Annotated in this window: 98 protein-coding genes and 2 pseudogenes; 44 read left to right on the top strand and 56 right to left on the bottom strand. The window is 63.4% G+C overall.

Annotation, left to right across the window (positions count from 1 at the left end):
- Positions 1 to 133 precede the first annotated feature (133 nt).
- The 3 genes from ACIQUI_RS04150 to rpmE form a co-directional block, all read right to left on the bottom strand.
- Complete coding sequence (locus ACIQUI_RS04150; protein ID WP_391126490.1) at positions 134 to 1402, bottom strand: malic enzyme-like NAD(P)-binding protein; 1269 nt, start codon at positions 1400 to 1402, stop codon at positions 134 to 136.
- 178 nt (positions 1403 to 1580) lie between these two features.
- Positions 1581 to 2402 carry a thermonuclease family protein gene (locus tag ACIQUI_RS04145; protein WP_403195153.1) on the bottom strand — a complete coding sequence of 274 codons (822 nt, stop codon included), beginning with the start codon at positions 2400 to 2402 and terminating at the stop codon, positions 1581 to 1583.
- Between the two features lie 2 nt (positions 2403 to 2404).
- Positions 2405 to 2620, bottom strand: a complete 216-nt coding sequence (rpmE, locus tag ACIQUI_RS04140; RefSeq protein WP_012274639.1) for a 50S ribosomal protein L31 — start codon at positions 2618 to 2620, stop codon at positions 2405 to 2407.
- A 167-nt stretch (positions 2621 to 2787) separates the two neighbouring features.
- Here rpmE and ACIQUI_RS04135 point away from each other — a divergent pair, with 167 nt between their 5' ends.
- The 3 genes from ACIQUI_RS04135 (at position 2788) to ACIQUI_RS04125 (ending at position 7647) form a co-directional block, all read left to right on the top strand.
- Positions 2788 to 5007, top strand: a complete 2220-nt coding sequence (locus tag ACIQUI_RS04135) for a primosomal protein N' (RefSeq protein WP_403195151.1) — start codon at positions 2788 to 2790, stop codon at positions 5005 to 5007.
- 203 nt (positions 5008 to 5210) lie between these two features.
- The gene (gene argS / locus ACIQUI_RS04130; protein ID WP_403195149.1) at positions 5211 to 6947 is read left to right on the top strand and encodes an arginine--tRNA ligase; all 1737 of its coding nucleotides are present in this window, start codon (positions 5211 to 5213) and stop codon (positions 6945 to 6947) included.
- A gap of 1 nt (position 6948) precedes the next feature.
- Positions 6949 to 7647, top strand: a complete 699-nt coding sequence (locus tag ACIQUI_RS04125; RefSeq protein WP_403195147.1) for an SPOR domain-containing protein — start codon at positions 6949 to 6951, stop codon at positions 7645 to 7647.
- A 34-nt stretch (positions 7648 to 7681) separates the two neighbouring features.
- Here ACIQUI_RS04125 and ACIQUI_RS04120 read toward each other — a convergent pair whose 3' ends face one another.
- On the bottom strand, positions 7682 to 8101 hold the full coding sequence (locus ACIQUI_RS04120; RefSeq protein ID WP_403195145.1) for an NINE protein: 420 nt from the start codon (positions 8099 to 8101) through the stop codon (positions 7682 to 7684).
- 166 nt (positions 8102 to 8267) lie between these two features.
- Between ACIQUI_RS04120 and ACIQUI_RS04115 the strand changes: the two genes are divergently transcribed.
- The gene (locus ACIQUI_RS04115) at positions 8268 to 8894 is read left to right on the top strand and encodes a C40 family peptidase (RefSeq protein WP_403195144.1); all 627 of its coding nucleotides are present in this window, start codon (positions 8268 to 8270) and stop codon (positions 8892 to 8894) included.
- Between the two features lie 112 nt (positions 8895 to 9006).
- Here ACIQUI_RS04115 and ACIQUI_RS04110 read toward each other — a convergent pair.
- Positions 9007 to 10003 (bottom strand): annotated as a pseudogene (locus ACIQUI_RS04110) (type IV pilus twitching motility protein PilT).
- A gap of 65 nt (positions 10004 to 10068) precedes the next feature.
- On the opposite strand from ACIQUI_RS04110, the gene ACIQUI_RS04105 reads away from it, so the two are divergent.
- The 9 genes from ACIQUI_RS04105 (at position 10069) to ACIQUI_RS04065 (ending at position 16627) form a co-directional block, all read left to right on the top strand.
- On the top strand, positions 10069 to 10755 hold the full coding sequence (locus ACIQUI_RS04105; protein WP_403195142.1) for a YggS family pyridoxal phosphate-dependent enzyme: 687 nt from the start codon (positions 10069 to 10071) through the stop codon (positions 10753 to 10755).
- A 38-nt stretch (positions 10756 to 10793) separates the two neighbouring features.
- Positions 10794 to 11612 carry a pyrroline-5-carboxylate reductase gene (gene proC / locus ACIQUI_RS04100; RefSeq protein WP_403195141.1) on the top strand — a complete coding sequence of 273 codons (819 nt, stop codon included), beginning with the start codon at positions 10794 to 10796 and terminating at the stop codon, positions 11610 to 11612.
- A 10-nt stretch (positions 11613 to 11622) separates the two neighbouring features.
- Positions 11623 to 12213, top strand: a complete 591-nt coding sequence (locus ACIQUI_RS04095; protein ID WP_403195140.1) for a YggT family protein — start codon at positions 11623 to 11625, stop codon at positions 12211 to 12213.
- 88 nt (positions 12214 to 12301) lie between these two features.
- Entirely contained in the window at positions 12302 to 13441 is a 1140-nt protein-coding gene (locus tag ACIQUI_RS04090; RefSeq protein ID WP_403195139.1) for a homoserine O-acetyltransferase, read from the top strand.
- Between the two features lie 7 nt (positions 13442 to 13448).
- Positions 13449 to 14069 carry a methionine biosynthesis protein MetW gene (gene metW, locus ACIQUI_RS04085; RefSeq protein ID WP_003249106.1) on the top strand — a complete coding sequence of 207 codons (621 nt, stop codon included), beginning with the start codon at positions 13449 to 13451 and terminating at the stop codon, positions 14067 to 14069.
- 22 nt (positions 14070 to 14091) lie between these two features.
- Positions 14092 to 14526, top strand: coding sequence for a DUF4426 domain-containing protein (locus ACIQUI_RS04080; RefSeq protein WP_403195138.1), 435 nt, complete (start codon positions 14092 to 14094; stop codon positions 14524 to 14526).
- Complete coding sequence (rdgB, locus tag ACIQUI_RS04075) at positions 14523 to 15119, top strand: RdgB/HAM1 family non-canonical purine NTP pyrophosphatase (protein WP_403195136.1); 597 nt, start codon at positions 14523 to 14525, stop codon at positions 15117 to 15119. The genes ACIQUI_RS04080 and rdgB overlap by 4 nt, the downstream gene beginning before the upstream one ends.
- Positions 15116 to 16291, top strand: coding sequence for a radical SAM family heme chaperone HemW (hemW, locus tag ACIQUI_RS04070; protein WP_403195134.1), 1176 nt, complete (start codon positions 15116 to 15118; stop codon positions 16289 to 16291). The genes rdgB and hemW overlap by 4 nt, the downstream gene beginning before the upstream one ends.
- A 9-nt stretch (positions 16292 to 16300) precedes the next feature.
- Complete coding sequence (locus ACIQUI_RS04065) at positions 16301 to 16627, top strand: DUF3392 family protein (RefSeq protein WP_403195132.1); 327 nt, start codon at positions 16301 to 16303, stop codon at positions 16625 to 16627.
- A gap of 628 nt (positions 16628 to 17255) precedes the next feature.
- On the opposite strand, the gene trmB is transcribed toward ACIQUI_RS04065, so the two are convergent.
- The 4 genes from trmB to ACIQUI_RS04045 form a co-directional block, all read right to left on the bottom strand.
- Positions 17256 to 17978 carry a tRNA (guanosine(46)-N7)-methyltransferase TrmB gene (trmB, locus tag ACIQUI_RS04060; protein ID WP_201201349.1) on the bottom strand — a complete coding sequence of 241 codons (723 nt, stop codon included), beginning with the start codon at positions 17976 to 17978 and terminating at the stop codon, positions 17256 to 17258.
- A gap of 9 nt (positions 17979 to 17987) precedes the next feature.
- Positions 17988 to 18800 (bottom strand): thiazole synthase, encoded by an 813-nt coding sequence (locus tag ACIQUI_RS04055; RefSeq protein WP_403195130.1) that lies wholly within the window; start codon positions 18798 to 18800, stop codon positions 17988 to 17990.
- Positions 18801 to 18854: 54 nt separating this feature from the next.
- The gene (gene thiS, locus ACIQUI_RS04050) at positions 18855 to 19055 is read right to left on the bottom strand and encodes a sulfur carrier protein ThiS (protein WP_346643053.1); all 201 of its coding nucleotides are present in this window, start codon (positions 19053 to 19055) and stop codon (positions 18855 to 18857) included.
- Positions 19056 to 19157: 102 nt separating this feature from the next.
- Entirely contained in the window at positions 19158 to 19529 is a 372-nt protein-coding gene (locus ACIQUI_RS04045) for a DUF423 domain-containing protein (RefSeq protein ID WP_403195129.1), read from the bottom strand.
- 64 nt (positions 19530 to 19593) lie between these two features.
- Between ACIQUI_RS04045 and mtgA the strand changes: the two genes are divergently transcribed.
- A complete protein-coding gene (gene mtgA, locus ACIQUI_RS04040; RefSeq protein ID WP_403195186.1) occupies positions 19594 to 20304 on the top strand; it encodes a monofunctional biosynthetic peptidoglycan transglycosylase in 711 nt (236 codons plus the stop codon).
- Between the two features lie 170 nt (positions 20305 to 20474).
- On the opposite strand, the gene rpoH is transcribed toward mtgA, so the two are convergent.
- The 4 genes from rpoH to ftsY all read right to left on the bottom strand — a co-directional run bounded on the left by rpoH (position 20475) and on the right by ftsY (position 24681).
- Positions 20475 to 21329: an RNA polymerase sigma factor RpoH gene (rpoH, locus tag ACIQUI_RS04035; RefSeq protein ID WP_391126544.1), complete on the bottom strand. Its 855-nt coding sequence runs from the start codon at positions 21327 to 21329 to the stop codon at positions 20475 to 20477.
- Between the two features lie 111 nt (positions 21330 to 21440).
- Entirely contained in the window at positions 21441 to 22466 is a 1026-nt protein-coding gene (gene ftsX, locus ACIQUI_RS04030; RefSeq protein ID WP_403195127.1) for a permease-like cell division protein FtsX, read from the bottom strand.
- Entirely contained in the window at positions 22463 to 23134 is a 672-nt protein-coding gene (ftsE, locus tag ACIQUI_RS04025) for a cell division ATP-binding protein FtsE (RefSeq protein ID WP_391126549.1), read from the bottom strand. Before ftsE ends, ftsX begins: the two co-directional genes overlap by 4 nt.
- 2 nt (positions 23135 to 23136) lie before the next feature.
- Entirely contained in the window at positions 23137 to 24681 is a 1545-nt protein-coding gene (gene ftsY, locus ACIQUI_RS04020; protein ID WP_403195125.1) for a signal recognition particle-docking protein FtsY, read from the bottom strand.
- A gap of 231 nt (positions 24682 to 24912) precedes the next feature.
- On the opposite strand from ftsY, the gene ACIQUI_RS04015 reads away from it, so the two are divergent.
- The 6 genes from ACIQUI_RS04015 (at position 24913) to ACIQUI_RS03990 (ending at position 32215) form a co-directional block, all read left to right on the top strand.
- The gene (locus ACIQUI_RS04015; RefSeq protein ID WP_403195124.1) at positions 24913 to 26268 is read left to right on the top strand and encodes a M16 family metallopeptidase; all 1356 of its coding nucleotides are present in this window, start codon (positions 24913 to 24915) and stop codon (positions 26266 to 26268) included.
- Positions 26261 to 27751, top strand: a complete 1491-nt coding sequence (locus ACIQUI_RS04010) for a M16 family metallopeptidase (protein ID WP_403195122.1) — start codon at positions 26261 to 26263, stop codon at positions 27749 to 27751. Before ACIQUI_RS04015 ends, ACIQUI_RS04010 begins: the two co-directional genes overlap by 8 nt.
- Entirely contained in the window at positions 27751 to 28362 is a 612-nt protein-coding gene (rsmD, locus tag ACIQUI_RS04005; protein ID WP_403195120.1) for a 16S rRNA (guanine(966)-N(2))-methyltransferase RsmD, read from the top strand. Before ACIQUI_RS04010 ends, rsmD begins: the two co-directional genes overlap by 1 nt.
- 62 nt (positions 28363 to 28424) lie before the next feature.
- The gene (locus tag ACIQUI_RS04000) at positions 28425 to 29768 is read left to right on the top strand and encodes a M16 family metallopeptidase (protein WP_403195118.1); all 1344 of its coding nucleotides are present in this window, start codon (positions 28425 to 28427) and stop codon (positions 29766 to 29768) included.
- On the top strand, positions 29765 to 31162 hold the full coding sequence (locus ACIQUI_RS03995) for a M16 family metallopeptidase (protein WP_403195116.1): 1398 nt from the start codon (positions 29765 to 29767) through the stop codon (positions 31160 to 31162). Before ACIQUI_RS04000 ends, ACIQUI_RS03995 begins: the two co-directional genes overlap by 4 nt.
- Before the next feature lie 60 nt (positions 31163 to 31222).
- Positions 31223 to 32215, top strand: coding sequence for a hydrolase (locus ACIQUI_RS03990; RefSeq protein WP_403195114.1), 993 nt, complete (start codon positions 31223 to 31225; stop codon positions 32213 to 32215).
- A gap of 132 nt (positions 32216 to 32347) precedes the next feature.
- On the opposite strand, the gene ACIQUI_RS03985 is transcribed toward ACIQUI_RS03990, so the two are convergent.
- Both ACIQUI_RS03985 and ACIQUI_RS03980 read right to left on the bottom strand, forming a co-directional pair.
- Positions 32348 to 33202: a sulfurtransferase gene (locus ACIQUI_RS03985; protein ID WP_403195112.1), complete on the bottom strand. Its 855-nt coding sequence runs from the start codon at positions 33200 to 33202 to the stop codon at positions 32348 to 32350.
- Between the two features lie 35 nt (positions 33203 to 33237).
- On the bottom strand, positions 33238 to 33903 hold the full coding sequence (locus ACIQUI_RS03980; RefSeq protein ID WP_403195110.1) for a TetR/AcrR family transcriptional regulator: 666 nt from the start codon (positions 33901 to 33903) through the stop codon (positions 33238 to 33240).
- A gap of 151 nt (positions 33904 to 34054) precedes the next feature.
- Between ACIQUI_RS03980 and ACIQUI_RS03975 the strand changes: the two genes are divergently transcribed.
- From ACIQUI_RS03975 to ACIQUI_RS03955, 5 genes are all read left to right on the top strand, one after another.
- Positions 34055 to 35485, top strand: a complete 1431-nt coding sequence (locus ACIQUI_RS03975; RefSeq protein ID WP_403195108.1) for a coniferyl aldehyde dehydrogenase — start codon at positions 34055 to 34057, stop codon at positions 35483 to 35485.
- Positions 35486 to 35495: 10 nt separating this feature from the next.
- Positions 35496 to 35981, top strand: coding sequence for a twin-arginine translocation pathway signal protein (locus tag ACIQUI_RS03970; protein WP_403195106.1), 486 nt, complete (start codon positions 35496 to 35498; stop codon positions 35979 to 35981).
- Positions 35982 to 36001: 20 nt separating this feature from the next.
- Positions 36002 to 37600 (top strand): GMC family oxidoreductase N-terminal domain-containing protein, encoded by a 1599-nt coding sequence (locus ACIQUI_RS03965; protein ID WP_403195103.1) that lies wholly within the window; start codon positions 36002 to 36004, stop codon positions 37598 to 37600.
- Between the two features lie 112 nt (positions 37601 to 37712).
- Complete coding sequence (gene coaD / locus ACIQUI_RS03960) at positions 37713 to 38192, top strand: pantetheine-phosphate adenylyltransferase (RefSeq protein WP_014861498.1); 480 nt, start codon at positions 37713 to 37715, stop codon at positions 38190 to 38192.
- A gap of 108 nt (positions 38193 to 38300) precedes the next feature.
- Positions 38301 to 38552, top strand: coding sequence for a YfhL family 4Fe-4S dicluster ferredoxin (locus ACIQUI_RS03955; RefSeq protein ID WP_016489663.1), 252 nt, complete (start codon positions 38301 to 38303; stop codon positions 38550 to 38552).
- A 131-nt stretch (positions 38553 to 38683) separates the two neighbouring features.
- On the opposite strand, the gene mutM is transcribed toward ACIQUI_RS03955, so the two are convergent.
- On the bottom strand, positions 38684 to 39496 hold the full coding sequence (gene mutM, locus ACIQUI_RS03950; protein ID WP_391126585.1) for a bifunctional DNA-formamidopyrimidine glycosylase/DNA-(apurinic or apyrimidinic site) lyase: 813 nt from the start codon (positions 39494 to 39496) through the stop codon (positions 38684 to 38686).
- 3 nt (positions 39497 to 39499) lie between these two features.
- Positions 39500 to 40318: an HDOD domain-containing protein gene (locus ACIQUI_RS03945; protein ID WP_403195184.1), complete on the bottom strand. Its 819-nt coding sequence runs from the start codon at positions 40316 to 40318 to the stop codon at positions 39500 to 39502.
- Between the two features lie 424 nt (positions 40319 to 40742).
- On the opposite strand from ACIQUI_RS03945, the gene ACIQUI_RS03940 reads away from it, so the two are divergent.
- Positions 40743 to 41939 carry a class I SAM-dependent methyltransferase gene (locus ACIQUI_RS03940; protein WP_391126588.1) on the top strand — a complete coding sequence of 399 codons (1197 nt, stop codon included), beginning with the start codon at positions 40743 to 40745 and terminating at the stop codon, positions 41937 to 41939.
- A gap of 38 nt (positions 41940 to 41977) precedes the next feature.
- Here the strand turns inward: ACIQUI_RS03940 and ACIQUI_RS03935 are convergent, their stop codons facing one another.
- Positions 41978 to 42634, bottom strand: a complete 657-nt coding sequence (locus ACIQUI_RS03935) for a magnesium transporter (RefSeq protein ID WP_403195100.1) — start codon at positions 42632 to 42634, stop codon at positions 41978 to 41980.
- A 477-nt stretch (positions 42635 to 43111) separates the two neighbouring features.
- On the opposite strand from ACIQUI_RS03935, the gene ilvD reads away from it, so the two are divergent.
- A complete protein-coding gene (gene ilvD / locus ACIQUI_RS03930) occupies positions 43112 to 44953 on the top strand; it encodes a dihydroxy-acid dehydratase (protein ID WP_403195098.1) in 1842 nt (613 codons plus the stop codon).
- 172 nt (positions 44954 to 45125) lie between these two features.
- On the opposite strand, the pseudogene ACIQUI_RS03925 reads toward ilvD, so the two are convergent.
- Positions 45126 to 45293, bottom strand: a pseudogene (locus ACIQUI_RS03925) (haloacid dehalogenase-like hydrolase); the annotation flags it as partial.
- A 155-nt stretch (positions 45294 to 45448) separates the two neighbouring features.
- On the opposite strand from ACIQUI_RS03925, the gene ACIQUI_RS03920 reads away from it, so the two are divergent.
- Complete coding sequence (locus ACIQUI_RS03920; RefSeq protein ID WP_403195096.1) at positions 45449 to 46840, top strand: L-cystine transporter; 1392 nt, start codon at positions 45449 to 45451, stop codon at positions 46838 to 46840.
- Positions 46841 to 46961: 121 nt separating this feature from the next.
- On the opposite strand, the gene ACIQUI_RS03915 is transcribed toward ACIQUI_RS03920, so the two are convergent.
- From ACIQUI_RS03915 to ACIQUI_RS03905, 3 genes are all read right to left on the bottom strand, one after another.
- On the bottom strand, positions 46962 to 49358 hold the full coding sequence (locus ACIQUI_RS03915) for a TonB-dependent siderophore receptor (protein WP_403195095.1): 2397 nt from the start codon (positions 49356 to 49358) through the stop codon (positions 46962 to 46964).
- A gap of 132 nt (positions 49359 to 49490) precedes the next feature.
- On the bottom strand, positions 49491 to 50441 hold the full coding sequence (locus ACIQUI_RS03910) for a FecR family protein (protein ID WP_403195093.1): 951 nt from the start codon (positions 50439 to 50441) through the stop codon (positions 49491 to 49493).
- Between the two features lie 23 nt (positions 50442 to 50464).
- Positions 50465 to 50998 (bottom strand): RNA polymerase sigma factor, encoded by a 534-nt coding sequence (locus tag ACIQUI_RS03905; RefSeq protein WP_403195091.1) that lies wholly within the window; start codon positions 50996 to 50998, stop codon positions 50465 to 50467.
- Between the two features lie 180 nt (positions 50999 to 51178).
- On the opposite strand from ACIQUI_RS03905, the gene ACIQUI_RS03900 reads away from it, so the two are divergent.
- Positions 51179 to 51385: a hypothetical protein gene (locus ACIQUI_RS03900; RefSeq protein WP_403195182.1), complete on the top strand. Its 207-nt coding sequence runs from the start codon at positions 51179 to 51181 to the stop codon at positions 51383 to 51385.
- Between the two features lie 170 nt (positions 51386 to 51555).
- On the opposite strand, the gene ACIQUI_RS03895 is transcribed toward ACIQUI_RS03900, so the two are convergent.
- Positions 51556 to 52071, bottom strand: a complete 516-nt coding sequence (locus ACIQUI_RS03895; RefSeq protein ID WP_403195089.1) for a dihydrofolate reductase — start codon at positions 52069 to 52071, stop codon at positions 51556 to 51558.
- Between the two features lie 54 nt (positions 52072 to 52125).
- On the opposite strand from ACIQUI_RS03895, the gene ACIQUI_RS03890 reads away from it, so the two are divergent.
- Both ACIQUI_RS03890 and ACIQUI_RS03885 read left to right on the top strand, forming a co-directional pair.
- On the top strand, positions 52126 to 53517 hold the full coding sequence (locus tag ACIQUI_RS03890; protein ID WP_403195087.1) for a DUF2868 domain-containing protein: 1392 nt from the start codon (positions 52126 to 52128) through the stop codon (positions 53515 to 53517).
- A complete protein-coding gene (locus tag ACIQUI_RS03885; RefSeq protein ID WP_403195085.1) occupies positions 53510 to 54874 on the top strand; it encodes a GTPase/DUF3482 domain-containing protein in 1365 nt (454 codons plus the stop codon). Before ACIQUI_RS03890 ends, ACIQUI_RS03885 begins: the two co-directional genes overlap by 8 nt.
- A gap of 104 nt (positions 54875 to 54978) precedes the next feature.
- Here ACIQUI_RS03885 and ACIQUI_RS03880 read toward each other — a convergent pair whose 3' ends face one another.
- From ACIQUI_RS03880 to ACIQUI_RS03855, 6 genes are all read right to left on the bottom strand, one after another.
- A complete protein-coding gene (locus ACIQUI_RS03880; RefSeq protein ID WP_403195083.1) occupies positions 54979 to 55527 on the bottom strand; it encodes a phosphonate degradation HD-domain oxygenase in 549 nt (182 codons plus the stop codon).
- A gap of 103 nt (positions 55528 to 55630) precedes the next feature.
- On the bottom strand, positions 55631 to 56656 hold the full coding sequence (locus ACIQUI_RS03875) for a putative 2-aminoethylphosphonate ABC transporter substrate-binding protein (protein ID WP_403195080.1): 1026 nt from the start codon (positions 56654 to 56656) through the stop codon (positions 55631 to 55633).
- 18 nt (positions 56657 to 56674) lie between these two features.
- The gene (locus ACIQUI_RS03870) at positions 56675 to 58399 is read right to left on the bottom strand and encodes a putative 2-aminoethylphosphonate ABC transporter permease subunit (protein WP_403195079.1); all 1725 of its coding nucleotides are present in this window, start codon (positions 58397 to 58399) and stop codon (positions 56675 to 56677) included.
- A gap of 1 nt (position 58400) precedes the next feature.
- Complete coding sequence (locus ACIQUI_RS03865) at positions 58401 to 59459, bottom strand: putative 2-aminoethylphosphonate ABC transporter ATP-binding protein (protein ID WP_403195078.1); 1059 nt, start codon at positions 59457 to 59459, stop codon at positions 58401 to 58403.
- 219 nt (positions 59460 to 59678) lie between these two features.
- The gene (locus tag ACIQUI_RS03860) at positions 59679 to 60548 is read right to left on the bottom strand and encodes a LysR family transcriptional regulator (protein ID WP_403195076.1); all 870 of its coding nucleotides are present in this window, start codon (positions 60546 to 60548) and stop codon (positions 59679 to 59681) included.
- Between the two features lie 9 nt (positions 60549 to 60557).
- Positions 60558 to 62810 (bottom strand): heavy metal translocating P-type ATPase, encoded by a 2253-nt coding sequence (locus ACIQUI_RS03855; RefSeq protein WP_403195075.1) that lies wholly within the window; start codon positions 62808 to 62810, stop codon positions 60558 to 60560.
- A gap of 83 nt (positions 62811 to 62893) precedes the next feature.
- Here ACIQUI_RS03855 and cadR point away from each other — a divergent pair, with 83 nt between their 5' ends.
- The gene (cadR, locus tag ACIQUI_RS03850) at positions 62894 to 63337 is read left to right on the top strand and encodes a cadmium resistance transcriptional regulator CadR (RefSeq protein WP_403195073.1); all 444 of its coding nucleotides are present in this window, start codon (positions 62894 to 62896) and stop codon (positions 63335 to 63337) included.
- A gap of 118 nt (positions 63338 to 63455) precedes the next feature.
- Here the strand turns inward: cadR and ACIQUI_RS03845 are convergent, their stop codons facing one another.
- The 3 genes from ACIQUI_RS03845 to ACIQUI_RS03835 are packed head-to-tail and all read right to left on the bottom strand — an operon-like array spanning position 63456 to position 66084.
- Positions 63456 to 64427 carry a thymidylate synthase gene (locus ACIQUI_RS03845; RefSeq protein ID WP_403195070.1) on the bottom strand — a complete coding sequence of 324 codons (972 nt, stop codon included), beginning with the start codon at positions 64425 to 64427 and terminating at the stop codon, positions 63456 to 63458.
- Between the two features lie 51 nt (positions 64428 to 64478).
- Positions 64479 to 65285, bottom strand: a complete 807-nt coding sequence (gene lgt / locus ACIQUI_RS03840; protein WP_201201272.1) for a prolipoprotein diacylglyceryl transferase — start codon at positions 65283 to 65285, stop codon at positions 64479 to 64481.
- A 16-nt stretch (positions 65286 to 65301) separates the two neighbouring features.
- Positions 65302 to 66084, bottom strand: coding sequence for a sulfite exporter TauE/SafE family protein (locus ACIQUI_RS03835; protein ID WP_403195068.1), 783 nt, complete (start codon positions 66082 to 66084; stop codon positions 65302 to 65304).
- A gap of 129 nt (positions 66085 to 66213) precedes the next feature.
- Between ACIQUI_RS03835 and ACIQUI_RS03830 the strand changes: the two genes are divergently transcribed.
- A complete protein-coding gene (locus ACIQUI_RS03830; RefSeq protein ID WP_403195066.1) occupies positions 66214 to 66960 on the top strand; it encodes an NRDE family protein in 747 nt (248 codons plus the stop codon).
- A gap of 134 nt (positions 66961 to 67094) precedes the next feature.
- On the opposite strand, the gene ptsP is transcribed toward ACIQUI_RS03830, so the two are convergent.
- Positions 67095 to 69374: a phosphoenolpyruvate--protein phosphotransferase gene (gene ptsP, locus ACIQUI_RS03825; protein ID WP_403195064.1), complete on the bottom strand. Its 2280-nt coding sequence runs from the start codon at positions 69372 to 69374 to the stop codon at positions 67095 to 67097.
- A 22-nt stretch (positions 69375 to 69396) separates the two neighbouring features.
- A complete protein-coding gene (locus ACIQUI_RS03820) occupies positions 69397 to 69876 on the bottom strand; it encodes an RNA pyrophosphohydrolase (protein WP_023532670.1) in 480 nt (159 codons plus the stop codon).
- A 140-nt stretch (positions 69877 to 70016) separates the two neighbouring features.
- Here ACIQUI_RS03820 and ACIQUI_RS03815 point away from each other — a divergent pair, with 140 nt between their 5' ends.
- Positions 70017 to 70673 (top strand): HAD family hydrolase, encoded by a 657-nt coding sequence (locus ACIQUI_RS03815; protein WP_403195062.1) that lies wholly within the window; start codon positions 70017 to 70019, stop codon positions 70671 to 70673.
- Positions 70674 to 70788: 115 nt separating this feature from the next.
- On the opposite strand, the gene ACIQUI_RS03810 is transcribed toward ACIQUI_RS03815, so the two are convergent.
- Together ACIQUI_RS03810 and ilvA are read right to left on the bottom strand one after the other, a co-directional pair.
- On the bottom strand, positions 70789 to 71214 hold the full coding sequence (locus tag ACIQUI_RS03810) for a DUF2269 domain-containing protein (RefSeq protein WP_403195060.1): 426 nt from the start codon (positions 71212 to 71214) through the stop codon (positions 70789 to 70791).
- A 146-nt stretch (positions 71215 to 71360) separates the two neighbouring features.
- Positions 71361 to 72875, bottom strand: a complete 1515-nt coding sequence (gene ilvA, locus ACIQUI_RS03805) for a threonine ammonia-lyase, biosynthetic (protein ID WP_391130469.1) — start codon at positions 72873 to 72875, stop codon at positions 71361 to 71363.
- Between the two features lie 135 nt (positions 72876 to 73010).
- On the opposite strand from ilvA, the gene rpiA reads away from it, so the two are divergent.
- A complete protein-coding gene (gene rpiA / locus ACIQUI_RS03800) occupies positions 73011 to 73685 on the top strand; it encodes a ribose-5-phosphate isomerase RpiA (protein ID WP_016502110.1) in 675 nt (224 codons plus the stop codon).
- A 106-nt stretch (positions 73686 to 73791) separates the two neighbouring features.
- Here the strand turns inward: rpiA and ACIQUI_RS03795 are convergent, their stop codons facing one another.
- The 4 genes from ACIQUI_RS03795 to ACIQUI_RS03780 all read right to left on the bottom strand — a co-directional run bounded on the left by ACIQUI_RS03795 (position 73792) and on the right by ACIQUI_RS03780 (position 77976).
- On the bottom strand, positions 73792 to 74694 hold the full coding sequence (locus ACIQUI_RS03795; protein ID WP_403195057.1) for an SdiA-regulated domain-containing protein: 903 nt from the start codon (positions 74692 to 74694) through the stop codon (positions 73792 to 73794).
- A 90-nt stretch (positions 74695 to 74784) separates the two neighbouring features.
- Positions 74785 to 75705, bottom strand: coding sequence for an SdiA-regulated domain-containing protein (locus ACIQUI_RS03790; RefSeq protein ID WP_403195055.1), 921 nt, complete (start codon positions 75703 to 75705; stop codon positions 74785 to 74787).
- A gap of 182 nt (positions 75706 to 75887) precedes the next feature.
- Positions 75888 to 76553 carry a fumarylacetoacetate hydrolase family protein gene (locus ACIQUI_RS03785; RefSeq protein WP_400612583.1) on the bottom strand — a complete coding sequence of 222 codons (666 nt, stop codon included), beginning with the start codon at positions 76551 to 76553 and terminating at the stop codon, positions 75888 to 75890.
- A 25-nt stretch (positions 76554 to 76578) separates the two neighbouring features.
- A complete protein-coding gene (locus ACIQUI_RS03780; protein WP_403195053.1) occupies positions 76579 to 77976 on the bottom strand; it encodes an FAD-binding oxidoreductase in 1398 nt (465 codons plus the stop codon).
- Between the two features lie 171 nt (positions 77977 to 78147).
- Between ACIQUI_RS03780 and serA the strand changes: the two genes are divergently transcribed.
- Entirely contained in the window at positions 78148 to 79377 is a 1230-nt protein-coding gene (gene serA, locus ACIQUI_RS03775) for a phosphoglycerate dehydrogenase (RefSeq protein ID WP_016489694.1), read from the top strand.
- Between the two features lie 166 nt (positions 79378 to 79543).
- Here the strand turns inward: serA and ACIQUI_RS03770 are convergent, their stop codons facing one another.
- Complete coding sequence (locus ACIQUI_RS03770) at positions 79544 to 80020, bottom strand: DUF4399 domain-containing protein (protein WP_403195051.1); 477 nt, start codon at positions 80018 to 80020, stop codon at positions 79544 to 79546.
- Positions 80021 to 80243: 223 nt separating this feature from the next.
- Here ACIQUI_RS03770 and ACIQUI_RS03765 point away from each other — a divergent pair, with 223 nt between their 5' ends.
- A complete protein-coding gene (locus ACIQUI_RS03765; RefSeq protein WP_403195049.1) occupies positions 80244 to 80732 on the top strand; it encodes a transporter substrate-binding domain-containing protein in 489 nt (162 codons plus the stop codon).
- 122 nt (positions 80733 to 80854) lie between these two features.
- Here the strand turns inward: ACIQUI_RS03765 and ACIQUI_RS03760 are convergent, their stop codons facing one another.
- Together ACIQUI_RS03760 and ACIQUI_RS03755 are read right to left on the bottom strand one after the other, a co-directional pair.
- Positions 80855 to 81358, bottom strand: a complete 504-nt coding sequence (locus ACIQUI_RS03760) for a DUF523 domain-containing protein (protein WP_403195047.1) — start codon at positions 81356 to 81358, stop codon at positions 80855 to 80857.
- Positions 81345 to 81977: a 2OG-Fe(II) oxygenase gene (locus ACIQUI_RS03755; protein WP_403195180.1), complete on the bottom strand. Its 633-nt coding sequence runs from the start codon at positions 81975 to 81977 to the stop codon at positions 81345 to 81347. Before ACIQUI_RS03755 ends, ACIQUI_RS03760 begins: the two co-directional genes overlap by 14 nt.
- A gap of 113 nt (positions 81978 to 82090) precedes the next feature.
- Here ACIQUI_RS03755 and ACIQUI_RS03750 point away from each other — a divergent pair, with 113 nt between their 5' ends.
- Positions 82091 to 82843 carry a DUF2059 domain-containing protein gene (locus ACIQUI_RS03750; protein WP_403195046.1) on the top strand — a complete coding sequence of 251 codons (753 nt, stop codon included), beginning with the start codon at positions 82091 to 82093 and terminating at the stop codon, positions 82841 to 82843.
- Here ACIQUI_RS03750 and ACIQUI_RS03745 read toward each other — a convergent pair whose 3' ends face one another.
- Positions 82844 to 83770: an alpha/beta hydrolase gene (locus tag ACIQUI_RS03745; RefSeq protein WP_403195045.1), complete on the bottom strand. Its 927-nt coding sequence runs from the start codon at positions 83768 to 83770 to the stop codon at positions 82844 to 82846. It lies immediately after the preceding gene.
- A gap of 217 nt (positions 83771 to 83987) precedes the next feature.
- Between ACIQUI_RS03745 and ACIQUI_RS03740 the strand changes: the two genes are divergently transcribed.
- The 4 genes from ACIQUI_RS03740 to ACIQUI_RS03725 all read left to right on the top strand — a co-directional run bounded on the left by ACIQUI_RS03740 (position 83988) and on the right by ACIQUI_RS03725 (position 87111).
- Entirely contained in the window at positions 83988 to 84551 is a 564-nt protein-coding gene (locus tag ACIQUI_RS03740) for a DUF6436 domain-containing protein (RefSeq protein WP_403195043.1), read from the top strand.
- Between the two features lie 82 nt (positions 84552 to 84633).
- Positions 84634 to 86241: an S-type pyocin domain-containing protein gene (locus ACIQUI_RS03735; RefSeq protein WP_403195042.1), complete on the top strand. Its 1608-nt coding sequence runs from the start codon at positions 84634 to 84636 to the stop codon at positions 86239 to 86241.
- A complete protein-coding gene (locus tag ACIQUI_RS03730; RefSeq protein ID WP_403195040.1) occupies positions 86228 to 86839 on the top strand; it encodes an S-type pyocin domain-containing protein in 612 nt (203 codons plus the stop codon). Before ACIQUI_RS03735 ends, ACIQUI_RS03730 begins: the two co-directional genes overlap by 14 nt.
- Positions 86836 to 87111, top strand: coding sequence for a bacteriocin immunity protein (locus ACIQUI_RS03725; RefSeq protein WP_403195039.1), 276 nt, complete (start codon positions 86836 to 86838; stop codon positions 87109 to 87111). The genes ACIQUI_RS03730 and ACIQUI_RS03725 overlap by 4 nt, the downstream gene beginning before the upstream one ends.
- A 38-nt stretch (positions 87112 to 87149) precedes the next feature.
- Here ACIQUI_RS03725 and ACIQUI_RS03720 read toward each other — a convergent pair whose 3' ends face one another.
- Positions 87150 to 87701 carry a sugar O-acetyltransferase gene (locus ACIQUI_RS03720; RefSeq protein WP_403195037.1) on the bottom strand — a complete coding sequence of 184 codons (552 nt, stop codon included), beginning with the start codon at positions 87699 to 87701 and terminating at the stop codon, positions 87150 to 87152.
- Between the two features lie 86 nt (positions 87702 to 87787).
- Between ACIQUI_RS03720 and ACIQUI_RS03715 the strand changes: the two genes are divergently transcribed.
- Together ACIQUI_RS03715 and ACIQUI_RS03710 are read left to right on the top strand one after the other, a co-directional pair.
- Positions 87788 to 90151, top strand: coding sequence for a penicillin acylase family protein (locus ACIQUI_RS03715; RefSeq protein ID WP_403195035.1), 2364 nt, complete (start codon positions 87788 to 87790; stop codon positions 90149 to 90151).
- A gap of 71 nt (positions 90152 to 90222) precedes the next feature.
- Positions 90223 to 91041, top strand: a complete 819-nt coding sequence (locus ACIQUI_RS03710; protein ID WP_403195034.1) for an alpha/beta fold hydrolase — start codon at positions 90223 to 90225, stop codon at positions 91039 to 91041.
- Positions 91042 to 91260: 219 nt separating this feature from the next.
- Here the strand turns inward: ACIQUI_RS03710 and ACIQUI_RS03705 are convergent, their stop codons facing one another.
- From ACIQUI_RS03705 to oscA, 11 genes are all read right to left on the bottom strand, one after another.
- Positions 91261 to 92046: a MetQ/NlpA family ABC transporter substrate-binding protein gene (locus ACIQUI_RS03705; protein WP_016502129.1), complete on the bottom strand. Its 786-nt coding sequence runs from the start codon at positions 92044 to 92046 to the stop codon at positions 91261 to 91263.
- Between the two features lie 175 nt (positions 92047 to 92221).
- Positions 92222 to 93052, bottom strand: a complete 831-nt coding sequence (locus tag ACIQUI_RS03700) for a sigma 54-interacting transcriptional regulator (protein WP_403195032.1) — start codon at positions 93050 to 93052, stop codon at positions 92222 to 92224.
- A gap of 64 nt (positions 93053 to 93116) precedes the next feature.
- Complete coding sequence (locus ACIQUI_RS03695; RefSeq protein WP_403195030.1) at positions 93117 to 93698, bottom strand: alpha/beta hydrolase; 582 nt, start codon at positions 93696 to 93698, stop codon at positions 93117 to 93119.
- A gap of 291 nt (positions 93699 to 93989) precedes the next feature.
- Positions 93990 to 94391: a biopolymer transporter ExbD gene (locus ACIQUI_RS03690; RefSeq protein ID WP_016712576.1), complete on the bottom strand. Its 402-nt coding sequence runs from the start codon at positions 94389 to 94391 to the stop codon at positions 93990 to 93992.
- Position 94392: 1 nt separating this feature from the next.
- On the bottom strand, positions 94393 to 95112 hold the full coding sequence (locus tag ACIQUI_RS03685; protein ID WP_012274720.1) for a MotA/TolQ/ExbB proton channel family protein: 720 nt from the start codon (positions 95110 to 95112) through the stop codon (positions 94393 to 94395).
- Between the two features lie 30 nt (positions 95113 to 95142).
- Entirely contained in the window at positions 95143 to 95943 is an 801-nt protein-coding gene (locus ACIQUI_RS03680) for an energy transducer TonB (RefSeq protein ID WP_403195028.1), read from the bottom strand.
- 397 nt (positions 95944 to 96340) lie between these two features.
- Complete coding sequence (locus ACIQUI_RS03675; protein ID WP_403195027.1) at positions 96341 to 97330, bottom strand: sulfate/molybdate ABC transporter ATP-binding protein; 990 nt, start codon at positions 97328 to 97330, stop codon at positions 96341 to 96343.
- A 3-nt stretch (positions 97331 to 97333) separates the two neighbouring features.
- Positions 97334 to 98206 (bottom strand): sulfate ABC transporter permease subunit CysW, encoded by an 873-nt coding sequence (gene cysW / locus ACIQUI_RS03670; RefSeq protein WP_060498120.1) that lies wholly within the window; start codon positions 98204 to 98206, stop codon positions 97334 to 97336.
- 11 nt (positions 98207 to 98217) lie between these two features.
- Entirely contained in the window at positions 98218 to 99036 is an 819-nt protein-coding gene (cysT, locus tag ACIQUI_RS03665; protein WP_403195025.1) for a sulfate ABC transporter permease subunit CysT, read from the bottom strand.
- 186 nt (positions 99037 to 99222) lie between these two features.
- Positions 99223 to 100230, bottom strand: a complete 1008-nt coding sequence (locus ACIQUI_RS03660) for a sulfate ABC transporter substrate-binding protein (protein WP_201201216.1) — start codon at positions 100228 to 100230, stop codon at positions 99223 to 99225.
- A 50-nt stretch (positions 100231 to 100280) separates the two neighbouring features.
- Entirely contained in the window at positions 100281 to 100463 is a 183-nt protein-coding gene (oscA, locus tag ACIQUI_RS03655) for a sulfur starvation response protein OscA (protein WP_003248957.1), read from the bottom strand.
- Positions 100464 to 100779 lie beyond the last annotated feature (316 nt).

Here is a 100779-nt window from a genome sequence, read left to right as displayed (position 1 = left end):
CGGGCGGCGCTCGATCTCATAGGCGCCAAAAATGCTGTGGCGAACACCTTGCAGCCCTGACACATTCCCATCGCCCACAAAAAAGCCCCGGCTCTTACGAGCCGGGGCTTTTTCATGACAGCTACAACAGCAATCAGCCGTTGAAGACTTCATCCACGCTGTTCAGCGGGTAATGCTTCGGATACGGCAGGGTAGCCACGCCGGATTCGATGGCGGCCTTGGCCACAGCGTCGGAAACGACGGTGATCAGGCGTGCGTCCAGCGGCTTCGGAATGATGTACTCACGGCCGAATTCCAGGCCTTCGACACCATAGGCTTCGCACACTTCCTTCGGCACTGGCAGCTTGGCCAGGTCTTTCAGGGCGATGGCAGCGGCAATTTTCATTTCTTCGTTGATGCGCTTGGCGCGAACGTCCAGGGCACCACGGAAGATGAACGGGAAGCCCAGTACGTTGTTGACCTGGTTCGGGTAGTCGGAACGACCGGTCGCCATGATCACGTCGCTGCGCGTGGCGTGCGCCAGCTCTGGCGAAATTTCCGGGTCCGGGTTCGAGCAGGCGAACACGATCGGGTTGGCCGCCATCGACTTCAGGCCTTCCGGGCTCAGCAGGTTCGGGCCGGACAGGCCTACGAACACATCGGCACCGTTCAGGGCATCAGCCAGGGTGCGCTTGTCGGTGGCGTGGGCGAACTGAGCCTTGTACTGGTTCAGGTCGTCACGGCCAGCGTGAATCACGCCGCTGCGGTCGATCATGTAGATGTTCTCGACCTTGGCACCCATGCTCACCAGCAGCTTCATGCAGGAGATGGCAGCAGCGCCGGCACCCAGGCAGACGATCTTGGCGTCTTCCAACTTCTTGCCGGCGATTTCCAGTGCGTTGATCATGCCGGCCGCGGTCACGATGGCGGTACCGTGCTGGTCATCGTGGAACACCGGAATGTCGCACTGTTCGATCAGGGTGCGCTCGATTTCGAAGCACTCAGGCGCCTTGATGTCTTCGAGGTTGATACCACCGAAGGTGATCGAGATGCGGCGAACGGTATCGATGAATGCTTGCGGGCTTTCCGATTCGACTTCGATGTCGAACACGTCGATACCAGCGAAACGCTTGAACAGAACACCCTTGCCTTCCATGACCGGCTTGGAAGCCAGTGGGCCGAGGTCACCCAGACCGAGGATGGCGGTGCCATCGGAAATCACCGCAACCAGGTTGCCTTTGCCGGTGTATTTGTAAGCCAGCTCTGGATCACGGCCAATTTCACGCACGGGCTCAGCAACGCCTGGGCTGTAGGCCAGGGCGAGGTCACGGGCGGTGGCAGTGGGCTTGGAGAGTTCGACGCTCAGTTTCCCCGGACGAGGTTGAGCGTGGTATTCGAGAGCGGCGGTTTTCAGGTCTGACATGGTGGGCATTCCGCTATTTACTGTTCTGACGGACCGCCGAGGATACGCAAAGAGCCGGGGAGTCACAAGACTGGTCGGTCACTTGTGTCAAGGCCTTTAGCCTACGACTTTACGCTATAACCCACGGGGGCATACGGCTCACAGTGTGTACAATCCAATAGCGAAATGTCTACATCTTTTAGCCTGAAATACGCTCCAACATGCTCGGATCGGTCAATGGCAACACCCAGCGTCGCTGCCCGGGCTTCAGGCCACCCTTGCGGGAACGGTCCAGCACCCAGCCACGCGCTTCGACCTGGCGTCCCTTGAGATTATCGAAGAAGCTGCCGGGGAAGTTGCGCTGCAGACGAGCGGGAACCTGCAGTACCACAGTGTCATCCAGGCTCAGCCAGACGCCACCACGGTTACGGTCGATAGCGTTGATACGGCCAGCGACCACAGCAAACCCTGACTGCTTCACATCACTTGCACGCACCACGGGCGAACGGCGCCACAGGCCGCTACCGGCCTTGCGCGCCGCTTGCTCGGCTGCTGCCTGGCAGCCGCTCAGGCGTACGTTGGGGGCAACGGCCACGCGGTAGCCCAAGCCCTCGCTGAGCAACTGTGCTTCCAGATTGTCGCCATTACGCCCGTAGATATGCGCCAGTGTGCGGCCATATTTGTCCTTGCCTTCCACGCCAGGCACCAGCCCGACACGCCCGTCACTGCCCTTGACCAATGCCTGAAGGCGCCGCCTGGCGGCCTCGGCATAGGGCTCGCTGGTACGGCCGTTGCGGCCGACTTCCGGGGCATTGATACCGATCAGCCGCACGCTGCGGCCATCGACCAGGCGCAAGGTATCGCCATCTACCACCTGGCGCACCAGCACCTGCTGTGGCGGCGCCAGCAGCGGGCAGAACGCCATGGCGGGAAAGTGCCAGAGAACGCCCATAAAAAAAGCGCCCACACGGGGCGCCTTTTTTTGCAGCACTGCGAAACCCGAGGGGTTCGCCATGCGCATGATTACTTCTTGGTACCGAACATACCGAAGCGATCGGCGAACTTCTGTACGCGGCCGCCGGTGTCCAGGACTTTCTGCTTACCGGTGTAGAACGGGTGGCACAGGTTGCAAACGTCGATCGACAGGACATTGCCCAGGGTCGAACGGGTTTCGAACTTGTTGCCGCAGCTGCAGGTGACTGCAACTACTTCGTAGTTCGGGTGGATACCTTCTTTCATGGTCACTTCCTCGAGCTGCGTGCCGCCACCCAACACCAATTGTTGAATACCGCACGTAATTAGGCGGCGAATAATACCAGAGCACAGCGCCAGCGCAAGGTGTCGCTTGCACCGACCGTCGTCTGCTAGGCTCGCCAGTTCTTGTAACGCCCTCCGAGACTTTTTGCGTGTCCGACGTCATCCTGCGCCTTGCCCTGCCCTCCCCGCTGCGTCGCCTGTTCGACTACAAGGCGCCGGCGAGCATGGCGCGCCAGACCTTGACCCCGGGCATGCGTATTCGCGTGCCATTCGGCCGTCGCGAAATGATCGGCGTGCTGGTAGAGGTGTGCGCGCAAAGCGAAGTGCCTGCCGACAAACTCAAGCCCGCCAGCGCCCTGCTCGACCCGGTATCCCCCATTCCCGCGTCGCTGTTCAAGCTGTGCCTGTGGACCGCCCAGTACTACCAGCACAGCCTGGGCGACACCTTGAGCTGGGCCTTGCCCACGCTGCTGCGCCAGGGCGAACCCGCAGAGATGCGCCAGGAGCGCTTCTGGCACATTGCCCCCGGCGCCCGCCTGGAAGACCCGCGCATCGCCCGCGCACCGCGCCAGCGCGACGCCCTCAAGACCCTGGCCCAGCACCCGCATGGCGTGGCCCACAGCCTCCTGGCCAAGCTCAACCTGAACAAGGACAGCCTCGACCTGCTACTGGCCAAGGACCTGGTACAGATCGAAGTCCGTCGCCACCTGCCGGCCCTGCGCCATGAACACTGGCTGGCACAGCCGGAACTGCCCCTCAACGAGGAGCAACGCGACGCCTTCGACGCCGTGCGCGAAGGCTTTGACGGCTTCGGCGCGTTCCTGCTGGCCGGCGTCACCGGCAGCGGCAAGACCGAGGTCTACCTGCAACTGATCCGCGAAACCCTGGAGGCCGGTAAGCAGGCACTGGTGTTGATCCCGGAGATCAACCTCGGCCCGCAGACCCTGGCGCGTTTCGAGCAACGCTTCAACGCCCGCATTGCCCTGCTGCACTCGGCGGTGAACGACCGCGAACGCCTGGACGCCTGGCTGGCGGCGCGGGACGGCGAGGCCGACATCATCATCGGCACCCGTTCAGCCTTGTTCACGCCCATGAAAAACCCCGGCCTGATCATCATCGACGAGGAGCACGACGGCTCCTATAAACAGCAGGAAGGCCTGCGCTATCACGCCCGCGACCTGGCACTGGTGCGCGCCCATCAGGAGAACATCCCGATCCTGCTCGGCTCCGCCACGCCGTCGCTGGAAACCTTGCACAACGCCCTTACCGGCCGCTACCGCCTGCTACGCATGAACCAGCGCGCTGGCGGTGCACGCCCGCCACGCATGCTGCGGCTGGATGTGAAGAGCCTGCCCCTGGACAGCGGCATCAGCGGCCCGTTGCAACAGGCCATTCGCCAGACCCTGGAGGCGGGCCAGCAGGTGCTGGTGTTCCTCAACCGCCGCGGTTTTGCCCCGACCTTGCTGTGCCACGACTGTGGATGGTTGTCCGAGTGCCCGCGCTGCGATGCGCGCATGACCGTGCATCAGCGTTCCGGCGTATTGCGCTGCCACCACTGTGGCTATGACGAACGCCTGCCGCACCAGTGCCCGCAGTGCAACCACGTTGACCTGCGCCCGGTCGGTGCTGGCACCGAGCGCGCCGAAGAACGCCTGAAGGTGTTGTTTCCGGACTACCCGATCCTGCGGGTGGACCGCGACAGCACGGCGCGCAAGGACGCCATGCACAACCTGTTCAGCACCATCCAGCGTGGCCAGCCGAGCATCCTTGTCGGCACGCAGATGCTTGCCAAGGGCCACCACTTCCCACGTGTGACCCTGGTAGCCATCCTCGATGCCGATGGCGGGCTGTTCTCCGGCGATTTCCGCGCCAGCGAGCGCATGGCGCAGCTGATCGTGCAGGTAGCCGGGCGTGCCGGGCGCGCCGAAGAGCCCGGCAAGGTCATCATCCAGACCCATCTGGCAGACCATCCGCTGCTGGTGCAACTCACCGAGCAGGGCTACTTCGCCTTTGCCGAACAAGCCCTGGACGAACGCCGTGCCGCTGGGCTGCCGCCCTACTCGCACCTGGCCTTGCTGCGCGCCGAAGCGCACAAGCCGGGGCAGGCCGAAGGTTTCCTTGACGAAGCGTGCGCCGCCGCCGAGCGCCTGGTGGCCGAGCAGCGCTTGCCGGGTATCGAACTGCTTGGCCCGGTACCGGCGCCCATGGAGCGCCGCGCCGGGCGTTTCCGCGCGCAACTGTTGATTCAGGCCAATACCCGGGCGCCTTTGCATCGACTGATCAGCGCCTGGTTGCTAGTGTTGGAACAAATGCCGAGCGGGCGCCAGGTACGCTGGTCGCTGGATGTCGACCCGGTCGACCTGTACTGAGCTGCAAGCTGCAAGCTGCAAGCTGCAAGCTGCAAGCAAGAGCAGGACAGGGACAGGCAACGCGATCAAGCTTTTCCTTGTGGCTTGCAGCTTACAGCTTGCAGCTCAAAGGTTGGCAACCCGCTCCCAGCCACGGATAATGCCCAGTTTTTCCACCTGCGCATCCAGGCGCTCACCGCGCTTGCGGTCGAAAAGAGATCCCCATGAAAGACACCATTCGCCAGCTGATCCAGCAAGCCCTCACCCAACTCGTCACCGACGGTGTGCTGCCTGAAGGGCTGTCGCCGGCGATCCAGGTGGAAAACGCCCGGGACAAGACCCACGGCGACTTCGCCAGCAACATCGCCATGATGCTGGCCAAGCAGGCGGGCATGAAGCCGCGCGACCTGGCCGAAAAGCTGATCAATGCCCTGCCGGCCAGCGCCGACATCAGCAAGGTCGAAATTGCCGGCCCGGGCTTTTTGAACTTCTTCCAGAATACCGACGCCCTGGCCAACCGCCTGGACGCCGCCCTGGCCGACGCGCACCTTGGCGTGCGCAAGGCCGGTGCCAGCGAAAAAGTCGTCATCGACATGTCGGCACCGAACCTGGCCAAGGAGATGCACGTCGGCCACCTGCGTTCGACCATCATCGGGGACAGCATGGCTCGCGTCCTGGAGTTCCTGGGTGACAACGTCATTCGCCAGAACCATGTGGGTGACTGGGGTACCCAGTTCGGCATGCTGATGGCCTATCTGCAGGAAAACCCGATCACCAGCGACGAGCTGTCGGACCTGGAAAACTTCTACCGCGCGGCCAAGAAGCGCTTTGACGAGTCGGAAGAATTTGCCACCCGCGCCCGCGGCCTGGTGGTCAAGCTGCAAGCCGGCGACCCGGACTGCCTGGCCCTGTGGACGCGCTTCAAGGACATCTCGCTGTCGCACTGCCAGAAGACCTACGAGCTGCTCAACGTCAAACTGACCATGGCCGACGTGATGGGCGAAAGCGCCTACAACGACGACCTGGCCAACGTGGTGGCCGACCTCAAGGCCAAGGGCTTGCTGGTCGAAGACCAGGGCGCACAGTGCGTGTTCCTCGAAGAGTTCAAGAACAGCGAAGGCGAACCACTGCCGGTCATCGTGCAGAAAGCCGACGGCGGCTACCTGTACGCCACCACCGACCTGGCTGCGGTGCGCTACCGCAGCAACGTGCTCAAGGCTGACCGCGCCCTGTACTTCGTCGATCAGCGCCAGGCCCTGCACTTCAACCAGGTGTTCGAAGTGGCACGCCGTGCAGGCTTTGTCGGCCACCCGATGCAGATGGAGCACATGGGCTTCGGCACCATGAACGGTGCTGACGGCCGCCCGTTCAAGACCCGTGACGGCGGCACCGTGAAGCTGATCGACCTGCTCACCGAGGCCAAGGACCGCGCCTACGCGCTGGTCAAGGAAAAGAACCCGAGCCTGGCCGACGAGGACCTGCGCCACATCGGCGAAGTGGTGGGCATTGGCGCGGTGAAGTACGCCGACCTGTCCAAGCACCGTACCAGCGACTACAGCTTCAACTTCGAACTGATGCTCAACTTCGAGGGCAATACCGCCCCTTACCTGCTGTACGCATACACCCGCGTGGCCGGGGTGTTCCGCAAGCTGGGCAAGGGCTTTGACGAAGTTGACGGCAACATCGTGCTGCAGGCTCCCCACGAGCAGGACCTGGCTGCGCGCCTGGCGCAGTTTGGCGAAATCCTCAATAACGTCGCCGACAAGGGCACGCCGCACGTGCTGTGCAGCTACCTGTACGACCTCGCCGGCCTGTTCTCCAGCTTCTACGAGAACTGCCCGATCCTCGCTGCCGAAACCCCTGAGCAGCAGCAAAGCCGCCTACGCCTGGCCGCCCTGACCGGCCGCACCCTCAAACAAGGTCTGGAACTGCTCGGCCTGGAAACCCTGGAGCGCATGTAAGTTGGCTGCCAAGAAGAAACCCGCCCCCAAGCGCGGCGCCAGTCGTCAGACAGCGCCAGCCAAGCAGCCGATCCCCGGCTGGGTATGGATGGCCGTGGGCCTTACCGTAGGCGCGTTCATCGTATTCCTGATGAAACTCGAGCCAGGCGGCGAAGACATCAAGCGCACCAAACCCGAGCAGCAGAAGCCGGAAAAAGTGGCCGAAGCCAGCAAGCCAGCCCAGGCCACCCCGCAGCAGCCCGTGAAGCCGAAATACGACTTCTACACGTTGCTGCCGGAGTCTGAAGTCATCGTGCCGCCAGAGGCCGTACCCGAGAAGACGCCACCGGTGCCCGCCCAGCCGGTGACCCCGGTAACGCCGGCAGAAGCGGCGAAGATCGACACCGCGCGCGCCCAGGCGGCGTTGCTGGGCCAGACCCCACCACCGGCACCGCCGGTGATCAAGCCGGCCGCGACCACCCTGTACTTCCTGCAAGCCGGCTCGTTCCGCAAGCAGGCCGATGCCGACAAGGTTCGCGCACAGATCATCCTGCTGGGCCAGGCGGTTAAAGTGGAATCGGGTACGGTCAAGGATGAAACCTGGTACCGCGTACTGGTCGGGCCGTTCAGCAACCGCGAGCAGCTGACCGGGGCACAGAAACAGCTGGCCGGGGCAGGGTTCGCCAACCTGTTGCTGCAACAGCGCCAGACCCGCCAGTAACCTTTGAACAGGGGCGCTTTGCGCCCCAGCCCTCTCAACCCCGCCCCGCATTCCTCTCGGAAACCTGGGTGTTCAACGTCCAGAAGTCATACAGCACCCCCACCAGGAACAACCCGCCGGTAAAGAAGTAGATGATCGCGGTAATCCACTTGCCCTGATACAGCCGGTGCAGGCCAAACACACCAAGGAAGGTCAGCAGGACCCAGGCGATGTTGTAGTCGATACGCCCGGACTGGAACCGAAGGTCCGCCTCACGGTCCATGGACGGGATCAGGAACAGGTCGATCAGCCAGCCAATGCCCAGCAGCCCCAGGGTAAAGAACCAAATGGTGCCGGTGATGGGCTTGCCATAGTAGAAACGATGCGACCCGGTAAAGCCGAAAATCCACAGCAGGTAGCCGATGACCTTGCTGTGCGTGTCGTGATAGGGCGCCCCCTGTTCATAACTGTTCATTCATAGCCCTCGTGGGTTATCCAAAAATTTTCTTAAAAAAAATGTGACTCTCTGGCTGCAGGCCGACGTACGGCACGTGGGGAATCGACCAACGGATCAAATAGTGATCAAAAAGCTGTTATAAAGTTGCGCGCCCAACACATAACTATTCATAAGAGCTTCATCTATGCCGCCTTTATTCAAGACATGGCTGACCCTCTGTCTATTATTGCCCCTGGCCGCCCACGCCACCAATCGTGAGCAACGTCTTCCCAATGGTTTCACCGGCTACACCACCAATGCCTCGGTGAAACACGCGCCGGTCAAGCAGACCACCCTGCGCGCACGCCCAGGCAACGCGGCAAGCAGCCGCGGTGTGCCGGTCGCTGCCATGTCGCCGAAACAGAGCAGCGATGTGCTCAGCCGTGCGGTGAATGTGCTTGGCACCCCCTACGTTTGGGGCGGCAGCAGCCCGAAAAAAGGCTTCGACTGCAGCGGGCTGGTCAAATACGCCTTCAACGATGTCGCAGACGTCGACCTGCCGCGCACCTCCAATGCCATGGCCCAGGGCCACGGTGTGAAAGTGGCCAAGGGTGACCTGAAGCCTGGTGACCTGATTTTCTTCAACATCAAGAGCCGTCGGGTGAACCATGTTGCCATTTACCTGGGCAACGACCGCTTCATCCATGCGCCGCGGCGTGGCAAGCGGGTGAGCATCGACAACCTGAGCAAGCCTTACTGGCAGAAGCACTACGTCGTGGCCAAGCGGGTGCTGCCGAAAGAGCAGCAACAGCTGAGCCTGGCCAAGCGCTAAGCAGGCCCGGCCTCTTCGCGGGCACGCCCGCTCCCACAGGGAACCCACAGCTCTCAAAGCCTGTGCTGTCCCTGTGGGAGCGGGCTTGCCCGCGAAAGGGCCGGTGCAAGCACTACAAATCTTTGATCAGCCCCTTCTCTTTCAACACCCGCATTGCCCCCTCCATCGTCCGCATCCCTTCCCCGCCGCCCGCCTGCATCACCGAACATAACTGCGCCATCCGCCCCTCGCGCACCAGATTACGCACCGCCGGCGTCGCCACCAGCACTTCCCTTGCCGCCACCCGGCCACCGCCTTCACGCCTGACCAACACCTGCGCCACTACCAGCCTTAGCGATTCCGCCAGCATGGCCCGCACCAATGGTTTTTCCTCGGCTGCAAACACTTCCACCCCGATCGATACTGCCCGCCGCCGAACGCGTATGCACAGTCGCCATCACCAGGTGCCCGGTCTCCGCCGCGCGTAACGCCAGGCGAATGGTCTCAAGGTCGCGCAACTCACCAATCATGATTACATCCGGGTCCTGGCGAAGCGCGCTGCGCAACCCCTGGGCAAAACCACGGCTATGGCGGCCAACCTCACGCTGGTTAACCAGGCTGCGCTGGCTGCTGTGGATAACTTCGACCGGGTCTTCGAGGGTGATGATGTGCAGCGCCCGCTCGCAGCTCAGCTGGTCGAGCAACGTCGCCAAGGTGCTGGACTTGCCACTGCCGGTAGGGCCACCTATCAGGATCAGGCCATCACTGCATTGCGCAACAGCTTGATACACATCCCTCAGGTCAAGTTCATCCAGCGTGGCGATCCCCCCCGGGATCAGCCGAAAGGTAACCCCAGGGCCATTCAGTTGGCGAAACAGGTTCAGCCGAAAGCGGCCAAGTGTGGGGACCTCAAGCGCCAGATCCAGCTCATCACCCTGTGCCCACTGCTGTCGTTGATGTTCAGCCAGCAAGGGCGCCATACCCTCGGTCAGGTCTGCCGACACCAGAGCCGGCATGTTCATCCGCTGCAACTCGCCATCCAGGCGCAGCATCGGTACCTGGCCCGCCGCCAGGTGCAGGTCCGAAGCCCCCGTCTCCACGGCCTGGGCCAGCAGTTCGGTCACATCCATGAGACTCCCCAAAGGCCTTCAAGCAGGTAGAATGCCGCAGACCCTACAGCCGTCGGCATCCGTCCATGTCCACCCTAGCAGACAACCTTTCCGCTATTTCCGCCCGTATCGCCAGCGCTGCCCAGGCTGCCGGGCGTGATCCGGCCAGCGTCCAGCTGCTGGCCGTGAGCAAGACCAAGCCCGCCAGCGCCATCCGCGAGGTCCACGCTGCCGGTGTGCGCGATTTCGGGGAAAACTACCTACAGGAAGCGCTGACAAAGCAGCAGGAACTCGGCGACTTGCCCTTGATCTGGCACTTCATCGGCCCCATTCAGTCGAACAAGACCAAAGCCATCGCCGAGCATTTCGACTGGGTACATTCCGTGGACCGCCTGAAGATTGCCCAACGCCTGTCCGAGCAGCGCCCTGCCGGGCTGGCACCCTTGAACATCTGCCTGCAGGTGAACGTCAGCGGCGAACACAGCAAATCCGGCTGCGCTGCCGCCGACCTGCCGGCCCTGGCCAAGGCCGTGGCCGCACTGCCCAACCTGCGCCTGCGCGGGCTGATGGCAATCCCCGAACCCACTGATGAGCGCGCCGCACAGGAGGCCGCCTTCGCCAGCCTGCGCTCGTTGCAGGAGGGTCTGGACCTTGGCCTGGATACCTTGTCGATGGGCATGAGCCACGACCTGGAAGCGGCTATTGCACAAGGTGCGACCTGGGTTCGCATCGGCACCGCCTTGTTCGGCGCCCGCGACTACGGCAATACCTGATTCCATGCTTCACTCACTCTTTTCCACAAGGACCTGACATGAGCAAGACTCGCATTGCCTTTATCGGCGCCGGCAACATGGCCGCCAGCCTGATCGGCGGCCTGCGTGCCCAGGGCCTGGACGCCTCGCAGATCCGCGCCAGCGACCCGGGCGCCGAGACCCGCAGCCGCATCCAGGCCGAGCACGGCATTGAAACCTTCGAGAACAACGCCCAGGCCATCGACGGCGCCGATGTGATCGTGCTGGCGGTCAAGCCGCAAGTCATGAAGGCCGTGTGCCAGGCCCTGCAACCCAACCTGCACGATGGCCAGCTGATCGTATCGATCGCCGCCGGCATCACCTGCGCCAGCCTGCAAAGCTGGGTAGGCACCCGCCCGGTGGTGCGCTGCATGCCCAACACCCCGGCGCTGCTGCGCCAAGGCGTGAGCGGCCTTTACGCCACCGCTGAAGTGTCCGACGAGCAACGCCAGCAGGCCGAACAACTGCTGTCTGCGGTGGGCACAGCCCTGTGGCTGGAGCAGGAACAACAACTGGACGCTGTGACCGCCGTGTCCGGCAGCGGCCCTGCGTACTTCTTCCTGCTGATCGAGGCCATGACCGCAGCGGGCGAAAAACTTGGCCTGCCACGCGAGACCGCTTCGCAGCTGACCTTGCAGACCGCGCTTGGCGCTGCCCACATGGCCGTTGCCAGCGATGTCGATGCCGCCGAGCTGCGCCGCCGCGTCACCTCGCCCGCAGGCACCACGGAAGCAGCGATCAAGTCGTTCCAGGCCAGCGGCTTCGAGGCCATCGTCGAGCAGGCGCTGCAGGCTGCGGCCACGCGCTCCGCCGAGCTGGCCGAACAACTGGGCAAATAAGGAGCTTTAGATGAATGCACTGTCCGGCGCCGCGATCTTCGTGGTGCAAACCCTGGTCAGCCTGTACCTGGTGATCGTTCTGCTGCGCTTTGTCCTGCAACTGGTCAAAGCCAACTTCTACAACCCGCTGTGCCAGTTCGCGGTGCGTGCCACCCAGCCGCTGCTCAAGCCCATTCGCCGGGTCATCCCCAGCGTCGCTGGGCTGGACACCTCGTCGCTGCTGTTGGCCATCGTTATCCAGGCCCTGCTGATGGGTTTCGTGCTGATGGTCACCTACGGCACCTTCGGCGACATCCTGCACCTGCTGATGTGGGCAATCATCGGTATCACCTCGCTGTTCCTGAAGATCTTCTGGGTGGCAATGATCGTGATGGTGATCGTTTCGTGGGTCGCGCCCAATAGCCATAACCCCGCAGCCGAGCTGGCCTACCAGATCAGCGAACCGGTGCTGGCACCGTTCCGCCGCATCGTGCCCAACCTGGGCGGCATGGACATTTCGCCGATCTTCGCCTTCCTGGCAATCCAGGTGATCCAGTCGTTCCTCATGCCCCCTCTGGCTGCCTACGCAGGCATGCCACAAGAGCTGTGGCGCATGATCTGACCCTGGTTGCTTCCAGCGGCAAGCCTTTGCTTGCCGCTGGGGGTAGCGCTCTTTAGACTTACGCCTCCGTCAAGCGTGAGCAGGGTCGATGTCCACTGTCTTTCCCGAAGATTCCGTCGGTCTGGTAGTACCGCAAACCGCCCGGTTCGATGAACCGCTGGCACTGGCCTGTGGCCGTTCACTGGCCAGTTACGAGCTGGTCTACGAGACCTATGGCACCCTGAACGCCAGCGCGAGCAATGCCGTGCTGATCTGCCATGCCCTGTCCGGCCACCACCACGCCGCTGGCTACCATGCCGCCACCGACCGCAAGCCGGGCTGGTGGGACAGCTGCATTGGCCCCGGCAAGCCGATCGACACCAACCGTTTCTTCGTGGTCAGCCTGAACAACCTCGGCGGTTGTAACGGCAGCACCGGCCCCAGCAGCATCAACCCGGCGACCGGCAAACCTTATGGCGCCGACTTCCCGGTGCTGACTGTTGAAGACTGGGTGCACAGCCAGGCACGCCTGGCAGACCGCCTGGGCATTGCACAATGGGCAGCCATCGTCGGCGGCAGCCTTGGCGGCATGCAGGCGCTGCAATGGACCATGACCTACCCCGAGCGTGTACGCCATTGCGTCGACATCGCCTCGGCACCCAAGTTGTCGGCGCAAAACATCGCCTTCAACGAGGTGGCACGCCAGGCCATCCTCACCGACCCCGAATTCCACGGCGGTTCGTTCCAGGACCAGGGTGTGATCCCCAAGCGCGGCCTGATGTTGGCGCGCATGGTTGGCCACATTACCTACCTGTCCGATGACTCGATGGGTGAAAAATTCGGCCGAGAGCTTAAAAGCGACAAGCTCAACTACGACTTCCACAGCGTCGAGTTCCAGGTGGAAAGCTACCTGCGCTACCAGGGCGAGGAGTTTTCCGGCCGGTTCGACGCCAACACCTACCTGCTGATGACCAAGGCACTGGACTATTTCGACCCGGCTGCCAGCCAAGGCGGCGACCTGGCCGCTACCCTGGCCCACGTCACGGCGGACTACTGCATCATGTCGTTCACGACCGACTGGCGCTTCTCGCCTGCCCGTTCGCGCGAGATCGTCGACGCCCTGATGGCAGCGCGCAAGAACGTCTGCTACCTGGAGATCGACTCGCCTTATGGGCACGATGCCTTCCTGATCCCCACGCCTCGCTACATGCAGGGTTTCTCGAACTACATGAACCGCATTGCCATCTGAGGACAGCATGAGAGCCGATCTGGAAATCATCCACGACTGGATCCCCGCCGGCAGCCGGGTACTCGACCTGGGCTGCGGCAGCGGCGAACTGCTGGCCTCGCTGCGTGACCGTAAACAGGTCACCGGCTATGGCCTGGAGATCGACGCCGACAACATCGCCGCCTGCGTGGCGAAGGGTGTCAACGTCATCGAGCAGGACCTGGACAAAGGCCTGGGCAACTTCGCCAGCAACAGTTTCGACGTGGTGATCATGACCCAGGCCCTGCAGGCCGTGGAGTACCCCGACCGCATCCTCGACGAGATGCTGCGCGTGGGCCGCCAGTGCATCATCACCTTCCCAAATTTCGGTCACTGGCGTTGCCGCTGGTACCTGGCCACCAAGGGCCGCATGCCGGTATCGGACTTCATGCCGTATACCTGGTACAACACGCCCAACATCCACTTCTGCACCTTCGCCGACTTCGAAGAGCTGGTGCACGAGCGCCGGGCCAAGGTGCTCGACCGCCTGGCCGTCGACCACTTGCACCGCAACGGGTGGGGCGGCCGGCTTTGGCCTAATCTTTTAGGTGAGATCGGTATCTATCGCGTCAGCAGCCCGGGCCTGCAAGAGCACCAGCTCGCAGTCTGACGCCCACCGGAGGAATCGCCCCATGCGTCGCCTAGCCCTGTTCCTGATCAGCCTGTGCCTGGCCTTGCCGGTACTGGCTGCCGATGCCGCCCGGCCCGAGCGCAAGGAAGTGTTTGGCGACGTGACGGTGCATTACAGCGCATTCACTTCGAGCATGCTTACACCCGAGGTGGCTGCCGCCACCGGCCTTGTACGCAGCAAGAACCAGGGCGTGCTCAACATTGCCGTGCTCAAGGCCAACAAGCCCACCACGGCGCTGGTCAGCGGCACGGTCAAGGACCTGACCGGGCGCAGCAGCCCGCTGTCGTTCAAACAGATTACCGAACAGGGCGCGGTGTACTACATTGCCCAGTTCAAGATCGAACAACCAGAAACCGTCACCTTCGACCTGAATATCGAAACTGGCGGCATCAGCAATTCCCTCAGCTTCAACCAGGAAGTTTCCCCCGGCGAATGATGAATTTCCAGCAACTCGTATTGGCCAGCCATAATGCTGGCAAACTCAAGGAACTGCAGGCCATGCTCGGCCAGTCCGTGCAGCTGCGCTCGATTGGTGAATTCAGCCAGGTCGAGCCGGAAGAAACCGGCCTGTCGTTCGTCGAGAACGCCATCCTCAAGGCGCGCAACGCCGCACGTATCTCCGGCCTGCCGGCCTTGGCCGACGATTCCGGCCTGGCGGTGGACTTCCTCGGTGGTGCGCCGGGTATCTACTCGGCGCGCTACGCCGACGGCAAGGGTGACGCGGCCAACAACGCCAAGCTGCTCGAAGCCTTGAAAGACGTACCTGAAGCCGAGCGCGGCGCGCAGTTCGTCTGTGTGCTGGCACTGGTGCGCCATGCCGACGACCCGCTGCCGATCCTCTGCGAAGGCTTGTGGCACGGGCGCATCATGTTCCAGGCCAGTGGCGAACACGGCTTTGGCTACGACCCGCTGTTCTGGGTGCCGGAACGCAACTGCTCCAGCGCCGACCTGGCCCCGGCCGACAAGAACCAGCTCAGCCACCGCGCCCGTGCCATGGCCCTGCTGCGCCAACGTCTGGGCCTGGCATGATCGCAACGCTGTCCACCCCCGGCGCGGCGGGCTTTACCAGCCTGCCGCCGCTGGCGCTGTACATCCACATCCCGTGGTGCGTACGCAAGTGCCCTTACTGCGACTTCAATTCCCACGCCGCAGGGCCTGAACTGCCGGAAGACGACTACGTCACAGCGCTGCTGGACGACCTTGATCAGGAGCTGACCGCCGTACAGGGCCGCCCCATCAGCTCGATCTTCTTCGGTGGCGGTACGCCCAGCCTGTTCAGTGCCAACGCCCTGGGCCGGCTGCTGCGCGGCGTTGAGCAACGCATCCCGTTCGCAGCAGACATCGAAATAACCCTGGAGGCCAACCCAGGCACGTTCGAACAGGACAAGTTCAAGGCCTACCGGCAAACCGGCATCAATCGCCTGTCCATCGGCGTGCAGAGCTTCCAGCCAGCCAAGCTGGAGGCGCTGGGGCGCATCCACAATGGCGACGAAGCGGTCCGTGCCGCCGGCATGGCGCGTGCGGCCGGCTTCGACAACTTCAACATGGACTTGATGCACGGCCTGCCCGATCAGTCGCTGGACGACGCACTGGGCGACCTGCGCCAGGCCATCGACCTGGGGCCGACGCACATGTCGTGGTACCAGCTGACCGTGGAACCGAACACGGTGTTCTGGAACCAGCCGCCTGAGCTGCCCGAAGACGACATCCTCTGGGATATCCAGGAGGCCGGCCAGGCACTGATGGCCGAGCACGGTTTCCGCCAGTACGAGGTTTCCGCCTACGCCCAGGCAGGCCGTGCCGCCCGGCACAACCTCAACTACTGGCGCTTTGGCGACTTCATCGGTATTGGCGCTGGTGCCCACGGCAAGCTGACCTTCGCCGACGGGCGCATCCTGCGTACCTGGAAGACCCGCCTGCCCAAGGATTACCTGAACCTTGCCAAGCCATTCAAGGCCGGGGAGAAACTGCTGCCGGTCGACGAGTTGCCGTTCGAGTTCCTGATGAACGCCCTGCGCCTGACCGATGGCGTGGAAGCCGAACTGTTCACCCAGCGCACTGGCTTGCCACTGGAGCAACTGCGCGAGGCACGCCGCGCCGCCGAACAAAAGGGCCTTTTACAGGTCGAACCGGATCGACTGGTGGCCACGCCGAGGGGCCAGTTGTTCCTCAATGACCTGCTGCAGTATTTCTTGACCTAAGGATGACCCATGGATCTGGTACTTGATCTGCTCGCGACGGTTTCCCGCTGGAGCCGCGGTAACCTGTCGGAGATTTCACTGGCCTTGGTAGGCTGCCTGCTGGTGCTGTTTGGCAGCGATGTGAAAGGATGGGCCGAACAACGCCTGGGCAGTCTGGCGGGCGCCCTGCGCGTGCCGTTCATGGCCGTGATGGTGATGGTTGGCAGCGGTGCAGCGTTGATCTATGCAACCCCGTGGGTGGTGAAGGGGCTGAGCCAGTTCAACAACTACGCGCTGGCGCCGGTGTTGCTGGTAGTGGTGGTGTTGATTGGGGTAGTGGCTGACCGCCGAGGGTGAGGTCACTAAAAGCTGCCCCGGGAAGCCAGGGCAGCCCTACCACCTGACTAGCTCTTAGCGGGCATCATCGAAGTGGTCGCGCATGAAGTCCCGAACGGTCTTGATCACTATCAAGATCCGGACAAGCTTCCAGACGCGGCTCAGCGCATCAAGCAATCGCTTCATATGCCTTGGCCTCCGTGTTGGCGGGCCAATCTTCCAGCATCTAACCGGCACTTCGATGCCTTCGAAAGCTGTGTAGAGCTTTCAGTGAAGTGGCCAGGTTGATGGCCCTTCGAAGAAGGTCACCGGCACGGTTCTCAGGCCATGTCGAAGGGGCCAGAAAGCAGAATTCTTCTCCTACCCGGCCCATCACTGAATTGACTCTCACAGGAGCAACTAGATGATACCCGGACTACTTGGCCGAGACTGTTAACGGCTTCGACACACGTGATGCCGGATATTTCCGCACATTGACCCTGCTTCTGAAGGTGCCTATGATCACCTGACTGTGTAGAGCTTTCAGTGAAGCCTTGGAGCGAAGGATACTCAGTCCTCTCGCTCACACAAAAAAACCGCTCTTCTCAGAGCGGTTTTTTTCGCCTGCATTTCTGCAGACCCAAGCGTACTGAAAGGCCGAATCAGCCAATCAATCCACCTTCTCGAACTTCAAGTCCCACACCCCATGCCCCAGCCGCTCGCCACGGCGTTCGAACTTGGTGATCGGGCGCTCTTCCGGGCGTGGCACATAGGTACCGTCTTCAGCACGGTTGCGATAGCCCGGGGCGGCACTCATCACTTCCAGCATGTACTCGGCATACGGCTCCCAGTCGGTCGCCATGTGGAACACACCACCGGGCTTGAGCTTGCGCCGTACCAGCTCGGCGAACTCCAGCTGGACGATGCGGCGTTTGTGGTGACGCGCCTTGTGCCACGGGTCGGGGAAAAACAGCATCAGGCGGTCGAGGCTGTTGTCCGCCACGCAGCGGTTCAGCACTTCGATGGCATCGCAGTCATACACCCGCAGGTTCTTCAGCCCCTGGGTCAGCACGCCGTTGAGCAGTGCGCCGACACCCGGGCGGTGCACTTCCACACCGATAAAGTCCTGCTCAGGCGCGGCAGCCGCCATTTCCAGCAAGGAATGGCCCATGCCGAAGCCGATCTCCAGGGTGCGTGGCGCCGAACGGCCGAACACCTGGTCGTAGTCCACCGCGCTGTCGGCCAGCGGCAGGATGTACAGCGGGCCGCCCTGGTCCAGGCCGCGTTGCTGGCCTTCGGTCATGCGCCCGGCGCGCATCACGAAGCTCTTGATGCGGCGGTGCGGGCGGGCGTCGCCGTCGGCGGCGATCGGCGTATCTTGCGAGTCAGTCATCTGGGGCTCTTACTTGATCAGACCATCCAGCGGCGAAGAGGCGCTGGCATAGAGTTTTTTCGGCATGCGGCCGGCCAGGTAGGCCATGCGACCGGCGACAATGGCGTGCTTCATGGCCTCGGCCATCAGCACCGGCTGCTGCGCGTGGGCAATGGCCGAGTTCATCAGTACTGCCTCGCAGCCCATTTCCATGGCGATGGTGGCGTCGGAAGCGGTACCCACGCCAGCATCGACCAGCACGGGCACCTTCGATTCTTCGAGGATGATCTGCAGGTTGTAGGGGTTGCAGATACCCAGGCCGGTACCAATCAGGCCAGCCAGCGGCATGACCGCGATACAGCCGGCTTCGGCCAGCTGGCGGGCGATGATCGGGTCATCGCTGGTGTACACCATTACGTCGAAACCTTCCTTGACCAGTACTTCGGCAGCCTTGAGGGTCTCGATCACGTTAGGGAACAGGGTTTTCTGGTCGGCCAGCACTTCCAGCTTTACCAAGGTCCGCGACTCATGGGACTTGTAGCCCTCGAGCAGTTCACGGGCCAGGCGGCAGGTACGCACCGCCTCGACGGCGTCAAAGCAACCGGCGGTATTGGGCAGGATGGTGTACTTCTCGGGCGACAGCACATCGAGCAGGTTCGGCTCGCCCGCATTCTGGCCAAGGTTGGTCCGGCGCACGGCCACGGTGACGATCTCGGCACCCGAGGCCTCGGTCGCCAGGCGGGTTTCTTCCATGTCACGGTACTTGCCGGTGCCAACCAGCAGGCGCGACTGAAAAGTGCGCCCGGCCAGGATGAAGGGCTTGTCGCTACGAACGTTGCTCATCGTTGTTCCTCGGGAATAGGTTGCAGGGCTTGCTTGTGAACCGCCGGGCTGCTGTCAGCCGCCACCGATGGCGTGGACCACTTCGACCTGGTCGCCGTCGTTCAGCAGCGTGCTGTCGTGCTGGCTACGCGGCACGATGTCCAGGTTCAGTTCCACGGCAATGCGGCGCCCGGTCAGCTCCAGGCGCGCCAGCAGGGCCGCAACGCTCTCGCCAGCAGGCAGTTCGTAAGGTTCACCGTTCAGTTGAATGCGCATGCGCACGGCCACCATTGTTCTTTGGGGCCCGCATTCTAGCGCCGAACCGCCCTGCAACCCAAGGGCGGTGCGCGCCATTAGTCGCGATTGTGGACCAACCGGTCAGCCCAGCCGCCAGGCTGCAAGGCCCAGGCACAACCAACCGATGAGGAAGCACAGGCCGCCAATCGGGGTGATGATGCCGAGCTTGCCAATGCCGCTGAGGGTGAGCAGGTACAAGCTGCCGGAGAACAGCACGATACCCAGCGCAAACAGCCCGCCGGCCCAGCCAACCAGGCGCCCGGGCAGGTGCGCCGAGAGCACGGCAACGCCGAAGATCGCCAGTGCATGCACCAGCTGGTAGGTCACGCCGGTATGGAATATCGCCAGGTAGTCTGCCGTCAGGCGGTTTTTCAGGCCATGGGCGGCGAAGGCGCCGAGGGCAACCCCGGTAAAGCCGAAAAAGGCGGCAAGCATCAGGAAGCTGCGAAGCATGGGACGACTCCTTGTATCGGGTCTGTATAATGGCCCCTTCCACCCGAACGGCCAAGCCATCACCATGCTGCCAACCCTTCTTCGCCGCCTCTCCCGCGCCCTGCTCTGGTTCGCTGCCGGCAGCATGGTGCTGGTGCTGGTGTTCCGCTGGGTGCCACCGCCTGGTACGGCGCTGATGGTCGAGCGCAAGGTGCAGTCGTGGGTGAGCGGCGAACCGATCGACCTGCAGCGCGACTGGGAGCCGTGGGAGAACATCTCCGATGAGCTCAAGGTCGCGGTCATTGCCGGCGAGGACCAGAAGTTCGCCAGCCATTGGGGCTTCGACATCCCGGCCATCCAGGCGGCGCTGGCCTATAACGAGCGCGGCGGCAGTGTTCGCGGTGCCAGCACCCTGACCCAGCAGGTGGCCAAGAACCTGTTCCTGTGGTCCGGGCGCAGCTGGTTCCGCAAAGGGCTGGAGGCCTGGTTTACCGCGCTGATCGAGCTGTTCTGGTCGAAGGAGCGGATTCTCGAGGTCTACCTGAACAGCGCCGAGTGGGGCAAGGGCGTGTTCGGCGCCCAGGCGGCGGCGCGCTACCACTTCGGCGTCGATGCCAGCCGGCTCAGCCGCCAGCAGGCGGCGCAACTGGCGGCGGTGCTGCCTAGCCCGATCAAGTGGAGTGCCAGCCGGCCGAGCGCCTACGTGGCCAGCCGGGCCGGGTGGATTCGCCGGCAGATGAGCCAGTTGGGTGGGCCCAGCTACCTGATGCAGCTCGATACTTCGCGCAAGCTTTGAGGGCCCTTTCGCGGGCACGCCCGCTCCCACAGGTTCAGCGCTGCTCTTGAGACTTGCGCCCTACATGTGGGAGCGGGCGCGCCCGCGAAGAGGCCAGTACATCCAACACAAATAAAAAAAGCCGCTCACCCAGTCAGGGCCAGCGGCTTTTCTGTGCAACCAAGGCTCGATCAGACCGCAATCAACGCCTTGACCTTGTTCATCGCATTCTTCTCAAGCTGGCGAATCCGCTCAGCCGAGACGCTGTACTTGTCCGCCAGCTCATGCAACGTGGCCTTCTCTTCTGCCAGCCAGCGCTGGTAGAGAATATCGCGGCTACGCTCGTCCAGCCCTTGCAGTGCTTCGTGCAGGTTGCTGGTGGAGTTATCGCTCCAGTCGGCATTCTCCAGTTGCACCGCCGGGTCGTACCGGTGGTCTTCCAGATAATGCGCAGGCGACTGGAAGGCGCTGTCGTCATCCGCCTCGGCTGCCGGGTCGAAGGCCATGTCCTGGCCACTCAAGCGGCTTTCCATCTCACGCACTTCACGCGGCTCGACGCCAAGGCTTTCTGCCACGCGATGCACTTCGTCGTTGTTCAGCCAGGCCAGACGTTTCTTCTGGCTGCGCAGGTTGAAGAACAGTTTGCGCTGGGCCTTGGTGGTGGCCACCTTGACGATGCGCCAGTTGCGCAGGATGAACTCGTGAATCTCTGCCTTGATCCAGTGTACGGCGAAGGACACCAGGCGCACGCCCATTTCCGGGTTGAAGCGCTTGACGGCTTTCATCAGGCCAACGTTGCCTTCCTGGATCAGGTCGGCCTGGGCCAGCCCGTAGCCTGCATAGCTACGGGCGATATGTACGACGAAACGCAGGTGGGCCATCACCATTTGACGAGCGGCCTCGACATCCTGCTCATAATAGAGACGCTCGCCCAGATCACGCTCCTGCTCGACCGTCAGCAGCGGGATGCTGTTGACCGTGTGCACATAGGCTTCCAGGTTTGCACCGGGCACCAGGGCATAGGCAGGTTGCAACGATGTGGTCATTCAAGAACCTCCGACTTACCAGACTCGCGCCTTGTGGGCGCTGCCAACATTGACCCGGAACGACGGTACAAGTTCCATGGTGAAGAAAATGTCAATGCTGGCACGTAAAAACTATCGCGGCGCCAGCTCGTTCAAATGACGAGCGACGGCAATCCATGCACCGATATACCCCAACAACACTGCTCCGATCAAGAGGGACAGACCATCGGACGCAGGCACTCCACCCAGTGCGAAATCACTGCCATACAGGCCGGAAAGCCCTACAACCGCTTCGTTCAGCCAGTTCAGGCCAAACGCCAGGATGCCCCACGCCAGCAGGCCCGCACCCAGGCCATACAAGGCGCCCATGTACAGGAAAGGCCGGCGTACGTAGGCGTCGGTGCCGCCTACCAGCTTGATCACCTCGATCTCGATGCGGCGGTTTTCAATGTGTAGACGAATTGTGTTACCGATTACTAACAGCAAGGCAGAAATCAGCATCACCGCCAGGCCGAAGACGAAACGGTCACCCAGCTTGAGGATGGCCGCCAGGCGCTCGACCCACACCAGGTCCAGTTGCGCCACCTCCACCCTCGGCAGCTCCGACAGGCGCTGACGTAACGCTTCCAGGGCCGGCTTGTCGACCTCGCTCGGGGTCACCACCACTACGCCAGGCAGCGGGTTGTCAGGCAGTTCGCGCAAGGCCTCGCCCAGGCCGGACTGCTGCTGGAATTCCTCCAGCGCCTGCTCGCGGCTGACAAACTGCGCGTCTGCCACGCCGGGCATGCCCTTGATCTCGTCACGCAGCGCTTCACCGTCGCGGCTACCGGCATCCAGCTTGAGAAACAGCGAAATCTGCGCGGCGCGCTGCCACGAGCCACCAAGCTGCTCGACGTTTTTCAGCAGCAAAGACAGGCCCATGGGCATGCTCAGCGCCACTGCCATCACCAGGCAGGTGAAAAAGCTGCCAATCGGCTGCTTGCCCAGGCGACGCAGGCTGTCGGCCATGCTGGCACGGTGGCTTTCCAGCCACGCATGCAGCAGCGTGCGGAAATCCGGGCCGTCGTCGTCTTCGCCGCGCTTTTTCTTTGCCGGTTGCGGGTCGGCCGGCTTTGGCGCAACCCGCTCGGAAACCTTCGGCGTACGTGTAGTGCTCATTGCCCGGCCTCCCCATCGCCGATCAAGCGGCCGCGCTGCAAGGTCAGCATACGGTGGCGCATGCGCGCAATCAGTGCCAGGTCGTGGCTGGCGATCAATACCGTGGTGCCCAGGCGGTTGATGTCTTCAAACACACCCATGATCTCTGCGGCCAGGCGCGGGTCGAGGTTACCGGTGGGTTCGTCGGCCAGCAGCAAGGCCGGCTGATGCACGATAGCGCGGGCGATACCCACCCGCTGCTGCTGCCCGGTGGACAGGTCGGCCGGGAACAGCTCGCCCTTGTCGCTCAGCGATACACGCTCCAGGGCGGAGTCCACGCGCTTGGCAACCTCGGCCTTGGACAGGCCGAGAATCTGCAGTGGCAGGGCGATGTTGTTGAACACCGTGCGGTCGAACAGCAGCTGGTGGTTCTGGAACACCACGCCGATCTGCCGACGCAGGAACGGGATCTGCGCATTGCTGATCTGGCCCAGGTCCTGCCCGGCCAGCATGAGCTTGCCGCTGGTCGGGCGCTCCATGGCCAGCAACAGGCGCAGCAAGGTGCTCTTGCCGGCGCCCGAGTGCCCGGTGACGAACAGGAATTCGCCCCGGCGCGCCCGGAAACTCAGTTCATGCAAACCCACATGACCGTTGGGATAGCGCTTGGCAACCTGTTCGAATCGGATCATGGTCAGTCTCGCTCGGCGAACAGAGCCTTGACGAACGGCTCGGCTTCAAAGGTGCGCAGGTCATCGATGCCTTCACCGACACCGATGAAGCGGATCGGAATATTGAACTGCTTGGCCAGGGCGAAGATCACCCCGCCCTTGGCGGTGCCGTCCAGCTTGGTCAGGGCCAGGCCGGTCAGTTCGACACTCTGGTTGAAGTACTTGGCCTGGCTGATGGCGTTCTGGCCGGTACCGGCGTCAAGCACCAGCAGCACCTCGTGTGGCGCATCGGCGTCGAGCTTGCCGATGACCCGGCGAACCTTCTTCAGCTCTTCCATCAGGTTGTCTTTGGTGTGCAGGCGGCCGGCGGTGTCGGCGATCAGCACGTCCGCGCCACGCGCCTTGGCGGCCTGCACGGCATCGAAGATCACCGAGGCCGAGTCGGCGCCAGTGTGCTGGGCAATCACCGGAATCTGGTTGCGCTCGCCCCACACCTGCAGCTGCTCGACCGCCGCGGCACGGAAGGTATCGCCCGCCGCCAGCATCACCTTCTTGCCTTCCAGTTGCAGCTTCTTGGCCAGCTTGCCGATGGTGGTGGTCTTGCCGGCGCCATTCACGCCGACCACCAGGATCACGTAGGGCTTGTTCTGTGCCTGGACTTTCAACGGCTGCTCGACCGGGCGCAGCAGTGCGGCCAGCTCTTCCTGCAACGACTTGTACAGGGCATCGGCGTCGGCCAGCTGCTTGCGGGCGACCTTTTGAGTCAGGTTCTGGACGATGGCCGAGGTGGCCTCCACACCGACGTCGGCGGTCAGCAGGCGGGTCTCGATTTCATCGAGCAGGTCGTCGTCGATGACTTTCTTGCCCAGGAACAGGCTGGCCATGCCTTCGCCGATGCTGGCGCTGGTCTTGGACAGGCCCTGTTTGAGGCGGGCGAAGAAGCCTGGTTTGGCTTGCTCGGTAACGGCTGTGGCAGGGGCTGGCTCTGGCTCTGGCTCTGCAGGTGCGGCCACCGGGCGCTCGGGGATCGCCGGCGGGGCCTTGGGTTCCAGGTCAGGGACGAGGGCGACGGGCTCCTCGGCAACGGGCAGGACCAGGTTGCTGACCGGGGGTTCGACGGCTTGAACGACCGGGGCTGGTGCTGGCGCAGGGGTTACGACCTGCGCGGGTGCAGGCTCCGCATTCGCGGGCACGCCCGCTCCCACAGGGGCCGGTGCTGGCTCGGGCGCAGGGGTAAGCACTGGGGCAGGCTCAGGCACCGGCGCAGACGCAGGCTCGAGGACCGGCGCAACCACTGGGGCAGGTTCAGGTTCAGGGGCTGGTGCCGGCTCGAAAGCCCGGGGTGCCTCGATTGCAGGTGCGGGGGTTTCTGCCACCACCGTCTCTACCGGAGCAGCTTCAGGGTGCTCGACGGCGGGCTGCGGCGCTACAGGCTCTGCGGCCTGGGGGTCAGGCGTTTGTGGCTGTTCGGCGACAGGTTGCTGCGGCTTCTTCCGAAACCAGCTGAACAGGCCTTTCTTTTCGCCAGCCTCGGCCGGCGCTTTTTTGTCGTCGTTGGAACCAAACATGGAGGACGGCTATCTCAGGGTAGCGATGAGCCAGCAACGGCACATCGGGAATTCTCTCTACGCAGAACAGACTATCTTGAAGCCGGCTGGTTCATGCGCAACGTTTTGTCTTGGTGTCCTGTGGGCCAGAACGGCGACAGGCATGGTCGCCAGGCAACCGGATCAGTATCCTAGCACCTCCTGGCCCGTCGACGCTAAACCCAGCGGGCCGCCGAACAGGTTAAACACCGTATGAATGCTCTAGCCCGCCGCGCCGCTGGCCTGTTGCTTGGCACGCTCTGCCTGCCGCTCGCGGCCTTTGCCGCCGATGTGCAACCCACCCACGAATTCATCCTCGACAACGGCCTTAAAGTGGTCGTGCGCGAAGACCACCGCGCCCCGGTGGTAGTCTCGCAGATCTGGTACAAGGTTGGCTCCAGCTACGAGACCCCGGGCCAGACCGGCCTGTCCCATGCGCTGGAACACATGATGTTCAAGGGCAGCGCCAAAATCGGCCCTGGCGAAGCTTCGCGCATCCTGCGTGACCTGGGCGCCGAAGAAAACGCCTTCACCAGCGACGACTACACCGCCTACTACCAGGTGCTGGCCCGTGACCGCCTGCCCGTGGCCCTGGAACTGGAAGCCGACCGCCTGGCCAGCCTGCGCCTGCCCGCCGACGAGTTCAGCCGCGAAATCGAGGTGATCAAGGAAGAACGCCGCCTGCGCACCGACGATCAGCCCAACGCCAAGGCATTCGAGCTGTTCCGCGCCATGGCCTACCCGGCCAGCGGCTATCACACCCCGACCATTGGCTGGATGGCCGACCTTGAGCGCATGAAGGTCGAGGAACTGCGCCACTGGTACGAAAGCTGGTACGCCCCCAACAATGCCACCCTGGTGGTGGTCGGCGATGTCACTGCCGATGAGGTCAAGGGCCTGGCGCAGAAGTACTTCGGCAGCATTCCCAAACGCGCGGTACCGCCGGCCAAACTGCCACTTGAGCTGGCCGAGCCTGGCCAGCGCCAGCTGACCCTGCATGTACGCACGCAGCTGCCCAGCCTGATCTACGGTTTCAACGTGCCCGGCCTGCCCACCGCCAAAGACCCGCGTACCGTGCACGCCCTGCGCCTGATCTCGGCCCTGCTCGACGGCGGCTACAGCGCCCGCATGCCGGCCCGCCTGGAACGTGGCCAGGAGCTGGTGGCCGGTGCTTCGTCCAGCTACAACGCCTTTACTCGCGGCGACAGCCTGTTCCTGATCTCGGCTACGCCGAACGTGCAAAAGCAGAAAACCCTCGCCGATGTCGAAAAAGGCATCTGGCAGTTGCTTGACGAGCTCAAGACCACCCCGCCCACTGCAGAAGAGCTCGAACGCGTACGCGCCCAGGTAATTGCCGGGCTGGTCTACGACCGCGACTCCATCAGCAGCCAGGCCACCACTATCGGCCAGCTGGAAACCGTCGGCCTGTCCTGGAAACTGATCGACAGCGAGCTGGACGAGCTCAAGCGTGTCACCCCGCAGGACATCCAGGACGCCGCGCGCACCTATTTCACCCGTGAACGCCTGAGCGTTGCCCATGTACTGCCCGAGGAGTCCGCTCATGAGTGATCGTCACGCACCGCGCCCAACCCTGCTGGCCATGGGTGTCCGCGCCTTGGCGCTGGCGGCAGTGCTGGCCGCACCGGCCATGGCCGACAATGCCGCTAAAGCCGACAGCAGCGCCGCCCGCCCGGCCAACACCTTGCAATCGCTGGCCGAGCTGGATGGCAAGGCGCCCAGCCGGCGTCAGCTGAACATCCAGCACTGGAACACTGCCGAAGGCGCGCGGGTATTGTTCGTCGAAGCCCGCGAACTGCCCATGTTCGACCTGCGCGTCACGTTTGCCGCGGGCAGCAGCCAGGACGGCAGCACACCCGGGGTGGCCGCCCTGACCAACGCCATGCTCAACGAGGGTGTGGCCGGCAAGGACGTGACCGCCATCGCCGAAGGCTTCGAAGGCCTGGGCGCAGACTTTGGCAACGGTTCCTACCGCGACATGGCCGTGGCGTCGTTGCGCAGCCTCAGCGCCAAGGACAAGCGCGAACCGGCACTCAAGCTTTTCGCTGAAGTGGCCGGCAAACCGACCTTCCCCGAAGACGCCCTCAAACGCATCAAGAACCAGATGCTGGCCGGCTTCGAATACGAGAAGCAGAACCCCGGCAAGATTGCGGGTAAGGCGCTGTTCGGCAAGCTCTACGGCGATCACCCTTACGCCCACCCTAGTGACGGTACCGCCGAAAGCATCAACGGCATCACCCTGGCACAACTGCGCGCCTTCCACGCCAAGGCCTATACCGGCGGCAATGCGGTCATTGCCCTGGTCGGTGACCTGAGCCGCGCCGAGGCCGAAGCCATTGCCGCCCAGGTTTCTGCCGGCCTGCCCAAGGGCCCGGCGCTTGCCGCTCCTGCCCAGCCAGGCGAAGCCAAGGCCGGTTTGACCCACATCGACTTCCCCTCCAAGCAGACCCACTTGATGCTGGCCGAACTGGGCATCGACCGTCAGGACCCGGACTGGCCAGCCTTGTCGCTGGGTAACCAGATCCTCGGTGGCGGCGCGTTCGGCACCCGGCTGATGAGCGAAGTGCGTGAAAAGCGCGGCCTGACGTACGGCGTGTACTCGGTATTCAGCCCGATGCAGGTACGCGGCCCGTTCATGATCAACCTGCAAACCCGTGCCGAACTCAGCGAGGGTACGCTCAAGCTGGTGCAGGACATTCTCGCCGACTACCTCAAGGCCGGCCCTACCCAGCAAGAGCTGGACGATGCCAAGCGCGAACTGGCCGGCAGCTTCCCGCTGTCCAACGCCAGTAACGCCAGTATCGTCGGCCAGTTGGGCGCCATCGGCTTCTACAACCTGCCACTGACCTGGCTGGAGGACTTCATGCAGCAGTCCCAGGCCCTCACCGTCGAGCAGGTCAAGGCGGCCATGAACAAACACCTGTCAGCCGATAAACTGGTGATCGTCACCGTTGGCCCGAAAGTGCCACAAAAACCGCTGCCAGCCCCCACTGACAAGCCTTCCGAGCAGCCGCTCGGGGTACCGGAGCACTAATGCCTAGATCCACCCCTCCCGCCCGCCCACAACCGGGCCAAAGCAAGGGCCAGGGCCACCTGCGCATCATCGCCGGCGAGTGGCGCAGCCGCCGCCTGGCGGTACCGGAAGGCGAAGGCCTGCGGCCAACGCCTGATCGCGTGCGCGAAACCGTCTTCAACTGGCTGGCGCCTTACATCGAAGGTGCCCACGTGCTGGATGCCTTCACCGGCAGTGGCGCACTGGTGCTCGAAGCCCTGTCGCGCGGGGCCAAGGACGCCGTGGCGCTGGACAGCAACCCGGCAGCCATCGCCAACCTGAAGAACAACCTCGAGATCCTGCGCTGCCCACGCGGGCAAATCCTGCAAACCGATGCCCTGCGCTACCTGCTAGGCCCGGCCAAGCAGCAGTTCGATGTGGTGTTCCTCGACCCGCCATTCCACCAGGACCTGTTGGCCAACACCTGCAACCTGCTGGAGCAGAACCAGTGGTTGGGCGAGCAGGCATGGGTCTATACCGAAAGCGAGGCCGCTCCCTCGACTTTGCAGTTACCGGGCAACTGGCGCCTGCACCGTGAGAAAAAAACCGGCCAGGTGCACTACGCGCTCTGGCAGCGGGGGGTAATTATCTAACGCCGCCTGGTCAGGCCTTTCGCTGAAGCTACTCCCGGTCAACAGACCGGAGCACTTCAGCGATGCCTTTACCCCATCCCTCCCTCCTCGACCTTGAACAGGTCAATGCTGGGCTAGCGTCCATCGTGGCGGCCGCGCCCCCGCAATTGCAGCATTTTCAGCTGGACAACGGCTTGTCGGTGTACCTGCGGGAAAACCACCGCACTCAGCTGGCGGCAGTCCAGCTCTGGTACCACGTTGGTTCCAGCCACGAGCCCGCAGGCCACAGCAACCTGTCACACCTGCTAGAGCACCTGATCTTCGAGGGCAGCAGCAAACTTGCAGCCGGCGAGTATTCCCGAGTGATAGCGCGCATTGCCGGCAACGCCAATGCCTCTACGCTTGCGGACGCCACTTCATACGAGATGTCATTACCGGCCTCTCGCCTGCCAATTGCCCTGGAAGTCATGGCCGACGCCATGAACAACGCCACTTTTGGCCAAACCGAGATGGCGCGGGGAGTCAAGGCGGTAAAGGACGAACGCCGGCTCAATTACGAAAGCCAGCCAGTCAGCCAGGCCTACGACCAACATAGCGCCCTGGCCCACGGCAGCAGCCCTTACAGTAATCCTGCCTACGGATCACCGGCAGACCTCGACAACATCACGCTGGAGCGGCTACGAGACTGGTATCGCAGTTGGTACCGGCCCAATAACGCCACACTGGTGGTAGTGGGCAACATTGACCTTGCCATGCTCAGGCAGCAGGTGGAGCGTTACTTTTCTGATTTGCCCAGGTGGCCCATACCGGATAGCCCAACCCCACGCCACCCCGCATCCCTGCAGGAACGCAGCCATACCGTACGTATGCCCGGGTTACACGACGGGCTGGTGATGTCCTTCAATGTTCCAGGAATTGCCACTGCCCCCGACCCGACAACCGCGTCCACCCTCACACTGCTTGCCGAGGTGCTGGGAGGAGGATTCAGCGCCATGCTCTATAGCGACCTGGTGCGGGACAAACGCATGCTCACAAGCGTCGCCGTGACCTACGATGTGCTGATGCGGGGCGACACCCTGCTGACAATCTCGGGGTATGTGAACACCTCTAACGCCACCCCTGAGCAGGCTGCCGAGGCCATTTACCAGCAGGTGAACGCGCTCCGTACCACGCTCTTGGCGGAAGATCATCTGCAACAGGCGAAGCTGCGCATGCTTGCGCGGCATCTGTTCAATATGGACGACCTCAACTCGCTGACCGCACAGATTGGCGCAGTGGCCGCTGCCGGCTTGCCTGCGGGCGTCATTGACCAATCCACCTCTATCGTCCTCAACCTCGACAGCGCGCAGGTGCGGCAGGTGGCGCTCACCTATCTGGGACGCGAACGGCTGACCACCACCTACCTTCGGTCAGGAGCACCAGCATGAACCAGAACCTTTTCCTCGCCGGTCATGCACTGCTGTGCGATCGCCCCGCCAGCAATACCGCTGTCGCTGCCATGGCCAACTTGCAATCTGCCAAAAACATCGACCTCGCCAAGGCCCCGCCCTTGCACGGTACCCCTGAGCGATGGCAAACCGACGAAGGTGCGCAAGTCAGCTTCATCGCAATGCACGACCGCCCAATGTTCGACCTGGTGTTGCGTTTTCGCGCAGGCAGCGTGCTCGATGGCACCAGCCCAGGGCTTGCTGCACTTGCCATGTATAGCCTGGACCAAGGCACTGAACAGCACGATGCAGCGCAATTTGCACAACAGATGGCCGGGTGTGGCGCGATCCTGAGCAGAAAGATCAGCGACGACAGCGCCACCATCACCTTGCGCTGCCTGAGCTTGCCAACGCTTCGAACCAGTGTCATGCGGTTGTTTACCGCCATGCTGGCACGCCCTGCCTTCCGGGCAGCCGAAGTAGCAAAGATCCGCGAACGGATAAAGTCCTACCGGGCCAGGCGAGGCGCAGATCCCGTAATGCAAATGGCCGAGGCTATCAGGGCTCATGCGTTCAATGGGCACCCCTACGCGGCCAGCTCGGCAACTGACGCTATCGACAGTATCAGCCTGGAACAGTTGAGGGCTTTTCACAAACAGGCCTATTCGGCCAACAACCTCGACATTGGCCTGGTGGGCAACCTGACCCGCGAGCAGGCAGAGCAACTGATCACCGACCTGGTGCAAGCCCTGCCGCAACGGTGGGCCGCGCAAGGCCTGGCGCCAGTAGCCAGGCATCAGCCACTGGCCCGACACTTGAAGGCCACTCACAGCAACACCCAGGCAATACTGGCTGTGGTTTCGGCTGTATCGCCACGTGATCCTGTATTCCCGGCACTCATGCTGCTGAACATGATACTCGGCGGCAGCTATGAGTCCCGCCTGACGCAAGAGCTGCGTAACCGACGCAGCCTCACATATGCGATCGAGTCCAACCTGAGGCCGCTTGACGCCGCGAGCGTATTGTACATCCACTGGGACATCGCGCCCCAGTACAGGGACGCATCGCACGCACTGGTGTCGGCCATCTTGGCGTGCCTGCGCGAAAATGGCCCCGGCCAAGAAGAGTGCGACATGGCGGTGAACCAGATAGCCAACGAACTGCACCATGACTTCGCAGACAACGCGAAACTGGCCGCTGCGCTTGCAACTCACAGCCATCAGGGTTTGCCGGCTGACCACCTTGCCAGCTTTATCGACAAACTGAGTGCGCTTACCCCGTCAGACTTGCGTGAAGTTGCACAAGTCTGGCTCAGCCAGCCGGAAATTCTTGTCACCACTGGCCCCGAAACCGAGCAGCTGCCCCTGCCGGAACCGCTACCAACCGACCAATAGCGAAGGTACAGCTGAGGCGTTTCATGGCACTCTAGGCAGGCACATCACGAGCGGCCCAGCATGCCCTGTACACCCACCACGTTTCGCCCAGCCGTCGGCCTGTCCAACCCCCACCTGCAGACGCTGTGGGGCCCCCTGTGGCGCAAGCTGCCTGAACTGCAGCGCGACCGCGAGCGGCTATGGCTGGCCGACGGCGACTTCATCGACCTCGACTGGCATGGCCCGCATCAGGTACAAGCGCCACTGGTGCTCGTGCTGCATGGGCTCACCGGCTCGTCCCACTCACCCTACGTCAAAGGGCTGCAGCAAGCGCTGCACAGCCGCGGCTGGGCCAGCGTGGCGGTGAACTGGCGTGGCTGCTCAGGCGAGCCCAACCTGTTGCCGCGCAGCTATCATTCCGGCGCCAGCGAAGACCTGGCGGAAATTGTCAGCCACCTGCGCACAAAGCGCCCGTTGGCGCCGCTGTATGCGGTGGGTTACTCGCTGGGTGGCAATGTGTTGTTGAAATACCTGGGCGAGAGCGGCGTTGCCAGCCAGCTGGAAGCAGCAGTTGCCGTGTCGGTACCGTTTCGCCTGGACCACTGTGCCGACCGTATCGGCCAGGGGTTCTCCAAGGTGTATCAGGCGCATTTCATGCGCGAGATGCTGGCGTATGTCCAGCTCAAGCAGCGGCACTTCCATGAGCAGGGCCAGCATGAACGGCTAGCGACACTGGAGCGCCTGGGGCAACTGACCAACCTGCGCACGTTCTGGGATTTCGACGGCAAAGTCACTGCTCCGCTCAACGGCTTTCGCGATGCGCACGACTACTATCGCCGCTCATCGAGCCACTTCTTCCTTGGCCAGAACCGCACGCCTACGCTGATCATCCACTCGAGCGATGACCCGTTCGTGGCCGGCCAGAGCCTTCCTACGGCCCGTGAACTGGCACCGCAGACCCGCTTCGAACTGCACAGGCGCGGCGGGCATGTGGGCTTTGTCGATGGCAGCCTGCGCAACCCGGGATATTACCTGGAGAGGCGGATTCCGCAGTGGCTGGTCGACGGTAGCTAACCCCTGATTCGTAAAGGCTGCACGATCCCTGTGGGAGCGGGCTTGCCCGCGAACACCGGCATTGCCGGTGCCATCCAGCGCGGCGCCTGCTTCGCGGGCAAGCCCGCTCCCACAGGGCTCAACTCGAACTGCTTACTCGCCAGTAGCCACGCCACGCTGCGGATCATTGATCCACTCGCTCCACGAACCCGCATACAGCTTGCCCAGCGGGTACCCCGCCAGCGCCATCGCAAACAGGTTATGGCAAGCCGTTACCCCAGACCCGCAGTACGACACCAACTGCTCCGGCGCACGCCCGGCCAGCTGTTCGGCAAAGCGCTGCTTGAGCTGGCCCGCTGGCAGGAAGCGCCCGTCAGCGCCTAGGTTATCGGTAAAGGCCGCACACCGGGCACCCGGAATATGCCCGGCAACCGGGTCGATCGGCTCCACCTCGCCACGAAAACGTGGCAACGCGCGCGCATCGAGCAAGGTCAGGTCCGTAGCACCCAGGCGCTTGCCCAAGTGATCGGCATCGATCAACATTTTGGCATCCGGCTCACCCTTGAAAGTGCCTTCGCGCTTTGGCGGCGAGTCCAGGCTCAGCGGCAGGTGCGCGGCATGCCACGCCTTCAGCCCACCATCGAGAATCGCCACGCCGCTGCGCTTGCCCAGCCAGGCCAGCAACCACCAGGCACGAGCGGCAAAGGCTCCCGGCCCATCGTCGTACAGCACCACCTCGCTGTCATCGTCCAGGCCCCACTCGCGCAAGCGTTCGACCAGGCGCCGCGCATCCGGCAAAGGGTGGCGCCCGGTGCGGCCTTTGCTCACCGGCCCGCTAAGGTCACGGTCCAGGTCGGCAAAGTGCGCCCCGGCGATATGCCCCTGGGCGTAACTGCGTTGGCCATAGTCCACATCCTCGAGGGCAAAGCGACAGTCGAGGATCACCAACTTGGGCGAGCCCAGACGCTCGGCCAACTGCTGCGGGGTGATCAATTGCGCAAGGGGCATGACAATCTCCTGATCGATGGCACTAGGGCCCCGGGTTACTGTTCCAGGGCCTGGTTGAACGGTACGTGGAATTCCTGGCACAGGGCGTCCACGGCACTGCGGGCGTTGTCGGTCACATAGCCGAGTTCCAGCACCAGCACCTGGTAAACGCCGCGCTTGAAGGCTTCTTCACCCAGGTGCGCGGAATGTTCACGGGTGGTGCTGAGAAAGCGCACCCACGACGTCAGCACGATCCAGGCATTGATGGTCAGCGATTCGATCTGCGCAGGTGCCATGGTCAGGATGCCGGCCTCGACAAAGCCGCGGTAAATCGCCTGGCCCTGGCGCAGGCAGCGCTCGGAAAAGCGCCTGTAGCGGGCGGCCAGTTCGGCGTCGCTTTCCAGCAGGTGCTCCAGGTCGCGGTGCAGGAAGCGGTAGTTCCACATCGCCGCCAGCAAGGCTTTGAGGTAGAAGCGCTTGTCCTCCACGGTCGCTGCGCGGCCTTGCGGCGGGCGCAGGAAGCTGTCCACCAGTTCTTCGTACTGGCTGAACAACACGGCGATGATCGCCTGCTTGTTGGGGAAGTGGTAATACAGGTTGCCGGGCGAAATTTCCATGTGCGCGGCAATGTGGTTGGTACTGACGCTGCGTTCGCCCTGCTGGTTGAACAGCTCCAGGCTGTTCTGCACGATGCGCTCTCGGGTCTTCATGCGCGGGGCCATGCTCAGCTCCCAGTCTGCGGGCCTTCTTCAAAGTGCCATCTTACGGCGTATTGCAGGTGGAATGCACCGTTCGACGGCGCGGAAAAATTCGCACCATGGTACAAATTAGAGTATAGGCTCTAGGGATTCCCTGCCCGGACTCGACACCGCCATGAACTCGCCCAGTGCCTTGCCCCCCGTGCAATCCGACCTCGACCTTGCAGCGTTGTTCGCCGCCCAGCGCCAAGCCTTTGCGGGCAACCCTCTGCCACCCGCTGCCCAACGCCGGCAATGGCTGAAAAGCCTGCGCGAAGCCCTGCTGGCCGGCCAGGCTGGGTTGATCACAGCCATCAGCGAGGACTTTGCCGGGCGCAGCGCCGACGAGACCCTGCTGGCCGAGCTGCTGCCCTCGATCCAGGGCCTGCGCCATGCCGAAAAGCACCTGCAACGCTGGATGCGCGCCAGCCGGCGACAGGTTGGCCTGGCCTTCCAGCCGGCCAGTGCGCAGGTGCGTTACCAACCGCTTGGGGTGGTTGGCATCATCGTGCCGTGGAACTACCCGCTATTCCTTGCCATCGGCCCGCTGACGTGTGCCCTCGCCGCCGGCAACCGGGTCATGCTCAAGCTCAGCGAAGCCACGCCTGCCAGTGGCCAGGTACTCAAGCAATTGCTGGAACGGGTATTCCCCACCGATCTGGTCAGCGTGGTGCTGGGCGAAGTCGATGTGGGCCAGGCCTTCGCCCGCCTGCCCTTCGACCACCTGCTGTTCACCGGCGCCACCAGCGTGGGCCGCCAGGTCATGCTGGCTGCTGCGCAGAACCTGACCCCGGTCACCCTGGAACTGGGCGGCAAGTCACCGGCCATCGTATCGGCCGACGTGCCCCTGGATACCGCGGCAGAGCGCATTGCCTTTGGCAAAACCCTGAACGCTGGCCAGACCTGCGTCGCCCCCGACTACGTTCTGGTGCCGCGTGACCGGCTGGAGGCCTTCAGCGACGCCTACCAGCGCGCCGTCCGCCGCCTGTACCCACGCATTGCCGATAACCCCGACTACACCGCCATCATCAACCCGCGCCAGCTACAGCGCTTGCAGCACCTGCTGGATGATGCCCGGGAAAAGGGCGCGCAGGTGCTCGACCTGTACCCTGGCGAAACCCGCCAGGGCCGGCGCCTGCCACCGCACCTGCTGCTGGGTGTGAATGACGACATGCAGGTGATGCAGGACGAAATCTTCGGCCCGCTGCTGCCACTGGTACCCTATGACAGCCTCGACCAGGCGCTGGCGTATATCAACCAGCGCCCGCGCCCTCTGGCGCTGTACTACTTCGGTTATGACCGGGCCGGCCAGGACCGTGTGCTAGGCCACACCCACTCGGGTGGCGTGTGCCTGAACGATACCTTGCTGCATGTGGCCCAGGACGACCTGCCCTTCGGTGGCATCGGCCCTTCGGGCATGGGGCATTACCACGGCCACGACGGTTTCCTTACGTTCAGCAAGGCCAAGGCAGTGCTGGCCAAGCAACGCTTCAACGCCGCACGGCTGATCTACCCGCCTTATGGCAAAGCCTTGCAGCGCCTGATCTACAAGCTGTTTATCCGCTGAGGGCCGGGCTATGCAACGCCGTGACCTGCTGCGTTTCAGCTTGGGCGCCAGCGTCTTTCTGAGTGCCACCAGCCTGGTCGGCTGCACCGCGCAAACCAGCGCACAAGGTTACCAGGCAGTGCGCGATGACGACCTGCCACTGCTGCGTGCGCTGATCCCGGTGGTGCTGGCGGGTACGTTGGCCACCGAGCAGCCAGTACTGCTAGGCCTCGACTACAAACTGGCGGCCTTGTCGCCGGAAATGCTCAAGCTCACACGGCAACTGTTCGACGTGCTGAGCCTGCCACTCACCCGCGGCCCGTTGACCGGTATCTGGGGCGCCTGGGAACAGGCCAGCCCTGGCCAGATCACCGCCTTCCTGCAGCGTTGGCAGGACAGTTCATTGAACCTGCTGCGCATGGGCCACGCCTCGTTGCTGCAACTGCTGCAAATGGCCTGGTACGAACACCCCGAGTCCTGGGCCGCCTGTGGTTACCCCGGCCCACCGAACATCTGAAAACAACAAGAGCATCGCCAATGCCTGTAGCCGATCCGTTTCGCCAAGGCCTCGAACGCGGCTGGATAACCCACGACGCTTCGCGCCTGGAGCATGACCTTGCCCTTGAGGCCGATGTAGCCGTGATCGGCAGCGGTGCCGGTGGTGCCACCAGCGCACAGATGCTCAGCGCTGCCGGGTTCAAGGTGCTGTTGATCGAAGAAGGCCCGCTCAAGACCAGCAGCGACTTCCACCTGCTGGAGAGCGAAGCGTACGCCAGCCTGTACCAGGAGGGCCTGGGGCGAATGAGCAAGGATGGCGCCATCACCATTCTTCAGGGCCGCGCCGTTGGCGGCACCACGCTGGTGAACTGGACATCGAGCTTTCGTACCCCACCACAGACGCTGGCCCACTGGGCCTCGGCGCACGGCGTGAACGGCCTCGGTGAAGACGACTTGCGGCCCTGGTTCGAGCGGGTGGAACAAGAGCTGGGCATTACACCCTGGGCCATGCCACCCAACGCCAACAACGACGCGCTGCGCCGGGGCTGCGAACAACTGGGCTACCGCTGGGCGGTGATCCCGCGCAACGTGCGCGGCTGCTGGAACCTGGGCTACTGCGGCATGGGCTGCCCGGTGAACGCCAAACAATCGATGCTGGTAACCCGTATTCCCGCCACCCTCGAGCATGGCGGCGAACTGCTGTACCTGGCCCGTGCCGCGCGCTTCACGCACAACGGCGAACGTATCCAGGGCCTGACATGCCAGGCCCTGGATGCCCAAGGCATCTACCCCACCGGCAAGCAGGTCAGCGTACGTGCGCGTCATTACCTGCTGGCCGGCGGCGGCATCAACAGCCCGGCCCTGCTGCTGCGTTCCGACGCGCCAGACCCCCACGGCCGCCTGGGCAAGCGCACCTTCCTGCACCTGGTAAATTTCAGCGCAGCGCGCTTCAAGGAGCGCATCGACCCTTACTACGGTGCCCCGCAGTCCATCTACAGCGACCACTTCCAGTGGCAAGGCGGCACGGATGGCCCGGTCGGCTACAAACTGGAAGTGCCGCCGCTGCACCCGGCCCTGGCCAGCACCCTGCTGGGCGGGTACGGCCAGGAAAATGCCCAGCGCATGGGCGAGCTGCCGCACACCCATGTAATGCTGGCGTTGCTACGTGACGGCTTTCACCCCGAAAGCCAGGGCGGGGCCGTGGAGCTGCGTGGCGATGGCTCACCGGTGCTCGATTACCCGGTCACCGACTACCTGCGCGACGGCTTGCGTCGCGCCTACCGCAGCATGGCACAGATCCAGTTCGCGGCCGGGGCCACGCAGGTGAAGCCCGTGCACAGCGATGCCAGCACCGCTGCCAGCCTGGAACAGGCCGTGCGCATGATCGACACCTTGCGCCTGGAGCCCTTCAGGACCCGCCTGGGCAGCGCCCATGTGATGGGTGGCTGTGCGTTGGGCGAAGACCCGCGCCAGGCGGTATGCGACAGCCTGGGCCGCCATCACCAGCTGGAAAACCTGTCGGTCCACGATGGCTCGCTGTTCCCCACCAGCATAGGCGCCAACCCGCAACTTTCGGTGTATGCCATCAGTGCCAGGCTCACCGAGGCCCTGATTGCCCGCCTGGCACACAGCGCATGACAACGAATACGGCGCCTGTCTATAGTGCCATCAGCTGGCCGCATGACTTGGCCGGGGCGCCGTCGCTGCGCTACCATCCGACTCCCCAACGCACTCCAGCCAGGATGACGCGATGAACCGAGTGTTGTACCCGGGTACTTTCGACCCCATTACCAAAGGCCATGGCGACTTGGTCGAGCGCGCCTCGCGGCTGTTCGACCACGTGATCATCGCAGTGGCGGCCAGCCCGAAGAAAAACCCCCTGTTCCCGCTGGAACAACGGGTGGAGCTCGCCCGTGAGGTCACCAAGCACCTGCCCAATGTCGAAGTCATCGGCTTCTCTTCCCTGTTGGCGCATTTCGCCAAGGAACAGGGCGCCAACGTCTTCCTGCGTGGCCTGCGTGCCGTTTCCGACTTCGAGTACGAGTTCCAGCTGGCGAACATGAACCGGCAACTGGCCCCCGATGTCGAGAGCCTGTTCCTCACGCCGTCGGAGCGTTATTCGTTCATTTCCTCGACGTTGGTCCGGGAAATTGCCGCACTGGGCGGAGATATCAGCAAGTTCGTCCACCCGGTGGTGGCCGAAGCGCTGACTGAACGCTTCAAGAAGTAAGCCTGACCGCCTGATTGTCGCGCCCGCGTGCACTGCGGGCGCGAATGCGGCACAATTGTGCCCATTGCGTTGAACATGCCCGGGCGGTGAGCCCCGGCCGGAGTCCCCATGTCCCTGATCATCACCGACGATTGCATCAACTGCGACGTCTGCGAACCCGAGTGCCCGAACGAGGCCATCTCCCAAGGCGAAGAGATCTACGTGATCGACCCTAACCTGTGCACCCAGTGCGTGGGTCATTACGACGAGCCGCAGTGCCAGCAGGTCTGCCCGGTCGACTGCATCCCGCTGGATGAAGCGCACCCGGAAACCGAAGAACAGCTGATGGCCAAGTACCGCCGCATTACCGGCAAGGACTGAGCCCCAGCCGCCTCTGCACGGTCCCTGTGGGAGCGGGCATGCCCGCGAACACCGGCGCAGCCGGTGCCATCCATCGAGTTGCTTGCTTCGCGGGCTTGCCCGCTCCCACAGTGATCGCGCCAGCTTTCAGGTTAGCGCTGGCAGCGCGGGCAATACACGCTCGCCCGCTGCCCCAGCTTCACCTCGCGCAATTCCGTGCCACACACCTTGCACGGCTGCCCGCCCCGGCCGTAGACGAACAATTCCTGCTGGAAGTACCCCGGCTGCCCATCACCCCCGATAAAGTCGCGCAGCGTCGTGCCACCCTGCTCGATCGCCGCCGCCAGCACCCGCTTGATCTCGATCGCCAACTTCAGATAACGCGCCCGGGATATACCGCCTGCGGCGCGGCGCGGGTCGATGCCCGCGGCAAACAGCGCCTCGGTGGCGTAGATGTTGCCCACCCCCACCACCACTGCGTTGTCCATGATGAACGGCTTGACCGCCATCGATCGCCCGCGGGACAACTGGAACAGGCGCTCACCGTCGAACAGGTCGGTCAGCGGTTCCGGCCCCAGGCGCAGCAGCAGCTCGTGGTTCAGCGGGTCCAGGCTCCACAGCATGGCCCCAAAGCGGCGCGGGTCGGTGTAGCGCAGCATCAGCCCCGACTCCAACTCGATGTCCACGTGCTCATGCCTGGCCGCCGGCAAGCCCAGCTCGACCAGCCGCAGGTTACCCGACATGCCCAGGTGACTGATCAGCGTACCGACCTCGGCATTGATCAACAGGTACTTGGCGCGCCGCTCGACGCTGACGATGCGCTGCCCCGACAGGCGCACATCCAGGTCCTCGGGGATCGGCCAGCGCAAGCGCCGGTCACGCACTACCACACGGCTGACGCGCTGGCCTTCCAGGTGCGGCGCAATACCGCGCCGGGTGGTTTCTACTTCAGGTAATTCCGGCATGTGTCAGTGCCCGCCCAGCTCGCGAATGTTCTGCTTGAGGTTTTCGAAATCGTATTCCGACAAGCCAATGTAATCGAGCACCAGCGGGCCGACCACGTTCCATTCGTGGTCAACCGCCTGGTTGCCCAGCACCCGGTAGGACGCGCAGATGTGCTCGGCCATCTTCAGCACTGCCAGCAGGTTCTTCAGCTGGCTCTGTGTGTTGCGCGAGCTCTCGTCGCGGAATACCGCCAGGGCGTTGTGGTGGTTGGCGATGGCGGCCGTAAGGTGCTCAGGCAGGCGCCAGGATTTGGCGGTGAAGTAGCCGACCACCGAATGGTTGGTGTTGAACGTGTGGTTTTCGGTATCGACCACGCGGGTGTCCTCGCCGGCCTTGGCATAGGCCTCTTCCAGCACATCCATGTAGTTGGGGAAGCGCTTTAGCATCAGCGGCACGCCGCAGTCATGGAACAGGCCCAGGGTGTAGGCCTCGTCCGCGGCCTGGACGCCGGTGCGCTTGGCCAGGGTCAGGCAGGTATTGGCCACATCCTGGGCGGTATCCCAGAAGCGGTTGAGGGTGACGATGGTCTCGTCGCTCATCTCGCCCTTGATCGACTGGGCGTTGATCAGGTTGATGATCGAACGGCTGCCCAGCAGGTTCACCGCACGCTGGATCGAGCCAATTTTGTTGGACAGGCCAAAATGCGGCGAGTTGACCAGCTTGAGCAAGGCCCCCGAAAGGCCCGGGTCCTGGGAAATCAGCTTGGCGATGGTTTCCAGGTCCGGGTCAGGCATGTACTGCTCGAACTGCAGGTCGACCATGATCTGCGGTTGCGGCGGGATGGTGATGCCTTGCAAGGCTTGCTGGATCTGTTCGGCGCTGAGTTCTTGGGACATGCGTGCACACTCGTTTAGGACGGGCGATTTTAACCCTCTATGTGCTCGCCGTGACAGGTTTTGCGCCTGGGAGATCGAGCGCCGCCCGCGCGGCGCTTCGCGGGGCAAGCCCGCTCCCACATCTGTTTCGGTCCAGTTTCTCCTGAGGCATGCGCGCTCGGCCCCTTGGCGTCCACCTCGATATCGCGTTGAACAAACAAGGCGGTCGCGCGCGACGGCACAGGCGATATTGGCCCGAAACAGATGTGGGAGCGGGCTTGCCCCGCGAAGCGCCGCGCGGGCGGCGCTCAATCTCCCAGGCACCACACCTCTAAAGGCGAAAGCACCCCAGACACGCTATAATCCCGCTCTTTTTTCCCGGAGCGACGTCATGTCCCTGCCCAGCCTTCGCCTCAAAGCCAATGCCGACCGCCGCCTGCGCGCCGGCCACCTGTGGGTCTACAGCAACGAAGTCGACGTCACTGCGACCCCGCTGCAAGGCTTCCAGGCCGGCCAGCAGGCCGTTCTCGAGGCAGCCAACGGCAAGCCGCTGGGCATCGTTGCACTCAGCCCCAACAACCTGATCTGCGCCCGCCTGCTGTCGCGCGACATCAAGTTGCCGCTGGACAAGTCGCTGCTGGTTCACCGTCTGAACGTTGCCCTGTCGCTGCGCGAGCGCCTGTTCGACCAGCCATGCTACCGCCTGGTCTATGGCGATTCCGACCTGCTGCCCGGCCTGGTGGTCGACCGCTTCTTCGACATCCTCGTGGTGCAGCTGGCCTCGGCCACCATGGAAGCGCACAAGGACGACGTGATCGCTGCCCTGGTACAAGTGCTCAAACCAAGCGGCATCCTGTTCAAGAACGATTCCGCCGCGCGTGACGCCGAAGGCCTGCAGCGCTATGTCGAGACCGTCTACGGTGAGGTGCCGGACTGGGTGCCGCTGGAAGAGAACGGCGTCAAGTTCGAAGCCCCGGTGCGTGAAGGCCAGAAGACCGGCTGGTTCTACGACCACCGCATGAACCGTGCGCGCCTGGCGCCTTACGTTAAAGGCAAGCGCGTGCTCGACCTGTTCAGCTACATCGGTGGCTGGGGCGTGCAGGCCGGCGCATTCGGCGCCAGCGAAGTGTTCTGCGTCGACGCTTCGGGCTTTGCCCTGGATGGCGTGGAGCGTAACGCGGCGCTGAACGGTATCAGCGAGAAGCTGACCTGCATCGAGGGCGATGTGTTCGAAGCCCTGCGCGAACTGAAGGCTGCTGAAGAACGCTTCGACGTGATCATTGCCGACCCACCCGCCTTCATCAAGCGCAAGAAAGACCTGAAAAACGGCGAGGCGGCCTACCGCCGCCTCAACGAACAGGCCATGCGCATGCTGAGCAAGGACGGCATCCTGGTCAGCGCCTCGTGCTCGATGCACCTGCCCGAGGACGACCTGCACAACATCCTGCTGACCAGCGCCCGCCACCTGGACCGCAACATGCAGCTGCTTGAGCGCGGCGGCCAGGGGCCGGACCACCCGGTGCACCCGGCCATTGCCGAAACTCGCTACATCAAGAGCATTACCTGCCGGTTGCTGCCCAACAGCTGATCAGTGAGGGCCCGGGGGCATGACGCCCCCGGCCCGTATCAGATATCCAATACCTGCGTCGCAATCCCGAAATAAACCAGCACCCCCGCCGCATCGGCAATCGATGTGATCAGTGGCCCACTGGCCGTTGCCGGGTCCAGCTTGAAACGGCTGAGCAGAAACGGCAGGCTCATGCCGATAAGGCTGCCGACCAGCACGATCACCACCATGCTGCTGGCTACAATCAGCGCAATCTGCGGCCCGCCGCGTAGTACCCCAAGCGACGCCACAGCAACGGCCATGGTCGCCCCCAATGCCAAAGCCACGCCGAATTCGCGCCCGAGCATGCGCCACCAATCGCGCATGACCACCTCGCCCGTGGCAAGCCCACGCACCATCAACGTTGCCGACTGGGCGCCCGCGTTACCGCCGCTGTCTACCAGCAACGGCAAGAAGAACACCAACGCGATGTTTGCAGCGATGGTCTCTTCGAAGGCCGCAATACCTGCACCGGAAAACAGGTTGCCAAATACCAGCAACACCAGCCACAGCACGCGCTTGCGGTAAAGCAGGCCGAGGGTTGCTTCCCGTAGATTACCGATGTGGTTGGTGATCGAAGCACCTTTGTGGAATTCTTCGGTCGCCTCGCGCCGCTGCGCCTCGAGGGCTGCGTGAGCGTCCGGCTGAAGGATGTTCTTGTCGATTTGCTGTTGCATGCAATTCTCCAGGCGCCGACGCAGGCGCCTGGGGACCTCAGCCTTGCGGGCTCAAGCCTTCGGCGGCCCTGGCGGCGGCGCGCTCAGTGCCAGGTAGCAGGTTCGAGTGGAACCGGTAACTGGGAAGGTCCATTGAGGGATGTCTCGTGATACCGCACATGCGGCGGCCGAATAATAGCCATACGGGGTAAGTCGGTCAGCCCCTGTGCCAGCGTTTCAGAAGCGTCCTACAAATGCCGACCGTTAGGCCAAAGCCACCGTCCAGACACATCGCCATTCCCTCACCGCGCCAGCGGTGTAGAATCGGCCTATTCATCGCCAGTCATCCCCGGCGGGTTTATGAGCTCTGGCCAAGCACGCGGCGATCCCGTGGTGTCTTCGGCCCCATCCGTGCCAGTGGCAACCGGCCTGCGGCACAAAGGACAAGAGAAGCTCACTCCCCTTTATGTGACCTGATTAAGCCGCCAGGAGTGTTTCATGCCTGATTATCGTTCCAAGACTTCCACCCAAGGCCGCAACATGGCCGGCGCCCGTGCCCTGTGGCGCGCCACCGGCATGAAGGACGAAGACTTCAAGAAACCGATCATCGCCATTGCCAACTCGTTCACCCAGTTCGTCCCGGGCCACGTGCACCTGAAGGACCTGGGCCAGCTGGTTGCCCGCGAAATCGAGCGCACCGGTGGCGTGGCCAAGGAATTCAACACCATCGCGGTCGATGATGGCATCGCCATGGGCCACGACGGCATGCTGTACTCGCTGCCAAGCCGCGAGATCATTGCCGACGCCGTGGAGTACATGGTCAACGCCCACTGCGCCGACGCCATCGTGTGCATCTCCAACTGCGACAAGATCACCCCCGGCATGCTGATGGCCGCCCTGCGCCTGAACATCCCGGTAATCTTCGTTTCCGGCGGCCCGATGGAAGCCGGCAAGACCAAGCTGGCCAGCCACGGCCTGGACCTGGTCGACGCCATGGTCATCGCCGCCGACTCCACCGCCAGTGACGAAAAAGTCGCCGAGTACGAGCGCAGCGCCTGCCCGACTTGCGGTTCGTGCTCCGGCATGTTCACCGCCAACTCGATGAACTGCCTGACCGAGGCCCTGGGCCTGGCCCTGCCGGGCAACGGTTCGACACTGGCCACCCACGCCGACCGCGAGCAGCTGTTCCTCACCGCCGGCCGCACCATCGTCGAGCTGTGCAAGCGCTACTACGGCGAGAACGACGAGTCGGTACTGCCGCGCAGCATCGCCAACTTCAAGGCGTTCGAAAACGCCATGATGCTCGACATCGCCATGGGCGGCTCGACCAACACCATCCTGCACCTGCTGGCCGCAGCCCAGGAAGGCGAAGTGGCGTTCGACCTGCGCGACATCGACCGCCTGTCTCGCAAAGTGCCGCAGCTGTGCAAGGTGGCGCCGAACATCCAGAAGTACCACATGGAAGACGTGCACCGCGCCGGCGGTATCTTCAGCATCCTCGGTTCGCTGGCCCGTGGCGGCCTGCTGCACACCGACCTGCCGACCGTGCACAGCCGCAGCATGGAAGAAGCCATCGCCAAATGGGACATCACCCAGACCGATGACGAAGCCGTGCACACCTTCTTCAAGGCAGGCCCTGCCGGCATCCCGACCCAGACCGCGTTCAGCCAGTCGACCCGTTGGGAAACGCTGGATGACGACCGCGAGAACGGCTGCATCCGCAGCTTCGAGCACGCCTACTCGCAAGAAGGCGGCCTGGCCGTGCTGTACGGCAACATCGCCCTCGACGGCTGCGTGGTGAAAACCGCCGGTGTCGACGAGTCGATCCACGTGTTCGAAGGCACCGCGAAGATCTTCGAGAGCCAGGACAGCGCCGTGCGCGGCATCCTCGCCGACGAAGTGAAAGCCGGCGACATCGTGATCATCCGCTACGAAGGCCCCAAAGGTGGCCCGGGTATGCAGGAGATGCTGTACCCGACCTCGTACCTGAAGTCCAAGGGCCTGGGCAAGGCTTGCGCCCTGCTCACCGACGGCCGCTTCTCGGGCGGTACTTCGGGCCTGTCGATCGGCCACGCCTCGCCGGAGGCAGCAGCTGGCGGCGCTATCGGCCTGGTGCGCGACGGCGACAAGGTGCTGATCGACATCCCTAACCGTTCGATCAACCTGCTGGTCAGCGATGAAGAGCTGGCCGAGCGCCGCGTCGAGCAGGACAAGAAGGGCTGGAAGCCGGCTGAAGTACGCCCACGCAAGGTGACCACCGCGCTGAAGGCGTATGCCCTGCTGGCGACCAGTGCCGACAAGGGTGCTGTGCGTAACAAGGCGATGCTCGAAGGGCTGTGAGGTGCTTTGAGTGTTGAAGAAAAACCGGCGCTCTATGCGCCGGTTTTTTTATGCCTGTGCCGGCCTCTTCGCGGGCTCGCCCGCTCCCACAGGGACTACACAGCATCTGAAACATGTGCAATTCCTGTGGGAGCGGGCGAGCCCGCGAAGAGGCCAGCACAGGCGAAATCACTTACTGAATCTGCTCCGGCGTCACGATCACCCAGTTCTTGTCCGCGTCACCGACAATCCTTCCTTGGCCTGCACCGCCGCATTTTTAGCGATCATCCCGTTCAGCTACATCCACGCCATGAAACTGCATGTAGCCATCATTGGTCGGCGTGTCGCCACCCACCAGCACAGTGCTCATTGCAATCTGCGACACGCCGTTATTCCATAAACGACTATGCAAATTCCATTTGGGTATAAATTCGTTTGTTTTCAGCCTGTTAGCATTTCCGTTCGCAATCGCTCACAGAGGCGATGCCTCTTCTGCTTTTTTCTGCTGGAGCTTCAATGAACCTGCCGCTGTCACTTAACCTGCTGGCGTTCCTGGCCCTGTTGCTGGGCCTGGCACAAACCCGCCGCACCGACTGGAGCCTGGCCAAGAAGGTACTGCTGGGCCTGGTGCTGGGCGTGGTCTTCGGCCTGGTCCTGCACACGATCTATGGCGCTGGCCACCCCGTGCTCAAGGCCACCATCAGCTGGCTCGACCTGGTCGGCAACGGCTACGTCGGCCTGTTGCAGATGATCGTCATGCCGCTGATCTTCGCCTCGATCCTCAGTGCCGTGGCGCGCCTGCACAATGCTTCGTCGCTGGGCCGCATCAGTGTGCTGAGCATCGGTACCCTACTGCTGACCACGGCCATTGCCGCGCTGATCGGCATCGTGCTGACCAACCTGTTCGGCCTCAGCGCCGAAGGCCTGGTGGCCGGCGCCCAGGAAAGCGCGCGCATGCAGGTTATCCACAGCGACTACGCGGGCAAGGTCGCCGACCTCAACATCCCGCAGCTGCTGCTGTCGTTTATCCCCAGCAACCCGGTAGGCGACCTGGCACGGGCCAAGCCGACCTCGATCATCAGCGTGGTGATCTTCGCCGTGTTCGTCGGCCTGGCCGCCTTGCAGTTGATCAAGGACGATGCCGAGAAAGGCGAGCGCGCGCTGTCGGCAATCGACACCCTGCAGGCCTGGGTGATGCGCCTGGTGCGGGTGGTGATGAAGCTGACCCCGTATGGCGTGCTGGCCCTGATGACCAAGGTGGTCGCCAGCTCGAACATGGAAGACATCCTCAAGCTGGGTAGCTTCGTGGTGGTGTCGTACCTGGGCCTGGCGCTGATGTTCGTGGTGCATGCCGTCATCCTGGCCGCCACCGGCGTGAGCCCGCTGCGCTTCTTCCGCAAGGTATGGCCGGTGCTGACCTTTGCCTTCACCAGCCGCTCCAGCGCTGCCAGCATCCCGCTGAACATCGAAGCACAAACCCGCCGCCTGGGCGTGCCGCAGTCGATTGCCAGCTTCAGCGCCTCGTTCGGTACCACCATCGGCCAGAACGGCTGCGCCGGGCTCTATCCCGCGATGTTGGCGGTGATGGTTGCGCCAGCGGTAGGCATCGATACCTTCGACCCGCTGTGGATTGCCACCCTCGTGGCCATCGTCACCCTGAGTTCGGCAGGGGTTGCCGGGGTGGGTGGCGGTGCCACCTTCGCCGCGCTGATCGTGTTGCCGGCCATGGGCCTACCGGTGGAACTGGTGGCCTTGCTGATTTCGGTGGAGCCACTGATCGACATGGGGCGTACGGCGCTGAACGTGAACGGCTCGATGACGGCGGGCGTGGTGACCAGCCAGTTGTTGAAAGAGACTGACAAGGATGTGCTGGCGGGCGATGAGCACGCCGAGCTGAGCCATACCTGACAGGGCCCTATCGCCGGCAAGCCAGCTCCCACAGGTTCTCCACTGGCCTTGAGCCTTGTGCAATACCTGTGGGAGCTGGCTTGCCGGCGATGGGCTGCAACGCAGCCCCGGCATTCTCAGGTCAGTAACTGGCCCGCAAGCTCAACGTCAGGTTCCGCGGCTCGCCATAAAAGTTCGACCCCCAGGCACTGTCCACCCGTTCGTAATACTTGCGGTCAAACAGGTTGTTGGCCGTCAGCGTCGTGGTCAGGTGCTTGTTGAAGCGGTACCCCACCTGCGCGGTCGCCACGCCATAACCACCCTGCACAAAGTCCACGCCGTTGCGCATGTAGTGTGTCTCGCTGACCACCCGCACTCCGCCCCCTACGCTTACACCCTGCAACGGCCCATCGTTGAACTCGTAGCGCGTCCACAGGTTGAAGTTGTGCTTGGGCGTAATGGTGATGCCCTGGTAGTCCTCGTTGCTCATCGACTTGAGCATCGTGAAGGCGTAACCGGTACTGATGCTCCAGTTATCGGTCAGGTTGCCGGAAAGCTCGGTTTCCCAGCCCTGGCTGCGCACCTTGCCCTGGGCCTCGTTGTACGTCGTCTGGCCCACCAACTGCGCGCGGTTCTCGTCATAGATGCGGAACACCGCCACGCTGCCGTTCAGGCGCCCATCGAAGAATTCGCGCTTGAGCCCCAACTCGTACTGCTTGCCCTTGCGCGGGTCGATCGGCAAGCCATCGATATCCACCTCGGTCTGTGGCTTGAAGATACTGGTGTAGCTGGCGTAGGCCGACAACTCAGGCGTCAGCTTGGCGACCAGCGCCCCGTAGGGGATGAACTTGTGGTTGATGTTGGTTTTGGTGGTGGTGAAATTGTCGAAGAACGGGTTGGCGTTATGCGCCTCGCTGTCGAACCAGGTCAGGCGGCCGCCCGCGATCACGTCCAGCCAGTCGGTGGCGCTGACCTTGGCCCGGGTATAGGCCCCGTACTGGTTGGACTTCGACCAGTTGCCATTGGGCATGTCGTAGTCCTGTTTGGGAATATCGATACTGCCCGGGTCGAAAACGTTGATGGGGAAGTAATCGTCGCGACCGCCGCCGCCGTAGGTGAAGTCCTTGTCCAGATGCTGGTATTCGGCACCCACCGTAAACTCATGGCTACGCCCGAAAGCCTCCACCGGCAGGGTGACAAAGCTGTCCAGGCCCACTGATTTGATATGCGTGTAGTAGGAATAGGCTAACGCCCAACTGTCGCCGCTTTGCGGATCAACAGCATCGTCGGTCCAGGTAAAGTTGCGGGTCGGCGTTTCCGCATCGCGGTAGGTCAGCGAAGTCTTGAATTGGCCGCCGTTGTCCAGTGTATGGTCAACCTCGAAGAAGCTTTCCCACAGGCGCTCGTCCAACTCGTTCCATTTGGCATCAACAAAGGTCGAACGGCTGACGTCCAGCAGCTTACCGTCGGCATAGGCTGGCAGGCCGAAGGCTGGCGTGGAATTGTTGCGTTGGTAGGTGCCACCCAAAGACAACGTGGTAGCCGGGGTAATGTCGTATTCCAGGCGACCGTAAACCATCGGCCGCTCGTTCTGCGCGTAGTCGACAAACGACTGGTTGTTCTCGTAAGCCGTGACAAAACGCCCACGCAGGGTGCCCTGGTCATTCAGCGGCCCGGTGATGTCGACCGTGGAGTGATAGCGGTCCCAGCTACCAGCCGATAGCTCGCCAGACAAACCGAACTGCCCCAGCGCCCGCTTGCGCACAAGGTTGATGGTGCCGCCCGGTTCACCCGCGCCCTGGTACAAGCCAGAAGGGCCACGCAGCACCTCGACCCGATCGAACATGGCCAGGTCGAAGCTGGTGGCCATGTCGCCCTGGCCGGTGCGCTGGGAAACGCCGTCCACCTGCACCTGGTCGACCAGGAAGCCGCGGATGTACACGTCGTTCAGGTTGGAACCGGTGTTGTAGGACTTGATCGTCGCGCCGGTCACCTGGCGCATGGCGTCCTGCAGGCTGTTCATGTTCTGGTCGTCCAGCCGCTGACGGGTGACGACCGACACTGACTGGGGGATGTCCTTGAGCTTCTGCTCGCCCTTGCCGATGGTCAGCGCGCTGGTGGTGTAGGAATGCGTACCTTCGGTGGTGGTACCCAGCTGGCGGCTGTCGATCTTGATCGCGCCCAGTTGCAGCGAGGCATCGTCGCCGCTGCCACGCCGCTCCAGGGTTACGCTGTCGGCGTCGATATACGTGGCACTGAGGCCGGTGCCCTCCAGCAGGCGTGCCAGCGCCTGGGCCTGTGGATAACTACCACTCACGCCCGGCGAACGCAGCCCCTGGGTGAACTCGCCCGGCACCAGCACCTGAAGCCGCGTCACCGCACTGAAGGCCGCCAGCGCAGAATCCAGCGGCTGGGCCGGGATCTCGAAACGGTAGGCCTGGGCCTGGGTCGCGGCACTGGCGTGCAGCGGCACGGCCAATGTGCCGCAGGCAAGTGCGACTGCCAGCCCGAGCGCAGTGCGCGTGGCGATGATCTTCATGTGGTGAGGCTCCCCGAATTCGTCCTGATGATCGACGGCGCGGCACTGTCTGAGAGTGCTTATTATTTGCGCCTACCCAATCAAGGACGTCGGCTCGGCAGGAATCCCCGAAAAATTTTTGAAAATCTTCGCTCAACCTTCACGCAGGATGCGCAACCACGGCGTGTACTGCTCGGCGCGCAACCCCAAGGTGTGCGTCAGCGCCTTGAGCACGGCATCGGGCTTGTCGATCTCGAACACGCCAGACACCTTGCGCTGGCGCAGGCCCTCGCCCAGCAGCACGGTCTGGCCCGGCCAATAGCGGTTCAGCTCGGCAACCACTTCGGCCAGCGGTTGCTGGCTGAACACCAGCTGCCGCTGCCGCCAGGCAAAAGCACTGGCCGGGTCGAACGGGTGCAGGGCGGCCAGCGAGCCCGCCGCATACTCCACGGCCTGCCCCGGCCCAAGGAACACACCCGGGCCACTGCCAGCGTTGACCTCGACCCTGCCCTGCCCGACCTTGACGCGGGTCTGGCCAGCGTCACTGGCCACGCTGAAGTGGGTACCGACCACCCGGACCCACCCCTCACCGGCATTCACCACGAACGGCCGGGCGGGGTCGCGCGCCACGTCGAACCAGGCCTCGCCGCGCAACAGCCGCACCCGCCGCTCACCCTGCGCCAGGGTTACCTGTAGCGCCGTGTCGGTGTTCAGTTGCACGTGTGAGCCATCGTCAAGGCGCACACTGCGCGACTCACCGGTGGCGGTTGCGTAGTCGGCGCGCCAGCGGTCGACATACGGCGTCTGGCCAACCAGCGAGCCCAGCAACAGGGCCGCCGCCACGCTCTGCGCAACCTTGCGCCAGCTACGCCGGGCAGGCTTGCGCCACTGTCGGCGCTGCTGTTCACGCAGCTGTGCCGCGGGTGCCTGCAACGCGCCCAGCAACAGGATCACTTCATCCCAGGCCTGCATTTGCGCAGCCCCGGCCACCTTCCAGGCAGCGAACGCCGCTTGCTCCTCAGGCGTGACATCGTCGGCCTGCAAGCGGTAGTACCAGGCTGTGGCTTCGGCGAACATCTGCTCGCTGTCGGGCGTTTCGCTCATGGGGGTATCTGAAATTCCAGGGTTCATGGCCGCGGAGCCCTCACCTGGCCGGCCAGTTGCCGCTTGATGAAGGCGCGGCAATCCAGCAGTGCCCGGCGCAGCTGGTATTCGACGCTGCGCGGGGTAACGTTCATGCGCTCACCGATTTCCCGGTAGCTGCAGCCGTCGACATGGTAGAGCAGGAAGATATGCCGGGTCGCCTCGGGCAACGACTCGATCGCAGCCTGCATCAAGGCGTGCTGCTGCTGGTCGAACAGTTGCTCTTCAGCGCCGGGGTCGTCGCTGGCCAGCTCTTCGCTCGGCTCGCCAGCATCCATGCGCTCACGACGTATCATTTGCCGCTGGTGATCGCGCACCAAGTTACTGGCAATGGTGAAGAGAAAGGCCGGCAGGTTGTCGATCTGCTTGTCGGCAGGCAGCCGCGCCAGGCGCAGGAACGACTCCTGGGTCAGATCGGCAGCGACCTGGGCATTACCGGTGCGCCGTGCGACGAAGGCCTCCAGCGCTTTCTTCTGCTCGGTGAACAGCCGGGCGATCTGCTTGTTCCATGAAGACACGGCACGCCTCGGCTGCAAGTCTCAAGAGGTGCGCACGCTAGCAGAAGATGAGATGGATTCGCAATTAATGCTGAGTGAGCCCGCCAATATCCGGTAACGCAATGGCATGAGGCTCGCTACACTGCTACCCGGGCTTTGCGAATACTCCGAGAGAAAGGAACCATCATGCAGTCGTACGACATGACCCAGGCCGAAGCCGAAAAGATTCGGGTTGAGGTCGCCAAGCTCCGCATCGAGGTGGACAAGCTGATGGCCGAAACGCGCATGCCGCATGCTGAGCCCATCAGAATGACCCGCGAGATCTTCTGGTATCCGGTTGCCATTGCAGCCGGAATTGTCTCCACAGTGGCCACTGTCACCGCCGTGATCATCAAGCTACTCACCTGACTGTGGGAGCGGGCGTGCCCGCGAACACCGGCGCAGCCGGTGCCATGCACCGCGTTGGATTTTTCGCGGGCAAGCCCGCTCCCACAGGTACCGCGCAGGCCTTGACCTCACGCGGTACGTGTAGGAGCGGCCTTGCGTCGCGATAGGGCTGCAAAGCAGCCCCGGCAATCTCAAACCTTGTCCCAGACCTCGAAGTGATACCCAGGCTTGCCTTCCTCAACCTGCGCCTCACTCGAAACCAGCTTCCACTGCTCCGCATCAAACGCCGGGAACCACGCGTCCCCTTCCGGCGACAGCTCCACGCGCGTCAGGTACATGCGGCTGACCAGCCCCTTCTCCAGCGCCTGCCCATACAGCTGCGCCCCGCCAATCAGCATCAGCTCATCGACGCCTTTCTCCCGCGCCCACTGCTCGGCGCGCGCCAGCGCTTCTTCCAGCGAGCCGAATACCTCGGCGCCCTCCAGTTGCAGCCCAGCCTGGCGGCTGACCACGATGTTCAGCCGCCCAGGCAGCGGCCTGCCCAGCGAATCCCAGGTCTTGCGCCCCATGATGATCGGCTTGCCCAGGGTGGTGGCCTTGAAGTACTTGAAATCCCCCGGCAGATGCCAGGGCATGGAGTTGTCGATGCCGATCACGCGGTTCTCGGCGTGAGCCGCGATCAGGCTGAGGGGGAGTGATGTATTCATGCCAGCGAGGATAGCACCGGGCGTGTGGGTTATGCTTCTGCCCTGACCTGTGCAATGGAAGACCTTGTGACTGCACTGACATCACTGGACAAGCGCTGGCTCACCGAAGCGGTACGCCTGCGTGAAGAACATGCCGGCCCACTGGAAGACCAGGAGGCCAACCGCCGCGCCCGCCAGCTAGGCGGCGACCTGGCAACGCGCATCGAAACCCGTGCGCTGTGCCTGGCCGAGCGCGACGGCATGACCACCGCCCTGCGCCACTGGAAGCAGGGCGCACGCCTGGCGTTACTGGCCTTGCTGCTGATGGCGGTACTCAGCGGCGCCGGCCTGGCGCTGGCCGCCCTGGGCGACGGGCAGCGCCCGGTGAATGTGTTCTGGGCGCTGGGCAGCCTGCTCGGGCTGAACCTGCTGATGCTGCTGGGCTGGGCCATCGGTTTTGCCCTGAGTGGCGAGCATGGCGCAGGGCTGGGGCGCCTGTGGCTGTGGCTGAGCGAACGCTTTGCCCGCGACGCCATGGCCGCACACCTGGCGCCAGCACTGCTGGTGCTGCTGCAACGCCCGCGCCTCAACCGCTGGCTGCTCGGCTTGCTGGTGCACGGCCTGTGGCTGCTGGCGATGCTTACCGCGCTGGGCATGCTGCTGGCGTTGTTGGCCACCCGCCGCTACGGCTTTGTCTGGGAAACCACGTTACTTGCCGCTGACCCGTTCATCCACCTGACCCAGGCACTGGGCGCCCTGCCGTCGCTGCTGGGCTTTGCCGTACCCGACGAGGCCATGATCCGCGCCAGCGGCGGCACCTTGCCGGCCCTGGAACTGGCCCGCCAGGCCTGGGCCAGCTGGCTGCTCGGCGTGGTGCTGGTGTACGGCCTGCTGCCGCGCCTGCTGCTGGCCGGGTTATGCCTGTGGCGCTGGCGCCAGGGCCACGAGCGCCTGTCGCTGGACCTGAGCCTGCCCGGCTACGCGCACCTGCGTGATGCGCTGATGCCCCGGAGCGAACGCATGGGAGTGCAGGACGCCGCCCCCGAAGCCTTGCCGCAGTTTGCCGCCGGCCAGCTGGAAAGCGGCAGCAGCGGTGCCTTGCTGGTAGGTCTGGAACTGGACGACCAGCGCCCCTGGCCGCCCACCCTGCCAAAAAGCGTGATCGATGCCGGCGTGCTCGACAGCCGCGAGTCGCGCAACCGCCTGCTCGAACAACTCAGCCGCTTTCCGCCGGCACGCCTGGCCATCGCCTGCGACCCACGGCGCTCGCCAGACCGCGGCAGCCTGGCACTGTTGGCCGAACTGGCGCGCAATGCCGGCGCGACCCGAATCTGGCTTTTACAAGCCGCGCCTGGTCAGGCCCTCGATGCCCAACGCCTGGGCGACTGGCACGAAGCCCTCGACCGCCTTGGCCTGGCGCACGCCGATACCTCGCCGTTGACCTGGCTGGAGCATGGCCATGACTGAGCCGCTGAAACTGGCCGTGGTCGGCCACACCAACGTTGGCAAGACCTCGCTGCTGCGCACCCTCACCCGTGATGTCGGTTTCGGCGAAGTCTCCCACCGCCCAAGCACCACCCGCCACGTGGAGGGTGCGCGCCTGTCGGTGGACGGCGAACCCTTGTTGGAGCTGTACGACACCCCGGGACTTGAAGATGCCATTGCCCTGCTCGACTACCTCGAACGCCTGGAGCGCCCGGGCGAACGCCTGGACGGCCCGGCCCGCCTGGAGCGCTTTCTGCAGGGCAGCGAAGCACGCCAGCGTTTCGAGCAGGAGGCCAAGGTGTTGCGCCAGTTGCTGGCCAGCGATGCCGGGCTGTATGTGATCGATGCACGCGAGCCGGTGCTGGCCAAATACCGTGACGAACTGGAAGTGCTGGCCAGCTGCGGCAAGCCGTTGCTACCGGTGCTCAACTTTGTCGCCAGCCACCAGCACCGCGAGCCGCAATGGCGTGAAGCCCTTGCCCGGCTTGGGCTTCACGCGTTGGTGCGGTTCGACAGCGTGGCCCCGCCCGAGGATGGCGAGCGCCGCTTGTACGAGAGCCTGGCCCTGCTGCTGGAGGACGCCCGCCCGGCCTTGCAACGGCTGATCGACGACCAGCAGGCACAGCGCCTGGCTCGCCAACACAGCGGCAAGCGGTTGATTGCCGAGCTGCTGCTGGACTGCGCCGCCTGCCGGCGTAGCGTCGAGGCCGTGCCGGCTGCCGAGGCCAAGGCCATCGAGGCCTTGCGCCAGGACGTGCGCCAGCGCGAACAGCGCTGCGTCGAGGCCTTGCTCAAGCTGTATGCCTTCCGCCGCGAAGATGCCCATGCCAGCGAGCTGCCGTTGCTCGATGGCCGCTGGGGCGACGACCTGTTCAACCCCGAGACCTTGAAGCTGCTGGGCGTACGCCTGGGTAGTGGCGTGGCGGCGGGCGCGGCGGCCGGTGCGGGGGTCGATTTGCTGGTCGGCGGCCTTACCCTCGGCGCTGCGGCGCTGGCCGGGGCGATTGCCGGGGGCGCGCTGCAGACGGCGCGTAACTATGGGTCGCGGTTGATGGGCAAGCTCAAGGGCAAGCGCGAACTGACCGTGGACGATACGGTATTGCGCTTGCTGGCCTTGCGTCAGCAGCAGTTGATGGCAGCGCTGGACAACCGTGGGCATGCGGCTCAGGACCGCATCAGGCTGGGCGAGCTGGATGAGAAGGCCTGGCGCGAGGGCAGGTTGCCGGAGGCCCTGGTGAAGGCGCGGGCGCATCCGCAGTGGTCCACGCTCAATCCAGGGGCGAAGTTGAACCAGGCTGAGCGGCAGGAACAGCTGGAGGCGCTGGTTTCACAATTTTGAGTGAGCAAGTCTGGCCTATTCGCGGGCACGCCCGCTCCCACAGGGATCACCACTGCCTTCGAAACCTGTGCAGTACCTGTGGGAGCTGGCTGCAAACCAAAATTTCAGAGCAAAGCAAAAGCCTTCCGCTTCAACCCATCCAGATCCACCACCGGCACCCCAACCTCCTTGGCCATCTCATCCCACTCCCGCATCCGCAAACTCACCTCGAATAACGGATCCCTTTCGAACGCATCCGCTTCGGCCTCGCTCATTACGCCCCCCTGATATTCCAGGGTCCGCCGGCTCGCCTCGCTCAACTGCTGGTAATACCCCGGCCGGCGCAACGTCAGGTAGCGCTTGGCCTCCACGTGATACTGCACCAGCCGCACCATGCGCTCGCCAAAGCCACAACGGCGCAGGTATTCGGCCCCGATACGCTCATGGCTGACCACGCCGTAGCCGCCCATGCTGGCATCACCGCCACACAGGTGGCCGATGTCGTGGAAGAACGCCGCCAGCACCACTTCATCGTCGAAGCCTTCGGCCATGGCCAGTTGCGCGGCCTGGGACATGTGCTCGAGCTGGGTGATGGCTTCGCCGATGTAGTCGTCGCTGCCATGCTGTGCGTACAGGGCAAAGGTGCTGTCGATAACCTCGGCAGGGGTGGGCATTCAAGTCTTCTCCTGGCTTGATTCAGTAATGGCTTCTTCGCGGGCACGCCCGCTCCCACATTTTCTGTGGGAGCGGGCGAGCCCGCGAAGAGGCCGATACAGGTTACTGCTGGGCCACCTTCTCCGACTTGCCGTCATAGCGCTTGCGCCATTCAGCCAGAATCTCGTCACGGTTCTTCGAGGCCCAGGCAAAGTCGTTCTTGATCAAACGCTGCTCATAGTCCGCCGGCAATTCGGTCTGCGGCTTGGCAATGCCCGGCGCAGCCAGCACGGCGAAGTTCTCCTTGTACAGCTCCATGGCCGCCGGGCTGGCCGAGAAGTCAGCCAAGCGCTTGGCCGCATCCGCCTTGGGCGAGCCCTTGATCACCGCAGTTGCCTCGATCTCCCAGCCCAAGCCTTCCTTCGGCAGCACGATATCCAGCGGCGCGCCCTGGCGCTTGAGCTGCACAGCCGGGTACTCGAACGAGATACCGATCGGGAACTCGCCCGCCGCCGCCAGCTTGCACGGCTTGGAGCCGGAGTGAACGTACTGGCCGATGTTCTGGTGCAGTGCATCCATGTAAGCCCAGCCCTGCGGCTCGCCAAAGGTCTGCAACCAGGCACTCACGTCAAGGAAGCCGGTGCCCGAAGAGGCCGGGTTGGGCATGACGATCTTGCCCTTGTACTCCGGCTTGGTCAGGTCCTGCCAGCTCACCGGCTTGCTCAGGCCCTGCTTCTCGGCCTCGACGGTATTGAAGCAGATGGTCGCGGCCCACACATCCATGCCCACCCAGGCCGGGGGGTTGGCGGCATCGCGGTAGTTGCTGGAGATCTTGCCCAGGTCCTTTGGCGCGTACGCTTCCAACATGCCGTTCTGGTCGAGAACGGCCAGGCTGGACGCCGCCAGGCCCCACACGGCGTCGGCTTGCGGGCGGTCTTTCTCGGCCAGCAGCTTGGCGGTGATGATGCCGGTGGAATCGCGCACCCATTTGATCTCGATATCCGGGTTGGCCTTTTCGAAGGCCTGCTTGTAGCTCTTCAGCTGTTCGGCTTCCAGGGCGGTATAGACCGTCAGCTGAGTGCCGGCGGCCGAGGCCTGCAGGCTGAACACGGCGGAAACGGCAGCGGCAAGTGCAAGGTGCTTGTACATGGGTAGGTTCCTTACAGGTCAGACGGTCGCGGCGCGTTGGCGCCAGGCTTGGGAGCGGCGCAGCAGGCCGCGTGAGGCTGCGGCTAGCAACAGTGAAGCGCCGGCACTGGTCAGCAGGATCAGGGTGGACATGGCAGCAGCACCGCCAACGTTGCCGGCATCGTCCATGTTCAGCACGGCAACGGCCGCCAGGATGGTGTCGGGGCTGTACAGGAAGATCGCCGCCGACACGGTGGTCATGGCCGAGACGAACAGGTAGCGGATGATGTCCAGCAGCGCCGGCAGGCAGATCGGCACGGTCACCCGCATGAAGTGCTTGTACAGCGGCGCCTTCAGCGACAGCGCAGCGGCCTCGAACTCGCCATCGAGCTGGCGCAGCGCAGTGGTTGCAGTCATTTGCGCGGTGGTCAGGTAGTGGGCGATGGTGCACACCACCAACAGCCCCATGCCGCCATACAGCACATGCAGCGGGTTGCCGTTCAGGTTGAAGAAGAAAACATAACCCAGGCCCAGTACCAGGCCCGGCACGGCCATGGGGATGAAGCTGAGCAGGCGCAGCATCTGGTTGAGCAGGCGTTGGCCCTGGGTTTTCTCCATCAGGTAAGCACCGGTGAAGATCACGATGCTGCCGATCAGCGCGGTGCCGATGGCCATGGTCACGCTGTTGCGATAGGCCAGCCAGCCGCCACCGGCGGTGTCTTCGAACATGTAATGACGCAGCGACAACGACAGGTTGTACGGCCAGAAGGTGACCAGCGACGAGTACACCGCCATGCCGATCACCAGCAGCAGCGCCGCGCACACCAGCAGCACAATGGCCAGGTAGCAGGCATCACGGCCACGCGATGGCTTGGGTTCGAACACCTGGGCACGGCCGCTCATGGCCTCGCCCTGGCGCCGGCGCAGCCAGGCATCGACCGTGAAGCTGAACAGGGCCGGCAGCAGCAGCACCATGCCGATCAACGCGCCACGACCGAACTGTTGCTGCCCGACCACAGCCTTGTAGGCCTCCAGCGCCAGCACCTGATAATCACCGCCGACCACCACCGGTACACCGAAGTCGGTGATGGTCAGGGTGAACACCAGGCAAAACGCCGCGAACACCGCCTGGCGGGTAGCCGGCCAAGTGATGCTGGTGAACGCCCGGCATGGGCCGGCGCCCATGCTGGAGGCCGCGTCGAACAGGCGCGCATCGGCCAGCGACAGCGCCGACAGCAGGATCATCAGCGCATGCGGGAAGGTGTAGATAGCCTCGCCCAGCACGATGCCCCAGAAACCGTAGATGTTGTCGCTGAGCAACCCGCGCAGCAGCCCCTGGTTACCGAACAGGTAGACCAGCGCAATGGCCGGCAGCATCGACGGCGCCAGCAGCGGCAGTAGCGAAATCCCCCGCCACAGGCCCTTGGCCGGGATCAGCGTACGTTGCAGGGCATAAGCGAACAGATACGCCAGCGGCACCACGATGGCCGCTACGGTGAAGGCCACCGACAGGCTGTTGCCCAGCAACCAGTGGAAGTTGTCGCTGGCAAACAGTTCGCGGGCCGCCAGCAGGCCGCCGCCCTGGCCCGCCTCACCACTGAAACCACGCCAGAAAATCGCCAGCAGCGGCATCAGCACGGCCAGCACCAGAAGGATCAGCAGCAGGCTCTTGCCACCGACGACAAACAACCGGTCACCCAGGGCGACGCCCGCACGCGGCGCGGTTTTGGCCTGGCGCAGCGGCAGGGACATTGGCGCGGCCATCTCAGGCAAACACCTGCAGGCTCTGCGGTGGCAGCGCCACCCAGATGTCCTGCGAGCCCAGGCGCGGCATGGCCTCGGGGGCCAGCTCAGCCAGCAGGGCATGGCCAGGCAAGGCCTTGAGCTCGAAGCTCATGCGGCAGCGGTTACCCAGGAAGGTGATCTCGCGGACCTTGGCCGGGAACAGGTTTTCTTCGTGCACCACCGGGTTGACCGTAATCGCCTCCGGCCGGCAGAACAGCCGGCCACTGCTGGCCTGGGCCGAGCCGGGTGACAGGCGCATGCTCATGCCACCAACCTGGGCGTGGCTTTCACTGCTGCGCTGGAATGGCAGCCAGTTGCCCTGGCCGACGAACTCGGCGACGAACGGTGTGGCTGGCTGGTCGTAGATTTCCTGCGGGGTGGCGTACTGCTCGACCTGGCCGTTGTTCATCACGGCAATGCGGTCGGCCATCAGCATGGCCTCGTCCTGGTTGTGGGTGACCATCAAGGTGGTAATGCCCAGCTGGCGTTGCAATTGACGCAGTTCGGTGCACAGGTGCTCGCGCACCCGGGCGTCCAGCGCCGACATGGGCTCGTCGAGCAGCAGCAGGGACGGCGCCGGTGCCAGCGCACGGGCCAGGGCCACGCGTTGCTGCTGGCCGCCGGAGAGCTGGCCTGGGTACTTCTTCTCGCTGCCGGCCAGGCCTACCAGTGCGAGCATTTCGGCCACCCGTTGGCGCGCCTGCTCGCGGCCGCTGCCGGTCAGGCCGTAGGCAATGTTGGCCTCGACGGTGAGGTTAGGGAACAGCGCGTAGGACTGGAACAGGATGCCGTAGTCACGGGCCTGGGGCGGCAGCTCGGAGATGTCGCGCTCGCCGATGTACAGCGTGCCGCGGTCCTGGCGCTCCAGGCCGGCGATGCAGCGCAGCAGCGTGGTCTTGCCACAGCCGGACGGGCCGAGCAGGCACACCAGCTCGCCGGCGGCGATGTCCAGCGAGACATCGTTGAGCGCGGTGAAGGCACCAAAACGCTTGTGGATGTTGCGCACTTTCATCTGTGCGCCGGGGGTGGTGTGGTTCATGGCAAGGCCTCATCGAAGAGATGGGGGCCATGCTAGGAAGGCTGTGCGAAGGTTCTGTGGCGTTTGGGCAAAAGCCGGTGATAGTGGTATAGGCAGATTTTGTAATGGCCTGCACCAGCCTCTTCGCGGGCTTGCCCGCTCCCACAGGGCCCGCACAAGATTCAGAACCTGCGCAGTACCTGTGGGAGCGGGCAAGCCCGCGAAGAAGCCAACACAAATCTACAAGTGCGAACCCGCCACTTCCTGCGCCACCCCGAGGAATGCTGCCGGCAGCCGGGCCTGGCGCCGCTCTTTCAGGCAATACAGGTATTCATGCATCACCGGCGCATTCTCCAGCGCCAGTACCCGCAATTCGGGATTGTGCGGCACCTCGTGCCGGGCAATCACACTGATGCCAATGTTGCGCAGCACCGCCTCACGGATCGACTCGCGGCTGCCAATCTCCAGCAAGGCCCCGGCAGTCACCCCGGCCTCCTGCATCATTTGTTCGGTCAGCTTGCGCGTGGTCGAGCCTTTTTCGCGCATCAACAGGCAATGCCCCGCCACCACGTCGATGGACACCGCCTGGCGGTGGGCCAACGAGTGGTTGCGGTGCACCGCCACAACCAATGGATCAGTGCCCAGCACCCGGCGTACCAGGCGGGCATCTTCCACCAACTGCGACGAAGCGGCGATATCCACCCGGTAGTCCTCGAGCATTTCCAGCACCTGCTGCGAGTTGCCGATTTCCACCGCCACCTCCACCTGCGGCAGGCGTTCGCGGTAGATCTTCACCAGGTCGAGAATGTAGTAAGGCGCCGTGGCGGCAATGCGCAGGCTGCCCTGGGCCTGACCGCTGTTGCGCAGTTCGAACTCGATGTCCGCCTCCTGCTGCAACAGCGCCTTGACCATCGGCAGCAGGCGTACGCCCTCTTCGCTCAACACCAGGCGCCGCCCGCCGCGGTAGAACAGCTCTACCGCGTACTGGCTTTCCAGGTTGCGGATCTGCGTAGTCACCGTGGGCTGGCTAAGCCCGAGCTTCTTCGCCGCCAGGGTGATGCTGCCCAGGCGGGCCACCATGTAGAAGGCTTTCAGCTCCGAACTCAGCATGCACGTCCTCTATTTGCGCAACAGGCGCAAGCCGTTGAACACCACCAGCAGGCTCACACCCATGTCGGCGAACACCGCCATCCACATGGTCGCCATGCCGGCAAAGGTGATCGCCAGGAAAATCGCCTTGATGCCCAATGCCAGAACGATGTTCTGCATCAGGATCGCCGCACTTTGGCGCGACAGCCTGACGAAGGCCGGGATTTTGCGCAAGTCGTCATCCATCAGCGCCACATCGGCAGTTTCGATGGCGGTGTCGGTACCGGCGGCCGCCATGGCAAAGCCGATCTCGGCGCGGGCCAGCGCGGGTGCATCGTTGATGCCGTCACCGACCATGCCCACCCGGTGCCCCTGCGCGTACAGCGCTTCGATGGTTTTCAGCTTGTCGGCAGGCAACAGGTTGCCTTCGGCGCGATCGATGCCCACCACGGCAGCAATGGCCTGCGCGGTATGTGGATTGTCACCGGTCAGCATGACAGTCTTGATGCCCAGCTCATGCAGTTCGGCGATGGCCTGGCGGCTGCTGTCCTTGACCGTGTCGGCCACGGCGAACAGGGCCAGCGGGCCGCTGCGGTCGAGCAGCAGGACAACGGTCTTGCCCTGGCGCTCCAGCGCATCCAGCCGGGCTTCCAGTTCGGGCGAGCACAGGCCCAGCTCCTCGACCAGGCGGTGGTTGCCCAGGTGGTAGACCTCACCGCCGATGGTGCCACGCACGCCACGCCCGGCCAGGGCTGCAAAGTCATCAACCTCGCTCAAGGCCAGGCCCTGCTCCTTGCCGAATTGGGCGATGGCACGCGATACCGGGTGGTCCGAGCGTTCACCCAGGCTGGCGGCCAGCGCCTGGGCCCGGCCTTCGAACAACGGCTGCAGCACCTCGGCATCGGTCTGCACCGGCTTGCCGTGGGTGATGGTGCCCGTCTTGTCCAGCGCCAGGAAGTCCAGGTGGCGACCGCCCTCCAGGTACACCCCGCCCTTGATCAGGATGCCTTTGCGCGCAGCGGCGGCCAGGCCGCTGACAATGGTCACCGGGGTCGAGATCACCAGGGCGCACGGGCACGCGACCACCAGCAGCACCAGGGCGCGGTAGATCCAGTCGAACCACGCACCGGCCATGAACAGCGGCGGGATCACCGCCACGGCCAAGGCGATGGCGAATACCACTGGCGTGTAGATGCGCGAAAAACGGTCGACGAAGCGCTGGGTAGGCGCCCGCGCGCCTTGCGCCTCCTCCACGGCCTTGATGATCCGCGCCAGCGTCGATTGGCCGGCGGCGGCGGTGACGCGGAACTCCAGTGCCCCGGCCTGGTTGATGGTGCCGGCGAACAGCTTGTCGCCCACAGCCTTCTCCACAGGCAGGCTTTCGCCGGTGATCGGTGCCTGATCGACGCTCGATTGCCCATTGGTCACTTCACCGTCCAGGCCGATACGTTCGCCGGGGCGCACCCGTACCAGGGCACCAATGGCCACCCCGCGCACCTCCATCTCGCGCCACTGGCCATCGGCCTGCTGCACCGTGGCCATGTCTGGCGTCAGCTGCATCAGCCCGCCGATGGCGTTACGCGCGCGGTCCAGCGAACGCGCCTCGATCAGCTCGGCGACGGTGAACAGCACCATCACCATGGCCGCTTCCGGCCACTGGCCGATCAGCACGGCACCGGTCACGGCGATGCTCATCAGCGCGTTGATGTTGAGGTTGCGGTTTTTCAGGGCGATCCAGCCCTTTTTGTAGGTGCCCAGGCCGCAGCCAGCAATAGCCGCCAGCGCCAATGCCGCCACTACCCAGTCCGACGCCAACGCACCAAAGTGCACGACTTCAGCGGCGATCGCGGCAATACCCGACAATGCCAGCGGCCACCAGCGGGCCTTGGTCGGTTGCGGTGCGGCGGCTGTGCCGTCATCTTCGGCACCGAGCGGCTCGGCCTTCATCCCCAGGCTGTCGATGGCCCGTTCGATATCGCCGGTACCGCCCAGGGTATGGCGCACGCCAAGCACGCGGTTGATCAGGTTGAATTCCAGCTGCTCGATACCGGCCAGCTTGCCCAGCTTGTCCTGGATCAGGGTCTGCTCGGTGGGGCAGTCCATGGCCTCGATGCGGAAACGGCTGAGCTGCGCCTGGGCACTGGCCGTTTCGCTCAGTTGCACCAGAGAGGGCGCGGCTTTGGAACCGCAGCAGCTGTGACCGTGGCTGGCATGGCCATGGTCGTCATCGCCATGGGCGTGATCGTGCGAGTGCTTGTGTTCGTGGCTGACAGGCTGGTTCATGGGGTCATCCTTAAATTGAGCCTGTTGCCAAGTGAACACCCTGTAGCCACTATAGGGTCAAGCCATTTGCTGGAGATTTCGTGATGAAGATCGGAGAACTGGCCAAAGCCACCGACTGCGCGGTGGAAACCATCCGCTACTACGAGCGTGAAAACCTGTTGCCGGAGCCTGCACGCACCGAAGGCAACTATCGGCTCTATACCCAGGCCCACGTCGAGCGGCTGACCTTCATCCGCAACTGCCGCACGCTGGACATGACCCTGGACGAGATCCGCAGCCTGCTACGCCTGCGCGACAGCCCGGATGATTCTTGTGGCAGCGTCAATGCGCTGGTCGACGAGCATATCGAGCATGTGCAGGCGCGGATCGATGGCTTGGTGGCGTTACAGGAGCAATTGGTCGAGCTACGGCGGCGCTGCAATGCGCAAGGCTCGGAGTGCGCGATCTTGCAGCAACTGGAGACGAACGGGGCGGTATCGGTGCCGGATACCGAGCATTCACATGTGGGGCGTAGTCACGGGCATTGAGCCTAAAAGCTTCGCGGGCACGCCCGCTCCCACAGGGACCGCACAAGGCCTGGGCCTGTGTAGTACCTGTGGGAGCGGGCGCGCCCGCGAAGAGGCCGGTTCAGGCGATAAAGATCTCTCAGACCGCCATCGGCGCCGTCATCGGCGCATGGTGTTCATACCCTTCCAGCCAGAAATCACCCGGCTCGATCTTCTCCAGCCACTCCGGCTCGTACTTGCCGGTCTCGGCAAACGCCGGCACGCGATCACTGATCACCAGCTTCGGCGCCTCCAGCGGCTCGCGCTTGAGCTGCTCGTTCAGCATGTCCAGGTGGTTTTCATACACATGGGCATCGCCGATGAAGTAGGTGAACCAGCGCGGGGTATAACCGGTCAGGCGGCCGAACAGCGACAGCAGCGCCGCGCCTTCGGTGAGGTTGAACGGCGTGCCCAGGCCCAGGTCGTTGGAGCGGATGTAGAGGGTCAGGGAAATTTCCTTCGTCTCCACATTCGGGTGGAACTGGTACAGCAGGTGGCACGGTGGCAGGGCCATTTCGTCCAGCTGCGCGCAGTTCCAGCCGTGGAACAGGATGCGGCGGCTGCCCGGGTCGTTGGCGATGGTATCCAGGCACTGACGCACCTGGTCGATGGCCTTGTACAGGATGACGAAGGCAACGCCGTCCTCTTCGTCCTGGGCGATACGGCGGAAACCGGCCTTCTCGGCCATTTCGATGGCAGCCGGGTTGCTCAGCGGGATGCGCTTGTAGCCCGGCCACTGGCGCCATTGCACGCCGTAGATTTCGCCCAGATCGTCATGGCCCTGGCGGAACGGGTTAGCCAGCCACTGGGCGTTTTCGTTGGCGTTCTGGTCCCAGACCTTGCAGCCCAGTTCGCGGAATTCACCGGCGTTTTTCACGCCCCGCAGGAAGCCGACCATTTCGCCGATCGCCGACTTGAACGCCAGCTTGCGCGTGGTAATGGCCGGAAAGCCCTTCTGCAGGTCGAAGCGCAGCATCGCGCCCGGCAGGCTGATGGTGCGGATTCCGGTGCGGTTGCCCTGCAGCGTGCCGTTTTCGATCACGTCGCGGACCAGGTCCAGATACTGTTTCATGGCTTACCTGTAGCAAAAACGGCAGGGGGATCGCCCCTGCCGTGGGATTAATCAGGCGGGTTTCGCCGTGGGCTTGCGATTATAAGCCCACCAGATCAGGCCGAGGCCAGCCAGGATCATCGGCACGCACAGAATCTGACCCATGGTCAGCCAGCCCCAGGCGATATAGCCGAGCTGGGCATCCGGTACGCGGACGAATTCGACGATGAAGCGGAAGATGCCGTAGAACAGCGCGAACATGCCGGAGACCGCCATGGTTGGCCGCGGCTTGCGCGAGAACAGCCAGAGGATGACGAACAGCGCCACGCCTTCCAGGGCAAACTGGTACAGCTGCGACGGGTGACGCGGCAGCTGCGCCGGGTCGCTGAACGGCGGGAAGATCATCGCCCATGGCACGTCGGTGGGTTTACCCCATAGCTCGGCATTGATGAAATTGCCAATGCGCCCGGCCCCCAGGCCAATCGGCACCAGCGGGGCAACGAAGTCCATCAGCTCGAAGAACGACTTGTTGTTGCGCTTGCCGAACCACAAGGCCGCCAGCATCACGCCGATGAAACCGCCATGGAACGACATGCCGCCCTTCCACACTTCGAAGATCAGTGTCGGGTTGGCCAGGTAGGCGTGCAGGTCGTAGAACAGCACATAGCCCAGGCGGCCACCGACGATCACCCCCATCGACAGCCAGAACACCAGGTCGGACAGCTTTTCGCGGCTCCAGGTAGGGTCGAAGCGGTTCAGCCGGCGCGAGGCCAGCAGCCAGGCGCCACCGATGCCGATCAGGTACATCAGGCCGTACCAATGGATTTTCAGCGGCCCGATGGCCACGGCCACGGGGTCTATCTGCGGGTAAGGCAGCATGGAACTTCCTCTCGATTCAAATCAAAAAGCTGAGGCCGACACAGAACAGCAGGGCTGCGAACAGGCGTTTCAACAGACGCGGCGACAGCTTGTGCGCCAGGCGCGCGCCGAAGCGGGCGAAAAACATGCTGGTCACGGCAATACCGACCAGTGCCGGCAAGTACACGTAACCCAGGCTATGGGCCGGCAGGTGCTCCTCGTGCCAGCCCAGCAGCATGAAACTCAGGGCACTGGCCATGGCAATCGGCAGGCCACAGGCCGAGGAGGTGGCCACCGCCTGCTGCATGGGCAGGCTGCGCGAAGTCAGGAACGGTACGGTCAGCGATCCGCCTCCGATACCAAAAATGGCCGAGGCCCAACCGATCACCCCGCCGGCACCGATCAGCGCGGGCTTGCCGGGGATGCCACGGCTGGCCTTGGGTTTGAGGTCCAGGGCCATCTGTGCGGCGATGACCAGGGCGAACACGCCGATGATCTTTTGCAGCAGCGGGCCTTGAATCAGCGAGGCGGTCTTGGCACCGACACCAGCACCCAGCAGGATGCCCAAGGTCATCCAGGCGAAGATCGACCACTGCACCGCACCCTTGCGGTGGTGCTCAAGCACGGCGTTGATCGAGGTAAAGACGATGGTTGCCAGGGACGTACCGACTGCCAGGTGGGTCAGCACCGAGGCATCGAACCCCTGTAAGGTGAAGCTGAACACCAGCACCGGCACGATGATGATGCCGCCGCCCACGCCGAACAGCCCGGCCAGCACACCGGCACAGGCGCCCAACAGCAGATAGAGCACGAATTCCATTCGGCTTCCCCAGGAAAACAATCCGGCATGGTAACGGAAGCCGGGCTCGGGGCTCTAGTGAACTCTGTGTCAGGATGGATCCGCCCGGCCGCTGTGGGTACAGTGGCAAGAAACACAGAGGCCCAACCGATGTGCCTGATCGTATTTGCCTGGCGGCCGGGGCATGCCCTGCCGCTGATCGTGGCGGCCAACCGCGACGAGTTCCATGCCCGCCCTACCCAGGCCCTGGCGGCCTGGGAGGATGCGCCCGGGGTGTATGCCGGGCGCGACCTGGAGGCCGGTGGTACCTGGCTGGGCGTGGGCCCGCAGGGGCGCTTTGCAGCGCTGACCAATATCCGTGACCCAGGGCAGCCGCTGGGGCCGCGCTCGCGGGGCGAGCTGGTGGCGGCGTACTTGCAGGGTGAGCTGGGGGTCGAGGCTTACCTGGACCAGGTGGCCAGCCGCAGCGGGCAGTATTCGGGATTCAACCTGTTGGTGGGTGACGGGCGGCAACTGGGTTATCTGCATGCCCGGGACGGGGCGCCACGCTTGCTGGAGCCCGGTGTGTACGGGCTGTCCAATGCCGGGCTGGATACGCCGTGGCCGAAGTTGTTGAAAGCGCGAAGCGGGCTTGAGAGGTTGCTGGAAACGCCCGAGCCGACGCGATTGCTGGCGTTGCTGGCTGATGGCGAGCCTGCGGCGGATGGGGATCTACCGGAGACCGGCGTGGGGATGGCGACCGAGAAGTTGCTGTCGAGTGTGTTTATTGCCAGCCAGAATTATGGGACCCGGGCCAGTACCGTGCTGATTGTTGATGATCAGGGTAGAAGACGGCTTATTGAGCGTAGTTTTGGGCCGTTTGGTGGGCATTTGGGGGAAGTTGAGTTGCAGGTCTGATCATTTGATGTTGCCTGTTCTGGCCTCTTCGCGGGCTTGCCCGCTCCCACAGGTACAGCGCAGCCTTCAGACGCGGCGCGATACCTGTGGGAGCGGGCAAGCCCGCGAAGAGGCCGGTACAGGCCAACGCTGAATCACAGGGTCTTATTGGCCCCAGGCCCTATCATCCGCGCCAGCCCAAGGTTCTTCAGGGCCAGTTGCAGCGAGCTGTGGATAACCTGCGGGTTGTCATGGCTCAAGGCGTCGACCAACAGCTCCTTGGCCTTGCTCATGTTCACCTGGCGCAGCATCCACTTCACTTTTGGCAGGTTGGTGGCGTTCATCGACAGGCTGTCGAAGCCCATCGCCATCAGCAGGATCGCCGCCGCCGGGTCGCCCGCCATCTCGCCACAGATGCTCACCGGTTTGCCTTCCCCATGGGCATCACGCACCACTGTGTTCAGCGCTTGCAGCACCGCCGGGTGCAGGTAGTCGTACAGGTCGGCGACCCGTGGGTTGTTGCGGTCCACCGCCAGCAGGTACTGGGTCAGGTCGTTGGACCCCACCGACAGGAAGTCCACCTGGCGCGCCAGCTCCTTGGTCTGGTACACCGCTGCCGGGATCTCCACCATCACCCCCACCGGCGGCATCGGCACATCGGTGCCTTCGTCACGCACCTCGCCCCAGGCACGGTGGATCAGGTGCAGCGCCTCTTCCAGCTCGTGGATGCCGGAGATCATCGGCAGCAGGATGCGCAGGTTGTTCAGGCCCTCGCTGGCCTTGAGCATGGCGCGGGTCTGCACCAGGAAGATTTCCGGGTGGTCGAGGGTGACGCGGATGCCGCGCCAGCCGAGAAACGGGTTTTCTTCCTTGATCGGGAAGTACGACAGCGCCTTGTCACCGCCGATGTCGAGGGTGCGCATGGTAACCGGCAGCGGGTGGAAGGCCGCCAGCTGCTCGCGGTAGATTGCCAGCTGCTCTTTTTCGCTGGGGAAGCGCTGGTTGATCATGAACGGCACTTCGGTGCGATACAGGCCAACCCCTTCGGCGCCACGCTGCTGGGCACGGGCGACGTCGGCCAGCAACCCGGTGTTGACCCACAGCGGCATGCGGTGGCCATCGGGGGTGACGCAGGGCAGTTCGCGCAGGGCATCCAGGCCTTTGGCCAGCTGGCGCTCTTCCTCGACCACTTCGCTGTACTGCTTGCGCAGCACTTCGCTGGGGTTGGTGAACACCTCGCCCTTGTAGCCGTCGACGATCATCTCGATGCCGTCGACCTTGGAGTACGGCAGGTCGACCAGGCCCATGACAGTGGGAATGCCCATGGCGCGGGCGAGGATGGCAACGTGGGAGTTGCCCGAGCCCAGTACCGAGACCAGGCCGACCAGCTTGCCTTCGGGCACTTCGCCGAGCATGGCCGGGGTCAGCTCTTCACTGACCAGGATGGTGTTGTCGGCGTACACCAGCGCCTGCGAGCGGGCTTCCTGCAGGTAGGCCAGCAGGCGCCGGCCCAGGTCCTTGACGTCGGATGCACGCTCACGCAGGTAGTCATCGTCCATCAGCTCGAAGCGGTTGACGTGCTCGCCCACCACCTGGCGCAGCGCGCCCTGGGCCCACTGGCCGGTCTTGATGACCTCGGTCACCTCACCGCCCAGGGCCGCGTCTTCAAGCATCATCAGGTACACATCGAACAGCGCGCGCTCTTCCGGGCGCAGCTGGGTAGCCAGCTTGGCCGACAACTTGCGCATGTCGTCACGCACGCCTTCGAGGGCGTTCTGGAACAGCTTGAGTTCGGCGTCGATGTCATCGACGGTCTTGTCCGGCACCACTTCCAGGTCGGCGGGTGGCAGCATGACCACGGCACGCCCGACAGCGGCACCCGGTGAACCCGGCACACCAACGAAGCGGGCCTCCTGAATGCCCTTACCCTGGCGCCCCAGGCCACGGATCGAACCGGTGGCTTCTGCGTGGGCGATAACCCCGGCAAGCTGGGCGCTCATGGTGACCAGGAAGGCTTCTTCGCCTTCGTCGAACTGGCGGCGCTCCTTCTGCTGGATGACCAATACCCCGACCACGCGGCGGTGGTGGATGATCGGTGCACCGAGGAAGGAGGCGAATTTTTCTTCACCGGTTTCGGCAAAGTAGCGGTAGCGCGGGTGGTCGGCGGCGTTTTCCAGGTTCAGCGGCTCTTCCCGGGTACCGACCAGGCCGACCAGGCCTTCGTTGGGGGCCATGCTGACCTTGCCGATGGAGCGCTTGTTCAGGCCTTCGGAAGCCATCAGCACGAAGCGGTTGGTTTCCGGGTCAAGCAGGTAGACGGAGCAGACCTGGCTGCCCATGGCCTCCTTGACGCGCAAGACAATGATCCCCAACGCCGACTTGAGATCTTTGGCGGAGTTTACTTCCTGGACGATCTTGCGCAGCGTATTGAGCATGGCTCGGGGTCGAACTCCGTCGTCAGTCGCGCGTCAGCAGGCGCGGTGCTAGCTCTTTCAGGGCGCGCCGGTACACCTCGCGCTTGAATGTCACAACCTGGCCCAGCGGGTACCAATAGCTTACCCAGCGCCAGCCGTCGAACTCCGGCTTGCCGGTCAGGTCCATCCGCACCCGCTGTTCGTTGCTGATCAGGCGCAGCAGGAACCACTTCTGCTTCTGGCCGATGCACAGCGGCTGGCTGTGGGTACGGACCAGGCGCTGGGGTAAACGATAACGCAACCAGCCGCGGGTGCAGGCAAGAATTTCCACATCATCGCGTTCAAGGCCAACTTCTTCGTTCAGCTCGCGGTACAGGGCATCTTCCGGCGTCTCGTCAGGGTTGATACCACCCTGGGGGAACTGCCAGGCATCCTGGTTGATCCGGCGAGCCCATAGCACCTGCCCGGCATCATTCGTGAGAATGATCCCGACATTGGGGCGAAAACCATCCGGGTCGATCACGGCAGCAACCTCGCAAACGCATGTCACCGCATTGTTCCACAAAGCTTGCGAGCGCAGCAACGCGCCGGCCAAGCTTATGTGCAGCCGCGTGAAAACTCCGTATTCTGCGGGCCACCCTGTAGCTGATGCGAGTGACTGCGATGCGCCTGGCTTTATTCGACCTGGACAATACCCTCCTCGGTGGCGACAGCGACCATGCCTGGGGTGACTACCTCTGCCAGCGCGGCATTCTCGACCCGGTTGCCTATAAACAGCGCAATGATGGCTTCTACCAGGACTACCTCAACGGCACCCTGGATTTGCAGGCCTACCTGGCCTTCTCCATGGAAATCCTTGCGGCTACCCCTGCGGCCCAACTCGATGAATGGCACCGCGACTTCATGCGCGACTGCATCGAGCCGATCATCCTGCCCAAGGCCCTGGCCTTGCTGCAGCAGCACCGCGAGGCGGGTGACCAGCTGGTGATCATTACCGCCACCAACCGCTTCGTCACTGCGCCGATTGCCAAGCGTTTGGGCGTGCGGGTGTTGCTGGCGACCGAGTGTGAGATGCGCGATGGCCGCTATACCGGGCGTAGTACCGATATACCGTGCTTCCGTGAAGGCAAGGTGACGCGGCTGGAGCGGTGGATGCTGGAGAACGGCTTTGACCTTGAGGACAGCTATTTCTACAGCGACTCGATGAATGATTTGCCGTTGTTGCAGCGGGTGACGCATGCGGTGGCAGTGGACCCCGACCCGAACCTGCGGGCTGAAGCCGAGAAGCGTGGGTGGCCGGTGGTTTCGCTCAGGGCTTGAGATTGCCGGGGCCGCTTTGCGGCCCATCGCGACACAAGGCCGCTCCTACAGGGGAATGTGTATCCCTGTAGGAGCGGCCTTGTGTCGCGATGGAGGGCGAAGCCCTCCCCCGGCCTCAGACTGGCTTGGCCCCCATCAGCCCGGCAATGGACAGGAAGCACACCCCGCTGAACACCGCCAGCACCAGGGTAAACCGCAACCCCACCACTTCAGCCTTGCGCAGCCGGTTCAGCCGCACCAGCAGCCACCACACGGCAAACGCGCCGAAGGTATAGATGACGCTGGACGCCAGCACCCAGGTCTGCCCCAGCGGCCAACCCACCAGATGCACCAGCCACCAGCCGGTGAACGGCATGCTCACCAGGCACAGGCCCATTACCAGCCAGACGAACAACAGCGGCCGGCGCAGCAGCTTGGCGTAGGCCTCGGCATCACCTTGCCGGCGGGCACGCACGGTCCAGATAACCAGGCCAAGGGCGCCCAATAGCAGCAGGGCGGTGGCGATGATGTGCAGGGTCTTGAGGGTGGTCAGGTGTTCCATGTCACTGTGTCCTTGAGCAGGCCATTTCGTGCTGGCTTCTTCGCGGGCTTGCCCGCTCCCACAGGGACATCACACGCCTGAGGCCTGCGCAGTACCTGTGGGAGCGGGCAAGCCCGCGAATAGGCCCTAAGGCCTAGCTTAGCCGCTCAGCCCAGGAACAGCTTGTAGGCCGGGTTTTCGGTTTCGTCCCAGTACGGGTAGCCAATCTTGGCCAACGCCGCCGGCACCAGGTGGCGCTCATCCTCCGGCACCTGCAACCCCGCCACCACGCGCCCGTCAGCCGCGCCATGGTTGCGGTAATGGAACATCGAGATGTTCCAGCGCCCGCCCAGCTTGTTAAGGAAGTTGAACAACGCCCCCGGCCGCTCGGGGAACTCGAAGCGCAGCACCATCTCGTCGCTGGCACCGGCCGAATGCCCGCCGACCATATGGCGAATATGCAGCTTGGCCAGTTCGTTGTCGGTCAAGTCGGTAACCGGGAAGCCCTGCTCGGTCAGGTGCTGCACCAGCGCCGCTCGCGGGTCGCTCTCCGGGTGCGTCTGCACCCCGACAAAGATGTGTGCCTCGTCAGAGGTGTGCTTGCGGTAGTTGAACTCGGTGATCTGGCGCTTGCCGATGGCCTCGCAGAAAGCTTTGAAGCTGCCCGGGCGCTCGGGGATGGTCACGGCAATGATCGCTTCGCGCTTTTCACCGAGCTCGGCACGCTCGGCCACATGGCGCAGGCGGTCGAAGTTGACGTTGGCACCGGAGTCGATGGCCACCAGGGTCTGCCCGGCCACGCCGTACAGCTCTACGTACTTCTTGATGCCCGCCACGCCCAACGCGCCGGCAGGTTCGGTGATCGAGCGGGTATCATCGTAGATATCCTTGATGGCCGCACAGATCTCGTCGGTACTGACGGTAACGACTTCATCCACATGATGACGGCAGATATCAAAGGTATGCTGGCCGATCTGGGCTACTGCTACGCCATCGGCGAACAACCCGACCTGCGGCAGCACCACGCGCTCACCCGCCGCCATTGCCGCCTGCAGGCAGTTGGAGTCGTCCGGCTCGACGCCGATCACCTTGATTTCCGGGCGCAGGTACTTCACGTAGGCGGCAATGCCGGCAATCAGGCCGCCACCGCCCACTGGCACGAAGATGGCATCCAGCTGGCCAGGATGCTGGCGCAGGATTTCCATCGCCACGGTGCCCTGCCCGGCGATGGTGTGCGGGTCGTCGTAGGGGTGAACGTAGACAAAGCCCTTTTCGTCCACCAGCTTCAGCGAATAGGCCAGCGCCTCGGGGAACGAGTCGCCATGCAACACTACCTTGCCACCGCGTGAGCGCACACCTTCGATCTTGATCTCAGGGGTGGTCTTGGGCATTACGATAGTGGCCTTTATGCCCATCTCACGCGCAGCCAGGGCCAGGCCCTGGGCGTGGTTGCCGGCCGAGGCGGTAACCACGCCGCGGGCCAGTTCTTCCGGGCTCAGCTGGGCCAGCTTGTTGTACGCCCCGCGGATCTTGAACGAGAACACCGGCTGCAGGTCTTCGCGCTTGAGCAAAATCTGGTTGCCCAGGCGCTTGCTCAGCTGCCCGGCGCTCTGCAACGGGGTTTCGACGGCAACGTCATAGACGCGCGAGGTGAGGATCTTCTTGACGTACTGTTCGAGCATCGGGAACGCATCACTGGGCCGCGGGACAAGGGCTGGGAGTCTACCCCAGCGCTACGTCGGGCGACCACAGCAAAGCCGCCCAAGCCGTTATACTAGGCAACTTTGAAAACCGCCCTGCCCCTTTTCGGAGCCCGCATGACCCAGGACCAACTCAAACAGGCCGTCGCCCAGGCCGCTGTCGACTTCATTCTGCCCAAGCTGGATGAAAAGAGCGTCGTCGGCGTCGGTACCGGTTCGACCGCCAACTTCTTCATCGACGCCCTGGCTCAGCATAAAACCGCCTTCGACGGCGCAGTCGCCAGCTCCGAAGCCACCGCCCAGCGTCTGAAAGGCCATGGCATCCCGGTCTACGAGCTGAACAGTGTCAGCGAGCTGGAGTTCTACGTGGACGGTGCCGACGAGAGCGACGCGCACCTGAACCTGATCAAGGGCGGCGGCGCAGCCCTGACCCGCGAGAAAATCGTCGCGGCCGTGGCCAAGACCTTCATCTGCATCGCCGACGGCAGCAAGCTGGTACCGGTGCTGGGCGCCTTCCCGCTGCCGGTCGAAGTGATCCCGATGGCCCGCAGCCACGTGGCCCGCCAGCTGGTGAAGCTGGGCGGTGATCCGGTTTACCGTGAGGGCGTGGTGACCGATAACGGCAACGTGATCCTCGATGTGCACAACCTGCAGATCACCAACCCGGTGGAGCTGGAAGCGCAGATCAACGCCATTGTTGGCGTGGTGACCAACGGCCTGTTCGCGGCGCGGCCGGCGGACCTGCTGCTGCTGGGTACTGCTGAAGGTGTGAAGAGCCTGAAGGCCGAGTAACCTTCTTCGCGGGCACGCCCGCTCCCACAGGGATATCAACAGGCCTGGAAGTCTGTGGAGATCCTTGTGGGAGCGGGTTTACCCGCGAATAGGCCCTTACAGGCAATCAATTTTCAGGCTGTTTGAACACATAGAACAGGTTCGGCTCACTGACCAGGTAAATGGTCCCTGCTTCATCCATCGCTATCCCCTCCGCCTGCGGCACCGTCGCCTGCAACCCCTGGAACCCCTTGCGCAACGACAAGGTACTCAGCGGCCTGCCCTCAACATCCAGCTCCAGTACCAAACGCGACTCGTCCGACAGCGCCAGCAAGTGCCCGCTGCGCTCATCGAACTGCAAGCTCGACAAATCCCGCACAAACAGCCGCGCATCACGCTTGCGGTCCTGCACCACATGCACGGCGTAAGGCTTTTCCGGGTTGTCATGCGGGAAGCCGTGCACCTCGTAGATCAGCATCGGGTCACGCTCCTTGGCCACGAACAGGCGCTTGCCCGCCGAATCATAGGCCAGGCCCTCAAAACCCTTGTTGCCGTTCAGGCCGATGCCCAGGCTAAGCTGCTCGGCGTCACCGGCGTCGAGGAACATGGTGTCGTCCTCCAGGCGCACGCGAATCAGCCGTTGCTGGCGCTCGTCGGTGATCACATAGCTGTTGGGCCCCACATACTCCACGGCTTCCGGGTCGCCGAAGCCGGTCAGCGGCACCCGGCGCAGGATGCGGCCGTCCAGCGACAGCTCGATCAGCTCGGAACGGGCATTGGTGACCGTGAACAGGGTCTTGCGGTCGGGGTCGTAGGTCAGCGCCGAGATGTCGTCATCCAGCCCTTCGACCGGCTTGGCCTCCACCACCACCCGGTAGCGGTCCAGGCCAATGCTCTGCTCGGCGGGCTGCCACCAGGTCTTGAGGTTGAACCAGCCACGCTCGAACAGGCGAAACTCCTGACCGGCCCAGCCAAGCAGGAACAGGCCGACAACGGCCATGACAAGAAACAGGCGAACAATACGGCGCATGAAGGCAGACTCGACACAGGGATGGCGAATCTAACCATTAACGGCTGAAGCAAAGCTTAATGCCAGCGTCAGGCAAATCTGATGATGCTGTCAGTTCTTCTTGAAGCGATAGAACAGCGCCGGCTCGCTGACCATGTAGAGGTTGCCCTTGTCGTCCATGGCCACGCCTTCAGCGCGCGGGATGGTGTCTTCAAGCCCGTTGAAGCCACCCAGCAAGGTCATGAAGCTGACTTGCTGGCCCTGTTCGTCCAGCTCCAGCAGCATGTTGGAGTCGGCCGAAAGCACCAGCAAGTGACCGGTACGCGGGTCGACACCCAGCGCCGAGAGGTTGCGCAGGTCGAGCTCGTCACTGGGCATCGCCTGTTTGTCACCCGTGAGCGGGCTGCGGCCGTCGGTGTTCCAGGTATACAGCTTGGGCGGGCGCTCCTCGCCGAGGATCAGGCGCTGGCGCAACGGGTCCCAGGCCACCGCCTCGAAGCCCTTGTTGTTCTTCACCGACGGGCCCAGGTCGTGACTCTGGAAGTCGTCGTGGTTCAACGAGGTGGTCTGCGCATCCACCTTGACAACGGTCAGGTCATGCAGCCGCTCGTCGGTGATGGCCAGGTAGCCGTCTTCCAGCACGGCGACGCCTTCCGGGTTGTTCCAGCCGTTGAGCGGGATCTTGCGCAGTACATCGCCCTCCAGGCTCAGCTCGACCAGGATCGGGTTCTTGCCCATGACTGCAAACAGGGTACGGGTACGCGGGTTGAAGGCCACGTCGGAGGCTTCGTCATCGTCCATGCCCGGCAGCGGCTTGGCATCGATGTCCACCTGGTAGTCCGGCAACCACACGCTTTCACTGCGCTCGGCGGTGCTCTCGAAGCTTTCTTTCACCCACAGCGCGCCGCGGTCATCCCAGTGCATGGCAACGGCCACGCCATAGCCGATCACCGCCGCCACGGCCAGGCCGAAGGGCCAGCGCAGGTAGAAGCGACGCTTGGGGGTTGCCGGGGCGCTGGAGGGTGATGGCATGCGAGGTTCCTGGGGAAATGGGCGTAGGTGCGCGCATTATCCGGATCAGGTGTGAAAAATCGGTAAACAGGTCTGGCCTTTTCGCGGGCACGCCCGCTCCCACAGGAACCGCGCAACACTCAAGGGCGGCGCTGTACCTGTGGGAGCGGGCGCGCCCGCGAAGAAGCCAACGCGGTCTTGAATCAGAGCACCCGGCTTTCGAAGCGGCTCACACCCGGCAGCTCGAGCACCAGCTCATCCCCCACATTGAACGGCCCCACACCCGCAGGAGTACCGGTCAGGATCACATCCCCCGCCTGCAGCGAAAAATGCGCCGCCATGTACTGGATCATCGGCACGATCGGGTTCAGCATCATCGCGCTGTTGCCGTCCTGGCGCACTTCGCCGTTGACGGTCAGGCGCACCGGGATGTCGGTGACGTCCTCGAAGCTGCCGGCCGAGACGAACGGCGGCAACACGCAGGCGCCGTCAAAGCTCTTGGCCAGCTCCCACGGCAGGCCCTTCTCTTTCAGCTTGGCCTGCACGTCGCGCAGGGTCAGGTCCAGCGCCGGGGCGTAGCCGGAAATGGCGTCCAGCACTTCTTCTTCGGTCGGATGGGTCGACAGCGGCTTGCCCAGCAGCACCGCAATTTCCGCCTCATAGTGCACCGAACCACGCTCGGCCGGGATCTTGAAGCCACCTTCGGCCGGCACCACGCAGCTGCCCGGCTTGATGAACAGCAGCGGCTCGGTGGGGATCGGGTTGTCCAGCTCCTTGGCATGCTCGGCATAGTTACGGCCGATGCACACCACCTTGCCCAGCGGGAAGTGAATGCGTGTGCCGTCTACGTACTGGTGCTGGTAACTCATGGCCGACTCCTCTGGATACTGCTTTTTATTCAGGAGCAAAGATCTTACCCGGATTCATGATGCCGTTAGGGTCGAACACGGCCTTTATTGCCTTCATGCAGGCGATTTCTTCGGGTGAGCGGCTGTAGCCCAGGTAGTCGCGCTTGGTCATGCCCACGCCGTGCTCGGCCGAGATCGAGCCGTTGTAGCGTTTGACGATGTCGAACACCCACTTGTTGACCTTGGTGCACGAGGCAAAGAAGTCATCCTTGCTCATGTGCTCCGGCTTGAGGATGTTCAGGTGCAGGTTGCCGTCGCCGATATGGCCGTACCACACCACTTCGTAATCCGGGTAATGCTTGGCAACGATGGCGTCGATATCACGCAGGAACGCCGGCACTTTCGACACAGTGACCGAAATGTCGTTCTTGTACGGTGTCCAGTGCGAGATGGTCTCCGACAGGTACTCGCGCAGCTTCCACAGGTTTTTCAGCTGGGTTTCGCTCTGGCTCATCACCCCGTCCAGCACCCAGCCCTGCTCGACGCAGTGCTCAAAGGTAGCCAGGGCTTCGTTGGCCACTTCCTCAGTGCTGGCCTCGAACTCCAGCAGCGCATAGAACGGGCAATCGGTCGCAAACGGTGCCGGCACATCGCCGCGCGCCAGGATCTTGGCCAGGCCCTTGTCGGAGAAGAACTCGAAGGCGGTCAGGTCCAGCTTGCCCTGGAAGGCATGCAGCACCGGCATGATCGAGTCGAAGTCCGGTGTGCCCAGCACCATGGCGGTGAGGTTGCGCGGTGCGCGGTCCAGGCGCATGGTCGCCTCGACCACGAAGCCCAGCGTGCCTTCGGCGCCGATGAACAGCTGGCGCAAGTCGTAGCCGGTGGCGTTCTTGATCAGGTCTTTGTTCAGTTCCAGCAATTCGCCCTTGCCGGTGACCACTTTCAGCCCGGCGACCCAGTTGCGGGTCATGCCGTAGCGAATCACCTTGATACCGCCGGCATTGGTACCGATATTGCCGCCAACCTGGCTGGAGCCGCTGGAGGCGAAGTCCACCGGGTAATAAAGGCCCTGCTCTTCGGCGTAGGCCTGCAACTGGCGGGTGATCACGCCTGGTTGGCAGACCACGGTGCGGTCGAAGGCGTTGAAGCCGAGAATCTGGTTCATGTAGTCGAAGGAAACCACAACCTCGCCATTGGCCGCCACGGCGCCGGCAGAAAGGCCGGTACGCCCGCCAGAGGGCACCAGCGCCACCTTGTGCGCATTGGCCCAACGCACAATCGCCTGCACCTGTTCTACTGTCTTGGGGAACACGATGGCGCTGGGCGCCGGCGGGTAATGCTTGGTCCAGTCCTTGCCATAGGCCTCAAGGGAAGCCGCGTCAGTCAGGACCTTGCCAGGGTCGACAAGGGTCATCAGTTCTTCAATTACAGCGGGGTGGGTCATCGCTGGAACTCTCGACTTATTCATAGTCACCCTGAGCACTCTTCACCTGTCGGGATAAGCTCAGATTGTGTCGCGTATGCTAGCATAGCCCTCCCGCTGTTCATGCTAAGGCTGCCCTCGCGCCTGGCATCACCCCTCGCCATTTTTTCTCCGGGATACAGGTTTACGCAGATGAGCAAGACTTCTCTCGACAAGAGCAAGATCCGGTTCCTTCTTCTTGAAGGTGTGCACCAGAACGCAGTCGATACCCTCAAGGCTGCCGGCTACACCAACATCGAATACCTCACTGGTTCGTTGCCGGAAGCCGAGCTGAAGGAAAAGATCGCCGATGCCCACTTCATCGGCATCCGTTCGCGCACCCAGCTCACCGAAGAGATCTTCGACTGCGCCAAGAAACTGGTCGCCGTTGGCTGCTTCTGCATCGGCACCAACCAGGTAGACCTGGAAGCGGCCCGCGAGCGCGGTATCGCCGTGTTCAACGCGCCGTACTCCAACACCCGTTCGGTGGCCGAACTGGTACTGGCCGAAGCCATCCTGCTGCTGCGCGGCATCCCTGAGAAAAACGCCTCCTGCCACCGTGGCGGCTGGATCAAGAGCGCGGCCAACTCGTTCGAAATCCGCGGCAAGAAGCTGGGCATCGTCGGCTACGGCTCGATCGGTACCCAACTGTCGGTCCTGGCCGAGAACCTGGGCATGCAGGTGTACTTCTACGACCCGCTGACCAAGCTGCCACTGGGCAACGCCGTGCAGGTCACCAGCCTGAACGAGCTGTTGGGCCTGGCCGACATCGTCTCGCTGCACGTGCCTGAGCTGCCATCCACCCAGTGGATGATCGGCGAGAAGGAAATCCGTGCAATGAAGAAGGGCGCGATCCTGATCAACGCCGCCCGTGGCACCGTGGTCGAGCTGGACCACCTGGCCGCCGCCATCAAGGACAAGCACCTGATCGGCGCCGCCATCGACGTGTTCCCGGTCGAGCCGCGTTCCAACGACGAAGAGTTCGAAAGCCCGCTGCGCGGCCTGGACAACGTGATCCTGACCCCGCACATCGGTGGTTCCACCGCCGAAGCCCAGGCCAACATCGGCCTGGAAGTGGCCGAGAAGCTGGTCAAGTACAGCGACAACGGTACCTCGGTGTCCTCGGTCAACTTCCCGGAAGTGGCCCTGCCAGCGCACCCAGGCAAGCACCGCCTGCTGCACATCCACGAAAACATCCCGGGCGTGCTCAGCGAGATCAACAAGGTGTTCGCCGAGAACGGCATCAACATCTCCGGTCAGTTCCTGCAGACCAACGAGAAAGTCGGCTACGTGGTAATCGACGTTGACGCCGAGTACTCCGATCTGGCCCAAGAGAAACTGCAACAGGTCAAGGGCACCATCCGCTCCCGCGTACTGTTCTAAGTTCGCTGGCAGCATGAAAAAGGGAGGCCCTGGTGGCCTCCCTTTTTTTTGCCGATGAAATCGACGTCGCCAGCTTCGCGGGCTTGCCCGCTCCCACAGGATCAGCGCAAACCCGAGGCTCACGGGATCCCTGTGGGAGCGGGCGAGCCCGCGAAGAATCCAGCGCTTACTTCACGTCGACAGTAATCTTCTGCGACTCGACGCTTGGCTTGAACGGCACATGATACTGGTCACCCAGCACCAGCTGCAGGGTGTGCTTGCCCGGGGTCAGGGTAATGCTGGTTTCGGTCTGTGCTTTACCGAAGTGCAGCACTTGCGGCCCGGCTGGCAGCGCGGTGCCGGCCTCTGGCATCAGGCTGGTCGGCAGCGGCATGTCGGCAACCGGCTCTTTGTCCACATCCACCAGCAGGTGGTGGTGCCCGGTATGCGGGGTCTGGTCACCGGCAGGCTTGAGGCCCATACCCTCGATGCCGAACTTGACGGTGAAGGTCTTGTCGACTGTTGCACCATCGGTGGGGGAAACGATGAAGACCTTGGCCTCCTTGGGCGGCTCCTGGCTCTTCAGGGCGTCCGCAGCAACGGCGAAAACCGACGCTCCCATCAGCAGACCGGCAACGGCAGCACGCGAAAATAGGCTGTTCATTCACTTCTCCTGTGATTCACTTATTGACCGCAGCCTGTCATCCGGCGGCGGCGGTAGTTCACCTTAGTTGAATTATTCGCCAAGGTGTTCCCATTGTCTGACAGAAATATTTCGGTCAGGGTTAAACAATGCCGAGGCTTCAAGGTCATAGGCTGCGCTCGATCACGGCGAGGAAGAAAGCCGTGGCGAAAGTTATTCATCTGCTAAACGAAAAGGGGCATTCATGCGTTCGACCATAGGGGTACTGCTGGCAGTACTGATCAGTCCATTGGCCCAGGCGGAGCTGATAGACGAAATCGCCGACCGGGGCGAACTGCGCATTGCCGTACAGGCTGACAATTCGCCGTACGCGTTCAAGCAAGACGATCACCTGACGGGTTTCGATATTGAATTTGGCCAGGACCTGGCCAGGGAACTGGACTTGCGCGCCGAGTTCGTCGAAAGCCCTGCTGCTGAGGTATTGAGCGGTGTCGAGAGTGGTAAGTACGACATTGCGCTCACACCGCCAAGTGAATCGCTCAAAGGGGATGGCCCGCTTGATGTGAGCCTGCCGATTGGCGAGAAGAAGCTGGTGATCCCGTTCCAGAAGGACAACCCGGCATTCGAGAGTGCGGTGAACAATGCGCTGCAGCGCCTGAAAGACAGTGGGCGCACGGCTGAGCTTGAGCAGAAGTGGTTCAAGGGTGTGCAGGAGACTGCGGCCGGGCAGTAAGTTATCCAGTGCCTGTCCCGGCCTCTTCGCGGGCACGCCCGCTCCCACAGGATCACCACATGACTCGAGATCTGTGCAGTACCTGTGGGAGCGGGCGCGCCCGCGAAAGGGCCGGGACAGGCTTAAACTGAAAGCCCAGCCAGCGCCCGTTGCGCCTGTTCCAGCTCCAGCTCACTGAACACCAGCACCCCCGCCCGCCGCAGCAACGCCGTGGTCACCCCTTCCCCCGCCACCTTCACGCCACTGAACGTGCCGTCATAGGTCAACCGGTTGCCACACGAAGGGCTACCCGACTTCAGCACCGCCACGCCAATGCCATGCCGCCGCACCAACTCCAGCGCCAGCTGCGCCCCGGCCACAAACTCGGCACTCACATCTTCGCCCGTCACGGTGATCACCTGCGCCCCACCATCAAGCACCTCGCCGCCCTGCCCGCCCGGGATCTCCGCAGGCGGGCGCGGCGTCGGCAAGCCACCGGCTACCTCCGGGCACAACGGCACCACGCGCCCTTCGGCCTGCCACTGCTGCAACAGGTCGGGATGGCCACTGGCGCGGCCGTCATAACGCACCGGCTGCCCCAGCAGGCAGGCGCTGACCAGCACCTTGGGCAGGTTAGAACGGGTCATTGCCACGGCGCCGGAACCAGCCGGTCAACGACAGCCGCTCACGCCCGGCCGGCAGCACCTCGTGGGGCACTTCACCCGACAGGAACACCACCAGGCAACCCGCCACCGGGTCGACGTCGTGCTCTACGCCCTCTGCGAGGAACATGCGCAACTGGCCGCCGTCTTCTGGCTGCCAGCCTTCATTCAGGTACAGCACGGCCGACACCATGCGCCGGTCATCGTCGCGAAAGCGGTCCAGGTGCCGGCGATAGAATGCCCCCGGTGGATACAGGGCAAAATGGCTTTCGAAGTCTTCCAGGCCCAGGAACAGGCCCTGGTTGATGGCCAGGCGCAACTGGTCCATGGCCGCCAGGTACTGGTCGCAGGCCTCTGCCTGCCCCGGGTCGATCCACTGGATCTGATCGCCGCGGATGGCCTCGCGCACCTCCTGGGCAACCCCGCGCCCAACCCCTGCGGGGTTGAGTTCGCCTTCGGCATCACGGCGCCGGCATTCGGCTGCCAGCGCGCGCACCAGGTCGGCAGGCAAAAACAGCGCCTGCTGGGACCAGCCATGGGTGGCCAGATCGTCGACGACGGCCGCAAGCATCGGGTGTTCAGGGGAGTTGTGCATGGCGCGCATCATATCCATTAGCCATGCCGGCGCACAGCGCCACTTGGCCGAGAAACTCGCGGATATCTCGACAAACCGGCGCCGGGCCAAGGACAATAGCCACCTGCCGACAGGAGTCCTGAATGCGCCGTCTGTTTTCCCTGATTCTGCTGATGATCTGCACCATGCCTGTCTGGGCAGACAACCTGGATCAACTGTACAAGGCCGCCGGCTGGCCCGACCAGCGCGCCCACTTCAACGATGCCCTCACCGCTGCCCAGGCGCGCTACCGCAACAGTTTGCCACCCGCCGTGTACCAGGCGCTGGTCAACAACAGCAACCAGCGCTTCCAGGCCCAGGCGGTGGACCGTCGTGCCCAGGCGCAGCTGCGCGCTACCTTGGCCAATCCGGCACCGGCCCTGGCGTTCTTCCAGTCGCCGCTGGGGCGCAAGGTAGTGGCAGCCGAGCTGAAGGCCACACGCAAGGACGAACTGGCCAAGAATGCCAAAGGCCTGCCGAAGATCCAGGCCAGCGACGACCGCCTGCTGGTCATCGGTCACCTGGCACAAGCCCTGCCAGCGCGTGAAGCCGGCGCCGAAGTCAGCCTGGCCATCGCCGGCGTGGCCGCCGACAGCCTCAGTTCGATGATCCCCGGCCTGTTTGGCGGCGGCCAGGCCCAGGGCCTGCTCGACGGCCAGCGCCAGCGCCTGATGAACCAGATCGGCGAAGACCTCAACAACACCCTGCTGTACGTTTACCGCGACCTGTCCGACGCCGAGCTGGAAGAGTTCGCCACCTTTGCCGAGTCACCCGACGGCAAGGCGTACTACCAGGCTGCCCTGGCCGCCGTGCGCGCCGGCCTGGCGGTTGGCCAGAACAGCAACGACCTGAAGTGATCAACCCAGGCGCTGGTCGATGAAGTCGAAGTAGCGCTGGCGAATGCCCGGCAGCTCGTTGGCCAGGTGGTGGCGGGCCTCGGGCAGCATCAATATCTGCGGCTCGGCAAACTTGGCCTTGAGCACTTCAAGGTTGTAGGGCCAGTCCACCGTGCCATCGGCCTCCCCCTGCACAATCAACGGCCGCCGCGAGCTGCGCGGCGCGGCCTCGATGCGTTTGACCCAGGCGATCAGTGCGCCCACCCAGGCGGTCGGCAGGCGCCGCGGTTGCAGCGGGTCGGCCTGCAGGAATGCCAGGAAGCCCGGGTCGTTGGTGTTTTCGCTGAAGCGCCGTTCGATACCGTTCACGAAGTGACGCAGCACGCGGTAGCTCAGTTTCGACCAGCGCCAGGAGCAAGGCCTCACCAGCGGTGCCAGCAGGATGACCTGCCCGTCGATCGGGCTGCGCACACCTTGGTGCAACAGGTGATCCACCGCAATGGCACCGCCAGTGCTCTGCCCGCACAGGTGCCAAGGGCGCGGCAGTTGCAGCGTAAGCGCCTGTTCGAACAGCGCCTCCAGCACCTGTTGATACACCGCGAAATCACTGATGCTGGCCCGTTCGCCACTGGACAGGCCGTGGCCGGGCAGGTCACAGCTGATCACCGCGAAACCCTGCTTGAGCGCCCAGTCGATCACATGCCGATACAGGCCCATGTGGTCGTAATAGCCGTGCAGCAGAAACAGCGTCGCGCCTGGCTGTTCGGGTAACCAGGCCTGCCCGACCAGGTCGAACCCCGCCGCCTGGAAACTGCCCAGCCAACTTTGTGCAGGCAAGTTCAGGCCGTAGAAGCGCTGGTAGTCCTGCGCTTCGGCCGTTAACGGCTGGCGAGCGGTAAATAGCGCCAGGCGGCTGCGCAGGTGGTCGGGGTGAAAAGCAGCGGGCATCGAGCACATCCACATTGATGCAATGTATTGATCTGGAATCTTCAGCTCTGGCCGGCGTCATGGCAAGCTTGGGCTATGTGTCACCTGTACTGGCCCTATCGCCGGCAAGCCAGCTCCCACAGGTTATCCTCCAGCCTGAGGTCAGCGGATAACCTGTGGGAGCTGGCTTGCCGGCGATAGGGCCAGTGAACCCACCACAAGATATCCGCGGACATCCATGCAGACGCGACTCGTCAAACCAATCTTGATTGCCCTTGCCCTGCTGCTCTGCACCGCTCTGCTCTGGCAGGCCTACACCACCTTCCAGGCCCGCTACCTGCGCCCGTTCGACAACCAGACCACTCTGTTCGACGGTAGCCAGTTGCAACTACCCGCCGAACTGGCCGGCCCTGGCCCAATCCGCGTGGTGCACTTCTGGGACCCGTCCTGCCCCTGCAACGTCGGCAACCAGCAGCACCTGGGCGACCTGATCAGCCAGTTCGCCGACCAGGGCGTAAGCTTCCATGTGCTGCAAAAACCCGGCAGCCACGGCCAACTGCCCGCCAACCTCACCACCCTCAAGCCCCTCGCCAGCCTGCCCGGCAGCGAACACTTGCCCGCTTCCCCGGCCGTAGCCATCTGGGACAAACAGGGCCACCTCGCCTACTTCGGCCCCTACAGCGAAGGTGCGGTGTGCAACGCCAGCAACAGTTTCGTGGAGCCGATCATCAAAGCCTTGCTCGAAGGGCGGCCGGTGCAGGCAAGCAACACCTTAGCGATAGGGTGCTACTGCCCCTGGTAGACAGTGGGTACCCCATAGATATCTACAGCATCGAACCACGGGAGGATTTCCGTAACGACATACAGATCAACGGAGAAACTGTATGTCACAGCAAGGCTTCACCGAGCTTCCCAACAGCCATGTTTACGGCAACCGGCCGATTTTCGTCCCTGGCGTTTTCTGGGGCCACAACCGCATACCGGTACCGCATCAGCTGGTATCCAGCTTCCGCCCAGGCAGCCTGGTCATCGACCTGATTCCACAGATCGAAAACGACAAGCGCCAGGTCAAGGAAGCCCATGAGCGGCGCCAGGCCGAACTTGGCCAGGACATTGAGCAAGCCATAGCCACTCAGGCCGGCTCACTGGCAGGGCTGAGCGAAGTCCAGGCAATCGAGCGAAAAATCGCGGCTATCAGCCAGCTTCAGGCGCAGCTTGGGCCGCGCCTGCAGGCTGCCCGTCAACAGGCCCACAGCTTCTACGGCAATGACCCGGAGCATCGTACCTTTCACGACTTCCTGGCAGTCACCCGCAACCCCAACGGGCCAGCAGACCCGCGCACCGCGTGGCTCGCATCCTACCAGGCCGCGTTCGAAGCCAAGTTGCTTGAGCAGCAAAGCAGCGAGTTGATCCAGCGCCAGCACCAACTTCGCAGCGCGTTGTCCGCAGCCAGGTTCAAGGAAAGTAACAACCGCAAGATCGATCAAACGCTGAATCTAGCCGAGCAAGCACTGGTACGCATTCTTGCTACCAGCCATGAGTTCCAGACAGCACGCAGTGCGCTGCAGAACTTGCTCACTGCCTTCGCTCGCCACCAGCACGAGGACATCGCCGAGGAAGCGGCACTGGAGCACAGCCGCGAACTGGAGCGAGAGACCTCGGACATGCTCAAGGCGAAGGCTCGCCTGACACGGGCGCACGCCACCTGGGGCAGGCTTCATGGCCTGTTGAGTTCCGAAGCCCGCGCGATCGATTTCGCCTTGCGGGTGACGGCCGTGGGCGCTTCCGCAGACCGACGGGCCGAGTTGCTTGCCCTGCAAGCTGAGGTGCAAGCCCAGGCGGCCGAGCATGCAAGCAGGGCGCCTGCCGAAGGGCCGGGCGTAAAGCAGCTGCGAGATCAGGCGGACACTGCCCTGCATGCCGCCTTCGACGAGCAGGCATTACTCGCAGCACTCTCGGGCCAAACACCAAGCAATACCCCGATCACCTTCAACGCCTGGACTGCCAGCACCAGCCATCCATTGATAATGAGCGCCTCGCGCGGTGGCACAGCGCAGTTCGAACCGATCTGGGAGAGCCTGGCCGAGACGCTCGCCAAGGCCGGGCAGCGCCTGCTAGCGGGCGCTCTGCTAAGAGCTGTCAGGTATGTATCACTGATGCTTTACGCCACGCGCCTGGGCGATGGCGAGCGCATGGGTGTCACCGTTCCGCTGGCTATGATGTCGCCCGATGCGGACCTGACTCACGAGGCAAACCGTAGGGTTGGCCAGGCCCTTGAGCTGCCGCTGCGGATGAATGCCATCCCGCAAGGCAACCAGACCGAGCTGTACCTGGCAGCCACTGATGGCAGCGGCCTGCTGCGTGACGTACGTGTGCGCCAGGCTCAGTGGGATATCACCCACGGCGCCTATCGTTTTACCGCTGAAGGCCCGGGTGGTGCGACGCTGCTTTGGCACCCCGCAACGCCCCCCCTCGACCTTGGGCCAGTATGACGACGAGAGGGGCACCTACATACCGGGCGCAACCATCGTAGAAGACCTGCAAAAATACCTGCCGGGCAACATCATCGTTCCTCCTGAACCGGATATCCGCACCTTCCCCGCGCTGCCCGACCTGCACATTGATGACTATGTCATCGTCTTCCCGGCAGACTCGGGACTGGCGCCGATCTATGTGATGCTGCGCAACCCGCGGAACTTGCCAGGGGTTGCCACTGGCAACGGCATTAGCACACCAGACAGGGTGCTGGATGCAGCCACCACTGCAGCGGGGGCGCCGATTCCTACGAGGATTGCGGACCAGTTGAGGGGGCGGCGCTTTAGTAGGTTCGATAGGCTAAAGGAAGCAATCTGGATAGAGATTGCTGCAGATGAAACCTTTAGTAAGCACATCGTACCCGCAATGCTAGACGACATGAAAAAAGGCCTCGCTCCATTCGCCAATCGTGAACAGCGAGTAGGAAAGCGAGTCAAACTGGAGATCCATCACAAGCATGAAATCTCGAAAGGTGGTGCCGTATATGATGTCGACAACTTGGTCCTCATGACACCCAAAGTCCACATAAACCATCATAGAGGGAACAATCAATGACGATGAAGCAGAGTTTGTCAGACTATACAGAGCCTGAGTTTCTCGCGTTGGTGTCTGACTTGTATGAAGACCGAACTGGCCTCAATGGTGCCGATCTGGAAAAGCACCGGATTGAAACAGTCCTCCTCTTCGAGAAGTTGACCGAGCACCCAGATGGGTCCGACGTGATTTATTACCCTCCAGAAGGAGCGGATGTCAGCCCCCAGGGCGTCGTCAACCGCGTCAAAGCCTGGCGCGCCGCCAACGGCAAACCCGGTTTCAAACCCGCCTGACCCAAAGCCCTGCAGCCAGTACCGCAGGGCTTTTTACTTCATATGCGCACCCGCGCCGGGTTACCCACCACTGTCGCACCCGCCGGCACGTCGCGGGTCACCACACTCCCGGCCCCCACCACGGCGTTGTCGCCAATGCTCACCCCCGGCAGGATGATCGCCGCACCGCCTATCCACACGTTGTTGCCGATGGTCACCGGCCGCCCGCTCTCCAGCCCGCTGCGCCGCAGGTCAGGGTCAAGCGGATGGTCGGCGGTGTAGATCTGCACATTCGGGCCGATCTGGCAGTCGTCACCGATACGCACCGGCATCACGTCGAGGATCACACAGTTGAAGTTCATGAAGGTATTGCGGCCAACGCTGATGTTGTAGCCGTAGTCACAATAAAACGGCGGGCGAATCACCGTGCCTTCGCCGGCCTGGTTGAAATGTTCAGCCAACAGCCCGTGACGCGCCGCGTTGAGTAGTTCGACGCTACTGTTGTAACGGTGCATCCACTGTTTGTTGGCGACCTGCTCGGCCTGCAGCTCGGGGCAGCCAGCGTGGTAGAGCTGGCCGGTGAGCATTTTCTGTTTTTCGCTGAGGGACATGGAAACTCCTTCCGGGGGCTATGCTCTGTTCGCGAATCCGCTGATGATCGGACCACATTTTCTGCTTGAACGCACAAGGAGCTTGCATGAAGCGCAGCCTGACCCTGTTGGCCGTGGTGGTTGCCGTGGCCGCTGGCGCCGGTTACTGGTATGTGCAGGGCAAACTTCCACAGCGCGAGGGCGAGGTGGCTGTTGCCGGCCTGCTGGCGCCGGTCAGCGTGCGCTACGACGCCCGCGGCGTGCCGCACCTGCAAGCGCAGAACGAGCCAGACCTGTACCGCGCCCTGGGCTACGTGCATGCCCAGGACCGGCTGTTCCAGATGGAAATCATGCGCCGCCTGGCCCGCGGCGAGCTGGCTGAAGTGCTGGGTGAAAAGCTGCTGCCCACCGACACATTGTTCCGTAGCCTGCGCATACGCGAGCAGGCCGCGCTGATGGCCAAGCGGCAGGACCCGCAATCGCCGGCCTGGCAAGCCCTGCAAGCCTACCTCGACGGGGTCAACAATTGGCAGGCCAGCCACCCCAAGCCCATGGAATTCGACCTGCTCGGCATTACTCCGCGCCCGTTCACAGCCGAGGACACCCTGAGCATCGCCGGCTACCTGGCCTACAGTTTTGCCGCCGCGTTCCGCACAGAACCTGCGCTGACCTACATCCGCGACCAGCTTGGCCCCGATTACCTGAACATCTTCGACCTCGGCTGGCAGCCCGAGGGGGCGCTGGGAACGCCACTGGGCGCTGCCGACTGGCAAAGCCTGGAAGCCCTTGCCCGCCTCAGCCATGAAGCGCTGGGCGAAGCCGGCATCCCTCAGTTCGAAGGCAGCAATGCCTGGGCGGTGGCCGGCAGCCACACCCGCAGTGGCAAGCCATTGCTGGCTGGCGACCCACACATCAGTTTTGCAGTGCCTGCAGTGTGGTACGAGGCCGAGCTGTCGGCGCCCGGCTTCAACCTGTATGGCTACTTCCAGGCGCTCAACCCGTTCGCCCTGCTCGGCCATAACCACGACTTCGGCTGGAGCCTGACCATGTTCCAGAACGACGATGTAGATCTGGTTGCCGAACGCACCAACCCGGCCGATGCCAACCAGGTCATGGTCGATGGCAAATGGCAGGCGCTGGAGAAGACCGAACAGCAGATCGCGGTCAAAGGCGAAGCACCGGTCACCCTCAGCCTGCGCCGCTCCCCCCATGGCCCGATCGTCAATGACGTGCTGGGCGCCACGGCCGGGCCTACGCCCATCGCCATGTGGTGGGCGTTTCTGGAAACAGAAAACCCGATCCTCGAAGGCTTCTATCAGCTCAACCGCGCCGACACCTTAGGCAAGATGCGCGAAGCTGCGGCCAAGGTCCATGCGCCGGGGCTGAACTTTGTCTGGGCCAATGCCCGAGGCGATATCGGCTGGTGGGCCGCTGCGCAGCTACCCATCCGCCCTGATGGGGTCGACCCGGCGTTCATCCTCGACGGCGCCAGCGCGCAAGCCGACAAGCTCGGCTTCTACCCCTTCAGCGTCAACCCGCAGCAAGAGAACCCGGCGCGTGGCTATACCGTCTCGGCCAACTACCAGCCGCCGGCAGCGGTGCCGATACCGGGCTATTACAACCTGCCCGACCGGGGCCGCCAGCTCGACCGCCAGCTGGCCAACCCTGAGGTGAAATGGGATACCCAGAACAGCCAGGCCTTGCAACTGGACACTGCCAGTGATTACGGCCCGCGCACCCTAGCACCGCTGCTGGCAACCCTGCGCTCGGTGGCCGAAGGTGACGAAGAGAAGGAACTGGTAGAGCAGCTGGCTGCCTGGCGCGGCGACTACCCGCTGGACTCGACCAGCGCCACGCTGTTCAACCAGTTTCTCTACGAACTGGCGTTCGCAGCCCTGCACGACGAACTGGGCGACACCTGGTTCCCGGTGCTGATCAGCACCCGCGCCATCGACGCCGCCCTGCCGCGGCTGGCGGCGGATGCCGATTCGCCCTGGTGGAACACCCGGGGTGGCAACCAGCGCACTGGCCGAACGGAGGTGGTGCGCACGGCGTGGCAGAGCAGCCTGAAACACCTGCGCGATACCCTGGGCAGCGACCCGGCCAGCTGGCAGTGGGGCAAGGCCCATACCCTGACCCACAACCATCCGCTGGGGGTGAAAAAGCCACTGAACCTGCTGTTCAACGTTGGGCCGTTTGCTGCGCCGGGTACTCATGAGGTACCGAACAACCTTTCGGCGAAGATCGGCCCGGCACCCTGGCCGGTGACCTACGGGCCGTCGACGCGGCGGCTGATCGACTTTGCCGATGCCGGGCAGGCGCTGACCAGCAACCCGGTTGGGCAGAGTGGCGTGCCGTTTGACCGCCATTACGCGGACCAGGCCGAAGGGTATGTGCAGGGGCAGTATCAAAAGGCACAGATGGGGGTGATACCGGCGCAGAGTACCTTGCGATTGGTGCCTGGCGGGTGACCGAGGGGGCTACTGCGCAGCCCCCGGCAATTTCGAATACCCTACACCCCTCCCAGCCGAGACCCCATCCCATGCAAAGAAACTTCATCGAAATCGACGGCGCACGCATGAGCTACATCGACCAGGGCAAGGGCTTCCCGGTCCTGCTCGGCCACAGCTACCTGTGGTCTGCCGAGATGTGGCAGCCGCAGATCGACGCCCTGTCACAACACTTCCGCGTCATCGTGCCGGAACTGTGGGGCCACGGCGGCTCCGATGCCCCGCCCGCCACCACCACCGACATGAGCGCCCTGGCGCGCCAGCACCTGGCACTGCTGGACGCACTGGACATTGGTCAATGTCATCTGGTCGGCCTGTCGGTCGGCGGCATGTGGGGCGCACAGCTGGCCCTGGAAAACCCGGGGCGAATTGACCGCCTGGTACTGATGGACACCTACCTCGGCGCAGAGCCCGAGGCGACCCGGCTCAAGTACTTCAGCCTGCTCGACACGGCCAGCGCAGCGGGACTGTTCCCGGAGCCGTTGCTGGATATCGTCGTACCGATCTTCTTCCATGCTGGCGGGCAGACGGTGCCAGAGGTCCGTGACGGCTTCCGGGCAGCACTGAAGGCAAGCAGTGCCGAGGTGATCCGGGACAGTCTCGATCCGATGGGGCGGGTGATTTTTGGCAGGCCCGACTTGCTGTCGCGGCTGGGTGAGCTGGCCAGTGAGCGGACCATCGTGATCTGTGGCGATCAGGACATTCCCCGGCCGCCGGAAGAGTCGAATGAAATGGCGCGGATCATTGGCTGCCTGGCGGCGCAGATCCCGTTTGCGGGGCATATCTCCAGCCTGGAGAACCCGCGAGTGGTGAATGAGTTTCTGTTGAACTGGTTACCGCGTAACGCTTGAAATTGCCGGGGCTGCTTTGCAGCCCATCGCCGGCAAGCCCCACATTGATCGGCGTATGCAGGACCTTGTGGGAGCGGGCGTGCCCGCGAAACAGGCGCCGCGGTGGATGGCACCGGCTCTGCCGGTGTTCGCGGGCACGCCCGCTCCCACAGGAGCCTGCGGCCAGATACAAAAACGCCGACACATATGCGTCGGCGTTTTTTCATCACTGCAAGCGCATCAGAACGCCGGCAGCACCGCACCCTGGTACTTCTTGGCAATGAATTCCTTCACTTCAGGGCTGGTCAGGGCCTTGGCCAGCTTCTGGATGGCTTCGCTGTCCTTGTTGTCCGGGCGGGCAACCAGGAAGTTCACGTACGGCGAGTCGGCACCTTCGATCACCAGCGCGTCCTTGGCCGGGTTCAGGCCGGCTTCCAGGGCGTAGTTGGTGTTGATCATGTCCAGGTCGACCTGGTCCAGCACACGCGGCAGCATGGCCGACTCAAGCTCGCGGAACTTCAGCTTCTTCGGGTTCTCGGCAATGTCCTTGGGCGTGGCCAGGGCGTTTTTCGGGTCTTTCAGGGTGATCAGGCCAGCTTTCTGCAGCAGGATCAGGGCGCGGCCGCTGTTGCTGCCTTCGTTAGGGATGGCAACGGTGGCGCCTTCCTTCAGCTCGGACAGGTTCTTGATCTTCTTCGAGTAACCACCGAACGGCTCGACGTGCACACCAATCACGGTTTCCAGGTGGGTGCCCTTGCCTTCGTTGAAGCTCTTCAGGTACGGCAGGGTCTGGAAGTAGTTGGCGTCCAGGCGCTTCTGGTCAACCTGCACGTTCGGCTGCACGTAGTCGGTGAAGACCTTGATCTGCAGGTCCACGCCTTCTTTGGCCAGGGTCGGCTTGATCAGCTCGAGGATTTCGGCGTGCGGTACCGGGGTAGCGGCAACCACCAGTTTCTCGGCGGCGGCGGCCAGGCCGGAGAACGACAGGGCAGCGGCCAGGGCAGTGGTCAGCAGGGTCTTCTTCATGGTGGTCCTTGTTCTGGATCTGGGCCATCGACGATGGCGAATCAGTTGCCCAACCGGTTCACCAGCGGGCGTGAGGCGGACAATACCTACAATTTTTATTCCGTAACAATATCTTTTACTTAGTTGCTTATTCCAAAAACAAATTGCCATCAGTCATTTTGCTTATGAGCAATGTCTAGCGCGCGGTGTTGAGCAGGTCGAGGTCCTCTGGCTGGATCTCTTCGCCGTCATTCACCAGCAAGGCAAAGTGGATGACGTTCTCCAGTTCCCGGGTATTACCAGGCCAGAAATGCGCTTCCAGTACCTTCTGCGCCGCCTCGCTCACCAGCGGCACTGGCCGCTGCAGCCGGACGCTGTAGATGCCCACGAAGTACTCGGCCAGCGGCAGAATGTCGCCCGGCCGCTCGCGCAGCGGCGGCAGTTCCAGCGCACCCTCACGCAGGTACTGGTACAGGCGTTCGTTGAAGCGCCCCGCTTGTACCACCCGCGCCAGGTCGATGCTGGTCGCGGCCACCAGCCGCACATCCACCGGCTGTGGCTGCTGCGCGCCCACCCGGGTCACCTCGCGGTTTTCCAGGGCCGCCAGCAGCTTGCCCTGGATGGCCTGCGGCAAGTCGGCAATCTCGTCCAGGTACAGCGTGCCGCCGTTGGCCGAACCGAACCAGCCGGCGCGGCTGCTGGCCGTACCGCCATGGCTGCCGGCGCTGTAGCCGAACAGTTCGGCATCGGCGTAGGTGGGGCTGATGGCCGCGCAGTTGACCGACACGAACAACCCGCCACGGTCGCTGGCACGGTGGATTTGCCGGGCCAGCAACTCCTTGCCGGTGCCGGTCTCGCCACGGATCAGCACAGGCAAGGGTTGCGGCGCCAGGCGCTCAAGGTCCTCACGCAATTGCTGCGAACGCGGGTCGATGAACACCAAGGCCTTGGCGCGGATGCTCAGCGGGCTCTTGTCCAGCTCGGGGAAGGTCAGCAGAGGCTGGCCAAACGGGTTTTGAAACGTCATGACGAACTCCCGCCCCAGGCCTGCTCAGGCCGGGCGTCAGGTAAACGGAAAACAGCAAGGGCTGTCAGGCGCGACGCAGTGCGCGCTGCTCAACCCGGCTCTGCAAGCGGTACAGGTAGGCGAAGCCTTGTTCCCAGCGCTCATGGCCGGACTTGACGTTGATGTGCCCGGCATTGCTCAGCAGCCCTGCCTCGGCGCCCCATGCCTGGGCCAGGTACAGCGCCCGTGGCACGTTCACGGCCGGGTCGTTGTCCGAGCTGACCACCTGGCTGGGGAACGGCAAGGCGTCGGTCGGGATCGGCGCGAAGTTGCGCAAGGCAGGCGCGCAGGTGGGCCGCTCGACATCCGCTGGCGCCACCAACAGCGCACCACGCACGCGTCGCAGCAAAGCCGGGCTGGCCTGCGCGGCCCAGTGGGCGACGGTGATGCAGCCCAGGCTGTGGGCAATCAGGATCACCGGCGAGCGCTCGGCGGCAATTGCCTGCTCCAGCGCCTGCACCCAGTCCTGCCGTTGCGGGGTCAGCCAGTCAGCCTGCTCGACCCTGGCACTGTTGGGCAGCGTGCGCTGCCAGTGACTTTGCCAATGGTTGTCTGGCGATCCTTGCCAGCCCGGCACAATCAGGTAGCGAATCGACTCATTGCGCATGGGGACGCCTCCAGTAAGTTTGCGTGCTTGGAGACCAGTATAGGGAGGGAGTTATATTCGTAAAGGAATAAGAAGCTATTTATTAATAACCAAAATCAACATCCTGAGCGCTACGCGGTCCCTGTGGGAGCGGGCAAGCCCGCGAAGCAGGCGACGCGGTGGATGGCACCGGCTCTGCCGGTGTTCGCGGGCGCGCCCGCTCCCACAGGTATCGCGCAGGCATAAAAAAAGGGCCAACCCCTGCCAAGAGATGTGGCCCACAAGCACTTGCCTGAAGAGGGTTGATGCGGCTCAGCGCGCGGTAATCACCGCCAGCTTGCTGATCCCCGCACGTTCGATTGCGGCCATGGCCCGCGCCACTTCGCCGTAGTTCACGCCATCGTCGGCCTGCAACTGCACGCGCACGTCTGCGTCCTTGTCCTTGGCGGCCTTGAGGCTGGTTTCCAGCAGATCGGGCTGGATCTGGTCCTTGTTGATGAACAGCTTGCCTTCACCGTCGATACTGACCACCAGTGGGTCCTTCTGCTCCACCGGGGCCACGGCCTCGGTCTTGGGCAGGTTGATGGGGATGGCGTTGGTCAGCAGCGGCGCGGTGACGATGAACACCACCAGCAGCACCAACATGACATCCACCAACGGCGTGACGTTGATTTCACTGAGGACTTCGTCGCTGTCCTGGGTCGAAAAGGCCATGTCAGGACGCCTCCTTCACCGGCTGGGTGAAACCGGCCTGGGCCTTTTGCACGGCCGGGTGCACCAGCACGCGGAAGGCACTCTTCTGCGCCAGGCTGTAGAAGTCGTGGGCGAAGTCATCGAGGTCGGCAGCGGTCAGCTTGAGGCGGCGCAGGAAGTAGTTGTAGACCAGCACCGCCGGCACGGCGACGGCAATACCCACACCGGTTGCCACCAAGGCCGCACCGATTGGCCCGGCGACGGTTTCCAGGCTGGCAGAGCCGGCTGCGCTGATGCCCTTGAGCGCTTCCATGATGCCCCATACGGTGCCGAAAAGGCCGATGAAGGGCGAGGTGCTGCCGATACTGGCGACCACTGCCAGGCCGGTTTCCAGCGAGCGGCGTTCACGCACGATCTGCTGGCGCAGGGCGCGTTCCAGGCGGTCCTGGTGGTTGATGGCATGGCTCAGGTCGTTGGCCTGGGTGTCACCTACGGCAATCGCGGCGTACCCAGACTGGGCAACGCGGGCAGCCGGGCCGGGCAGTTCGTGGCTGAGCTCGGCGGCCGAGTCCAGGCTGGAGGCCGCCCAGAACTGCTGGTGGAAGCGCTTGTCCTGATTCTTCAGCCGCACAAACTGCGCGACCTTGACCAGGGCCAGGCCCCAGGTGACGACAGAGAAACCAACCAGCAGCCAGATGACTGCGCTTTCAACGGATTCGAGGGGGGATGCCAGCAGGCTCATGATGATGTCTTCCTGTGTTCTGCGAAAAAGTTAGCGAAGCTTGAAATCGATCGGCACGCTGACCCAGCCGGTCTGGGCCACGTCGCCCTGCTTGGCGGGCACGAAGCTCCAGCGCTTGACCGCGGCCAGCGCGGCGGCGTCGAGGGCATCACGGCCGCTGCTCTTCTGGACCTGGATCTGCCCTGGCTTGCCACTGGGCAGCACCTCTACGCGCAACAGCACGGTGCCCTCCCAACCACGGCGCTGGGCCATCTGCGGGTATTCCGGCGCCGGGTTCTTCAGGTACGCGGCGTTGGCCGATGCCGGGGTTATCGGGGCCGGCGCCGGTGGTGCTGGCGCAGGCGGCGCCGGGGCGGCCACCGGTGCTGGTGGCGGCGCTTCGACCGGCTTGGGCTGTGGCTTTGGCGCTTGCTTGACTACCGGCTTGGGCACGGGCTTCGGCTTGGGTTTGGGCTTGGCGGCCAGCTCATCGACTACCGGCGGTGGTGGCGGTGGCTCGACTACCGGCGGCGCGGGCGCTGGTGGCGGCGGCTCGACCACAGGCGGGGCAGGCGCGGCGAACTCGATGGTCATGGGCGGCACCTGTGGCGGTACTACCGGCAGCGCGGGTGTGGGTGCCTGGCTGACCCAGTACGCGGCAGCGCCATGCAGGGCCAGCACCAGCAGGCCCAACACCAGCTTGTCGCGGCGCTTGAGCCCGCTGACCGGCGTGCGTTGCAGGCGCAGCTGGCCCAGTGGCAGGCGAAGCGTGCGTCCAAGCTCGACCAGGTCACCCGGGGCCGGGCGCCATGGCTGGTCGTAGGCCCGAACGGCCGACTGGACATTACCCATTGATCAAACTCCTGGGGTCTCGATTCAGGTGTGTGGCTGAATCATCGGGGGCAGGGGCTTATCTCTTAAAGTAATGTTTAAAATTATGGTTAGAACTTTAGTGAATATTGTTTTTGCTGGGTCATGCCAAGGCCGCGGATTTCGCGGGCTGTGGCTTGGGGGCCTTAAGGCGATGCATTGTGGGCATGCAAAATATTCGCGTAAGGCATGCAATTGCCGCGAGGGCTGCGCCCTCGATCGCCGGCAAGCCAGCTCCCACAGGTACTGCACATGGCCCGCAGTCGATGCAATCCATGTGGGAGCTGGCTTGCCGGCGATGGGCTGCAAAGCAGCCCCGGCAATTTCACAGGCATAAAAAAGCCCGGGACCAACCCCGGGCTTTTCGTCAGCAAAGGCGTCAGATATCCGCCACCTTCTGCCAGACCTTAGGCCGGAAGAACAACGTCTCCCCTCGCGCCAACCCGGTCAGGCTGTCATGGTCCTTGACCACCTCGGCCTCGATCAGATCGCTCTGCCCTTCCACCTTCAAGGTCACCCGTGTGGTCGCACCCAACGGCCGAATGTCACGCACCTCGGCCGCATGGTGGCCTTCGGTCTCATGCCGCGACAGCGACACTTCATGCGGGCGGAACAGCACGTGGTGCCCTTCGCTCAAGGCCAGGCGGTTGGAATCACCGAGGAAGTGGTAGACGAAATCGTTGGCCGGCTGCTCGTATACCTCGCCCGGCGAGCCGATCTGCTCGATCACGCCCTTGTTCATCACCACGATGCGGTCAGCCACTTCCATGGCTTCTTCCTGGTCGTGGGTCACGAACACCGAGGTCAGGTTGATGTCCTCGTGCAACCGCGCCAGCCAGCGGCGCAGCTCTTTACGCACCTTGGCATCCAGTGCACCGAACGGCTCGTCCAGCAGCAATACCTTGGGCTCCACTGCCAGTGCCCGGGCCAGGGCAATCCGCTGGCGCTGGCCACCAGACAACTGCTCGGGGTAGCGGTCGGACAACCAGTCCAGCTGCACCATGTTCAGCAGCTCATGCACCTTTTCGGCAATCTTGCTTTCGCTCGGGCGCTCGCCCTTGGGCTTCATGCGCAGGCCGAAGGCGACGTTGTCGAACACACTCATGTGGCGGAACAACGCATAGTGCTGGAACACGAAGCCGACGTTGCGGTCGCGCACGTCATGGCCGGACACGTCCTCGCCGTGGAACACGATGTTGCCCTGGTCCGGGGTTTCCAGGCCGGCAATGATGCGCAGCAATGTGGTCTTGCCGCAGCCGGACGGCCCCAACAGGGCCACCAGCTCGCCGCTGTTGATGTCCAGGTTGATGTTGTTCAGGGCCTGGAAGCTGTTGAAGCGCTTGCTGACATTACGAACTTCGATCGACATGAATCATTCCTCCGCGGCGCTGTGGCGCAGGCGGTTAATACGGTTCTCGCTCCACTGCTTGAGCAGCAGGATGAAGAGCGCCAGGATCAGCAACAGGCTGGCCACGCTGAAGGCCGCGACGTGGTTGTACTCGTTGTAGAGGATCTCTACGTGCAGCGGCAAGGTGTTGGTCACGCCACGGATGTGGCCGGACACCACCGACACTGCGCCAAACTCGCCCATGGCCCGCGCGGTACACAGCACCACGCCATAGATCAGGCCCCATTTGATGTTCGGCAGGGTCACGTGCCAGAACATCTGCCAGCCGTTGGCGCCGAGCAGGCGTGCGGCCTCCTCTTCTTGCGTGCCCTGCTCCTGCATCAGCGGGATCAGCTCACGGGCCACGAACGGCACGGTGACGAAGATGGTTGCCAGGACGATGCCCGGCAGGGCGAACACGATCTGGATGTCGTGGTCCTGCAGCCACGGCCCGAACAGGCCTTGCGCGCCGAACATCAGCACGTAGACCAGGCCGGCGATAACCGGCGAGACCGAGAACGGCAGGTCGATCAGGGTGACCAGGATACTCTTGCCACGGAAGGTGTACTTGCTTACGCACCAAGCGGCGCTGACGCCGAACACGAGGTTAAGCGGCACCGAAATGACCACGGCGAGCAAGGTGAGCTTCAGTGCCGACAATGCATCGGGCTCGAAGATCGCCTCGAAGAAAGTACCAAAACCGTTCTTCAGTGCCTGCGACACCACGATCACCAGTGGCAGCAGCAGGAACAGGGCGAACACCAGCCAGCCGAGGCCGATCAGGATACGCCGCGAAGTAGCATTGCCACGGCGGGCAGCGTTGGCAGCCGCGCTTGCACTCAGGGATGAACTGGACATGCCGGCCTCCTTCAAGGGGTTTCGATGCGGCGCTGCAGCAAGTTGATCAGCAGCAGCAAGATGAAGGAAACCACCAGCATCAGCACGCCGATGGCAGTGGCGCCGGTGTAGTCGTACTGGTCGAGCTTGACCATGATCAGCAGCGGCAGGATCTCGGTCTTCATCGGCATGTTGCCGGCAATGAAGATCACCGAACCATACTCGCCGACGCCGCGGGCGAAGGCCAGGGCAAAGCCGGTGAGCCAGGCTGGCAACAGGGCCGGTGCCAGGATATGGCGGAACACCTGCAGAGGTTTCGCGCCCAGGCAGGCGGCGGCCTCTTCCACTTCACGCGGGATATCGGCCAACACCGGCTGCACCGTGCGCACCACGAACGGCAAGGTGACAAAGGTCAGCGCCAGGGTGATGCCCAGCGGGGTATAGGCGATCTTGAAGCCCAGGTCGGTAGCGAACTGGCCGACCCAGCCCTGGGGCGCGTACAGGGCGGTCAGGGCGATACCGGCAACGGCGGTGGGCAGGGCGAACGGCAGGTCGATCATCGCGTCGATGACCTTGCGCCCGGGGAAGGTGTAGCGCACCAGCACCCAGGCCAGCAGGGTGCCGATCACACCGTTGATGATGGCGGCGAACAGGGCGGTGCCAAAACTCAGCTTGAGCGCGGCGATCACCCGCGGCGCTCTGATGATGTTCCAGAACTGCTCGAAGGTAAGCTGCGAGGCATGGATGAACATGGCCGCCAGCGGTATCAGCACGATCAGGCTGAGGTACACCAAGGTGTAGCCCAGCGTCAGCCCGAAGCCGGGTATGACGGGGGAGATGCGACGTGACATAAGTATCCCTGGGTGAATGCACTTGGCCCGGGATCGATCCCGGGCCGGTGCTAGCTTCTGAAATCCCGGGGCTGCTGCGCAGCCCATCGCGACGCAAGGCCGCTCCTACAAGAAGAACGCGTATCCCCTGTAGGAGCGGCCTTGTGTCGCGATGGGCCGCAAAGCGGCCCCGCTTTTCCGTGGCCCTTACTGTGCCTGATAGATCTGGTCGAACACACCGCCATCATTGAAGAATTTCGGTTGTGCAGTCTTCCAGCCACCAAAGTCCTTGTCGATGGTTACCAGGTCGAGTTTCGGGAACTGCTTGCCGAATTCGGCAGCCACTTTCTCGTCACGCGGGCGGTAGAAGTTCTCGGCGGCAATCTTCTGCCCGGCCGGGCTGTACAGGTGCTTGAGGTATTCGGTGGCGATCTCGGTATTGCCCTTCTTCTCGGCGTTCTTGTCCACCACGGCAACTGGCGGCTCAGCCAGGATCGACAGCGACGGCACGACGATGTCGAACTTGTCGGCGCCACCGTCTTCCTTCAGCGCCAGGAAGGCTTCGTTTTCCCAGGCCAGCAACACGTCGCCCTGGCCGTTGTTGACGAAGGTAATGGTCGAGCCACGGGCGCCGGTATCCAGCACCGGTACGTGCTTGAACAGCTCCTGTACGTATTCCTTTGCCTTGTCTTCGCTACCGCCGGTCTTCAGGCCGTAGGCCCAGGCGGCCAGGAAGTTCCAGCGGGCACCGCCGGAGGTTTTCGGGTTGGGGGTGATCACCGAGACGTCTTTCTTGATCAGGTCGCCCCAGTCCTTGATGCCTTTCGGGTTGCCCTTGCGCACCAGGAACACGATGGTCGAGGTATATGGGGTGCTGGCGTCCGGCAGGCGGGTCTGCCAGTTGTCCGGCAGGGTCTTGCCGAGCTTGGCGATTTCGTCGATGTCGCCGGCCAGGGCCAGGGTCACCACGTCGGCGCGCAGGCCGTCGATCACCGCGCGGCCCTGCTTGCCCGAGCCGCCGTGGGATTGCTGGATCTTCACCTTGTCGCCCGGGTGGGCCTGCTGCCAGTGCTTGATGAACTCGGCGTTGTACTGCTGGTACAGCTCGCGGGTCGGGTCGTAGGACACGTTCAGCAGTTCGTAGTCCTTGGCGATGGCGGAACCGGCAAAAACAGCACTGGCCAGGGCGGCAAGCGCATAACGGCGGATGGACATGGTGAAGCTCCCGATTGGCATTTTTCTAGTTTTGGATGTTGTGGCGCAGATCAGCCGGGCTTGTTGCCGGGCTGTTGCAGGCGGAACTTCTCCTTGCGCTCGATCTGTACGACCTGAGCGTTGTGCACAGTGATCTCCACCGCACCGAAACGCAGGTCGCGCAGCGCGCTCTGGATTTCCCGCAGAATGGTGGCTTCGTCCTGACCGTCGATGCTACGCAGAGATGCACTCATGCTCGTTCTCCTTGGAGTGAGGTGCCGGGCAGGGTTTGAAGGGGATTTGCGCCTGGCTTGAGGGCAATAGTAGTGAGGCGGAGTTATTCTTAAAAATACTGTTTAAGAATGTTTATATAACCAAAATTCAAAGACGATTTTGAAGGCGACAACATGCCTCTGTGGGAGCGGGGGGGGGGGGGGGGGGGGGGGGGGGGGGGGGGGGGGGGGCCGGCGGGGCGGGGGGGCGGGGGGCGGGGGGGGGGGGGGGCGGCGCCCCCCCCCCCGCCCCCCCACGGCAGAAAGACGAGAGGGGAAAAAAAAAATAAAAACAGAG

The sequence above is a fragment of the Pseudomonas sp. NPDC090592 genome (genome assembly GCF_044769185.1).
GTDB lineage: Bacteria > Pseudomonadota > Gammaproteobacteria > Pseudomonadales > Pseudomonadaceae > Aquipseudomonas.
Note: the sequence above shows the minus strand (reverse complement) of the source record. Positions and strands in the feature narration are given on the sequence as shown.

Bases quoted from the DNA above. Each gene is read 5' to 3' on its own strand.
- ACIQUI_RS04150 (WP_391126490.1), bottom strand. From the start codon at position 1,402: ATGTCAGACCTGAAAACCGCCGCTCTCGAATACCACGCTCAACCTCGT.
- ACIQUI_RS04145 (WP_403195153.1), bottom strand. From the start codon at position 2,402: ATGCGCATGGCGAACCCCTCGGGTTTCGCAGTGCTGCAAAAAAAGGCG.
- rpmE (WP_012274639.1), bottom strand. From the start codon at position 2,620: ATGAAAGAAGGTATCCACCCGAACTACGAAGTAGTTGCAGTCACCTGC.
- argS (WP_403195149.1), top strand. From the start codon at position 5,211: ATGAAAGACACCATTCGCCAGCTGATCCAGCAAGCCCTCACCCAACTC.
- ACIQUI_RS04120 (WP_403195145.1), bottom strand. From the start codon at position 8,101: ATGAACAGTTATGAACAGGGGGCGCCCTATCACGACACGCACAGCAAG.
- ACIQUI_RS04115 (WP_403195144.1), top strand. From the start codon at position 8,268: ATGCCGCCTTTATTCAAGACATGGCTGACCCTCTGTCTATTATTGCCC.
- ACIQUI_RS04105 (WP_403195142.1), top strand. From the start codon at position 10,069: ATGTCCACCCTAGCAGACAACCTTTCCGCTATTTCCGCCCGTATCGCC.
- proC (WP_403195141.1), top strand. From the start codon at position 10,794: ATGAGCAAGACTCGCATTGCCTTTATCGGCGCCGGCAACATGGCCGCC.
- ACIQUI_RS04095 (WP_403195140.1), top strand. From the start codon at position 11,623: ATGAATGCACTGTCCGGCGCCGCGATCTTCGTGGTGCAAACCCTGGTC.
- ACIQUI_RS04090 (WP_403195139.1), top strand. From the start codon at position 12,302: ATGTCCACTGTCTTTCCCGAAGATTCCGTCGGTCTGGTAGTACCGCAA.
- metW (WP_003249106.1), top strand. From the start codon at position 13,449: ATGAGAGCCGATCTGGAAATCATCCACGACTGGATCCCCGCCGGCAGC.
- ACIQUI_RS04080 (WP_403195138.1), top strand. From the start codon at position 14,092: ATGCGTCGCCTAGCCCTGTTCCTGATCAGCCTGTGCCTGGCCTTGCCG.
- rdgB (WP_403195136.1), top strand. From the start codon at position 14,523: ATGATGAATTTCCAGCAACTCGTATTGGCCAGCCATAATGCTGGCAAA.
- hemW (WP_403195134.1), top strand. From the start codon at position 15,116: ATGATCGCAACGCTGTCCACCCCCGGCGCGGCGGGCTTTACCAGCCTG.
- ACIQUI_RS04065 (WP_403195132.1), top strand. From the start codon at position 16,301: ATGGATCTGGTACTTGATCTGCTCGCGACGGTTTCCCGCTGGAGCCGC.
- trmB (WP_201201349.1), bottom strand. From the start codon at position 17,978: ATGACTGACTCGCAAGATACGCCGATCGCCGCCGACGGCGACGCCCGC.
- ACIQUI_RS04055 (WP_403195130.1), bottom strand. From the start codon at position 18,800: ATGAGCAACGTTCGTAGCGACAAGCCCTTCATCCTGGCCGGGCGCACT.
- thiS (WP_346643053.1), bottom strand. From the start codon at position 19,055: ATGCGCATTCAACTGAACGGTGAACCTTACGAACTGCCTGCTGGCGAG.
- ACIQUI_RS04045 (WP_403195129.1), bottom strand. From the start codon at position 19,529: ATGCTTCGCAGCTTCCTGATGCTTGCCGCCTTTTTCGGCTTTACCGGG.
- mtgA (WP_403195186.1), top strand. From the start codon at position 19,594: ATGCTGCCAACCCTTCTTCGCCGCCTCTCCCGCGCCCTGCTCTGGTTC.
- rpoH (WP_391126544.1), bottom strand. From the start codon at position 21,329: ATGACCACATCGTTGCAACCTGCCTATGCCCTGGTGCCCGGTGCAAAC.
- ftsX (WP_403195127.1), bottom strand. From the start codon at position 22,466: ATGAGCACTACACGTACGCCGAAGGTTTCCGAGCGGGTTGCGCCAAAG.
- ftsE (WP_391126549.1), bottom strand. From the start codon at position 23,134: ATGATCCGATTCGAACAGGTTGCCAAGCGCTATCCCAACGGTCATGTG.
- ftsY (WP_403195125.1), bottom strand. From the start codon at position 24,681: ATGTTTGGTTCCAACGACGACAAAAAAGCGCCGGCCGAGGCTGGCGAA.
- ACIQUI_RS04015 (WP_403195124.1), top strand. From the start codon at position 24,913: ATGAATGCTCTAGCCCGCCGCGCCGCTGGCCTGTTGCTTGGCACGCTC.
- ACIQUI_RS04010 (WP_403195122.1), top strand. From the start codon at position 26,261: ATGAGTGATCGTCACGCACCGCGCCCAACCCTGCTGGCCATGGGTGTC.
- rsmD (WP_403195120.1), top strand. From the start codon at position 27,751: ATGCCTAGATCCACCCCTCCCGCCCGCCCACAACCGGGCCAAAGCAAG.
- ACIQUI_RS04000 (WP_403195118.1), top strand. From the start codon at position 28,425: ATGCCTTTACCCCATCCCTCCCTCCTCGACCTTGAACAGGTCAATGCT.
- ACIQUI_RS03995 (WP_403195116.1), top strand. From the start codon at position 29,765: ATGAACCAGAACCTTTTCCTCGCCGGTCATGCACTGCTGTGCGATCGC.
- ACIQUI_RS03990 (WP_403195114.1), top strand. From the start codon at position 31,223: ATGCCCTGTACACCCACCACGTTTCGCCCAGCCGTCGGCCTGTCCAAC.
- ACIQUI_RS03985 (WP_403195112.1), bottom strand. From the start codon at position 33,202: ATGCCCCTTGCGCAATTGATCACCCCGCAGCAGTTGGCCGAGCGTCTG.
- ACIQUI_RS03980 (WP_403195110.1), bottom strand. From the start codon at position 33,903: ATGGCCCCGCGCATGAAGACCCGAGAGCGCATCGTGCAGAACAGCCTG.
- ACIQUI_RS03975 (WP_403195108.1), top strand. From the start codon at position 34,055: ATGAACTCGCCCAGTGCCTTGCCCCCCGTGCAATCCGACCTCGACCTT.
- ACIQUI_RS03970 (WP_403195106.1), top strand. From the start codon at position 35,496: ATGCAACGCCGTGACCTGCTGCGTTTCAGCTTGGGCGCCAGCGTCTTT.
- ACIQUI_RS03965 (WP_403195103.1), top strand. From the start codon at position 36,002: ATGCCTGTAGCCGATCCGTTTCGCCAAGGCCTCGAACGCGGCTGGATA.
- coaD (WP_014861498.1), top strand. From the start codon at position 37,713: ATGAACCGAGTGTTGTACCCGGGTACTTTCGACCCCATTACCAAAGGC.
- ACIQUI_RS03955 (WP_016489663.1), top strand. From the start codon at position 38,301: ATGTCCCTGATCATCACCGACGATTGCATCAACTGCGACGTCTGCGAA.
- mutM (WP_391126585.1), bottom strand. From the start codon at position 39,496: ATGCCGGAATTACCTGAAGTAGAAACCACCCGGCGCGGTATTGCGCCG.
- ACIQUI_RS03940 (WP_391126588.1), top strand. From the start codon at position 40,743: ATGTCCCTGCCCAGCCTTCGCCTCAAAGCCAATGCCGACCGCCGCCTG.
- ACIQUI_RS03935 (WP_403195100.1), bottom strand. From the start codon at position 42,634: ATGCAACAGCAAATCGACAAGAACATCCTTCAGCCGGACGCTCACGCA.
- ilvD (WP_403195098.1), top strand. From the start codon at position 43,112: ATGCCTGATTATCGTTCCAAGACTTCCACCCAAGGCCGCAACATGGCC.
- ACIQUI_RS03920 (WP_403195096.1), top strand. From the start codon at position 45,449: ATGAACCTGCCGCTGTCACTTAACCTGCTGGCGTTCCTGGCCCTGTTG.
- ACIQUI_RS03915 (WP_403195095.1), bottom strand. From the start codon at position 49,358: ATGAAGATCATCGCCACGCGCACTGCGCTCGGGCTGGCAGTCGCACTT.
- ACIQUI_RS03910 (WP_403195093.1), bottom strand. From the start codon at position 50,441: ATGAGCGAAACGCCCGACAGCGAGCAGATGTTCGCCGAAGCCACAGCC.
- ACIQUI_RS03900 (WP_403195182.1), top strand. From the start codon at position 51,179: ATGACCCAGGCCGAAGCCGAAAAGATTCGGGTTGAGGTCGCCAAGCTC.
- ACIQUI_RS03895 (WP_403195089.1), bottom strand. From the start codon at position 52,071: ATGAATACATCACTCCCCCTCAGCCTGATCGCGGCTCACGCCGAGAAC.
- ACIQUI_RS03890 (WP_403195087.1), top strand. From the start codon at position 52,126: ATGGAAGACCTTGTGACTGCACTGACATCACTGGACAAGCGCTGGCTC.
- ACIQUI_RS03885 (WP_403195085.1), top strand. From the start codon at position 53,510: ATGACTGAGCCGCTGAAACTGGCCGTGGTCGGCCACACCAACGTTGGC.
- ACIQUI_RS03880 (WP_403195083.1), bottom strand. From the start codon at position 55,527: ATGCCCACCCCTGCCGAGGTTATCGACAGCACCTTTGCCCTGTACGCA.
- ACIQUI_RS03875 (WP_403195080.1), bottom strand. From the start codon at position 56,656: ATGTACAAGCACCTTGCACTTGCCGCTGCCGTTTCCGCCGTGTTCAGC.
- ACIQUI_RS03870 (WP_403195079.1), bottom strand. From the start codon at position 58,399: ATGGCCGCGCCAATGTCCCTGCCGCTGCGCCAGGCCAAAACCGCGCCG.
- ACIQUI_RS03865 (WP_403195078.1), bottom strand. From the start codon at position 59,459: ATGAACCACACCACCCCCGGCGCACAGATGAAAGTGCGCAACATCCAC.
- ACIQUI_RS03860 (WP_403195076.1), bottom strand. From the start codon at position 60,548: ATGCTGAGTTCGGAGCTGAAAGCCTTCTACATGGTGGCCCGCCTGGGC.
- ACIQUI_RS03855 (WP_403195075.1), bottom strand. From the start codon at position 62,810: ATGAACCAGCCTGTCAGCCACGAACACAAGCACTCGCACGATCACGCC.
- cadR (WP_403195073.1), top strand. From the start codon at position 62,894: ATGAAGATCGGAGAACTGGCCAAAGCCACCGACTGCGCGGTGGAAACC.
- ACIQUI_RS03845 (WP_403195070.1), bottom strand. From the start codon at position 64,427: ATGAAACAGTATCTGGACCTGGTCCGCGACGTGATCGAAAACGGCACG.
- lgt (WP_201201272.1), bottom strand. From the start codon at position 65,285: ATGCTGCCTTACCCGCAGATAGACCCCGTGGCCGTGGCCATCGGGCCG.
- ACIQUI_RS03835 (WP_403195068.1), bottom strand. From the start codon at position 66,084: ATGGAATTCGTGCTCTATCTGCTGTTGGGCGCCTGTGCCGGTGTGCTG.
- ACIQUI_RS03830 (WP_403195066.1), top strand. From the start codon at position 66,214: ATGTGCCTGATCGTATTTGCCTGGCGGCCGGGGCATGCCCTGCCGCTG.
- ptsP (WP_403195064.1), bottom strand. From the start codon at position 69,374: ATGCTCAATACGCTGCGCAAGATCGTCCAGGAAGTAAACTCCGCCAAA.
- ACIQUI_RS03815 (WP_403195062.1), top strand. From the start codon at position 70,017: ATGCGCCTGGCTTTATTCGACCTGGACAATACCCTCCTCGGTGGCGAC.
- ACIQUI_RS03810 (WP_403195060.1), bottom strand. From the start codon at position 71,214: ATGGAACACCTGACCACCCTCAAGACCCTGCACATCATCGCCACCGCC.
- ilvA (WP_391130469.1), bottom strand. From the start codon at position 72,875: ATGCTCGAACAGTACGTCAAGAAGATCCTCACCTCGCGCGTCTATGAC.
- rpiA (WP_016502110.1), top strand. From the start codon at position 73,011: ATGACCCAGGACCAACTCAAACAGGCCGTCGCCCAGGCCGCTGTCGAC.
- ACIQUI_RS03795 (WP_403195057.1), bottom strand. From the start codon at position 74,694: ATGCGCCGTATTGTTCGCCTGTTTCTTGTCATGGCCGTTGTCGGCCTG.
- ACIQUI_RS03790 (WP_403195055.1), bottom strand. From the start codon at position 75,705: ATGCCATCACCCTCCAGCGCCCCGGCAACCCCCAAGCGTCGCTTCTAC.
- ACIQUI_RS03785 (WP_400612583.1), bottom strand. From the start codon at position 76,553: ATGAGTTACCAGCACCAGTACGTAGACGGCACACGCATTCACTTCCCG.
- ACIQUI_RS03780 (WP_403195053.1), bottom strand. From the start codon at position 77,976: ATGACCCACCCCGCTGTAATTGAAGAACTGATGACCCTTGTCGACCCT.
- serA (WP_016489694.1), top strand. From the start codon at position 78,148: ATGAGCAAGACTTCTCTCGACAAGAGCAAGATCCGGTTCCTTCTTCTT.
- ACIQUI_RS03770 (WP_403195051.1), bottom strand. From the start codon at position 80,020: ATGAACAGCCTATTTTCGCGTGCTGCCGTTGCCGGTCTGCTGATGGGA.
- ACIQUI_RS03765 (WP_403195049.1), top strand. From the start codon at position 80,244: ATGCGTTCGACCATAGGGGTACTGCTGGCAGTACTGATCAGTCCATTG.
- ACIQUI_RS03760 (WP_403195047.1), bottom strand. From the start codon at position 81,358: ATGACCCGTTCTAACCTGCCCAAGGTGCTGGTCAGCGCCTGCCTGCTG.
- ACIQUI_RS03755 (WP_403195180.1), bottom strand. From the start codon at position 81,977: ATGCGCGCCATGCACAACTCCCCTGAACACCCGATGCTTGCGGCCGTC.
- ACIQUI_RS03750 (WP_403195046.1), top strand. From the start codon at position 82,091: ATGCGCCGTCTGTTTTCCCTGATTCTGCTGATGATCTGCACCATGCCT.
- ACIQUI_RS03745 (WP_403195045.1), bottom strand. From the start codon at position 83,770: ATGCCCGCTGCTTTTCACCCCGACCACCTGCGCAGCCGCCTGGCGCTA.
- ACIQUI_RS03740 (WP_403195043.1), top strand. From the start codon at position 83,988: ATGCAGACGCGACTCGTCAAACCAATCTTGATTGCCCTTGCCCTGCTG.
- ACIQUI_RS03735 (WP_403195042.1), top strand. From the start codon at position 84,634: ATGTCACAGCAAGGCTTCACCGAGCTTCCCAACAGCCATGTTTACGGC.
- ACIQUI_RS03725 (WP_403195039.1), top strand. From the start codon at position 86,836: ATGACGATGAAGCAGAGTTTGTCAGACTATACAGAGCCTGAGTTTCTC.
- ACIQUI_RS03720 (WP_403195037.1), bottom strand. From the start codon at position 87,701: ATGTCCCTCAGCGAAAAACAGAAAATGCTCACCGGCCAGCTCTACCAC.
- ACIQUI_RS03715 (WP_403195035.1), top strand. From the start codon at position 87,788: ATGAAGCGCAGCCTGACCCTGTTGGCCGTGGTGGTTGCCGTGGCCGCT.
- ACIQUI_RS03710 (WP_403195034.1), top strand. From the start codon at position 90,223: ATGCAAAGAAACTTCATCGAAATCGACGGCGCACGCATGAGCTACATC.
- ACIQUI_RS03705 (WP_016502129.1), bottom strand. From the start codon at position 92,046: ATGAAGAAGACCCTGCTGACCACTGCCCTGGCCGCTGCCCTGTCGTTC.
- ACIQUI_RS03700 (WP_403195032.1), bottom strand. From the start codon at position 93,052: ATGACGTTTCAAAACCCGTTTGGCCAGCCTCTGCTGACCTTCCCCGAG.
- ACIQUI_RS03695 (WP_403195030.1), bottom strand. From the start codon at position 93,698: ATGCGCAATGAGTCGATTCGCTACCTGATTGTGCCGGGCTGGCAAGGA.
- ACIQUI_RS03690 (WP_016712576.1), bottom strand. From the start codon at position 94,391: ATGGCCTTTTCGACCCAGGACAGCGACGAAGTCCTCAGTGAAATCAAC.
- ACIQUI_RS03685 (WP_012274720.1), bottom strand. From the start codon at position 95,112: ATGAGCCTGCTGGCATCCCCCCTCGAATCCGTTGAAAGCGCAGTCATC.
- ACIQUI_RS03680 (WP_403195028.1), bottom strand. From the start codon at position 95,943: ATGGGTAATGTCCAGTCGGCCGTTCGGGCCTACGACCAGCCATGGCGC.
- ACIQUI_RS03675 (WP_403195027.1), bottom strand. From the start codon at position 97,330: ATGTCGATCGAAGTTCGTAATGTCAGCAAGCGCTTCAACAGCTTCCAG.
- cysW (WP_060498120.1), bottom strand. From the start codon at position 98,206: ATGTCCAGTTCATCCCTGAGTGCAAGCGCGGCTGCCAACGCTGCCCGC.
- cysT (WP_403195025.1), bottom strand. From the start codon at position 99,036: ATGTCACGTCGCATCTCCCCCGTCATACCCGGCTTCGGGCTGACGCTG.
- ACIQUI_RS03660 (WP_201201216.1), bottom strand. From the start codon at position 100,230: ATGTCCATCCGCCGTTATGCGCTTGCCGCCCTGGCCAGTGCTGTTTTT.
- oscA (WP_003248957.1), bottom strand. From the start codon at position 100,463: ATGAGTGCATCTCTGCGTAGCATCGACGGTCAGGACGAAGCCACCATT.